The 87,682-nt window shown below is 70.5% G+C and carries 61 protein-coding genes, 1 rRNA gene, 1 other RNA gene and 2 pseudogenes; 29 read left to right on the top strand and 36 right to left on the bottom strand.

Annotation, left to right across the window (positions count from 1 at the left end; genetic code table 11):
- Positions 1–440 precede the first annotated feature (440 nt).
- The 12 genes from AB0H86_RS28475 to AB0H86_RS28420 all read right to left on the bottom strand — a co-directional run bounded on the left by AB0H86_RS28475 (position 441) and on the right by AB0H86_RS28420 (position 17,211).
- Entirely contained in the window at positions 441–722 is a 282-nt protein-coding gene (locus AB0H86_RS28475; protein WP_007382399.1) for an HU family DNA-binding protein, read from the bottom strand.
- A 338-nt stretch (positions 723–1,060) separates the two neighbouring features.
- Entirely contained in the window at positions 1,061–2,488 is a 1,428-nt protein-coding gene (locus tag AB0H86_RS28470) for an NAD-dependent malic enzyme (RefSeq protein WP_362444666.1), read from the bottom strand.
- A 338-nt stretch (positions 2,489–2,826) separates the two neighbouring features.
- Complete coding sequence (locus AB0H86_RS28465) at positions 2,827–5,331, bottom strand: UvrD-helicase domain-containing protein (protein ID WP_362444663.1); 2,505 nt, start codon at positions 5,329–5,331, stop codon at positions 2,827–2,829.
- Between the two features lie 82 nt (positions 5,332–5,413).
- Complete coding sequence (locus tag AB0H86_RS28460) at positions 5,414–6,241, bottom strand: zf-HC2 domain-containing protein (protein ID WP_362444660.1); 828 nt, start codon at positions 6,239–6,241, stop codon at positions 5,414–5,416.
- Positions 6,241–6,762 (bottom strand): sigma-70 family RNA polymerase sigma factor, encoded by a 522-nt coding sequence (locus AB0H86_RS28455; protein ID WP_010039908.1) that lies wholly within the window; start codon positions 6,760–6,762, stop codon positions 6,241–6,243. Before AB0H86_RS28455 ends, AB0H86_RS28460 begins: the two co-directional genes overlap by 1 nt.
- Positions 6,763–7,080: 318 nt before the next feature.
- A complete protein-coding gene (locus AB0H86_RS28450) occupies positions 7,081–7,674 on the bottom strand; it encodes a CGNR zinc finger domain-containing protein (protein ID WP_362444657.1) in 594 nt (197 codons plus the stop codon).
- Between the two features lie 563 nt (positions 7,675–8,237).
- Positions 8,238–9,389, bottom strand: a complete 1,152-nt coding sequence (locus AB0H86_RS28445) for a uroporphyrinogen-III synthase (RefSeq protein ID WP_362444655.1) — start codon at positions 9,387–9,389, stop codon at positions 8,238–8,240.
- Positions 9,390–9,526: 137 nt separating this feature from the next.
- Positions 9,527–10,909 (bottom strand): nitrate/nitrite transporter, encoded by a 1,383-nt coding sequence (locus AB0H86_RS28440; RefSeq protein ID WP_362444652.1) that lies wholly within the window; start codon positions 10,907–10,909, stop codon positions 9,527–9,529.
- Positions 10,910–11,257: 348 nt separating this feature from the next.
- Positions 11,258–12,523: an acyltransferase gene (locus tag AB0H86_RS28435; protein WP_362444649.1), complete on the bottom strand. Its 1,266-nt coding sequence runs from the start codon at positions 12,521–12,523 to the stop codon at positions 11,258–11,260.
- Positions 12,520–14,712: a glycosyltransferase gene (locus AB0H86_RS28430; RefSeq protein ID WP_362444647.1), complete on the bottom strand. Its 2,193-nt coding sequence runs from the start codon at positions 14,710–14,712 to the stop codon at positions 12,520–12,522. Before AB0H86_RS28430 ends, AB0H86_RS28435 begins: the two co-directional genes overlap by 4 nt.
- 208 nt (positions 14,713–14,920) lie before the next feature.
- The gene (locus tag AB0H86_RS28425; RefSeq protein WP_362444644.1) at positions 14,921–15,958 is read right to left on the bottom strand and encodes a hypothetical protein; all 1,038 of its coding nucleotides are present in this window, start codon (positions 15,956–15,958) and stop codon (positions 14,921–14,923) included.
- A gap of 278 nt (positions 15,959–16,236) precedes the next feature.
- Positions 16,237–17,211 carry a LysR family transcriptional regulator gene (locus tag AB0H86_RS28420; RefSeq protein WP_362444641.1) on the bottom strand — a complete coding sequence of 325 codons (975 nt, stop codon included), beginning with the start codon at positions 17,209–17,211 and terminating at the stop codon, positions 16,237–16,239.
- Positions 17,212–17,294: 83 nt separating this feature from the next.
- Between AB0H86_RS28420 and AB0H86_RS28415 the strand changes: the two genes are divergently transcribed.
- The 7 genes from AB0H86_RS28415 (at position 17,295) to AB0H86_RS28385 (ending at position 26,120) form a co-directional block, all read left to right on the top strand.
- The gene (locus AB0H86_RS28415) at positions 17,295–18,659 is read left to right on the top strand and encodes an MFS transporter (protein WP_362444638.1); all 1,365 of its coding nucleotides are present in this window, start codon (positions 17,295–17,297) and stop codon (positions 18,657–18,659) included.
- Between the two features lie 388 nt (positions 18,660–19,047).
- Positions 19,048–20,343, top strand: a complete 1,296-nt coding sequence (locus tag AB0H86_RS28410) for an extracellular solute-binding protein (RefSeq protein WP_362444635.1) — start codon at positions 19,048–19,050, stop codon at positions 20,341–20,343.
- Positions 20,340–21,299, top strand: a complete 960-nt coding sequence (locus AB0H86_RS28405; RefSeq protein ID WP_362444632.1) for a sugar ABC transporter permease — start codon at positions 20,340–20,342, stop codon at positions 21,297–21,299. The genes AB0H86_RS28410 and AB0H86_RS28405 overlap by 4 nt, the downstream gene beginning before the upstream one ends.
- Positions 21,296–22,120 (top strand): carbohydrate ABC transporter permease, encoded by an 825-nt coding sequence (locus tag AB0H86_RS28400; RefSeq protein ID WP_362444629.1) that lies wholly within the window; start codon positions 21,296–21,298, stop codon positions 22,118–22,120. Before AB0H86_RS28405 ends, AB0H86_RS28400 begins: the two co-directional genes overlap by 4 nt.
- A 12-nt stretch (positions 22,121–22,132) precedes the next feature.
- Positions 22,133–24,382, top strand: a complete 2,250-nt coding sequence (yicI, locus tag AB0H86_RS28395) for an alpha-xylosidase (RefSeq protein WP_362444626.1) — start codon at positions 22,133–22,135, stop codon at positions 24,380–24,382.
- Positions 24,382–25,395, top strand: a complete 1,014-nt coding sequence (locus AB0H86_RS28390; protein ID WP_362444623.1) for a LacI family DNA-binding transcriptional regulator — start codon at positions 24,382–24,384, stop codon at positions 25,393–25,395. Before yicI ends, AB0H86_RS28390 begins: the two co-directional genes overlap by 1 nt.
- Positions 25,396–25,598: 203 nt before the next feature.
- On the top strand, positions 25,599–26,120 hold the full coding sequence (locus AB0H86_RS28385; protein WP_362444621.1) for a hypothetical protein: 522 nt from the start codon (positions 25,599–25,601) through the stop codon (positions 26,118–26,120).
- A 78-nt stretch (positions 26,121–26,198) separates the two neighbouring features.
- Here AB0H86_RS28385 and ssrA read toward each other — a convergent pair.
- From ssrA to ftsE, 5 genes are all read right to left on the bottom strand, one after another.
- Positions 26,199–26,587: a transfer-messenger RNA gene (ssrA, locus tag AB0H86_RS28380) on the bottom strand.
- A 98-nt stretch (positions 26,588–26,685) separates the two neighbouring features.
- Complete coding sequence (smpB, locus tag AB0H86_RS28375) at positions 26,686–27,222, bottom strand: SsrA-binding protein SmpB (RefSeq protein ID WP_362444618.1); 537 nt, start codon at positions 27,220–27,222, stop codon at positions 26,686–26,688.
- A gap of 87 nt (positions 27,223–27,309) precedes the next feature.
- The gene (locus AB0H86_RS28370; protein WP_362444615.1) at positions 27,310–28,482 is read right to left on the bottom strand and encodes a S41 family peptidase; all 1,173 of its coding nucleotides are present in this window, start codon (positions 28,480–28,482) and stop codon (positions 27,310–27,312) included.
- 67 nt (positions 28,483–28,549) lie between these two features.
- Positions 28,550–29,467 (bottom strand): permease-like cell division protein FtsX, encoded by a 918-nt coding sequence (gene ftsX, locus AB0H86_RS28365; RefSeq protein WP_362444612.1) that lies wholly within the window; start codon positions 29,465–29,467, stop codon positions 28,550–28,552.
- A 45-nt stretch (positions 29,468–29,512) separates the two neighbouring features.
- On the bottom strand, positions 29,513–30,202 hold the full coding sequence (gene ftsE / locus AB0H86_RS28360; RefSeq protein WP_362444609.1) for a cell division ATP-binding protein FtsE: 690 nt from the start codon (positions 30,200–30,202) through the stop codon (positions 29,513–29,515).
- A 223-nt stretch (positions 30,203–30,425) separates the two neighbouring features.
- Here ftsE and AB0H86_RS28355 point away from each other — a divergent pair, with 223 nt between their 5' ends.
- Positions 30,426–30,617 (top strand): hypothetical protein, encoded by a 192-nt coding sequence (locus AB0H86_RS28355; RefSeq protein ID WP_362444606.1) that lies wholly within the window; start codon positions 30,426–30,428, stop codon positions 30,615–30,617.
- Positions 30,618–30,766: 149 nt separating this feature from the next.
- On the opposite strand, the gene AB0H86_RS28350 is transcribed toward AB0H86_RS28355, so the two are convergent.
- From AB0H86_RS28350 to AB0H86_RS28335, 4 genes are all read right to left on the bottom strand, one after another.
- Positions 30,767–31,426 (bottom strand): hypothetical protein, encoded by a 660-nt coding sequence (locus tag AB0H86_RS28350; protein ID WP_362444603.1) that lies wholly within the window; start codon positions 31,424–31,426, stop codon positions 30,767–30,769.
- Positions 31,427–31,747: 321 nt separating this feature from the next.
- Positions 31,748–32,854: a peptide chain release factor 2 gene (gene prfB / locus AB0H86_RS28345; RefSeq protein ID WP_362444600.1), complete on the bottom strand. Its 1,107-nt coding sequence runs from the start codon at positions 32,852–32,854 to the stop codon at positions 31,748–31,750.
- Between the two features lie 112 nt (positions 32,855–32,966).
- Positions 32,967–34,202, bottom strand: coding sequence for a serine/threonine-protein kinase (locus AB0H86_RS28340; RefSeq protein WP_362444597.1), 1,236 nt, complete (start codon positions 34,200–34,202; stop codon positions 32,967–32,969).
- A gap of 122 nt (positions 34,203–34,324) precedes the next feature.
- Entirely contained in the window at positions 34,325–36,073 is a 1,749-nt protein-coding gene (locus AB0H86_RS28335) for a serine/threonine-protein kinase (protein ID WP_362444594.1), read from the bottom strand.
- Positions 36,074–36,488: 415 nt separating this feature from the next.
- On the opposite strand from AB0H86_RS28335, the gene AB0H86_RS28330 reads away from it, so the two are divergent.
- The 9 genes and pseudogenes from AB0H86_RS28330 (at position 36,489) to AB0H86_RS28290 (ending at position 53,236) form a co-directional block, all read left to right on the top strand.
- Entirely contained in the window at positions 36,489–40,262 is a 3,774-nt protein-coding gene (locus tag AB0H86_RS28330; RefSeq protein ID WP_362445063.1) for an FHA domain-containing protein, read from the top strand.
- 328 nt (positions 40,263–40,590) lie between these two features.
- Positions 40,591–41,973, top strand: a complete 1,383-nt coding sequence (locus AB0H86_RS28325; protein WP_362444591.1) for an ABC transporter substrate-binding protein — start codon at positions 40,591–40,593, stop codon at positions 41,971–41,973.
- Positions 41,974–41,981: 8 nt separating this feature from the next.
- The gene (locus tag AB0H86_RS28320) at positions 41,982–43,337 is read left to right on the top strand and encodes a sugar ABC transporter permease (protein ID WP_362444589.1); all 1,356 of its coding nucleotides are present in this window, start codon (positions 41,982–41,984) and stop codon (positions 43,335–43,337) included.
- A gap of 71 nt (positions 43,338–43,408) precedes the next feature.
- Positions 43,409–44,212 carry a carbohydrate ABC transporter permease gene (locus AB0H86_RS28315; protein WP_362445060.1) on the top strand — a complete coding sequence of 268 codons (804 nt, stop codon included), beginning with the start codon at positions 43,409–43,411 and terminating at the stop codon, positions 44,210–44,212.
- Positions 44,213–44,371: 159 nt separating this feature from the next.
- On the top strand, positions 44,372–46,648 hold the full coding sequence (locus AB0H86_RS28310) for a bifunctional glycosyltransferase family 2 protein/CDP-glycerol:glycerophosphate glycerophosphotransferase (protein ID WP_362444586.1): 2,277 nt from the start codon (positions 44,372–44,374) through the stop codon (positions 46,646–46,648).
- Between the two features lie 192 nt (positions 46,649–46,840).
- Entirely contained in the window at positions 46,841–49,060 is a 2,220-nt protein-coding gene (locus AB0H86_RS28305) for a bifunctional glycosyltransferase family 2 protein/CDP-glycerol:glycerophosphate glycerophosphotransferase (RefSeq protein WP_362444583.1), read from the top strand.
- A gap of 7 nt (positions 49,061–49,067) precedes the next feature.
- A complete protein-coding gene (locus AB0H86_RS28300) occupies positions 49,068–51,311 on the top strand; it encodes a bifunctional glycosyltransferase family 2 protein/CDP-glycerol:glycerophosphate glycerophosphotransferase (protein WP_362444580.1) in 2,244 nt (747 codons plus the stop codon).
- Between the two features lie 34 nt (positions 51,312–51,345).
- Positions 51,346–51,567 (top strand): annotated as a pseudogene (locus AB0H86_RS28295) (hypothetical protein); the annotation flags it as partial.
- A gap of 73 nt (positions 51,568–51,640) precedes the next feature.
- Positions 51,641–53,236: a hypothetical protein gene (locus AB0H86_RS28290; RefSeq protein WP_362444577.1), complete on the top strand. Its 1,596-nt coding sequence runs from the start codon at positions 51,641–51,643 to the stop codon at positions 53,234–53,236.
- Positions 53,237–53,312: 76 nt separating this feature from the next.
- Here AB0H86_RS28290 and AB0H86_RS28285 read toward each other — a convergent pair whose 3' ends face one another.
- Positions 53,313–53,726 (bottom strand): organic hydroperoxide resistance protein, encoded by a 414-nt coding sequence (locus tag AB0H86_RS28285; protein WP_362444574.1) that lies wholly within the window; start codon positions 53,724–53,726, stop codon positions 53,313–53,315.
- Positions 53,727–53,853: 127 nt separating this feature from the next.
- Between AB0H86_RS28285 and AB0H86_RS28280 the strand changes: the two genes are divergently transcribed.
- Complete coding sequence (locus AB0H86_RS28280) at positions 53,854–54,363, top strand: MarR family transcriptional regulator (protein WP_362445057.1); 510 nt, start codon at positions 53,854–53,856, stop codon at positions 54,361–54,363.
- Between the two features lie 182 nt (positions 54,364–54,545).
- Positions 54,546–55,538 (top strand): UDP-glucose 4-epimerase GalE, encoded by a 993-nt coding sequence (galE, locus tag AB0H86_RS28275; RefSeq protein ID WP_362444571.1) that lies wholly within the window; start codon positions 54,546–54,548, stop codon positions 55,536–55,538.
- Between the two features lie 47 nt (positions 55,539–55,585).
- On the opposite strand, the gene AB0H86_RS28270 is transcribed toward galE, so the two are convergent.
- Entirely contained in the window at positions 55,586–56,242 is a 657-nt protein-coding gene (locus AB0H86_RS28270; protein ID WP_362444568.1) for a response regulator transcription factor, read from the bottom strand.
- 57 nt (positions 56,243–56,299) lie between these two features.
- Complete coding sequence (locus AB0H86_RS28265) at positions 56,300–56,926, bottom strand: TetR/AcrR family transcriptional regulator (protein WP_362444565.1); 627 nt, start codon at positions 56,924–56,926, stop codon at positions 56,300–56,302.
- A gap of 242 nt (positions 56,927–57,168) precedes the next feature.
- Between AB0H86_RS28265 and AB0H86_RS28260 the strand changes: the two genes are divergently transcribed.
- Positions 57,169–58,086, top strand: a complete 918-nt coding sequence (locus tag AB0H86_RS28260; protein WP_362444562.1) for an ABC transporter permease — start codon at positions 57,169–57,171, stop codon at positions 58,084–58,086.
- Positions 58,079–58,972 (top strand): ABC transporter ATP-binding protein, encoded by an 894-nt coding sequence (locus tag AB0H86_RS28255; RefSeq protein ID WP_362444559.1) that lies wholly within the window; start codon positions 58,079–58,081, stop codon positions 58,970–58,972. The genes AB0H86_RS28260 and AB0H86_RS28255 overlap by 8 nt, the downstream gene beginning before the upstream one ends.
- Before the next feature lie 164 nt (positions 58,973–59,136).
- Here AB0H86_RS28255 and AB0H86_RS28250 read toward each other — a convergent pair whose 3' ends face one another.
- The 3 genes from AB0H86_RS28250 to AB0H86_RS28240 all read right to left on the bottom strand — a co-directional run bounded on the left by AB0H86_RS28250 (position 59,137) and on the right by AB0H86_RS28240 (position 65,824).
- Positions 59,137–64,068 carry an NAD-glutamate dehydrogenase gene (locus tag AB0H86_RS28250; RefSeq protein ID WP_362444556.1) on the bottom strand — a complete coding sequence of 1,644 codons (4,932 nt, stop codon included), beginning with the start codon at positions 64,066–64,068 and terminating at the stop codon, positions 59,137–59,139.
- 470 nt (positions 64,069–64,538) lie between these two features.
- Entirely contained in the window at positions 64,539–65,204 is a 666-nt protein-coding gene (locus AB0H86_RS28245; protein ID WP_362444553.1) for an HAD family hydrolase, read from the bottom strand.
- Between the two features lie 104 nt (positions 65,205–65,308).
- On the bottom strand, positions 65,309–65,824 hold the full coding sequence (locus AB0H86_RS28240; RefSeq protein WP_362444550.1) for a hypothetical protein: 516 nt from the start codon (positions 65,822–65,824) through the stop codon (positions 65,309–65,311).
- A gap of 339 nt (positions 65,825–66,163) precedes the next feature.
- On the opposite strand from AB0H86_RS28240, the gene AB0H86_RS28235 reads away from it, so the two are divergent.
- Positions 66,164–66,805, top strand: a complete 642-nt coding sequence (locus AB0H86_RS28235; RefSeq protein ID WP_362444547.1) for an Rv3235 family protein — start codon at positions 66,164–66,166, stop codon at positions 66,803–66,805.
- 121 nt (positions 66,806–66,926) lie between these two features.
- On the opposite strand, the gene secA is transcribed toward AB0H86_RS28235, so the two are convergent.
- Positions 66,927–69,767 (bottom strand): preprotein translocase subunit SecA, encoded by a 2,841-nt coding sequence (gene secA / locus AB0H86_RS28230; protein ID WP_362444544.1) that lies wholly within the window; start codon positions 69,765–69,767, stop codon positions 66,927–66,929.
- Between the two features lie 279 nt (positions 69,768–70,046).
- Between secA and AB0H86_RS28225 the strand changes: the two genes are divergently transcribed.
- Both AB0H86_RS28225 and AB0H86_RS28220 read left to right on the top strand, forming a co-directional pair.
- Positions 70,047–70,640 (top strand): GNAT family N-acetyltransferase, encoded by a 594-nt coding sequence (locus tag AB0H86_RS28225; RefSeq protein ID WP_362444540.1) that lies wholly within the window; start codon positions 70,047–70,049, stop codon positions 70,638–70,640.
- A 484-nt stretch (positions 70,641–71,124) separates the two neighbouring features.
- Positions 71,125–72,297 carry a crosslink repair DNA glycosylase YcaQ family protein gene (locus AB0H86_RS28220; protein WP_362444537.1) on the top strand — a complete coding sequence of 391 codons (1,173 nt, stop codon included), beginning with the start codon at positions 71,125–71,127 and terminating at the stop codon, positions 72,295–72,297.
- Positions 72,298–72,369: 72 nt separating this feature from the next.
- On the opposite strand, the gene AB0H86_RS28215 is transcribed toward AB0H86_RS28220, so the two are convergent.
- The 7 genes and pseudogenes from AB0H86_RS28215 to mtnA form a co-directional block, all read right to left on the bottom strand.
- On the bottom strand, positions 72,370–73,116 hold the full coding sequence (locus tag AB0H86_RS28215) for a response regulator transcription factor (protein WP_362444534.1): 747 nt from the start codon (positions 73,114–73,116) through the stop codon (positions 72,370–72,372).
- A gap of 204 nt (positions 73,117–73,320) precedes the next feature.
- Positions 73,321–74,013: a ribosome-associated translation inhibitor RaiA gene (raiA, locus tag AB0H86_RS28210; protein ID WP_362444531.1), complete on the bottom strand. Its 693-nt coding sequence runs from the start codon at positions 74,011–74,013 to the stop codon at positions 73,321–73,323.
- A gap of 821 nt (positions 74,014–74,834) precedes the next feature.
- Positions 74,835–75,461 (bottom strand): annotated as a pseudogene (locus AB0H86_RS28205) (ComF family protein); the annotation flags it as partial.
- Between the two features lie 295 nt (positions 75,462–75,756).
- Positions 75,757–77,544: an LpqB family beta-propeller domain-containing protein gene (locus AB0H86_RS28200; protein ID WP_362445054.1), complete on the bottom strand. Its 1,788-nt coding sequence runs from the start codon at positions 77,542–77,544 to the stop codon at positions 75,757–75,759.
- A gap of 34 nt (positions 77,545–77,578) precedes the next feature.
- The gene (mtrB, locus tag AB0H86_RS28195) at positions 77,579–79,756 is read right to left on the bottom strand and encodes an MtrAB system histidine kinase MtrB (protein ID WP_362444528.1); all 2,178 of its coding nucleotides are present in this window, start codon (positions 79,754–79,756) and stop codon (positions 77,579–77,581) included.
- A 1-nt stretch (position 79,757) separates the two neighbouring features.
- A complete protein-coding gene (mtrA, locus tag AB0H86_RS28190) occupies positions 79,758–80,447 on the bottom strand; it encodes a two-component system response regulator MtrA (RefSeq protein ID WP_187284748.1) in 690 nt (229 codons plus the stop codon).
- A 4-nt stretch (positions 80,448–80,451) separates the two neighbouring features.
- Positions 80,452–81,600, bottom strand: a complete 1,149-nt coding sequence (gene mtnA / locus AB0H86_RS28185; RefSeq protein ID WP_362445052.1) for an S-methyl-5-thioribose-1-phosphate isomerase — start codon at positions 81,598–81,600, stop codon at positions 80,452–80,454.
- 144 nt (positions 81,601–81,744) lie between these two features.
- Here mtnA and AB0H86_RS28180 point away from each other — a divergent pair, with 144 nt between their 5' ends.
- The 5 genes from AB0H86_RS28180 to AB0H86_RS28160 are packed head-to-tail and all read left to right on the top strand — an operon-like array spanning position 81,745 to position 87,484.
- Positions 81,745–83,157 carry a glycerophosphoryl diester phosphodiesterase membrane domain-containing protein gene (locus AB0H86_RS28180; RefSeq protein WP_362444525.1) on the top strand — a complete coding sequence of 471 codons (1,413 nt, stop codon included), beginning with the start codon at positions 81,745–81,747 and terminating at the stop codon, positions 83,155–83,157.
- Positions 83,158–83,161: 4 nt separating this feature from the next.
- Complete coding sequence (locus AB0H86_RS28175) at positions 83,162–83,989, top strand: DUF4129 domain-containing protein (RefSeq protein WP_362444522.1); 828 nt, start codon at positions 83,162–83,164, stop codon at positions 83,987–83,989.
- Positions 83,986–85,185 carry a DUF4350 domain-containing protein gene (locus AB0H86_RS28170; RefSeq protein WP_362444519.1) on the top strand — a complete coding sequence of 400 codons (1,200 nt, stop codon included), beginning with the start codon at positions 83,986–83,988 and terminating at the stop codon, positions 85,183–85,185. Before AB0H86_RS28175 ends, AB0H86_RS28170 begins: the two co-directional genes overlap by 4 nt.
- Positions 85,185–86,174, top strand: coding sequence for a MoxR family ATPase (locus tag AB0H86_RS28165; protein WP_362445049.1), 990 nt, complete (start codon positions 85,185–85,187; stop codon positions 86,172–86,174). Before AB0H86_RS28170 ends, AB0H86_RS28165 begins: the two co-directional genes overlap by 1 nt.
- Positions 86,174–87,484: a DUF58 domain-containing protein gene (locus tag AB0H86_RS28160; protein WP_362444516.1), complete on the top strand. Its 1,311-nt coding sequence runs from the start codon at positions 86,174–86,176 to the stop codon at positions 87,482–87,484. Before AB0H86_RS28165 ends, AB0H86_RS28160 begins: the two co-directional genes overlap by 1 nt.
- A gap of 103 nt (positions 87,485–87,587) precedes the next feature.
- Here the strand turns inward: AB0H86_RS28160 and rrf are convergent.
- A 5S ribosomal RNA gene (rrf, locus tag AB0H86_RS28155) occupies positions 87,588–87,682 on the bottom strand; the annotation flags it as partial.

Below are 87,682 nucleotides of genomic sequence, written 5' to 3'. Positions count from 1 at the left end.
CGCGAAGGTCGAGCTGCCGGGCAAGGCACTGGGCTGACCTCGTCCAGGCGACCCCGGCTCTGAGCAACACCGTCCCGGCCGGGGGTCCGGGGGTCGCCCCCCGGGCAGGCACAGCATGGAGAAGCTCGTAGAGCTGGGCGCGAAGGTCGAGCTGCCGGGCAAGGCACTGGGCTGACCTCGTCCAGGCGACCCCGGCTCTGAGCAACACCGTCCCGGCCGGGGGTCCGGGGGTCGTCCCCCGGGCAGGCACAGCATGGAGAAGCTCGTGGAGCTGGGCGCGAAGGTCGAGCTGCCGGGCAAGGCTCTCGGATAGCGCGCACGGCGGCGCTCGGATAACGCGCACGGCGAGTGAGTACGACGATGGGGCGGCCCCCGATGAGGGGGGCCGCCCCATTGGCGCTACCGAGCCTCGTACGCAGTGTCGTCGCGTACCTGAAGGCTTACTTGCCCTTGGCGGCTTCCTTGAGCTTCGAGCCCGCCGAGACCTTGACGCTGTAGCCGGCCGGGATCTGGATCGGGTCACCGGTCTGCGGGTTGCGCGCGGTGCGAGCGGCACGGTGGGTGCGCTCGAAGGTCAGGAAGCCGGGGATGGTGACCTTCTCGTCGCCCTTGGCGACGATCTCGCCGACGGTCTCGGCGAACGCGGCCAGAACGGCGTCGGCGTCCTTACGAGTCACCTCGGCGCGGTCGGCCAGCGCGGCCACCAGCTCACTGCGGTTCATGTTGTTACTCCCGTGTTCTTCTTGCCGTTGAGGCGTGCCACGCGGCGGAGCCGCATGTTGGGCACAGCGAAAGCCGATGCTGCCAGGTTCCTCGGTGAGTCCCCGGAGCAGGGTCCGTCGTAAGACCCTCGCGCCCAGGGACGCATCCTGCCCCTACCTGCGGCGCGAAAGCCAATCCGGCGCCCGTAGGAGTCGTGAGAACACCCTTGGGAGTCACACGAGGAGGGCCTGAGCCTGGCCGACACGATAAACGTCGGCCACAGACCCCGGGTTCCACGACGCGCCGATGTCAGGCCTTGCCGTGGCGATACTCACAACGAGTACACCCCCACGGGCGCCTACGGCGCCGTGGGAGCCGTCACGCCCGCGGCCTTCGCGGCGTCCCGTACCGCCCCGGCGACCGCGCCCGCGACCTTGTCGTTGAACACGCTCGGGATGATGTAGTTCGGGTTCAGCTCGTCCTCGGTCACGACGTCCGCCAGCGCCTTCGCGGCGGCGATCATCATCTCGGTGTTGACCGTGCGGGACTGCGCGTCCAGCAGACCGCGGAAGACGCCCGGGAAGACCAGCACGTTGTTGATCTGGTTCGGGAAGTCGGAGCGGCCGGTGGCCACGACCGCCGCCGTCTCGCGGGCGATCGCCGGGTCGACCTCGGGGTCCGGGTTCGCGAGCGCGAATACGATCGCCCCGTCGGCCATGGCAGCCACGTCGTTGCCGTCGAGGACGTTCGGGGCGGAGACGCCGATGAAGACGTCCGCGCCGCGCACGGCCTCCTTCAGCGTGCCGGTGAGGTTCTCGGGGTTGGTGTTGTCGGCGATCCAGCGCAGCGGCGAGTCCGTGGCGGCGTCGACCAGGTCCTCGCGGCCGGCGTGCACGACGCCCTGGATGTCGGCGACGACGGCGTTCTTGAGGCCCGCCGCGATCAGCAGCTTGAGGATGGCCGTACCGGCCGCACCGGCCCCGGACATGACGACCCGGATGTTCTCGATCGCCTTGCCCGTCACACGCAGCGCGTTCGTGAGCGAGGCGAGGACGACGATCGCGGTGCCGTGCTGGTCGTCGTGGAAGACGGGGATGTCGAGGGCCTCCCGCAGCCGCGCCTCGATCTCGAAGCAGCGCGGGGCGGAGATGTCCTCCAGGTTGATGCCGGCGAAGCCCGGGGCGATCGCCTTGACGATCTCGACGATGGCGTCGGTGTCCTGGGTGTCCAGGCACAGCGGCCAGGCGTCGATGCCGGCGAACCGCTTGAAGAGCGCCGCCTTGCCCTCCATGACCGGGAGGGCGGCCTTCGGGCCGATGTTGCCGAGGCCCAGCACGGCCGAGCCGTCCGTCACTACCGCAACGGAGTTCCGCTTGATGGTCAGGCGGCGGGCGTCCTCGGGGTTCTCGGCGATGGCCATGCACACGCGGGCGACGCCCGGCGTGTAGATCATGGACAGGTCGTCACGGTTGCGGATCGGATGCTTGGACTGCATCTCGATCTTGCCGCCGAGGTGCATGAGGAACGTACGGTCCGAGACCTTGCCGAGGGTGACACCCTCGATGCCGCGCAGCTGCTCGACGATCTCGTCGGCGTGCGCGGTGGAGCTGGCCGCGATGGTGACGTCGATCCGCAGCTTCTCGTGGCCGGAAGCGGTCACGTCGAGGCCGGTCACCGAGCCTCCGTGGGACTCCACGGCCGTGGTGATCTGAGAGACCGCGGTTCCGCCCGCGGGCACCTCAAGCCGGGCCGTAATCGAGTAGGAGACGCTGGGCGCCGTTGCCATGGCCGACTTCCTCTGCTTTCACCTGACGCTGGATCTGTCCGATGGTCGCACCTACCGCCGGGTAGGCGTTAGCCGGGTGGGATTGCGAACTTTTTGTTCGCCAGGTCGCAGAGGAGCCGCGGCCTCGAGAGCGAACAAGCATGAAAAAGAGGCCCACGTCACTTGGTGACGTGGGCCTCTCATCCGTTCAATGACACCGACCCGCCATGCTCGCCTCGCGGCAAGTGGTCGCTCGTAGCGACGAAGGTTGGGCCCGGGGGCTTGGATCGGGCCGGTGCCACACTCAGGCTAACAAACGGATGCCCGAACGCCATTCCCGTCCGGGGAGTTCGCTGGAATCAGTCCCGGAGCAGGTCCGGCACCCCGTCCCCGTCCGGTGTGTCCCGCTCCGCCGACACCACCGTGAGCTGCTGGGTCGCCCTGGTGAGGGCCACGTACAGGACGCGCAGGCCGGCCGGTGACTCGTCCGCGATCTCCGCCGGGGAGACGACCACCGTCGCGTCGTACTCCAGGCCCTTGGCCTCCAGGCTGCCGAGGGCCACGACCCGGTCGCCCAGTCCGGCGAGCCAGCGTCGGGCCTCCTCGCGGCGGTTCATGGCCACGACGACGCCGACGGTGCCGTCGACGAGGTCGAGGAGCCGGGCGGCCTCGGCCCGGACCGTCTGTGCGAGGGAGTCCCGTACGACGGCGAAGCGCGGCTGGACGCCGGTGGAGCGGACGGCCGACGGGGACGGCGAGCCCGGCATGGCCAGCGCCAGCACCTTCGCGGCCAGTTCGGCGATCTCCGCCGGGTTGCGGTAGTTCACGGTCAGCTCGAAGCGGCGGCGCGGGCGGGTGCCCAGGGCCTCGTCGCGGGCCTGGGCGGCCTCTTCGGGGTCGGACCACGAGGACTGGGCCGGGTCGCCGACGACCGTCCAGGTGGCGTGCCGGCCCCGGCGGCCGAGCATCCGCCACTGCATCGGGGTGACGTCCTGGGCCTCGTCGACGATGACGTGGGCGTACTCGGTGCGCTCCTGGGCGAGCCGCTCGGCCCGTTCGCGCTGGGTCTCCTCGCGCACCGGCATCAGCTCCTCGAGGCCGGTGAGCTGGTCGAGCGGGTCCGCCTCGCGCTTGCGGCGCGGGCGGGCCGGGGTGCCGAGGATCGCCTGGAGCTCGTCCAGCATGGCGATGTCGTGCACGGAGAGTCCGTCCCGGCGCAGGGACCGGGCGACCTTGCGGACCTCGCCGGGGTTGAGGATCCGGCGGGCCCAGCGGCCGAGCCGGCGCTCGTCGGCCATGGCGTCCAGGACGGCCTGCGGGGTCAGCTCGGGCCACCAGGCCCCGAGGAACTCCAGGAAGCTGTCCTCGGAGCTGACGTCCTCGTCGAAGGAGGAGCGCAGCTCGGCGGCCAGCTCCGGGTCGGTGTGCCGGCCGGCCGAGCCTGACCGCGTCCACAGGGCGTCCAGGAGCAGCTTGCGGGCGCGCGGGCGCAGCAGGTTGACGGGCGCGGTGCCGCTGAGGGCGGTCTGTCGGATGCGGTTCAGCTCCGCGGCCTCCAGCTCCAGCCGCCGCCCGAAGGCGACCACCCGGAGCCGGGTGGGCGGACCCACATCCCTCTGGTCCCGCTGGCCCCTCTGGTCCCGCTGGTCGCTCTCGTCGCTCTCGTCGCTCTCGTCGCCGAAGGCGAGCTGTTCGGACGCGAGCCGGTCGGAGCGGGCCCCGTTGGAGGCGCCCGGGCGCGCGGTGGCGCCCCTGCCTCGGCCGGTGCCGGGTCCCGCGCCGCCGGACTCGCCTTCCAGCACGCCCCGGGCGGCCTTCCGCAGCACCTTCAGCATGCGGTACGAGCCCTTGGCCCGGGCGGTGGCCGGGGAGTCGTACAGGGCGGCCTCGGCGCCGTCGACGAGGGAGCCGATCGCCCGGATGGCGACCTGGCCCTCCTCGCCGAGGGACGGGAGGACGCCCTCGGTGTACGCCACGAGCAGCGGGGTCGGGGAGACGATCAGGATGCCGCCCGCGTACCGGCGCCGGTCCTGGTAGAGCAGATAGGCGGCCCGGTGCAGGGCGACCGCCGTCTTGCCGGTGCCCGGGCCGCCCTCGACATACGTCACGGAGGCGGCGGGGGCGCGGATCACCAGGTCCTGCTCGGCCTGGATGGAGGCGACGATGTCCCGCATGGAGTGGGTACGGGCCTGGCCGAGGGCGGCCATCAGAGCGCCGTCGCCGATGACGGCCAGTTCGTGTCCGTCGAGGTGGGCCTTCAGCTCGGGGCGCATCAGGTCGTCCTCGACGCCGAGCACCTTGCGGCCCTTGGAGCGGATCACCCGGCGGCGCACCACCCGGCCCGGGTCGACCGGGGTGGAGCGGTAGAAGGGGGCGGCGGCGGGCGCCCGCCAGTCGATGACCAGCGGGGCGTAGTCCTGGTCGAGGACGCCGATGCGGCCGATGTGCAGGGTCTCGGCGATGTCGGCGGTGTTGTCGTCCCGTACCGCGCCGTCGGCGGCCTCCACGGCCGTGTAGGCGCCGTCGGGCCCCTTCTTGCCGTCCTTGCCGCGGAGCAGGTCGATCCGGCCGAAGAGGAAGTCCTCGAACTCGTTGTTGAGGCGGTTGAGGTGGATGCCGGCCCGGAAGACCTGTGCGTCCCGCTCCGCGAGCGCGCCTGGGGTGCCGACCTGGCCACGCTTCGCCGCGTCGTTCATGAGGAACTCGGCCTCGTGGATCTTCTCCTCAAGGCGCTGGTACACCCGGTCCAGGTGTTCCTGTTCGACGCTGATCTCGCGCTTCCGCACGGAGTCCTGTGCGGATTCCTGGACCGTGTCCTGTGCGGCGACGCGAACGGCGGTTTCCTGCTGAGCCTGAGCGGCCACCGGGCCCCCTTCTGACGTGCTGGGCAGCCGTCAACCGTACGCGAAGGGGGCCCGGGGAAGCTATGTATCCGCTCTCAGCGATTTACGCGTCGACCTGGACGAGCTTCTTGCCGTCGAAGGTCATGACCTCGTAGTGGTCGGTCTCGTTCGGGGTGAAAGCCGCTCCGCCGCCGATGTAGAGCGGGTTCTTGGCCTTTTCGGTCTTGGCGTCCGCGAGGCCGTAGCCCCAGTCGGGGACGGACCAGGAGGAGATCGTCTCGCGCTCGCCGTTCTTGCCGACGGCGATCAGGGAGCACTTGATCGGGCCCTTGACGTTCTTGAGCTCGAGGACGACCTCGGAGCCCCAGTCCTTCTTCTGCGTGCCGATGGTCGCACTGACGTCCGTCGAGGGGTCCGTCGCCGTGACCTTGTCGTCCATGGCCTCGAACGTGGTCTGGGCCGAGCTCGCCAAGGGGGTCGCCTGGGTGCCGCCGCTCGAGTCGCCGCCGTTCGCGGCCACCGCGACGAGCGGGCCGCCGATGATCAGCGCGGCCGCGGCCGCCACCATGTAGAAGCTCTTGCGGCGCTTCTGCGCGCGGCGCTCGGAGACCTCGTCGACAAGGTTGTTCACCAGCCGTGGGCTGGGCTTCGCGGACAACGACTCACCGATGCCGGGGCTGCCGGAGGACCCGGGCAGGTCCGCGAGCGCGGCCAGCATCGGCTCCATGCCGGCGAGTTCGTCGAGCTGCTGGGCGCACCATTCGCAGGTGGCGAGATGGGCTTCGAAAGCGGTTGCTTCGACGTCGTCGAGAAGGCCGAGAGCGTAGGCACCGACGGTTTCGTGTTCGTTCGGGCCCGGAGATCCCATCATGGGGCCAGACATACCCGTACCACCCGTACCGAATCCCTGTGATCCCCCGTACACACTCATCACGCCGTCACCCCCCGCTCCTCCAGTGCCAGCTTCATCGACCGCAGGGCATAGAAGACCCTTGAGCGAACAGTGCCGCTGGGTATGCCCAGGGTCTCGGCCGCCTCGTTGACCGTACGCCCCTTGAAATACGTCTCGACGAGCACCTCCCGGTGGGCCGGGGTCAGGTCGTCGAGCGCATCGGACAACGTCATCAGCCACAGCGCCTTGTCGATCTCGTCCTCCGCGGGGATGACCTCCAGCGGCGACGGATCGACCTCCTGCGGCCGGGCTTGCCGGCTGCGGTGGCCGTCGATGACGATGCGCCGGGCGACCGTCACCAGCCAGGGGCGTACCGATCCGGTCGCTCGATTGAGCTGGCCGGCGTTCTTCCAGGCACGGATGAGTGTCTCCTGCACGACGTCCTCGGCTCTCTGCCGGTCGCCGGCAACCAGACGAAGGACATACGCCAGGAGGGGTCCGGCATGCTCCCTGTACAGGGCACGCATCAGCTCCTCATCAGGTTCCGAGGGCTGGGACATGCGATGTCGGGCCCTCGATCCACGTTCATTGGCCACGACGGAATCCTTGCGCACGCCCACCTCCGATGTCCCGGGGTTCCCCCGGTCGGTCGCTCGCCAACAGGTACGGGCACGCGGAGTTGGGTGTTCAAAGTGACGCGACAGTTTTCTTGTGGGTGTCGTGACGAGGCCGGACATGGGCGCACATTCCCACCGCGTGATCTTTACATTTTCGCCACAACGGCGAGATCAAGCCACCTGCCCGTGAGCCCCGGCGAGTAAACGATGTGTAATCGAAATCACTTCGACAGTCCCTCCACAGAAAGGACATAACGCCGCTCAGGCGCGAGGGAGCGCCGCCCGGCGACGGTGTCTGGCCACTCTTTCCCGGTTCCCGCAGACCTCACTGGAGCACCAACGCCTCCTGCGCCCCCGTGATGTGTCGACGTAGACGATGGGGCAGTTGTCCCCTTCGCACTGTCTGAGCCCCGCCCGCGCGAGCGGATCGGTGAGCAGTTCCACGACGTCCCGGGCGACGGCCCCGAGCAGCGCCGTGCACGCGGGCGGCCCGTCCAGTTCCCGTACGAGCGTGCCGTCCGCACCGGGCACGGCACGGGGAGCCGGGGGCGCGGCACGGGCGATCTCGTTGACGTGGGTGAGCGCGAGGCCGTAGGGCCGCCCCTCGGGAGCCAGCCCGCCCGGCACCAACTGTCCGATACGGGCCCGCAGTTCACGGAATCCGACGAGCCAGGAGGTGTCGGCGTGCGCCAGCTCGGTGCCCGGTGGGACGAGTCCCGACCCGGCGATCCAGGCGCGCAGCACCGCGACGGAGCCGAGGCGTTCGACGGGATGGGTGGTCGCGAGGAGATCCAGACAGATCCGCCCGGCATCGAACCGCAGCTCGTACGCGTCCGTGGCCGTACCCAGTGCCATGTGCCTGTCACCGCCTAGAGGCCACCCCGGGTGGGGAGGGGTGGGTGAGATGCCAGCGAAGAGGCTGGGGGAACCGTGCCCTCTAACAGTGCCTGCCCGATCCTGTCGCCGGAACCCCTCGAAGCCGCGGTAAGAGGGAAGCAAGACCGCAGCGGACCCGCGCCTGGGCCAGGTCCGCACCGAAGGCGACACCACAGAACACCGGCCCAGCTCACTCCAGCCCGTCCGGCGCTTGAGGACGAGGCCGTCCAGGCCGACAGCGGGGGCCTGGGGGCGGCAGCCCCCAGAAGACGCTCACACAGACGCCGAGCACCACCACAGAACACCGGCCCAGCCCACTCCAGCCCGTCCGGCGCTTGAGGACGAGGCCGTCCAGGCCGACAGCGGGGGCTCGGGGGCGGCAGCCCCCAGAAGACGCTCACGCAGACGCCGAGCACCACCACAGAACACCGGCCAGCCCACTCCAGCCCGTCCGGCGCTTGAGGACGAGGCCGCCAGGCCGACAGCGGGGGCCTGGGGGCGGCAGCCCCCAGAAGACGCTCACACAGACGCCGAGTGCCTACTCACCCGTCCGAATACTTCGCATCGGCAGCCGGATCCAACGCCAGCCGATACCCCCGCTTCACCACCGTCTGGATCAGCTTCGGCGCCCCCAGAGACGTCCGCAGGCGAGCCATCGCCGTCTCCACGGCGTGCTCGTCGCGGCCCGAACCGGGCAACGCCCGCAGCAGTTCCGAGCGGGCCACCACCCATCCCGGCCGTCGGGCCAGGGCCCGCAACAGGGACATCCCGGCCGGCGGCACCGGCTTCAGGTCCCCGTCCACCAGCACCGCGTGTCCGCGGATCTCCACCCGGTGCCCGGCGATCGGCAGCGTCCGTGCCCGCCCCGGTAGTTCCTTGCACAGCAACTGGACGAGCGGACCGAGCCGGAACCGCTCCGGCGAGATCGTGTCGACGCCCCGGGCCTGGAGCGGCAGCGCGGTGACCGGGCCGACACAGGCCGACAGCACGTCGTGGTTGAGCGCGGCCAGCAGCTCGGGCAGCAGACCGCGGTCCTCGGCCCGGGACAGCAGAGAGGCGGCGGCCGGCGCGCTGGTGAAGGTGAGCGCGTCCAGGCCGCGGGAGACGGTGGCTTCCAGCAGCCGGTCCACCGGCCCGATGTCCTCCGGCGGCATCCACCGGTAGACGGGCACCCCGAGCACCTCCGCTCCCCCGGCCCGCAGCGACTCCACGAACCCGGGCAGCGGCTCACCATGCAGCTGTACGGCGACACGACGGCCTTCCACGCCCTCCTCCAGCAGCCGGTCGAGCACCTCGGCCATGGACTCGGACGACGGCGACCACTCCTCGGTCAGGCCGGCGGCACGTACCGCGCCCTTGACCTTGGGGCCGCGCGCCAGCAGCTCCACCCCCCGCAGCCGGGCCAGCAGATCCTCGCCGAGGCCCCAGCCGTCGGCGGCCTCGACCCAGCCACGGAAGCCGATCGCGGTGGTGGCGACCACGACGTCCGGCGCCTGGTCGATGACCTGCTTGGTCGCCGCGAGCAGCTCGCTGTCGTCGGCGAGCTGCACGATGCGCAGGGCGGGGGCATGCATGACGGCCGCGCCACGCCGCTGGAGCAGTGTGCCCAGCTCGTCGGCCCGGCGCGCGGCGGTCACCCCGACGGTGAAGCCCGCGAGGGGGCCATGGTCCGGTAGCTGCTGTTCGTCGTACATAACTCTCGTCCCACACTCGAGTCGGCACCTGCGTGAGGTGGTCGCACCCAGGTATGAGGTGCTGGCACCCGCATGCCGAACGAGCCTGTCAACGGTGCGTGACAGGCTCGGTTCGGCTTGATGTCAGCAGTGTTACGTCACACCTCCGCGTAGTTGAGCTGCGGCTTCGTGTCGGTGGCAGCCGTCGTCGTGGTCTGGCGGACCGGACGGCGAAGGTATACGGCCCAGGTGACCACGAAACAGGCGCCGTAGAAGGCGAGGAAGGCGACGAAGGCGCCGGTGCCGGAGCCGTAGGAGAGGAAGGACTGCCGGAAGGCGAGGTTGATGCCCACTCCGCCGAGCGCGCCGACCGCGCCGATCAGGCCCATGGAGGCACCGGAGAGGCGACGCCCGTACGCGGCGGCCTCTTCGCCCTCCAGCCCCTTGGCCAGGGCCTTCGTCTGGAAGATGCCGGGGATCATCTTGTACGTCGAGCCGTTGCCGAGGCCGCTGAGGACGAACAGCACCACGAAGGCGCAGGTGAACAGGGTCAGCGACTTCTGCATGCTGGCGGCGATGAGAACCGCGGTCGCCACGCCCATCCCGATGTAGTTGTACAGCGTGATCTTCGAGCCGCCGTACTTGTCGGCCAGCGAACCGCCCACGGGACGGATCAGCGAGCCGAGCAGCGGGCCGATGAAGGTGACGTACGCCGCCTCCAGCGGGGTGCGGCCGAACTGGTTCTGCAGGACCTGGCCGAAGGCGAAGCTGTATCCGATGAACGACCCGAACGTCCCGACGTAGAGGAAGGACATGATCCAGGTGTGCGCGTCCTTCGCCGCGTCCTTGGCGGCGCCGGTGTCGTTCTTCACGGACGCGAGGTTGTCCATGAACAGCGCGGCGAGGACCGCGGCGACGACGATCAGCGGGATGTAGATCCCCAGCAGCACCCGCGGGCCGCCGCTGGCGCCGATGATCGCGAGCGCGACCAGCTGGATGACCGGCACGCCGATGTTGCCGCCGCCCGCGTTCAGGCCGAGGGCCCAGCCCTTCTTGCGGAGCGGGAAGAAGGCGTTGATGTTGGTCATCGAGGAGGCGAAGTTGCCACCGCCGATACCGGCCAGCAGGCCGACCAGCAGGAAGGTGTTGAAGGAGGTGCCCGGCTCCATCACCGTGAACGCGGCGACGGTCGGGACCAGCAGGAGGGCCGCCGAGACGATCGTCCAGTTCCGCCCGCCGAAGATCGCGACCGCGAAGGTGTAGGGCACCCGGACGACGGCGCCGACCAGCGTCACCATCGACGTCAGCAGGAACTTGTCCGCCGGGGTGAGCCCGTACTCCGGGCCCATGAAGAGCACCAGCACGGACCACATGGTCCAGATCGAGAACCCGATGTGCTCGGAAAGGACGGAGAAGAGGAGATTGCGCTTGGCGACCTTCTCTCCGGTCTCCTTCCAGAAGGTCTCGTCCTCCGGATCCCACTGCTGGATCCAGCGGCCGCCCCTGCTCGGGGGTGCGGGGGCTGTGCTCGGGGCTGTCATGACGCCTCCACGGTGCTCCGGGGCTCAGGTGGTCAGGGAGTGGCTGAGTCCCGACGGTAGGGAGGGCGCGTTTCCGGGCTGTGGCATCCGGTGACCGGAAGGGAACGTTGCTCTCACCCGGCTCGAAGTCGGGATGAGAGGTTTCGGAACCAATGTGACTCGGCTCCTGGGTGAGCGACCACGGCCGTGCCGGCGAACCGGCCATCGGGGTTGCTTCACACACCCCGGTCCACACCGGTTGTCTCGTAGTGATCGTGCAGGCAATCGCTCACCGTTGCCCCCGGCCCCGGCACGACCAGCCCGGCGGCTCCGCGCCGGTCGGCGGGCCAGCGGGACGCGCGGCCGCCCTCACACCCGGTGCGCCCCGGACCCGGACCCGGACCTGGGCTTGGACCTCGGCCTCGGCCTGGGCCCGGACCTGGAGCGCGCACGCTTCTCCTGTGAGCCGTCCGGCCACAGCCTCGGCCTCCGCTTGGCCGCCACGTCCTCCATCCAGCCGAAGGCGAGGATGCAGCAGGCGGTGAGGGCCCAGACGACGACCAGCAGGGGCCAGGAGCTCTCCAGCAGCCAGGGGACGTTCTCCTCCAGCAGCGGGATGTTCCACAAGTGGTCCCACAGTGACTCGGCGACCACGATGCAGACGTTGTGCCACAGGTAGATGGTCACCGCCCGGGAGTTGAACAGGGTGACCAGCCGGTCCCAGCGGCGCAGCGGGCGCGGCCACTCCGACCAGGAGGGGCTGAAGTGCAGGAGCAGCAGCACGGTGGCGAATGACCACAGGGACTGGGCGAAGGGGATGTCGTCGAGGTCGTGGTCCGGTTTGAAGCCGTGCGTGAGCATGTACCAGAGGCCGAGGCAGGCGACCACGGGCGCGAGCGAGGGCACGACGTAGCGGGGCAGGCGTTGCAGGATGCCTTCCTGGTGGGCCATGCCGAGGAGCCAGCAGGAGCCGAACGCGCCGAAGTCGACGAGGTTGGAGTCGAGCCGCCAGCTGGGCACGGTGAGCCAGCCGAACTCCAGGGCCGCGGACACGGCGATCGGCGACAGGATCGTCGGCCAGGGAAGCGCGCGCAGGGCCTTCAGCAGGAACGGCGACAGCAGGACGAACCACAGGTAGGCGCGGATGTACCAGAGCGGTACGGCCAGCTGTTCGGCCCATTCGTCGCCGATCAGCCCGTGGATGCCGGGTACGCCCTCGCCGTACGGCGGGTCGCTCAGCGGCAGGATCCAGAAGGAGAGGTGGATCCACCACCAGCCCGGATGGCCCTCGGAGTCCGGCCCCCAGCCTCCGAGCAGCATGCCCGACACCCCGATGGTGCCCAGCAGCCACAGCGGCGGCAGCAGCCGGCGCATACGGCCGCGGACGACCTGCACCGCGGGGCGTTTGCCGAGGGAGCGGGCCATGAGGTTGCCGGCCAGAGCGAACATCACGCCCATGGACGGGAACACCACCGGGAGCCAGGCCCAGCCGAACAGGTGGTAGAAGACGACCCGGCCGAGGGCGATGGCCCGCAGCAGGTCGAAGTAGCGGTCGCGGCCGGAAGCGGGGGCCGACCGCTGCTCGGGCACCCCGGGCTGTTCCTGCGTGGCGGGCTGCGTGGGTGCCGTACTCATCCCACCGGCCTCCTTTCCGTGACCTTCCTGCCCTGCGCGGACGGTTCCGGCGGTGCCGACACCCCGCCCATGCGCCGAAGCTTCTGCCAGCGCAGCCGGCCGCCGGTGAGGGCGGTGATCCAGGACTGGAGCAGGACGACGTACATCAGCTGGCGGTAGAGGATCTGTTGCAGGGGCAGTGAGATGAGCGGGGTCAGCCGCTCGCGGTCCAGGACGAAGGAGTACATGGCGCAGGCGGCCTGGATGGCGAGGACGCCGAACCAGGCCACGATCGTCTTTCCGGTGGGGCCGAAGACCAGGCCGTAAATGAGGAACACGTCGATCAGCGGGGCCAGCAGCGGCGCCAGAACCATGAAGAGGGACACCAGCGGCAGTCCGACCCGGCCGAAGCGGCCCGACGGGCCCCGGTCGAAGAAGGCGCCGCGGTGTTTCCAGATCGCCTGCATGGTGCCGTACGACCAGCGGTAGCGCTGGGACCACAGCTGCTGGACGGACTCCGGGGCCTCGGTCCAGGCGCGGGCGTTCTCGGCGTAGACGACGCGCCAGCCGTCGCGGTGGATGGCCATGGTGATGTCGGTGTCCTCGGCGAGCGTGTCGTCGCTCATGCTGCCGACCCGTTCCAGGGCCGTACGCCGGAAGGCTCCGACGGCGCCCGGGATGGTGGGCATGCACTGCAGGACGTCGTACATCCGGCGGTCCAGGTTGAAGCCCATCACGTACTCGATGTGCTGCCAGGCGCCGATGAGGGTGTCCTTGTTGCCGACCTTCGCGTTGCCGGCGACCGCGCCGACCCGGCGGTCCCCGAAGGGCTGCACGAGTTCGCGGACCGTGGACGGTTCGAAGACGGTGTCGCCGTCCATCATCACGACGAGGTCGTACCGGGCGTTCGCCACGCCCCGGTTGAGGGCGGCGGGCTTGCCCGCGTTGAGCTGGCGGACCACGCGGACGTTCGGCAGGGCGAGGTCCTCCACGATCCGGGCGGTGCCGTCGCTCGACCCGTCGTCGATGACGACGACCTCGATCGGATGGTCGCTCTGCATCAGTGACCGCACGGTGCTCTCGATGCACTTGGCCTCGTTGTACGCCGGGACCAGCACCGACACCGGTTCGGTGACCGGCGCTCCCCAGCGGAAGCCGCGGCGGCGGACCCGGCGGACGTGGACGCCGGAGAGCACGAACATCAGGCCGAAGCGCGACATGACCAGGAAGCCGATGACGGCGAGGCAGACCACCATGACGGCAGTGATGTTGTCCGAGGCCTGCACGAGGAAGATCCAGGCCTTGCCCTTCCACAGGTCGATGCCGGTGACCGGGGTGTGCGCGCTGGGCGCGTCAAGGGCCTCGGTGAGGTTGTCGAACTCGTAGCCCTTGGTCTGCATGTCGGGCAGGAAGCGGTCGAGTGCCCGCACGGTCTGGTGGCGGTCACCGCCGGAGTCGTGCATCAGGACGACGGCGCCCTTGCCGCCCTTGGGCGTGGCGTTGCGGATGATCTGCGCGACGCCCGGCTTGCGCCAGTCCTCGCTGTCGGTGTTGTTGACGACGGTGATGTAGCCGCGGGTGCCGATGTACTCGGTGACGGGCCAGGACCTGTTGTCCATGGCGTCGGCGAAGGAGGAGTACGGCGGCCGGAAGAGCGAGGTGCGGATGCCGGCGGCGCCGGTGATGGCGAGCTGGGTCTGGGACAGCTCCCAGTCGATGCGCTTCTGCGACTGGTAGGAGAGGTCGGGGTGGTTGAAGGTGTGCAGGCCGACCTCGTGGCCCTCGTCGACCATGCGTTTGACCAGGTCCGGATAGCGCGAGGCCATGGTGCCGGTGACGAAGAAGACGGCGTGCGCGTGGTGCTTCTTGAGCATGTCCAGGACCTTGGGGGTCCAGGTCGGGTCGGGGCCGTCGTCGAAGGTGAGGACCATGCGGTGGTCGGGCACCTTCAGGGTGGTGGTGCGGCCGCCACGGGTGTCGATGACCGGGCCCCCGTCGATTATCTTCTCGGGCACCTTGTCGATGGAGGCCTCGGCCCGGACACGGTGGTCGGCGAGGATCTCGCTGTGGACGTAGCCGCGCAGCATCAGCATCGCCATCAGCGCGACGAGGACGAGCAGCGGCAGCAGCAGACGCATGGGCAGGCGGCGACGCCGGGAGCCGCCAGGGGCTCCGGTCGTGGCCCCGCGACGGCGGGTGCGGGATGCCATCAGAGGTTGTGCTCCGGGGACAGGGATGCCATCGGACGATGGACACCGGGTACGGGGGTGCCACCAGACGATGAACACCGGAATCGGGGTGCTGTCACGGGGAGCACCGGGTCGGCGGACGGCCACCTGGAACCCCGCCCCTCCGACCGGCGCACACCGCGACAGCTGGGGCGCCGTTCGGTGGAGGGCGTCGGGAGTGTTGGGGTCATCAGGCGACGGGGACCGTGGACGAGGTCGGAGCCGGCGGCGCGGGGTCGGCGGTGGCCGGCTCCGTGGCGATGGGCGACGGGTCGCTCGGGCCGTTGGCCACCGGGCCGGGGCCGGGTGCCGGGCTCTCGCCGGTGCCCGTGGTCACGGTCGGCGTGGGCGTGGGCGTGGGCGTGGTTCCCGGGTCGGATGGCGTCGGGGTGGCAGGGCCCGTGGCCGACGGTGTCGTTGTCGGCGTCGGGGTGGGCACGGTCGGGCCGGCGCCCGGCGCCGTCGCGGTGCCGGTCGGGCTCGTCTTCGGGGACGCCGAGCTGCCCGGCTTGGCGGGGCCAGCGGTGGCACCGGACGCGGTGGCGCCGGGTGTCTCAGCGGTCGCGGTGCCCTGGCCGGCCGTCGGGGTGGTGGAGCCGGGTGAGCTGCCGACGGTGCCGCCGCGCGGCGCCGAGTCGGTGGGCGGCGTCGTGCTCTCGACCTCGCCGGCGGGCTTTCCCGCGTCCTGGCCCGGCACGGGCAGCCAGGGCGCGTTGGAGTTGCCGGACAGCAGGGTGATGACGATGACGACGGCGTAGACCGCACACGCCAGCCCGACGGCGATGCCGATCCGGCGGTACAGGCGGCTGCGGCGACCCGACTCGTCCACGAAGACGGGACCGTCGGAGGCGTCCTGACCATCGCCCGACCCGTCGGCGCCCTTGACCTGCCGTACGAGCATGTCCTCCAACTGCTGCCCTATGCCGTCGAGTTGGACCGTCACCTCATGCGGGTCATGGGAGGGATCACTGTCATCGCGCCCATTTCCGCCCGGCACATCATGGCCGGAACCCGACCCGTCGGACTCCTCCCACGGATCCCGCACGGGGGCGGTCCGCCCCGCGCACCCGGGACGGCCCGGGGACGCGCCGGGCGACCCGAGGACATCGGCGCCGTCGATCCGGCCCGCGTCCGGGACGCCCCGGGTACGTCGGCCGAGCCTCTTCGTCCTGCCGGTCAACGAGGCGGACCGGACGCCCTGGCTCGGGATTCCGTTTTCGCCACTCACGAGGATCTCGTTCCCGCTGGTCGCCGGAAACGCCTGGGTGTGACCCCCTGGAACCGAAGGGTCCAGGGTCGAGGCGGCCTCAGGCCATTCCGGTTGAGCTTCTTCTTGCCACTTCTTCACTTGCACGCACATCCCCCCACGGGACAGTTCCGGGTGCGCGTTCGACCCCGAGCACCAGCCGGTCGAACCGAGCCCCCACCCGATTCGAGCGCCCCCTTTATCACATTGTGCTCAGACCCAGAATGTAGCGCACGAGGAGGTTCCGTGTTGGCCGCGTGTCAATAGTGAGCGCTCAACAGGGCCAAATCAATGGCTGGAATCCATCCCTCGACCGTTCGATCAAGCCAGCCCTTCTCGACCGACAGTTCGACCACGGCCCGGCGCAGCGCGGCAAAACCCGGATGCACCAGCCCCTTACGCCACACCAGTGACACGAGTGACCACGGAACGGGGTCGATCAGGGGTCGCGTCACCGTCGCGGGCATGGCCGGAAAATCCACCACGGCGAGTACCGGAGTTCGGGTCTTCGCCATGATCCGCTGGAACTCCTCGTCCCCGACGGCGAGCGGAGCGGGGGGCGCGACTTCCACGCCCCTCCCCTCGAACAGCGCTCGGGCCAGTTCGGTCCACTCCGGCGTGCGCGGATTTCCGGCGCCCGCGTACACGGCCTCACCGGCGAGGGCGTCGACCGGCACCGCCTCCAGCTCCGCCAGCGGATGCTCCTCGGGCAGGACGACCGCCATCGGCTCGAAACGCACGGGCTGATGCTCCAGGCCCGCCCGCAGCACCGGATCAAGGCCCGCGAACCGCCCGAAGGACGCGTCCAGCCGGCCCGCGAGCAGCTCGCCCGCGGCGTAGGTCAGCCCGCTCTCGTACCGGGCCATCAGCTCGTGCTCGGGGGCGAGTTCCCGGGCCCGGTACAGCACCTGGCGGCCGGTGACCAGGCCCGGTGAGTTCAGGTCCACCAGCAGGGGCCGGGCCTGCCCGAAGGCGGCGAGCAGTTCGTCCTGCGCCTGGAGGGCACGGCGCGCGTACGGCACCAGTCGCTCGCCGTCGGCGGTCAGCGTCACCTGCCGGGTGGTCCGCACGAACAGCTCGGCGCCCAGCTCCCGCTCCAGCCGTCGTACGTCCCGGCTGAGCGCCTGCTGGGCGACGTAGAGGCGGGTGGCGGCGCGGGTGAAGTGCAGTTCCTCGGCGACGGCGAGGAAGGCGCGCAGCAGACGGGGGTCGATGTGGTGGCCGGTTGCGGGCATCCGGCGAACTTACAACAGAAGTGCGTCAATGCGGGCGGAGCAGGTGTTGGACCCCTTGATCCGGTACGGGCCACGGTTGGCCCATGCCCCCACTGCCCCCGCGAGACCAGCCCCGACCGCCTCCGAGGAAGCCACCCCTGTACACCGTCACCGCCGACAGCCTGGTCGCGGTCGACCTCACCCCCCGTACCCGACCCCGTACCCGACCCCGTACCCGACCCCGCACCCGGAGCCGCCCGCCCGGCCCCTACCGCGGCCTCTTCACCATCCCCGGCGCCCGTGCCTTCACCGCCGGCAACCTGGTGGCCCGGCTACCCATGGGCATGTTCACGGTGAGCGCGGTCGTCATGATCGCCGGTACCCGGGGTTCGTACGCCCTGGCCGGCGCCGTCACCGCGACCGGCCTCGGGGCGACCGCGGTGGTCGCCCCGTGGACAGCGCGGCTCGTAGACCGGTACGGGCAGGCCCGGATCGCCGTACCCGCGACCCTGCTCGCGGCGCTGGGCTCCCTCGCGCTGCTCCTGTGCGTACGGCACGGGGCGCCCGCCTGGACACTGTTCGCCTGCTACGCCGCCACCGCGACGACCCCCAACCTCGGCGGCATGTCCCGGGCCCGCTGGGCGTACCTGCTGAAGGGCGACCCCAAGGCCCTGCACACCGCGAACTCCTTCGAACAGGCCGTGGACGAGCTGTGCTTCATGCTGGGCCCGGTGCTCGCGGCCTTCCTGTGCGGCACGTTCTTCCCGGAGGCGGGCACCCTGGTGGGCGTCGTCCTGCTGGTGACGGGCATGCTCCTGTTCACCGCGCGGCGCTCCACGGAGCCGCCGGTCACCCCCCGGGCCCGGACGAAGGCCACCTCCCTCTTCCGAGCCCCCGGCATCCGCCCGCTGCTCGCCGTCTGTCTCGCCATGGGCGTGGTGTTCGGGTCGATGGAGGTCGTCACGATCGCCTTCGCGGACACGCGGGGCCACCGCTCGGCAGCCGGCGCGGTACTCGCGCTCCAGGCGGCCGGTTCATTCGCCGCAGGCCTGTTGTACGGGGCGGTGAGGCCAACCGGTCCCGCGCGGGAGCGGTACGTGTGGTGCATCGCCGCGATGACCGCGCTGCTGACCCTGCCGTTGCTCGCGGCATCACTGTCCGGCTCCCTGTGGCTCCTGGCGGGCGCGCTGCTGGTCGCCGGGATGGCCACCGCCCCGACGATGGTCACCGGCATGACCCTGGTCCAGCAGCGCACCCCGGAGGGCCGCCTGAACGAGGGCATGACCCTAGCGGTGACCGGCCTGCTAGGCGGCATCGCCGCCGGCAGCGCCCTAGGCGGCTGGCTCGCCGAACACACCGAGCCCGCCACGGGCTACGGCGTGCCCGTCACAGCCGCGGCGGTAGCACTGATGATCGCGCTAGCCCACCACGACGACAGACAAGCCCCCGCACAACACCAACAGGGATGACCAAGCGGGCTCGCCCACCACGACGACGAGCGAGCCCGCGTACGGCGAGAAGGGGACGGGTCGGGGGTGTCCGCCCGCAGCGGTTGTCGCGTCAACACCGCCCAGTCAACAAGAAACCGATTCCGCGACGTTCCGAGGACGGACACCCCCGACCCGTCCCCGCCCCACCCCAAACCGCAGGCGCCACGGACACCCCCGACCCACGACACGTCCGACCCATCGAACCGCTTCCCCCACTCCCTCCCCCCAATCCCGACGCACCCCATTGACGCCTCCCCGGCCGCCACATACGTTCGCCCGTCGAAGCGCTTCGACGTCACGCATCGAATCGATTCGATGGACGCTGCGTGACGCCCCGATACCCATCCGACTCCCTTGGAGGCACAGGATGTCGACGGCACGAAGGCGTATGACGGCGATCATGGCGGCAATGCTCGGCGGAGCCCTGCTCCTGACCTCCTGCGGCGGCTCGGACAGCGGCTCCGCCGACGGCAGGACGCTGAAGCTGTGGCACTACGAGGCTCCGAACAGCGCGATGGGACAGGCCTGGAACGCGGCCGTCAAGGAGTTCGAGGCCACGCACCCGGACGTGAAGGTGCAGTTCGAGGCGAAGGGCTTCGAGCAGATCCAGAAGACCGCGCAGATGGTCCTCAACTCCTCCGACGCGCCCGACCTCATGGAATACAACAAGGGCAACGCGACGGCGGGCCTGCTCTCCAAGCAGGGACTGCTGACCGACCTGACCGCCGAGGCGACGAAACGCGGCTGGACCAAGCAAATCAGCACAGGCGTCCGCACCACCAGCGTCTATGACACCGAGGGCGTCATGGGCTCCGGCAAGTGGTACGGCGTGCCCAACTACGCCGAGTACACGATGGTCTTCTACAACAAGGACCTCTTCGCCAAGTACAAAATCCCCGAACCACAGACGTTCAACGAACTGACCGCCGCGATGGACAAGTTCGTGGCCAAGGACATCACCCCGCTCGCCAACGCCGGCGCCGAATACCCCGCCCACCAGTACCTCTACCAGCTCGCCCTGTCGAAGGCCGACCGCGCCTGGGTAGACGCCTACGAGCTGTACAAGGGCAGGCCCGACTTCCACGACACTGCCTGGACCTACGCGGCGGACACCTTCGCCGACTGGGTGAAGAAGGGCTACCTGAGCGACAAGAGCACCAGCGCGAAGGCGGAGGACGCCGGGGTCTCCTTCCTCCAGGGCAAGTCGCCGATCCTGTTCTCCGGCAGCTGGTGGTACGGCCGCTTCCAGGACGAGGCGACATTCGACTGGGGCACCTTCCTGTGGCCCGACTCGAACCTCACCCTCGGCTCCGGCGGCAACCTGTGGGTCGTCCCCAAGGGCGCCAAGAACAAGGACCTCGCGTACGACTTCATCGACATCACCCTGTCGAAGAAGATCCAGAACCTGCTCGGCAACAAGGGCGGCGTCCCGGTCGCGGCGGACGCGAGGGCCATCACCGACCCCAAGTCCAAGACCCTCATCGACCACTTCAACACCCTCTCCCGCCGCGACGGCCTGGCCTTCTACCCGGACTGGCCGATCGCCGGCTTCTACGACGTCCTCGTCTCCGAGACCCAGAAGCTGCTGACCGGCAGCGAGAAACCAACGGGCTACCTGGACGCGTTGCAGGAGGCGTACGACAAGGACGCCCCGAAGCGATGACGGTCACCGTCGAATTGGTGACCGCCAAACAAAACCACCCCAGCCCCCCGCGCCGCCGCCCCCACGACTCGTACGCCCTGTTCCTGCTCCCCGGAATCCTCGCCTTCCTGGTCGTGATCGTCGTCCCGTTCCTGATGAACACGGGCGTGAGTTTCACCGACTGGCAGGGCGTGGGCTCCCCCGGCTGGTCCGGTCTCGCCAACTACCGCGAGCTACTGAACGATTCCGAGTTCTGGGCGTCGTTCCGGCACAGCCTGTTCATGGTCGTCGCGATGGCCGCCGTACCGACAGCGCTCGGACTAGTCCTCGCCGCCGCCCTGTTCGACTTCGTAGGCAAGCACTTCGGCGGCAAGATCACGACCGTCCTGCGCGCCTGCTTCTACCTCCCCCAGGTGCTGCCGATCGCGGTGGCCGGCATCGTCTGGAGCTGGATCCTGGCGCCGGACAACGGCTCGCTCAACGAGCTGCTCAAGGCGGTGGGCCTCGGATCGTGGCAGCAGGACTGGCTCGGCGACCCGGACCTCGCGCTCTACAGCGTCATGGGCGTGATGGTCTGGGTCCAGCTCGGCTTCCCGCTGGTGGTCTTCATGGCGGGCCTGCAACGCGTAGACCCGCAGCTGTACGAGGCGGCCGAGCTGGACGGCGCCGGCTGGTGGCGCCGCTTCCGGCACATCACGCTGCCGCAGATCCGCCCGGAGATCTACGTCGTGCTGACCTGGTGCACGATCGCCGCGCTCAAGGTGTTCGGCGCGGTGTACGTCCTCACGAAGGGCGGCCCGGGCGGGGAGACGAACGTCCCCTCCTACTTCTCCTTCACCACGTTCTTCGAGAAGACCCAGGTCGGCTACGGCGCCGCGATCTCCACCGTGCTCACCGTGATCATCCTGCTGCTCTCCCTGATCGGCCTGAAGTTCCAGACCCGCGCGGAGGACGCCGAGGAAGGGACCCGCGTATGACGACCGCACTCCGCCGCTACCCGGTCCTGGTAGCTCTCTGCATCGCGGCGCTCTTCATGGTGATCCCGTTCGCGATCGTCGCCGTCAACGCGGTCAAGTCCCCCACCGAGTACGCCCAGAACGGCCCGCTCAGCCTGCCCGAGGGCATCTACCTGGACGGCATCAAGGACTTCTGGGAACGCGTCGGCTTCGGCCGGAAGCTGGTCAACTCGGCGCTGATCAGCGGCGCGGTGGCGGTGCTGGCGGTCGCCTTGTCGGTCCTCAACGCGTACGCGATCGGCATCGGCCGGATCAAGGGCCGTACCTGGGTGCTCGCCTTCTTCGTGCTCGCGAACATGCTGCCGCAGGAGGCGCTGGTCTACCCGATCTACTACCTGAGCAAGGAGGCAGGCCTCTACGACACCAGGCTGAGCGTGATCATCGTCTTCACGGTGATCCAGGCGGCCTTCGGCACGTATCTCCTCTCCTCCGTGCTCGGCCAGTTCCCCCGCGAGATCATCGAGGCCGCCCGGATCGACGGGGCGAACAAGTGGCAGGTGCTGTGGCGGATCGTGGTCCCCGTCAGCCGTCCCACTCTCGGCGTGCTGCTGGTCTTCTTCTTCATCTGGACCTGGAACGAGTTCCTGCTCCCCCTGGTCATGCTGATCTCCAACGACAACCAGACGGTGTCGGTGGCCCTCGGTGTCCTCCAGGGCCAGCGTCTGATGGACGCCACGATGACCAACGCGGCCGCCCTGCTGGGCGTCCTGCCCGCCCTTGTCTTCTTCCTCGTCTTCCAGCGAACTCTCACCCGCGGGATCGCCGTGGGTGCCGTGAGATAAGGAACCCCCCACATGAAGTTCACCGACGGCTACTGGCTGCTGCGCGAGGGCGTCGTCGCGGACCACCCCGCCGAGGTCCTCGACGTCACGGCGGCGGACGGCGCGCTGGAGATCCACGCGCCGTCCCGCCCCATCCGCAGCCGCGGCGACCTGATGACGGGACCGGTCATGACGATCAGCGCGCACTCCCCCATGCCGGACGTCATCGGCGTCACGTTCACCCACTTCCGGGGCGAACGGCCGGACGCCCCCGAATTCGACCTGGCCAGACAGGAGTTCACCGCGCACACCGAGTACGACGACGATCACGCGACCCTGACCTCCGGCACCCTCTCCGTCCGGTTCGCCCGCTCCGGCCCCTGGCACGTCGACTTCCTGGCCCACGGCCGGGTCCTGACCAGCAGCGGCACCAAGAGCATGGGCATCATGCGGGACGCGACAGGCGCCCACTACCTGCGGGAGCAGCTGGGCCTGGGCGTCGGCACGTCCGTCTACGGCCTCGGCGAGCGCTTCGGCCCGCTGGTGAAGAACGGTCAGGTCGTCGACATCTGGAACGCCGACGGTGGCACGACCACCGAACAGGCCTACAAGAACGTGCCGTTGTACCTGACCGACGCCGGCTACGGCGTCTTCGTCGACCATCCGGGCAAGGTCTCCTTCGAGGTCGGCTCGGAGGCGGTGTCCCGGGTGCAGTTCAGCGCGGAGACCCAGGAGTTGACGTACTACGTCATCCACGGCCCGACCCCGAAGGACATCCTCCGCAAGTACACGGCCCTGACCGGGCGTCCGGCCCTTCCGCCCGCATGGTCGTTCGGTCTGTGGCTGTCGACGTCCTTCACGACGTCGTACGACGAGGAGACGGTGACCTCTTTCATCGAGGGCATGCGGGAGCGCGAACTGCCCCTGTCCGTCTTCCACTTCGACTGCTTCTGGATGCGGGAGCACAACTGGTGCGACTTCCGGTGGGACCCGCGGGTGTTCCCGGACCCGGAAGGCATGCTCGCGCGGTTCAAGGAGCGCGGGCTCAGGGTCTCCGTGTGGATCAACCCGTACATTGCCCAGCGCTCGCCCCTCTTCGCGGAGGGCAAGGCGCTCGGGCATCTCCTGAAGCGGCCGGACGGGAGCGTGTGGCAGTGGGACCACTGGCAGCCGGGCATGGCGTTCGTGGACTTCACCAGTCCGGCGGCCCGCGACTGGTACGCGTCCAAGCTGGAGGGTCTGCTCGCACAGGGTGTCGACTGCTTCAAGACGGATTTCGGCGAGCGGGTCCCCCTCGACGTGGTCTGGTCCGACGGCTCCGACCCGGAGCGGATGCACAACTACTACACGTACCTCTACAACCGCACGGTCTTCGACGTGCTGCGCAAGCACCGGGGTGAGGAGGAGGCGGTCGTCTTCGCCCGCTCGGCGACGGCGGGGAGCCAGAAGTTCCCCGTCCACTGGGGCGGCGACTGCGAGGCGACCTACGAGTCGATGGCCGAGTCGCTGCGGGGCGGGCTGTCCCTCGGGCTCTCCGGCTTCGGCTTCTGGAGCCACGACATCGGCGGCTTCGAGGGCACCCCGACACCGGCGCTCTTCAAGCGCTGGCTGGCATTCGGCCTGCTGTCCTCCCACAGCCGGCTGCACGGCAGCTCCTCCTACCGCGTGCCGTGGCTGTTCGACGAGGAGTCGGTCGACGTGCTGCGGCACTTCACCCGGCTGAAGCTGCGGCTCATGCCCTATCTGTACGAGGCCGCGCGCGCCGCCCACACCGAGGGCGTGCCGGTGATGCGGGCGATGGTGCTGGAGTTCCCGGACGACCCCGGGTGCGCGCACCTGGAACGGCAGTACATGCTCGGGTCGGATCTGCTGGTCGCGCCGGTGTTCGGCGACGAGGGCGATGTCTCGTACTACGTCCCCGACGGCACCTGGACCCACTTCGTGACCGGGGAGACGGTGAGCGGGCCGCGCTGGGTGCGCGAGCGGCACGACTTCCTGAGCGTGCCGCTCCTGGTGCGACCCGGGGCGGTGATCCCGGTGGGCGCGGTGGCCGACCGGCCCGACTACGACCACGCCGACGGGGTCACGCTGCGGGCCTACGGCCTGGAGCGGGGCGACCAGGTGACGGTACGGGTCGGGGACGTGACCTTCACCGTCGTACGCGAAGGGGATCTGCTGCGGGCGTCGTGCGGTGACCCGGCGGCGCCGTGGGGGCTGGCCGTCGGTGAGCGTGAGGTGCGGGCGCGGGCCGGTACCGGGTTCCTCACGGTGGAGTGCGCCTGATGGTGAAGATCACGGACGTGGCGCGGCGCGCGGGGGTGTCCCCGAGCACCGTGTCCTACGCGCTCAGCGGCAAGCGCCCCATCTCCGAGGAGACCCGGCAGCGGGTGGAGGCCGCCATCCGCGAGCTGGGCTACCGGCCGCACGCGGGTGCCCGGGCGCTGGCGAGCAGCAAGTCGAACGTGCTGGCGCTGGTGGTGCCGTTGCGGGCCGGTCTCCATGTGCCGGTGATGATGGAGTTCGCGGTGTCGGTCGTCACCACGGCCCGGCGCTACGACCATGATGTGCTCCTCCTCACCCAGGAGGAGGGCGAGGAGGGCCTGCGCCGGGTCGCCGACACGGCGCTCGTGGACGCGCTGATCCTGATGGACGTACAGCTGCACGACCCTCGGCTGCCGCTGCTGCGGGCCCTGGAACGGCCGTCGGTGGTGATCGGGTTCCCCGCCTCCGGTGCGGGCCTGACCTGCATCGACCTCGACTTCAAGGCGGCCGGTGAGGCGTGCGTGGAGCATCTGGCGGACCTCGGACACCGGGTGGTCTCGCTGGTCGGGTCGCCGCCGGAGGTGTACGTCCGGCAGACCGCGTTCGCCCAGCACGTGGTCCAGGGTTTCACCGCCGCCGCCGACCGGCACGGGCTCGCCTCCTCGATCCACCCGTGCGAGGCGGTCCCCGGTGGCGCCCGCGCGGTCGCCGAGCGACTGTTGCGCGAACAGCCCGCGTTGACGGGCGTGGTCGTCCACAACGAGCCCTTGCTGGAGCCGCTGATCGACGCCTTCGAGCAACTCGGCCTGCGCGTCCCCGGCGACCTCTCCGTCACCGCCATCTGCCCTGACGAACTCGCCGAGTCCGTCCGCGTCCCGGTCACCTCCGTCGCGTTGCCGTCCGTCGAGGTCGGTACCCGCGCGGTGGAGTTGCTGATGCGGAAGCTGGGGGGCGAGGGGCCGGTGCCCGAGTCGACGCTGCTGCCGCCCCGGCTGACGGAACGGGCGAGCACGGGGCGGAGGGCCACTCCTTGACGAACGGGCGTTCATCGGGGGCGCGTCGGGTCGGCGGCATGGGGTTGTCGGCGTTCAGTATGCGCTGAACCGGCATGTGGCGCGGGGCAGTTGGGATGGGCTGGCGGCATTGCGCCATGCGCCCATTTCCCTCTTGCCCCGCTCCTTCGACCTATACGTATGGTGATCGCCGCAGCCGGCCCCCACCGAAGGAAGACCACCTCATGCGCAAGCCTCTGGCCGTCCTCGGCCTCGCCGCTTCGGCCCTCGCCGTCGGCATTCTCACCTCGTCTCCCGCCGCCGCGGCCACGGCGAGGACCACCTTCGACGTGGTCTACCCCGACGCGAGGCCGCAGCAGATGTACCACGTGGAGAACGAGGCCAAGGTGGTCTCCGGGAAGATCACCGTCAACTCCGTCGTGAACTGGCAGATCATCGACGACCAGGTGGTGGACAACTCCCAGCGGTTCACCAGCTTCAAGATCACCAACCGGCTCGAGTCGAGACCCGGCAAGGACAGCGCCGACGTCGTGGAGGCCTCCAAGACCTGCGACCTGACCTCGCTGGTCAACGCCAACTACACGTGGTTCCTCATCGAGCCCGAGAACACCTGCGCCGCCCCGTCCACGATCTACGACGGTGAGGTCTGGTGGTCCTCCGACTCCACGGTCGTCTACGACATCGCCGGCGACGGCAAGGGCGCCACCACCGTCCAGCTGCTCGGCTCGCCCCTCGTCCACGGCTGACCCGGTACGGCTCAGCAGCGAAGGACAAGACGAAGGCCCCGCCGCTCGAAAGCGACGGGGCCTTTGCCCACATGGGATGAGTGGAGATGGCGGGAATCGAACCCGCGTCCAACGGTGCAGAATCAGGGCTTCTCCGTGTGCAGTTCGCTGCGATTTTCTCGGCCCCGGCGATCACGCGAACAAGTCGCCGACGGGCCCAGTCACTGTTTGGTTTCCCATCGAACCCCGTGACCGGGCTCGATGGTTTAGTCCCCTAGATTATGCCAGGATCCGGGTCGGGAACACTCCCGGGCTGACACCCATTAAGGGTCCTTCACTCACTGCTTATTAGGCAGCGAGGGCGAAGGACTGGGAATCGCTCTTGGAATTGGCGATTATTTGTTGCGACATATGGTTTACGAGATCATTGCCGCTTCCTCGACACGCTTCCCCTGCTTCAACAGCCGCTGTCGAAACCGATCATCCCCATGTTTATTTTTCAATGCTCACACCGGTTGCCCGATGTTGGTGCCATCGTACGTGAACAACGCACGCCGATGCCACCGTGTTCCCCGCGCCGGGCCGGCTACGCGCCCCGCTGCTTCCGCTTGACCGCCGCGATCGCGCGGTCCGACTCCCGCCGGTCCTGCTTCTCGCGGAGCGTCTGCCGCTTGTCGTACTCCTTCTTGCCGCGCGCGAGGGCGATCTCGGCCTTGGCCCGGCCGTCCCTGAAGTACAAGGCGAGGGGCACGATCGTGTGACCCGTCTCCTCGGACTTCGACTCCAGCTTGTCGATCTCCTCGCGGTGCAGGAGCAGCTTGCGCTTGCGGCGCACGGTGTGGTTGGTCCACGTGCCCTGGCTGTACTCGGGGATGTGGGCGTTGTGCAGCCACGCCTCGTTCCCCTCGATCTGGACGAAACCGTCGGTCAGCGAGGCGCGTCCCTGGCGCAGCGACTTCACCTCCGTGCCGGTGAGCACGAGCCCGGCCTCGTAGGTGTCGATGATCGCGTAGTCGTGCCGTGCCTTCTTGTTCTGGGCGACGATCTTGCGCTTGCCGTCCTTGACCTTGTCGGAGCTCGACTGACCGCCCTGCTTCGGCTGGGACTCTTTCGGTACGTACATTCCCTTACTCATAGTGCTGGCCATTTTCGCACTACGGAGGGGGTGTACGCGAAGCGCATTAACAGCGGGGCGGGACGAGGGGGTCCGTCACCGCCCCAGTCCGCTCAGTACCGTCCCGGCCCGCTCCAGGACGTTCCGCTCCACGTCCAGGTCGGGCGTGATGCCGTGGCCGTCGACCCCGCGGCCGGCCGGGGTGCGGTAGTGCCCGACGGTCAGCTCCGCGACGGAGCCGTCGGGCAGCCGGGTCGGCATCTGGACCGAGCCCTTGCCGAAGGTGCGGGAGCCCACCACGACCGCGCGACCGCGGTCCTGCAGGGCGCCGGTGAGCAGCTCGGCCGCGCTCATCGTGCCCCCGTCGACGAGCGCGACCAGGGGTCTGGTGGTGTCGCCGCCGGCATCGGCGTGCAGGGCGCGCTGTTCGCCCTCGACGTCGTACGTGGCGACCAGGCCGCCGTCGAGGAAGGCGGAGGCGGTGGTGACGGCCTCGGTGACCAGGCCGCCGGAGTTGCCGCGCAGGTCGAGGATGATCCCGGCGCCGGCCGGGGTCTGCCGTACGGCGTCGCGGACCCGGTCTCCGGAGCCCTTGGTGAAGGCGGAGATCCTGATGACGGTGGTGCCCCCGGCGGGCGTGCGCACCGTCACGTCGTCCGTGGAAAGCCGGGCCCGCCGCAGGGTCTCGCTCCACGCGCGCGTGCCGCGCTCCAGACCGAGGCGGACGGTCGTACCCGCGGCCGCGTCTGTGGCGTCGCCGCGCAGTAAGGCGACGACGTCGGTGACGGGGCGCCCGTCGACCTTCTTCCCGTCGACGCTGCGCAGTCGGTCGCCGCGGCGGATCCCGGCGGCGGCCGCGGGCGAGTCGGACCGCACCTTGGTCACCTCGATACGGCCGTCCCGCTCGCGCCGCGTCCACAGGCCGACGCCGGTGTACTGGCCGTCGAGGGCCTCCTCGAACTCCTCGTACTCGCCCTGGGAGTAGACGGCGCCCCAGCGGTCCCCGCTGCGGCTGACCGCGCGTTCGGCGGCCTCCATGGGGGACTTGCCGTCGGCCATGGCCTCCTCGGCGGCCTTCGCCACCTCCTCGTGGCGGCTCGCGGAGGCGGCCGAGAGGGCCGGGTCGGAGGCGGATCTCCGGTCGCTGACCTCGGAGTCCGGGAAGGAACCGGTCGCGGCTCCGGCGACGAGCACGCTCGTGAAGACCAATGTCAGGGCGGCCCCGCGGCCGATGCGGCGGGGCTGACAGAACAGGTGTCGGCCTGACATGCCGGTGAGTCTAGGACAACGCGAAGGGCCGTACGGTCGGTTGACCGTACGGCCCTCTTGTCATGCGTCACACCTTCAGGTACTTGCGCAGCGCGAAGAACGCGGCCATCGCGGGCATCAGCAGGCTCGTCGCCAGGATGAGCGGCAACTTCGTCAAAACGGCGTCCCAGCCGATGAAGTTGATCAGGTTCAGCTTCTCGGACAGGGCCAGGCCGTGGTCGATGAGGAAGTATCTGGCGATCACCAGGAACCCGCACGCGACCGTGCCGCCGATGAGCCCGGCGACGGCGGCCTCCATGATGAACGGCGCCTGGATGTAGAAGCCCGAGGCGCCGACCAGACGCATGATCCCGGTCTCACGCCGTCGGCTGAACGCCGAGACGCGCACGGTGTTGACGATCAGCATCAGCGCGACGACCAGCATCAGCGCCATCACCGCCCGCGCCGCCCAGTTCATGCCGTTGAGCAGCCCGAAGAGGTTGTCGAGGATCCCCTTCTGGTCCTGCACCGACTGCACCCCGTCCCGCCCGTCGAAGGCGGTCGCGATGACCTGGTACTTCTCCGGGTCCTTCAGCTTGATGCGGTACGACTCCTGCATCTGGTCCGGCGTGAGGGAGCTGGCCAGCGGGGAGTCGCCGAACTGCTCCTTGTAGTGCTTGTACGCCGCGTCCTGCGACTCGTACGTCACTGTCTGGACGACCGACATCTTGCCGAGGTCGGACTTGATCTCGCCCTTCTGCTCGTCGGTGACCGCGCCCTTGGCGCAGTTGGGGTCCGACTCGGCGTCGCTCTTGTTGCAGAGGAAGATCGAGACGTTGACCTTGTCGTACCAGTAGCCCTTCATGGTGCTGACCTGATCGCTCATCAGGAGCGACCCGCCGAACAGGGCGAGTGACAGGGCGACGGAGACGATGACGGCGAAGGTCATCGTCAGGTTGCGGCGGAGACCGACACCGATCTCCGACAGAACGAACTGGGCGCGCATGGCGGCTTCTTCAGGCCTTTCCGTGAACGTCTGCGGGGCGGGCGGTCAGTGCTGGTAGCCGTAGACGCCGCGGGCCTGGTCGCGGACGAGACGGCCCTGCTCCAGCTCGATGACGCGCTTGCGCATCTGGTCCACGATGTTCTGGTCGTGCGTGGCCATCAGCACGGTCGTGCCCGTCCGGTTGATCCGGTCGAGCAGCTTCATGATGCCGACAGAGGTCTGCGGGTCGAGGTTGCCGGTGGGCTCGTCCGCGATCAGCAGCTTGGGCCGGTTGACGAACGCACGCGCGATGGCGACGCGCTGCTGCTCACCGCCGGACAGCTCACCGGGCATCCGGTCCTCCTTGCCGCCCAGCCCGACGAGGTCGAGCACCTGCGGCACGGACTTGCGGATCTCGCCCTTCGACTTGCCGATGACCTCCTGCGCGAAGGCCACGTTCTCCGCCACCGTCTTGTTCGGCAGCAGCCGGAAGTCCTGGAACACCGTCCCCAGCTGGCGGCGCATCTGCGGCACCTTCCAGTTGGAGAGGCGCGCGAGGTCCTTGCCCAGGATGTGCACCTGACCGTGGCTGGTGCGCTCCTCGCGGAGGACCAGCCGAAGGAAGGTGGACTTTCCGGAGCCGGAGGACCCCACGAGGAACACGAACTCGCCCTTCTCCACTTCCAGGGAGACATCCCTGAGTGCGGGGCGGGTCTGCTTGGGGTAGACCTTGGATACGTTGTCGAATCGGATCACGGATGCACCACGGGTCGCCGGGGGTAGATGAGCGTGACCCTACGCGAAGCGGGTAGCGGACCGCAGTCACCGGTCAGGGTTACGTAAGAGATGTGTGTTTTGTGCACCCCCCGGCTCCATGGACCCCCGCGCTGAATCCCGGGGAACCTGGCACAGTGGAGGGGGAACGTTCTCGTTCCTGAAGGCGTTGTGTACATGGAACCGGTGCAAGGAGGGCGAGCGCATGACGTACGACCGGCTGGTGTGCGCTAACTGCGCGGCGCCTGTGAGCGAGGGGCGGTGCCCCGTGTGCCGTGCGAACCGCGAGCGGCTGCAGCAGGACAACCCCTTCGCGGGCCTGAACCCCATGGCACTGATCGCGCTGCTGGCGGTCCTGATCGCGGCGGTCGCGCTGCTGGCGCACCAGACCGCGTAGCACGCGCTCCGCGGGCGCGCCGCCCGAAGACACCCGAAAGACGGACACGCAAGACCACGACGGACACACGAAGGGCCCGGAGCGTCCCCCGCTCCGGGCCCTTCACCGTACGGTGCGCGTACGGTCCGTGATCAGTCGGTCACCTGAGGTCAGGCGACCGCTCCGCCGCGACCGGCCATGAGGCGCGGCAGGATGCGGAAGCCGATACCACCGGCGATCATCGTGGCGGCACCGATCACCAGGAAGCCGGTCTGCGCGGCACCGGTCTCGGCGAGCTCCCCGCCGCTGCCCTGGGCCGACGTGTCGGCCGGGGTGGCGTCCGAGCCGGTGTCGGTGAGGGCCGAGGAGCCCTCCTCCTGCGCGGAGGTGCCGGAACCGCCGTCGGGGTCGTTGTTGTTACCGCCGCCGGCACCGTTTCCGTTGCCATTGCCGTTGCCGTTTCCGTTCCCATTGCCGTTCCCGTTACCGGGGGCGGTCGGGTCGGCGGTCGGGTTGTCCGTCGGCTCCTCGGTGGGCTCGGTGGGCTCCTCCGTGGGCTCGGTCGGGTCGGTGGGGTCGAGCGTCGGGACGTCCGTGGGAAGGTCCGTGGGGACACCCGGGTCGGTCGGCTCGTTCGGCTCGGTGGGGATGCCCGGGTCGGTCGGCTCGTCGACGAGGCCGGTGTCGACGTTCACGCCGACACCGCTCTCGCCCACGCTTACGCCGATTTCCAGCGCGGACGCCGCGCCCGCGGCGGTCAGCGAGGCACCGGCCGCGATCACGGCGCCGGCGGCTATGCGCGCGATCCGGATCCGCGTCTTCTTCGTCATGTGGTTGCTACCCCCAGTAGCTCATCGTCAGTGAGGCGGCGCTCGGGGCCGTGATCGACGGAGGAGGTAGCTGCAACTCAAGCCCCCCGGTTCACATGCGCCCCAGAGATACGCATGCCGAGCCTCACCATTCCCACTTTTCACAACAACGTCAAGGCCGTTGCGCGCGCAATGTCCAACTAAGGGATCTATGCCGGAGATTGAAGCGTGTGAGTGTGATGTAAAACCCAGACATCAGACGCGCAACCGGGCAGACAAAAGGCAACTGCCCCCGGGCGGGCGGCAGTTGCCTTGTCGACAAAGCGCTGTGCGTGTGCGGTGTTACTTCTCCCGCTGCTTGCGCCAGCGAATTCCGGCCTCCAGGAACCCGTCGATCTCGCCGTTGAACACGGCCTCCGGGTTGCCTACTTCGAACTCGGTGCGCAGGTCCTTGACCATCTGGTACGGGTGCAGGACGTACGAACGCATCTGGTTGCCCCAGGAGTTGCCGCCGTCGCCCTTGAGCGCGTCCATCTTGGCCTGCTCCTCCTGGCGGCGCCTATCGAGGAGCTTGGCCTGGAGGACGTTCATCGCGCTCGCCTTGTTCTGGATCTGCGACCGCTCGTTCTGGCAGGAGACGACGATGCCGGTGGGGAGGTGGGTGAGGCGCACCGCGGAGTCGGTGGTGTTCACGCCCTGGCCGCCAGGACCGGACGAGCGGTACACATCCACCCGCAGCTCGGACTCGTCGATCTCGATGTGGTCGGTCTTCTCGACCACCGGCAGGATCTCGACGCCCGCGAAGGAGGTCTGCCGACGCCCCTGGTTGTCGAAGGGCGAGATGCGCACCAGCCGGTGCGTGCCCTGCTCCACGGAGAGCGTTCCGTACGCGTACGGGATCTGCACGGCGAAGGTGGTCGACTTGATGCCGGCCTCTTCCGCGTACGACGTCTCGTAGATCTCGGTCTTGTAGCCGCGCTGTTCCGCCCAGCGCAGGTACATCCGCTGGAGCTTCTCGGCGAAGTCGGCGGCGTCGACGCCGCCGGCCTCGGCGCGGATGTTGACGAGCGCCTCGCGAGAGTCGTACTCGCCGGACAGCAGCGTCCGCACTTCCAGCTCGTCCAGCGCCTTCTTGACGGCGGTCAGCTCGGACTCGGCCTCGGCGCGGGCGTCCGGATCGTCCTCCTCCTCCGCCATCTCGAACAACACAGAGAGATCGTCGATCCGTCCGCGCAGCGTCTCCGCCTTCCTGACCTCGGCCTGGAGGTGGGAAAGCTTGCTGGTGATCTTCTGCGCCTCGTCCGGGTTGTCCCACAGGGACGGCGCGGCCGCCTGCTCCTCGAGCACGGCGATGTCTGCCCTCAGCTTCTCGAGGTCCAGAACGGCCTCGATCGACTCCATGGTCGAGGAGAGGGACTTGAGCTCTTCGGATACATCGACGACTGCCACGCCTCCAGCGTAACGGCTCCGCCAAGCGGGGAGGGCCGGTGCCCGCCCGTGGGCCCGGACACCGCTCGGCCCGCGCCTCCTGGCGGGGCCGAGGGGACGAAGTCCCTGACGGTCACGGGGACGACGGGGCCGAGTTGTTGGTGTCCTTGGGGGTCGCCCCCGCGTCGTCGCCCGAGGTCGCCGCCCATGTGCCGACGCCGGCCGCGATCAGGACCAGCGTGGCGACGCCCAGCACCACACGCCGTCGCCGCGTGGCCGCCCGGTGCCGTGCGGAGCCCGGTCGCGGCGCACCCGCGGCACGGGGTGCCCGGGCCGTCCCTCGCGCGCCCCCGGCCAGTTCGTCGGGTGCCGGCACCCTCATCGACGTATGCGTGTCCCGGTTGGAGTCCGCCGGCTTCGCGCCCGGCACCAGCGGCACCGCCCCGCGCCGTACCCGCGAGGAGGACTCGGGCTCCTGAGGGGGATCCTCCCGCTCGTCCTCCTCCGCCTCCGTGTCCGGCTCGTCCACGTCCAGCGGCGGCATCCCGGCCAGCATCGGCAGCAGCTCCCGCAGCCGCCCCCCGAGCTCCGAGGCCCGCAACCGCGAGGCCGGCGCCTTGGCCAGGCACTGCACGAGCAGCTGCCAGAGCTCGTCCGGGATGCCGGGGAGCGGGACGACCGTCTCCGTGACGTGCCGGCGCAGCACCGCGCCCGGGTGTCCCCCGCCGAACGGGGTGAAGCCCGCCAGCAGCTCGTACAGGACGGTCGCGAGGGCGTAGATGTCCACCGAGGCCCGCGGCGGCAGGCCCTCGACGATCTCCGGCGCCAGATAGTCCGGCGTGCCGATGATCTTCGTGGCGCGGGTCCGGCGCGGTGAGTCGATCAGCTTGGCCACGCCGAAGTCGGTCAGCAGCGCCGGATGGGAGCCGCCCGGGCCGAGCGGGCCCCGCATGTCCAGCAGCACGTTCTCCGGCTTGACGTCGCGGTGCACGACCCCGGCCGCGTGTGCCGCCGCCAGTCCGTCGGCCACGTCCGCGACGATGGCGACCGCCGCCTCGGGCGCGAGCCGCTTGTCCCGGTCGAGCCGGGTGCGCAGGTCCGTGCCCCGGACCAGGTCCATGACCAGCGCGAGGTCGTTGCCGTCGACCACCAGGTCCCGTACGGAGACCACGTTCGGGTGCTCCAGGCCGAGCAGTGCCGTGCGCTCCTGGACGAAGCGTCCGACGAGCTCCTGGTCGGACGCGAGGTCCTCGCGCAGCAGCTTGATGGCGACGGGCCCGTCGGGTCCCTCACCCAGCCACACCGTGCCGGCGCTGCCCCGCCCCAGGATCTGATGGGCGGAGTACCGGCTCCCGATCTTCCGTGCCAAGGCTGCTCCTACAGACGCGTGTTGCCGATAAAACTACGCGCCGGAAGAGCCAACCTTCACCGCGGAGACAGAAATCACCCGCCAGGTGTCGACAAATCCCCAAGCTCGCCGCCAGGAGCGTCCTAGTTGGAGGAGCCTCCGCCCAGATCCCCGATGAATCCGGTCACCGTGTCGAACCAGTCGCTGAGCTGCTCCCAGTAGCCCTTGCCCGTCCCGATCCAGTCCTGGAGCGGGCTGAACTCCCAGACCAGCCAGCTGGCGACGAACAGGATGAGGATCGTGAACAGACAGCCCTTCAGGCAGCCCAGGCCGGGGATCTTCATCGGGTTGGCGCCGCGCTGCCGGGGCTCGCGCGGGGCCCGCCGCGGTTCCTCCCGGGCGGGCGGCGGCGCGTGCCGCTGGGGCTGCGGCTGCTGCCGGGGCTGCTGCTGCGGGGCGTACTGCTGGGGCTGTTGCTGCTGCGGATGGCCGTAGCCGGGCTGCTGCGGCTGCCCGTAGCCGGACTGCGGAGGCCGCTGCTGCGGGCGCTGCTGGGGCTGTTGTTGCTGGGGCCGCTGCTGGGGCTGTTGCTGCGGGCGGGCGACCTGCCGCTGGGGGCGGCGGCGCAGCGGGTCCTCGTTCGGGTCGAGGTACTGGACCTGCGTCTGTTCGTTGCGGTCGCGGGCGGCGCGCAGCTGGTTCTGCCAGGGGTGCGGATCCTCGGGTCCACCGGACTGCCCGGGCTGCTGTCCCGGCTGTCCGGGCGGCACGGGCGGCATAACGGCGGTCGGGTCGGCCGCGCCCCGGTTCGGGAGTACGGCGGTGGGGTCGGCGGCGCCCACCGGGTTGCCGGGGCCGGAGGTGTGCGGCATCACGCTGGTCGCGGCGTTCGGGTCGTACGCACCCGCACCCGCACCCGCGCCGTGCGGCAGCGTCTGCGTCGGGTCGGCGGCGCCGGGCACACCCGGGACGGCCGCCGGGGCCGGGTCGGGCGCCAGCAGCGCGCCGACCCCCTCCGCCGCGGCGATCTGCGCCGAGTTCGCGTGCACGCCGATGCCCTCGGCGACGGCGCGCAGGCCGCGGGCGAGGTTCTCGGCGCTGGGCCGTTCCTCCGGGTTCTTGCGCAGACAGCGCTCGATGACCGTCCACAACGGGTCGGGGAGCGTGGACGGGCGGCGCGGTTCCGCGTTCAGGTGCTGGTGCAGGACCTCGAGGGACGAGCCGCCGGAGAACGGCGGACGGCCGGTGACCAGCTCGTACAGGAGGATGCCGGCGCCGTAGATGTCGACGGCGGAGGTCTGCGGGCGGCCCTCGGCGGACTCCGGCGCGACGTACGCGGGCGTGCCGACGAACTCGTGGGTGCGGGTCAGCCCGGGCGAGTCGGCGAGGCGCGCGATGCCGAAGTCGGTCAGCATCGGGTGCATCTGATCGCCGAACTGCTGAAGCAGGACGTTGGCCGGTTTCAGGTCCCGGTGGACGACGCCGTCGGCGTGGCTGGCGGCGAGCGCGTCGGCGATCTGGGCCGTCAGCAGTGCGGCGCCGACGGGGCTGAAGGGGCCGTTCTCGCGCAGGTACCGGTGCAGGTCGGGGCCGTCGACGAGGTCCATGACCAGGGCGAGCAGATCGCCCTCGACCACCAGGTCGCGCACCCGCACGATGTTGGGGTGGGTCAGGCGCAGCAGGACGGAGCGCTCCCGCAGGAACCGCATCACGATGTCGGGGTCGTTCGCGAGTTCCTCTTTGAGGACCTTGATCGCGACGGTCTCTCCCGGACGGCCCTGCACGGCAGCCTCGTTGCCGGCTGCCTCGCGCTGGCGGGCCCGCCAGACGGTCCCCGTGGCACCGCGTCCCAGCGGCTCCTCGAGGAAGTACTTGCTGCCTACCGGCCGCACGTCATGTGCTCCCTGCTGCTTGCCTGTGTTCGAGCTGCTTGCCTGTGTTCCGACCTACTGTAATGCCGCCTTGCTCGACGGCAGGTTGCCGTCTTTCTGTGCCTCTTACGTACCGCTTGCCTTACTTGTTCGAAGGAAAGACGCTCGGCTCGGTCGGCTGGTTGCCGGACCCGGGACGTGACCGATCTCAAGCGGTCATGTCCGGGCTACCTGTCAGGCACTTTTACGGGCAGAGCCGACCAATCAAGATCATTTGCTGCTGGGGGGCGGGCGCGTTGTCAGTGGCAGGTGCGAGGATGCCTCCAATACTGGCCGACGCGCTCGTGGCGATGGGGGAAGTCCGCGGTGGGGGACCGCGAGGCGGCTTCGTCCCCGTTGTCCGTGGGTGCCCGCGCGGAAGGGACCGCTGACGGCGATGCAGATCCGGCTGACCGTCGTAGACCCGCTGGGCCCGCCTGATCGGGCGCGGGGCCGCGCCACGAGTTGCGACGTGCTGGTCACGGCGCCCGCCGGCACCGCCCTCGCCGCGGTGGCCTCGGCGCTCGCCTCGGCGGTCTCCGCGGACGGGGGCGCCGCGCGCGCGGGTGACGAGCGCGGCGGAGGCCCGACCGTGCTGTACGCCGGAGCGGAGCGGCTCGACACCCAGCGCTGCACCCTGGGCGAACCCCCGCTGATCGACGGCGCCGTGCTGTTCCTGGGCACCCCCGGCGAACCGGAGGCGCACCCCGAGCTGGACGACGCCCCGACCCAGCTCCATGTGATCGCCGGCCCGGACGCGGGCGGGGTCCACCTGCTGCACGGCGGCCAGATCCGCATCGGCCGCTCCGCCGACGCCGATGTCCCGCTCGACGACCCGGACGTCTCCCGGCTGCACTGCGCGGTCACGGTCGCCACCGACGGCCGCGTCTCGGTCGCCGACCTCACGTCCACCAACGGCACCACGCTGGACGGCGCGCGCGTGAGCACCGGCCCGGTCCGTTTCGCCCCGGGCGCGCTGCTGCGGCTCGGCGAGTCGGCGCTGCGGCTGACTCCGGCCGGCGGGCCGGGGGCCCGGGTGCGGACGGCTCCGGACGGCGAGGGCCATGTCCGCGTGCCGACCGGCGAGGACGGACGGGACCGGCCCTCTGCGGCCGACGGCGGCTCCAGCTCCGCCGGTCCTGCCGGTGCCGCAGGCGGTAGAACCCATCACGCGTACGGCTCGTCGGGCTGGGGCGCCTCGGCGGGCACCCCGGGCGGGCAGGAGCACCGATCGGGTGAGCCCCCCGTTGTGCCGGGCCAGGGGACAGCCCCCCTGGTCGAGACGCAGGGTGCGCGGAGCTACGACCGGCCGCGGACCGTCCCTCGCCAGGGATCCGTCGCGGGCCCCGAGGCCGGCGGCTTCGGGGCGGGGGCCGGTGGCGGCGACGAGGCGCTCGGGGGCCGGACCGGCGCCGTCCCCGGTGCCTCCGCCGCAGAGGCTTACGGAGAGGCCGGAGCGACGCACGGGGGCCGGTTCGGGGCGCTCGGTCGGGGCGATGCCTTCGACGACGGCGCGGATGCCGGCCCTGGTGCGGGCGCGGGAGGCGACCGTGGTTCCGCCGCCGAACCCCTCGCGGGAACCGACGGCCCGGGAAGCGGCCGCCGCAAGGGAACCCCCCTCCGCGGCACCGACGTACCGCAGGGCCTGCGCAAACGCGGCGGGCTCTCCGCGTGGGCGCGCCGGCTGACCGGCGGACGCGGCGAGCAGGACCCGGCCGCACACGACCCCTACGAAGACGAGGACACCGAAGACACCGAGGACACCGAGGACACCGCACCGGAGACCTTCCCGGCCCGGCTCTCCCAGGCCCCCGAGACCTGGCCGGACCCGGCGTCCCTGCTGCTGACCGCGCTGGGCCCCGGACCACGTCTGTGGGAGCGCGGCCCGGGCCACCCGGAGGCCCTCACGGTACGGCTGGGCACCGCCGACCGAGCGGCGCCCGACGGCTCCGGGCTGCTGCCCGCGGTGCCGGTGACCGCCGATCTGCGCGAGGTCGGCGCGCTGGGCCTGGCGGGCCCGCGCACCCGGCTCGCCGGGCTGGCCCGCGCCGTCGTCGCCCAGCTCACCGCGCTGCACTCTCCCGACACCCTGGAGATAGTCCTGATCAGCACGGACCGGTCCCGCCCTGTCGAGGAGCGGTCCGCCGAGTGGTCCTGGTTGGGCTGGCTCCCCCATGTGCGCCCGGGACACGGGCAGGACTGCCGCCTCCTCCTCGCCTACGACCGCGAACAGGCCGCGGCCCGGACCGACGAGCTCCTGCGCCGGCTGGAGGACCACCTGGCGGAGGCGGGACCGGGAACACGGTCGGGGCTCACGGGCGGCGCGGGCGACTCCGGCCCGGCGGGCGGCGGCCGTACGGGCAGGCGTCCGTCCTGGGCCAGGGACGACGAGGAGGCGGACCCGCGCCGGGACGCGACCGGTTTCCCGGGCCCGTACACCGTGGTCGTCGTGGACGGCGACACCGGCGGCGCGACCGTGCGGGAGGCGGTGGCACGGCTGGCGCTGGAGGGGCCCCGGGCCGGCATCCACGTGGTGTGCCTCGCCGAGACGGCCCCCGCGTCGCCCGCGTCCCCGGTGACGGAGACGTACGAGGCGGCCTGCGCGGCGGCCCCGGCCTTCCGGGACTGCGGTGCCGTCGCCCTGCTCAGCGGGGACGTGGCGACGGCCCTGCGGCTGATGCGCGTGGCCCGCACCGGGACGGAGCCCGCCGCGGGCCGGGACGCCTCCCGGGCGGCAACCACAGCGGAGGCTCCCGGCGGCCCCCCGGAACACGGCCACACCGGACACGGCCCCGCAGGACACCACTCCCCCGCCCCCGCGGCCCAGGGACACGGACCCGTGGGCCACGGCACCGTCGCCGCCGTGGACGCCGTCTCCCCCGCGTGGGCCGAGCGGTTCGCGCGGGCCCTGGCGCCGCTCCGGGCCGAGGGCGCCCCCGGTGACCGGCACCCCCGGGTGTCGGCCCCGTTGCCCCAGTCGGCCCGGCTGCTGGACGAGTTGGGGCTGGCCCGGGCCACCCCGGCGTCCCTGATGGCACGGTGGGCGGACGCGGCCGACGACACGGAGTCGCTCGGCGGACGGGCCTGGGCGGTGCTCGGTGCCGGACCGCGCGGCCCGGTCTGCGCGGACCTCGCGGCCGAGGGCCCGCACCTGCTGATCGAGGGACCGCCGGGCAGCGGGCGCACCGAGCTGCTGCGGGCGGTGGTCGCCTCCCTCGCCGCCGCCGAGCGCCCCGACCGGCTGAGCGTGGTCCTGGTGGACGGCCGGGACAGCGTGGGCACGGACGGCGGCGGCCACGGCGAAGGCCTGCGCGTCTGCACGGACGTACCGCATGTCACCACCCATCTCACCGCCAACGACCCTGTGCGCATGCGGGAGTTCGCCCAGTCCCTGAGCGCCGAGCTGAAGCGGCGCGCGGAGTTGCTCGGACGGTCCGACTTCGCGGAGTGGCACACCGGCCGTGAGGTGTCGGGCCGTCTGGTCACCCAGCGCGCCCCGACGACCCGCGGCGGGTCGGCCGCCGGTTCGAAGGCCAGGGCGGGATCCGGGGCGGGCCCCGAGCCGGCCGGCGATCTCGACGGCGACCTCGACAGTCCGCCCAGCTCGACCCTTCGGCTGCGCCCGGCGGCGGCCCGCAACCGGCCGGAGGCGGCTCCGCCGTTGCCCCGGCTCGTGGTCGTCGTCGACGACCTCGACCTGCTGGTCGCGCCCGCGCTGGGTTCCCCGGGCCGGCCCGCGGCCGGATCGGTGATACGCGCGCTGGAGGCCGTGGCCCGGGAGGGCGAGCGGCTCGGTGTGCACCTGGTGGCCGCGTCCGGCGTCGGCGGCCGTACGGCCCAGTCGGAGCCGGCCAGAAGGGCCACCCTGCGGATCGTTCTCGACGCCTCGGCCTCCGGCCCGGACGAACCGGCACCCGGGCGGGGCCGACTGGCCCGGCCGGACGGACGGATGACCCCCTTCCAGGCCGGCCGCGTCACGGGCCGCATCCCCCGCACGGCGACCCTGCGCCCCACGGTCGTCCCCCTGGAGTGGCCCCGCATGGGAGACCCCCCGGCCCGCCGCCCGGTACGCGAACTGGGCAACGGCCCGACGGACCTCGCTCTGCTGGCCAGCGCGCTGGAGCGGGCGGCACGCGAGGTGTCGGCGACCGCGGTGCCGTCACTCCTGTAGCGGTTGAGGTGCCGTCACACCTGAAGCGGCCGAAGTGCGGTCACTCCTGAAGCGGTTGAGGTGCCGTCACTCCGCAAGCGGCCGAAGTACCGCTTTCGTTTTCCGCCCGCCGCCGCCTCAAGTCGAGGCGGTTCAGGCCGATATCGGGGATCTGGGGGCGGCAGCCCCCAGCGAGGGCGGCCCCGACGCACCCGCCCCTGGTCACGACGGCATCACGATCCTCCGCTCGACAGCGGACGCGCTCTTGCCGACCCAACTGCACGGGCGTACACCAGATCGCACGGGACAGCGCTCGCACGTTCGACGAGGCACGAAGAACGGGGCAGTGATGCACAGCACGAGCAGCAAGCACCGGACACCCAGGGCCGCCAAGACCGCCACCGCGCTCCTCGCGGGAACCCTCGCGCTGGCGCTCACCGGTTGCGGTGGCGGCGACGACAAGAAGGACGAGGGAGGACCGAGCGGCGCCACGGAGAGCGGCAGCTCCCTCCAACTCCCCAAGCTCGACGGCCAGACCCTGGAGGTCGCCGCCGTCTGGACCGGAGCCGAGCAGGACAACTTCACGAAAGTCCTGGACGAGTTCAAGAAACGCACCGGCGCCAAGGTCGACTTCGTACCGACCGGCAACAACACCTCCACCTTCCTCGGTACCAAGATCCAGGGCGGCCAGCCGCCGGACGTGGCGTTCCTGCCGCAGGTCGGCGTGCTGCACCAGTTCGCGGAAAAGGGCTGGATCAAGCCCCTCGGCGCCGAGGCACAGGCCCAGCTGGACAAGAACTTCTCCAAGGGCTGGAGAGACCTCGGGGCATATAAGGGCAAGACGTACGGCATCTACGCGAAGGCCGCGAACAAGTCTCTGGTCTGGTACAACACGGCCGCCTTCGAGGCCGCGGGGATCACGGACACGCCGAAGACGTGGAAGGACTTCATGTCCACCGCGCAGACGCTGTCCGACGCCGGATCCCCGGCCGTCTCGATCGGCGGCGCGGACGGCTGGACGCTGACGGACTGGTTCGAGAACGTCTACCTCTCGCAGGCCGGCCCGGAGAAGTACGACCAGTTGGCCAAGCACGAGATCAAGTGGACGGACCCGTCCGTCAAGCAGGCGCTCACCACGCTCGCCGAGCTGTGGGGCAAGGACGATCTGATCGCGGGCGGCCGCAAGCGCGCGCTGGCGACGGAGTTCCCGAAGTCGGTCGTCCAGACCTTCTCCGGTGACACTCCGGCCGCGATGGTCTTCGAGGGCGACTTCGTCGCCGCGAACATCAACGCCGACACCAAGGCGAAGATGGACACGGACGCCAAGGTCTTCCCGTTCCCGGCGGTCGGCGCCGACTCCCCGGTGGTCAGCGGCGGTGACGTGGCCGTGGCCCTGAAGGACGGCAAGGGTCCCCAGGCGCTGCTGACGTTCCTGGGTTCGACGGACGCGGCCGAGATCTGGGCGGCGCAGGGCGGCATCCTGTCCCCGAACAAGGCGATGGACCAGGGCAAGTACAAGGACGACGTGACCCGGAGCATCGCCAAGGCGCTGATCGACGCGGGCGACAACTTCCGGTTCGACATGTCCGACCAGGCCCCGGCGGCCTTCGGCGGCACCCAGGGCATCGGCGAGTGGAAGGACCTGCAGGACTTCCTGAGGAACCCGAGCGACGTGGCCGGCGCCCAGCAGAAGCTGGAGGCCGACGCGGCCAAGGCCTACCAGAACGGCTGACGGCCTCCATGTCGTCCGCCGTGGCGAAGTCACCGGAGGGCACCGGCAGGCTGCCGACGCCCTCCGGCGCACCGCGCAAGAGCGTGACGGGGACCCGGTGGCGGATGGCAGTGCTGTTCCTGCTGCCCGCGCTGGTCCTCCTGGGCGCGCTCGTGGTCTACCCGATCGGGTACTCGATCTGGCGCAGTCTCTACGACGCCGACGGCTCCGGGTTCGTCGGCCTGGACAACTACGTCGACATCTTCACCACCGACTCGACGCTCACCGCGGTCCGCAACACAGCGATCTGGGTCGCGGTCGCCCCGGCCGTGGCCACCGCGCTGGGCCTGATCTTCGCGGTGCTGACCGAACGGATCCGCTGGGGAACGGCGTTCAAGCTGGTCGTCTTCATGCCGATGGCGATCTCCATGCTGGCCGCTGGCATCATCTTCCGGCTGGTGTACGAGCAGGACCCGAGCCAGGGCGCGGCGAACGCGGTCGCCAAGTCGATCCACGACACGTTCGTCTCGTCGTCGGTGTATCCGAAGGCCCGGCCGAACGCCACCGCCGGCGACCTCAAGCCGTCCGGCGGCGGTTCGTTCACCACGACCGGCACCGTGAAGGCGGGCACGCCCGCCCTGCTGCCCCTGGTGGGCATCGCCCCGAACAATCTCCCGGGCAGCCCCGAAAACGCGAAGGCGGCGAGCGGCTCCGGTGTCACCGGCACCGTCTGGCTGGACTTCAAGCTGGGCGGCGGTGGGACGAAGGGGCAGGTCGACCCGGGTGAGAAGGCGCTGAAGGACGTCAAGGTGGAGGCCGTGAAGGACGGCAAGGTGGTCGCCTCCGCGAAGAGCGCCGCCGACGGCACCTTCAGTCTCCCGCAGGAGGCCGACGGGGCCCGACTCCGCCTGCCGGGCTCGAACTTCGCGGCGCCGTACAACGGCATCGACTGGCTCGGCCCGACGCTGGTCACCCCGGCCATCATCGGCAGCTATGTGTGGATGTGGGCGGGCTTCGCGATGGTGCTGATCGCGGCCGGTCTCGCGGGCATGGACCGCAATCTGCTGGAAGCCGCCCGGGTGGACGGCGCCAACGAGTGGCAGGTGTTCAGAAGGGTCACCGTGCCGATGCTCGCGCCGGTCCTGGTCGTCGTCCTCGTCACGCTGATGATCAACGTGATGAAGGTCTTCGACCTGGTCTACATCATCGCCCCGCAGCCGAGTCAGGACGACGCCAACGTGCTGGCGCTGCAGTTGTTCCTGTCGTCGTTCGGCGGGGGCGGCAACTACGGCGTGGGCAGTGCGATCGGCGTGGTCCTGCTGCTGCTCGTCCTTCCGGTGATGTATGTGAACATCCGCCGACTGCGGAAGGAGCGTCAGCGGTGACTGTCGACACGACCGTGCGCGCGAAGCGCTCCCTCGCCGCCCGGGTGGCCGGCGGTGCGGCGGGCGGGGTGATGCGGGTCTTCCTGATTCTCGTCGCCGTGTTCTGGCTGGTGCCGACGTTCGGCCTGCTGGTCTCGTCGTTCCGGGAGCCGACCGACATCGCCTCCTCGGGCTGGTGGAAGGTGTTCACCGCGCCGAGCCAACTGACCGCCAAGAGCTATCAGACGCTCCTGGAGAACGACGCGATCACCAGTTCGCTGTTCAACACCATCTGGATCACGGTGCCGGCGACGCTGCTGGTGGTGCTGATCGGCGCGATGGGCGGATACGCCTTCGCCTGGATGGACTTCAAGGGCCGCGACTGGTGGTTCCTGGTGGTCGTGGCGCTGCTCGTGGTGCCCGTGCAGGTGGCGCTGATCCCGCTGTCGGACCTGTTCGGCAAGATCGGGATCTTCGGCGACATCATCGGTGTGGTGCTCTTCCACGTCGGCTTCGGACTGCCGTTCGCGATCTTCCTGTTGCGCAACTTCTTCGCGGAGATCCCCCGGGAGCTCCTGGAGGCGGCACGACTGGACGGGGCGGGCGAGGTCAGGCTGTTCGCCACGGTGGTGCTGCCGCTGGCGGCTCCCGCGCTGGCGTCCCTGGGGATCTTCCAGTTCCTGTGGGTGTGGAACGACATGCTGGTGGCGCTGGTGTTCTCCAACTCGCAGTCGCAGCCGCTGACGGTCGCGCTCCAGCAGCAGGTACGGCAGTTCGGCAGCAACATCGATGTCCTGGCGCCCGGCGCGTTCATCTCGATGGTGATCCCGCTGGCCGTGTTCTTCGCGTTCCAGCGGCAGTTCGTGTCCGGTGTGATGGCGGGCGCGGTCAAGTAGCCCGTACGACAAGCGGATTGAGCGAGGGGCGGGCCGCCACCGGCCCGCCTCTTCACGTTCCCTGACAATCCCCCGTATGCCGCACACTCCGTAACCAAGTCACTCCATTGGCCGTTCCCGGGCAGAACGCCCGCGCCCGCGTCGACCCATGGATGTCCCGTGCCCAGGTTCAGTGTCATCGTCCCCGTGTACAAGGTTCAGGCGTACCTGCACGAATGCCTGGAATCGGTGCTCACCCAGTCGTACCCGGATCTGGAACTGATCGCGGTCGACGACCGTTCACCGGACGCGTGCGGCGCGATCATCGACGAGTTCGCGGACCGTGATCCGCGGGTACGGCCGGTGCACCTGCCGGAGAACCAGGGCCTGGGCGGTGCCCGCAACGCGGGGATGCGCAAGGCATGCGGCGACTACCTGCTCTTCCTGGACGGCGACGACATCCTCACCCCGGACTCCCTGCGGGCGATCGCCGACCGGCTGAAGGAGACGGACGAGCCGGACGTCCTGGTGCACGACTACGCGCGCACCTACTGGGACGGCCGGACCGTCCGCGATCAGGCCGCCCTCCAGCTCACCGAGCGGGGCCCGGCCCCGTTCCGCCTGGAGGACCGCCCGGGACTGCTGCACCTGCTGATGGTGGCCTGGAACAAGGCGTACCGCCGGGAGTTCGCCGAGCAGGCGGGCTTCGCCTTCCCGCCCGGCTCCTACGAGGACACCCCGTGGACGTACCCGGTCCTGATGACGGCCGAGACGATCGCGACCCTGGACCGGGTGTGCGTGCACTACCGGCAGCGCCGGCAGGGCAGCGTCCTCGGCACCACCAGCCGCGGCCACTTCGACGTCTTCAAGCAGTACGACCGGGTCTTCGCGTATATCGAGGAGCGCCCCGAACTGGCGTGCTGGCGGCCGGTGTTGTTCCGCCGCATGGTCGATCACCTGGCGACGGTGTTCGCCCGCCGCGACCGGCTGCCGCGCGAGTACCGTGCCGAGTTCCTGCGCACCGCGCGCGCCCGCTGCCGCCGTTACCGCACCCCCGGCCACCCGGCGCCCGCGGGCTCCCGCATGAGGCACGCCCTCGTCCGCCTGGGCCTGCATCGCGCGTTCCGGGCCCTGCGGCTGGCGTCGGCCGTGCGCCGCCGGAGCGGCAAGGCGACCGTCCGCCTGCTGAAGGGCCTGCGGTGTGTCGCCCTGCGGCTGCACTACCGCGTCCAGCGGAGCCTGCCCGTGTGTGCCGACCGCGCCGTGTTCTCCGCCCACGGGGGCCGCGGCCACGGCTGGGACCCGGGCGCCCTGGAGACCGCGTTCCGCACCCATGCCCCGCACATCGCCACGGCGTGGATCGCCCGCCCCGAGCACCACCACACGATCCCGACCGCGACCCGTCGGGTCACCCCGGACACGGCCGCCTACTGGACGGCGCTCGCCCGCTCCAAGTACCTCGTACACAACGCCGACTTCGACCGGCGTCTGGTCAAGCGCCCCGGCCAGGTCCTCGTCCAGACCCAGCAGGGAACCCCGCTCAAGCACATGGGCCTCGACCTCCAGGAACGCCCGGCGGCCGCCCGCGACACGGACTTCGCCGAGCTTCTGCGGGGCGTCGACCAGTGGGACTACGTCCTGTCCGGCAACCGCCACTCCACGCTCACCTGGGAGCGCGTCTTCCCCGGCCGCTACACCACGCTCGCCCACGGCCGCCCCCGCAACGACGTCCTGCTGCGGGCGACCCCGGCGGACGTGGCCCGGCTGCGCGAGTCCCTCGGCATCCCGGAGGGCACGGTCGCGATCCTGTACGCGCCCACCCACCGCGACTACCACCGCACCCAGCGCCCGCCTCTGAACCTGGACCGCGTGCTGCGCCGCCTCGGACCCCGTTTCACCGTCCTGGCCCGCGCCCACCCCACCCAAGCCTGCTCGCCCGCCGAGGGAGCCGGGGCGTCGACCGGGATCCTCGACGTCACCGACCATCCCAGCATCGAGCAGCTCTGTCTCGCCTCGGACGCCCTGGTCACCGACTACTCGTCGATCATGTTCGACTACGCCAACCTGGACCGCCCGATCGTGATCCACGCCCCGGACCGGGAGGCGTACGAGGCGGCCCGCGGCACCTATTTCGACCTGCGAGCCTTCCCGCCGGGCGCGGTCGCGCGCACCGAGGACGAGCTGACCGGCATCTTCGCCACCGGCCACTGGCGCGACTCCCGATCCGGCCGGCTGCGCGCGGCGTTCCGCGAGCGCTTCTGCCCGTGGGACGACGGGCACGCCGCCGAACGGGTCGTACGGCAGGTGGTCCTGGGCGAGAGCGAGGCCGCTCTGCCGCCCGTCGTGCCGCTCGCCGAGCGCCGCCCCGTGCCGTCCGCCGCCGCGGCCTTCGCGCGCGCCCCGCTCACCACCGTGCCGCGGCTCGGCGGTCCCCGGACCGTCTCCGACCGCGTCTGAACGCCGTTCTCACACCGGGGAGTTCCGATGCCCTCCAGCCCATCGCGGCCCACCCCTACGCGGCCGTCCACCTGGCGTCCGACGGGACGGCCGGGCCGCTGTGGCGGTGGGTGAGCCGCCCGCGCCCCTCCCGAACCGGGAACGGCCCGGCAGCGATCCGGGACCCTCGGGAACCTCGACAGGAAGGTCAGAATGCCCCGCTTCAGCATCATCGTCCCGTCCCATGGGGTCGCGGGCCGGCTGTCCCAGGCGCTGGACTCGGTCCTCGCCCAGCCCTTCGGCGACTTCGAGCTGATCCCGGTCTGCGACGCGCCCGGCTCCTGTGCGGCGGACGTCGTCGCCGGGTTCGCCCGCCGGGACTCCCGGGTGGCCCCGGTGTACTCACCGCCGTCGGCGGGCCTCGCGGGGGCGCGCAACGCGGGGGTCCGGGCGGCGACCGGCGGGTATCTGCTGTTCCTCGACGGTGACGACGTTCTCGTGCCGGGGGCCCTCTCCCGGCTGGACGCCCGGCTCACCCAGACCGGTGACGTGGACGTCCTGCACTTCGAGCACGAGCGGACCCCGTGGTGGGAGGGCGAGCCGACCAACCCGGCCGCGCTGGTGCTGGCGAGGTCTCCGCAGGGCGCCTTTTCGCCGGAGGAGGCCCCGCAGCTGACCGGCGTACAGCTCCCGGCGTGGAGTGCCGCCCACCGCCGTGCCTTTCTCACCGAGCACCGGATCTGCTTCCCCGACGGTCACTTCACCGACGTCGGCTTCGGCGCCCTGGTCGCTCTGCACGCCGGGCGGGTCGCGGTGCTGCACTCGGTCGTCGTACGGCATCTGGTGCGCCGGCAGGGCAGCCGGCTGAGCCTTCCCGGCGAGCACCACTTCGACCTGCTCGACCAGGCCGACCTGGCGCTCACCCGGGCGGCCGAACAGGGCCTGACCGGCGCGCGGCTGGACGAGCTCTTCGGGCAGCTGTTCGCCGCCGTGCTGAAGACGGCCGCCCAGCCCGACCGGCTGCCCGCGCGGCGCCGCGCCTACTTCCGCCGGGCGAGCGGGCTGTACCGGCGTCACCGTCCCGCCGGGTTCTGGACGCCGGACGGCAGTCTGGGCGTCCAGCACCGGCTGCTGGCGACCGGGTCGTACGCCGCGTTCCGCGCTCTGCGGGGCGCCAACCAGCAGGCGTCGAAGGCGGTCCTGAGCCTGCCGCGCCCCCACGGGCTGCGCACCCGCCTGCGGTACCGGCGCCAGCTGCGCCGCCCCCTCGATCCGAACCTCGCCGTGTACTGCGCCTACTGGGGCCGCGGTTACGCCTGCAACCCGGCCGCGATCCACGCCAAGGCCCGCGAACTCGCCCCGCACATCCGCTCGGTGTTCCTGGTCGAGCCGGACCAGGCGCACACCGTGCCCGCGGGCATCGACCACGCCGTGATCGGCAGCCACCGCTACTGGGAGGTGCTGGCCCGCGCCACGTACCTGGTGAACAACGCCAACTTCGCGGACGACGTGGTCAAGCGCCCCGGCAGCGTGCACATCCAGACCCAGCACGGCACCCCGCTGAAGAAGATGGGCGTCGACCAGTCGACATACCCGGTGGTGGCCGCCGCGACCGGCAGCTTCGCGGGGCTCCTCGGCCGGGTGGACCGCTGGGACTACAACCTGTCCTCCAACCGCCACTCCACCCAGATGTGGGAGCGGGCCTTCCCGGGCTCCTACGAGCATCTGGAGTACGGCTATCCGCGCAACGACGTCTACTTCACGGCGACCGCGGACGACGTGGCCCGGGTCCGGAAGGAGCTGGGCGTCCCGGAGGGCGCAACGGCCGTTCTGTACGCGCCGACCCACCGCGACCACCGCACCGGCTTCGAGACCGGACTGGACCTGGAGGCCTTCTGCGAGGCGGCCGGCGAGGACGTGGTCGTGCTCCTGCGCGCCCACTACTTCTACGACCGGGGCGGCAAGGGCGGCCACGGCGGCAGCGGCGGCAGCGGCCGGATCATCGACGTGACCGCCCACCTCTCCTCCGAGGACGTCTGCCTGGCCGCCGACGCGCTGGTCACCGACTACTCGTCGATCATGTTCGACTACGCCAACCTGGACCGCCCGATCGTCGTGTACGCCGACGACTGGGACGTCTACCGGGAGACCCGGGGCGTCTACTTCGATCTCCTCGAGGCCCCGCCGGGCCCGGTGGCGAGGACGCCGGAGGAACTGGCCCGGGTGTTCCGCGACGGCTCGTACGCGCGAGCCGGATCGGATGAGCTGCGGGCCCGCTTCCGGGAGCGCTTCTGCCAGTTCGACGACGGACGCGCCGCCGAGCGGGTCGTACGCCGGGTGTTCCTCGGCGAGCCACCGGAGGTGATCCCGCCCGTGCTGCCGCTCGCGCAGCGCGTCCCGGTCCCCGCCGCCGCCACCCTCGTAAGGAGCTGACCCCGCAGTGCCCCGCTTCAGCGTCATCGTGCCCGTCTTCAAGGTGCAGGGCTTTCTGCGCGAGTGCCTCGACTCGGTTCTGGAGCAGTCCTACCGGGACATCGAGGTCATCGCCGTGGACGACTGCTCTCCGGACGGCTGCGGCGCGATCCTCGACGAGTACGCGGACCGGGACGAACGCGTCCGGGTGCTGCACCTGCCGGAGAACGTCGGCCTCGGCCGCACACGCAACGCCGGAATGCCGCACGCCACCGGCGACTTCCTGTTCTTCCTCGACAGCGACGACACCCTCACGCCGGGTGCCTTGCGCGCGATGGCCGACCGGCTGGCCGAGACGTCCGACCCGGACGTGCTGGTCTTCGACTACGCGCGCACCCACTGGTGGGGCGGCACCCGGCGGAACGTCCTCGCGCACGTGCTCGCCGACGCCGCCGACGGCGCCTCTTGCGACGGCACCTTCACCGCGTCCGAACGCCCGGAGATCCTCGACCTGTTGATGGTCGTGTGGAACAAGCTCTACCGCCGTGACTTCGTCGAGCGCGAGGGCTTCACCTTCACGCCCGGGTACTACGAGGACACGCCGTGGACCTTCCCGGTGCTGCTGAGCGCCTCGCGGATCGCCACACTGGACCGGATCTGCCTGAACTACCGGCAGCGCCGCCAGGGCAACATCCTGTCCATCACCAGCCGCAAGCACTTCGACATCCACGACCAGTACGAGCGGGTCTTCGCGTTCGTCGACTCCCGTCCCGCGCTGGCGAGTTGGCGGGGCCATCTGCACGCCAAGATGGGCGAGCACTGTCTGGACATCCTCGCCAAGCCGGACCGGCTGCCGCCGTCCGCGAAGGGCGAGTTCTTCCGCCGTACGGCCGAGATGTTCCGCGAGCACCGGCCGGCCGGCACGTCCGTGGCCCCCGAACTCCGGGTGCTGGAGGGCGGATACGCGGTGTACGCGGCCAAGCGGCAGGCGGTGCGGGCCGGACAGGAGCTCGCCCGGCGCGCACAGACGGCCCGCCGGGCGGCAAACGCCCGGTTGGCGCGCGGCCGTTCCACGCTGGGCGCCCGCCGCGCGCCGGACCCGGACCTGGTCCTCTACTCGGCCTTCTCGCACCAGGGGGTGCTCGGCGACCCGGCGGCGATCTATCACAAGGCCAGGGAGATCGCCCCGCATCTGCGCGGGGTGTGGGTGGTGCGGGACGAGGAGGCGGCCGCGCTGCTGCCGCCGGACGTCGAGTACGTCCTGCTCGACTCCCCGCGCTGTCACCGGATCGCCGCCCGGGCCGCGTACTTCGTCAACAACGTCAACTGGCCCGGCAGCCTGCCCAAGCGCCCCGGCGCTGTACACATCCACACCCACCAGGGCACCCCGCTCAAGTACATGGGCGTCGACCTGCTGGCCAAGCCCGGTGCCCGGTACGGCTTCGACGTGCCGCGGATGCTGCGCCGCGCCGACCGCTGGGACTACAGCCTCGTCGCCAACCCGCACTCCGAGCTGGTGTGGGAGCGGGCGTACCCGTGCCACTTCGCCTCGCTGCGCACGGGCAGCCCGCGCAACGACGCCCTCGTCCACGCCGGCCCGGTCCACACCGCGGCCGTCCGCGCCCGGCTCGGCATCCCCTCCGGCCACCGGGTCGTGCTGTACGCGCCGACCCGCCGCGACTACCGGCGGGGCGGGCACGTGGACCGGATCGACCTGGCCCGGTTCGCCGAGGACCTCGGCGCCGGCCACACCCTCGTCGTCCGTCTGCACCCGGCACTGGCCGACGGCCCGGCCCGCGGTCTGGGCCTCGCCGAGCTGCACCGGCGCGGTGTGGTGGTCGACGCGACCGACGAACCCCACGTCGAGGACGTCATGCTCGCCGCCGACGTGCTGGTCACCGACTACTCGGCCCTGATGTTCGACTACGCCCTCCTGGACCGCCCGATCGTCGTCCACGCCGACGACTGGGGCGCGTACGCGGCGAGCCGGGGCGCCTACTTCGACATCACCGCCGAACCACCGGGCCATGTCTCGCGCTCCTACCGCGAACTGGCGTGGCTGTTCGCCTCCGGGACCTGGCGGGACGAGGAGTCGGCGCGGCTGCGGTCCGGGTTCCGGGAGCGGTTCTGCGCGTACGACGACGGACACGCCGCCGAGCGGGTCGTACGGACGGTGCTGCTGGGCGAGAGCGGTTGGGTGCCCGGCCCCTCGACGGTCGGCGCGCCGCCCGCGGCCCGCTCCGCCGACCGTGACGTGCTGACCTCCTCGTGAGGCAACGCACCTGGGTACTGGTCCTGGCCGCGGTGTTCGCCGTGCTCCAGCTCGCGGTTTCCTGCTGGCGGCCGCGTTCACCGGTGTCCTCACCCAGGCCGGGCATCCCGACATCACCATCTGGGGCGACCGGCTGACCGTGCTGATGTGGCTGCTGCCGGTGGTGGGGGTGCCGCTGTCGCTGGAGTGGCTCGGACGGAGGCCGGTTTCGGTGCCCGCACAGGAGCGTGGCGAACAGGCTCACTCGATGCGGTGACATTCGGCTAAGCCGTTGACGTCAGCGGGAACCTACGGGCAGTGCCTCACCCCCCGCGTGTTCCCTCCGTCCGATGAGCGCCGGCGTTCTGGTCCGGCGGGCCGTGCGTGGCGCGACCGCGCTGCGCGGCGGCCGGATCCGGCGTCCGACGCCGTACCAGGTCTTCGGCTTCCTGTTCTGGCTGTTGATGTCGCTGGCCTACTGGCGGGTGCCGCTGTGCTGTGACGCGGGCCAGCACGCGGCGGTCGTCGAACGCCTGAGGAGCCATCTGCTCCAGCCACGCCATCCGATGGCCGACCTGCCGGGCGCGGGCAGCCCCTACTACTCGCCGTACGCGGTGGCGCAGGGCGCCTTCGCGCGGCTGACGGGACTGGGCGGCTGGGAGGTGGTGAGGCTCGCAGGCCCGCTGAACCTGCTCGTCCTGCTGACCGGCATCGGCCGCCTCGTGCGCGTGCTGACGCCTCGGCAGTGGGCGCCGGTGCTGGCACTGGCCGCGATGACGCTGCTGTGGGGGACCGAACGGGCCTGGTGGAGCGGATACCTCGGGCTGATGTCGATGACGGGGAACCTGGGGTATCCGTCGACGTTCGCGATCGGGCTGGCTTTCTGGGCGTGGGGGCTGACGGGGGCGCGGGCACGGGGCGGGGCGCTGATGCCGGCGGGCGGCCCGGCGCGGGGCGCGGGGCGGGCGGTGCGGTACGTCGGGCCGAGCGGGCTGCCGGGGCTCGGCGGGTACGCGGGGCTCGGCGCGCTGTACGGGCTGATCCTGCTGGTCCACCCGATCACGGCGGTGGCGGCGGTGCTGGGGGCGGTCGCGTTCGTGGCGGGGTGGCAGCGGGGCTGGTCCGCGGCCCTCGCCGGGCGCTGGGCCCTGGCGGGCGGCACGGCGCTGCTGGTCGCCGCCCGCTGGCCGTACTTCGACGTGTTCGCGCCGGCCGCGGACGGCAGCGTCGACGCCATGCACCGGACGCTGTATCTGGGCCTCGGCGGGCACTTCTGGCTGGCGCTGCTGGGGGTGCCGGCGCTGTGGCTGCGGGCGCGGCGGGGTTCCGGGCGGGATCCGCTGGTGCTGCTGTTCGCGCTCGACTGCCTGGTCGTGGCGTACGGCTGGGTCAGCGGGCACTACACCTACGGCCGGATCCTCGGACTGACGCTGGTGCCCGCGCAGTTCGCGCTCGCGGTGGAGCTGGCGGCGCCCCGGCCGTGGGGGGTGTGGCGGCGGGTGCTGGGCGGCGCCGCGGCGGTGGGGGCGTGCGTGGGCTTCCTCGCCGTGCAGGCGGGGGCGGTCGTGCCGCGCTCGCTGGATCCGGTCGGCTTCGCGCAGCCGCCGCGCTGGCCGACGTACGAGTGGGCCGCGCGACACATCGGGCCCGGCGAGGTCGTGATCACCGACGGCTACTACGCCGTCCACGCGATCGCGGGCTACGGCCCGAACCTCGCCGTGCCCGCCTGGCCGGACGCGGCCCTGGACGAACGGGAGCGGCTGCGGCGCCTCGCGGACGTCCGCGCCTACCTCGCCCCGACCTCGAACCGCGCCGAACGCACCGCCGTCGCCCACCGCTATCACGTGCGCTGGCTGCTGCTGACGCGCTGGCACCCGATGCCCGAGGAGGCCGTGGTGGTGGCGTGGAGCGGGCGGACGGGGGAGGTACTGGCGCGGGTCGGGTGAGGCTCTTCGGGGTTACGGGGTTACGGGATTACGCCCCGGCTTACGGGGTTGCTCCCTGGCTTACGGGGTTACCGAGTCACTCGATGACGAGGTCGACCTCGATGTTGCCTCGGGTGGCGTTGGAGTAGGGGCAGACCTGGTGGGCCTGCTCGACCAGCTTGCGGCCGGTCTCCTCGTCCACGGTGTCGGGCAGCTCGACGCGGAGGGCGACCTTGAGGCCGAAGCCCTCACCCTGCTTGCCTATGCCCACCTCGGCGGTCACGGCGGCGTCGCTGACGTCGACCTTGGCGGCGCGGCCGACCAGACCGAGGGCGCTGCCGAAACAGGCGGCGTAACCGGCGGCGAACAGCTGCTCCGGGTTGGTGCCCTGCCCGTTGCCGCCCATCTCCGGCGGCATGGCCAGCGCGAGGTCGATCTTGCCGTCGGAGGAGACCGCACGGCCCTCGCGGCCGTGAGTGGCGGTGGCGACTGCGGTGTAGAGCGCGTCCATGGATACCCATCCCTCTCGAGTCACGTTGCGGCGGCCCGTTCCGGCCGCCACGGCGACAAGTAGAGCACACAATTAAGTTGTGCACAACTAAATGGTCCGCGAGAGGTAACCTGGAGACATGACAGGCATGACTCCGACCCCGACCCCACCCGTTGCCGCAGCCTCCGCCGCGGCCGGCGCGGAGAACTGGCTGCGGCTGGACTCCCAGATCTGCTTCTCCCTGCACGCCGCCTCGCGCGCCTTCAACGGTGTCTACCGCGTGATCCTCAAGGACCTCGGGCTCACCTACCCGCAGTACCTGGTGATGCTGGTGCTGTGGGAGCAGGGCGAGCTGCCGGTCAAGAAGCTCGGCGAGCACCTGCGCCTCGACTCCGGCACGCTGTCCCCGCTGCTCAAGCGGCTGGAGACGGCCGGACTCGTACGACGGGAGCGCAGCGCCCGCGACGAACGGTCGGTGGTGGTACGGCTGACCGAGGAGGGCACGGCACTGCGCGACCGCGCGGTCCGCGTCCCGCGCCGGATCGCCGCCGCGACCGGCTTCGACTTCGACGAGATCCGCGAACTGCGCGAACGCCTCGACCAGCTCACCTCGACACTGGACGCGGCGGCGTTGAGGGAGACGCCTGGCTGTGAGTAGCCGTTGTCAACGACTCGCTCACCGTTTCCCCCGGCCGTGAGTCGTCGCCGCTCGACGCGGAGTCATCACACCCGCCACCTCAGGTGTCGCCGCCTGCTTCACTGAGGACGGAACATTCACTGAGGACGGAACAGGAGCCCATCCGCTCCATCAGAGGCCAACGGACAAGGGGACGGCCGCAGATGACCTGGCTGATCACCGGCGGCGCCGGCTACATCGGGGCGCATGTCGTACGCGCGATGACCGAGGCGGGCGAACAGACGGTGGTGTACGACGACCTGTCCACCGGCATCGCCGACCGCGTCCCACAGGACGTGCCGCTGGTGACCGGATCGACCCTGGACGCCGAGCGCGTGGCACGCACCCTCGCCGACCACGAGGTCACCGGTGTGGTCCACCTGGCGGGGAAAAAGCAGGTGGGCGAGTCGGTGGACCGGCCGCTGCACTACTACCGCGAGAACATCGAGGGCCTGCGGGTACTGCTGGAGGCCGTGACCACCGCGGACGTGCCGTCCTTCGTGTTCTCGTCCTCCGCCGCCGTGTACGGCATGCCCGACGTGGCGCTGGTGACGGAGGAGACCCCCTGTGCGCCGATGTCTCCGTACGGCGAGACGAAGCTGACCGGCGAGTGGCTGGTCAGGGCGACGGGGCGGGCCACGGGCCTGTCCACGGCGTCACTGCGCTACTTCAACGTCGCGGGCGCGGCGAGCCCCGAACTCGCGGACGTGGGCGTCTTCAACCTGATCCCGATGATCTTCGAGAAGCTGACCGAGAACGCGCCCCCGCGGATCTTCGGCGACGACTACGACACCCCGGACGGGACGTGCGTCCGCGACTACATCCACGTGGTCGACCTGGCCGAGGCCCATGTCGCAGCGGCCCACGCCCTCCGGTCGTCCCCCGGCCGCGACCTCACCCTCAACATCGGCCGCGAGGAGGGCGTCTCGGTCCGCGAGATGATCGACCGCGTCAACGCCCTCACCGGGTACGACCTCCCCCCGACCGTCACCCCGCGCCGCCCGGGCGACCCCGCCCGCGTCGTCGCCTCCGCCGACCGGGCCGCCACCGAGCTCGGCTGGACGGCCAAGCACGACATCCAGGACATGATCGCGTCGGCCTGGAGCGGCTGGCTGCGCCTCCACCCGGAAGCGTCCCGCGGCTCAGTGCTGCCGTAGACCCACGAACCCTCACGCGGCGTACCGCACCGGGCTCCGGCGCACGGCTACGCCTTCCCGCCCGCGTTGTTCAGGTACGTCAGGACGGCCATCACCCGGCGGTGTCCGCTGTCGCTCGGTGGCAGCCCCAGCTTCAGGAACACGTTGCCGATGTGCTTGTGGACCGCCCGCTCGGTGACCACCAGGGTCCCGGCGATGGTCGCGTTGTCACGCCCCTCCGCCATCAGCTTCAGCACCTCCCGCTCCCTCGGCGTCAGCGAGTCCAGCGGCGAGTCCCGGCGGCGCGTGAGCAGTTCGGTCACCACCTCGGGGTCCAGGGCGGTACCGCCGGCCGCGACCCGCGCCAGCGCGTCCAGGAACTCGTCGACCCGGCCCACCCGGTCCTTGAGCAGATAGCCGAGGCCACCCGCTCCCCCGGCCAGCAACTCGGCGGCGTACGACTCCTCGACGTACTGCGAGAGCACCAGCACCGGCAGATCCGGGAGTTCGCGGCGCGCGGCGAGGGCGGCGCGCAGTCCCTCGTCGCGGAAGTCGGGCGGCATGCGCACATCCAGGACGGCCACGTCCGGGCGGTGCTCCAACAGCGCGGGCAGGATCTCGGGGCCGGTACCGACGACGGCCACCGCCTCGTGTCCGGCCGAGGTCAGCAGGAGGACAAGCCCTTCGCGCAACAGGGCGTTGTCCTCGGCGATCACCACTCTCATGGCACCCATGGTCCTACGGGACCCTCGGGCATGCTCCGGCGCGGTCGGCCCCAGCGCTCACAGCGCCTTGAGCGCCTCCGCGGTGGCCCGTGCCAGGGACCCCAGATAGCCCTTCGGGAGCTTGGGGCTGCGGATCACCACCGAGCGCCAGTACAGGGGCCCGGAGATCAGGTCCAGCGCCAGGTCCGCGTCGAAGCCGCGCCGGATCTCGCCGCGTAGCTCCGCCGCCGCCACGATCTTGCTGGCGACGCCCTCCTGCCCCTCCCGCAGGGCCTTCTGCAGGGCCTCGGCGATCTCGGGGTTGCGGGCCGCCTCGGCCTGGAGGTCGGGGATGATCTGCGAGGCCACGGGGTGCCGCAGGGCCCGGGAGGTCACCTCGTACAGCAGCCGCAGGTCGCCCTCCAGCGTCCCGGTGTCCGGTACGGGCAGGCCCTGCACGGCGATCGCGGAGACCAGGTCGAGCACGAGGTGCAGCTTGGAGCGCCAGCGGCGGTACACCGCGGTCTTGCCGACGCCCGCGCGGCGCGCGATCCCCTCGATGGACATCCGCGCGTAGCCGACGGCCGCGAGCTCCTCGAAGACGGCCGCCCGGATGGCCTCCGTCACATCCTCGCGAAGCACGGCGGCCCCGGCGGGGGCCCGGCGGCGCGGACGTGTCTGCGGCTCCTCGGCGTTGGTCGTCATACGGACCAGCATAGGGCGTTACGACGAAACGGTTGCGTTCCGACGTCAGATCGGCCTACGCTCACGTTGCGACGATACGGTCCCGTCCCGACGTAAGAAAACGTGAAGAGAACCGTAAGGAAACGCCGGGGCAACGGACACGTCGACCGCACCACCCGTCACACGCACACCTCCATACGCACCACAGCCCCACGCACCACAGCCCCACGAACCACCCCACCCCCCGAACGAAAGCAGCGGATGTGAGCCAGGTCCTCCACACACCGCCCCCGACGACGGCACCCCCGGCCGGCGACCTCGCGGCTCTCGCCGCCCGCCACGGCCTCACGGTCAGCGGCGCCCGCCCCACCCTGCGCGAGTACGTCAGCCACCTGTGGGCCCGGCGCCACTTCATCTCCGCCTTCTCGACCGCCAAGCTGACCGCCCAGTACAGCCAGGCGAAGCTGGGCCAGCTCTGGCAGGTGATGACCCCGCTGTTGAACGCGGCGGTCTACTACTTCATCTTCGGTGTGCTGATGGGCACCAAGAGGGGCGTGCCGGACTACGTCCCGTTCCTGGTGACGGGCGTGTTCGTCTGGACGTTCACCCAGAGCTCGATCATGGCGGGCACTCGGGCGATCTCCGGCAACCTGGGCCTCGTACGGGCCCTGCACTTCCCTCGGGCCGCGCTGCCGATCTCGTTCGCGCTCCAGCAGCTCCAGCAACTGCTGTTCTCGATGGCCGCCCTGGTCGTGATCCTGCTCTGCTTCGGCGTGCCGGTGGCCGCGTCCTGGCTGCTGGCGATCCCAGTGCTGGTGCTGCAGTTCACCTTCAACGCGGGCATCGCGATGATCATGGCGCGGCTGGGTGCGAAGACGCCGGACATCGCGCAGCTGATGCCGTTCGTGCTGCGCACCTGGATGTACATCTCGGGCGTGATGTGGAGCCTCGACCACCTGCTCAGCAACCACAGCGACCTGCCGTCCTGGGTGGCGCCCGCGCTCCGGGCCAACCCGGCCGCCGTCTACATCGACCTGATGCGCTTCGCCCTGATCGACAGCTTCCACTCGAGCCAACTGCCGCCCCACGTATGGCTGATCGCGACCGGCTGGGCCCTGCTCGCCGGCATCGGCGGCTTCATCTACTTCTGGAAGGCTGAGGAGACGTACGGCCGTGGCTGACAACACGCAACTCGCACAGGACCAGGTCCCCACCGTCGTCGTCGACGGCGTCGACATCGTCTACCGGGTCAACGGCACCGGCGCCGGCCGGGGTTCCGCGACCGCCGCCCTCAACCGCATGCTGCGTCGCAGGCAGACCGAGCAGGCGGCCGGTGTGCGCAAGGTGCACGCCGTCAGGAACGTGTCCTTCGTCGCGTACCGGGGCGAGGCGATCGGTCTGATCGGCACCAACGGTTCCGGCAAGTCGACCCTGCTCAAGGCGGTCGCCGGCCTGCTCCCGGTGGAGAACGGCCATATCTACACCGACGGCCAGCCCTCCCTCCTGGGCGTGAACGCGGCCCTGATGAACGACCTGACCGGCGAGCGCAACGTCTACCTCGGCGGCCTCGCCATGGGGATGTCCCGCGAGCAGGTCAAGGACCGCTACGACGGCATCGTCGACTTCTCCGGCATCAACGAGAAGGGCGACTTCATCACCCTCCCGATGCGGACGTACTCCTCCGGCATGGCTGCCCGCCTCCGCTTCTCCATCGCCGCCGCCAAGGACCACGACGTCCTGCTCATCGACGAGGCGCTGGCGACGGGCGACCGGTCCTTCCAGAAGCGTTCCGAGGCCCGGATCCGCGAGCTGCGCAAGCACGCGGGCACGGTGTTCCTGGTCAGCCACAGCAACAAGTCGATCCGCGACACCTGCGACCGGGTGCTGTGGCTGGAGCGCGGCGAACTGCGCATGGACGGGCCGACGGACGAGGTGCTGGAGGCGTACGAGGCGTTCACCGGCGGCCCGGACAAGGCGAAGGCGAAGGCCACTCCGCAGCCCAAGCCGCAGCCCAAGCCGAAGCCTGAGCCGAAGCCCGAGGCGGCCAAGGTGCCTCTTCCCTCCTGAGGGGAGCGAGATCAGGTTGCCGAAGCCGGACAGGGCGCCCCGAGCCGCAACGGCCCGGGGCGCCCTGATGGTCGTACGACTACGAATCCGTACCGCTCACGAATCCGAGGCGGTCACGAATCCGAGCCGGTCACGAATCCGAGCCGGTCACGAATCCGAGCCGGTCACGAATGCGCCCGCAGCAGCGTCCGCATCGTCCGCATGGCCACCGACAGATTCGCCAGATCGAACGCGTCCGAGCTCTGGATCTCCTCCAGAGTCGTCCGCGCCCGGCTCAGGATCGGCGCGTTCTTCTCCTCCCACGCCTTGAAGCGCTGCTCGGGGGTCGAGGTGCCGTTGCCGACCGCGAGGACGTCCGCGGTCAGCGCCGCGTGGGCCGCGTACAGGTCCTCGCGAATGGACGCGCGGGCCATGGACTGCCAGCGGTCGGCGCGCGGCAGCTCGATGATGCGGTCCATCAGCTGGGTGATGCGCAGACGGTCGGCGAGGTCGTAGTAGACGTCGGCGACGTCCATCGGGTCCCGGCCCATCCGGTCGGCCACCGAGACGATGTCGAGCGTCGGGAAGGCCGAGGAGAACCCGGCCACCCGGGTGGCGACCTCGCCGGGGACGCCGACGCCCGTCAGCTCGTCGTAGATCTTCTGGTACCACTCCAGATCCGCGCCCCGCAGCAGCTTCGGCAGCTGCGACCACACCTGCTCGACACGGTCGGCGAAGAACTCGACGGTCTCGGCGAGCTGGAGCGGCTGCGGCCGGTTGTTGAGCAGCCAGCGCGTGCCGCGCTCGACGAGACGACGCGAGTGCAGCCGGATCCGGGTCTGCACGGCTGCCTCGACCTTGTTGTCGAGGGCCTCCACCGCGTCCCACACGACCCCGGAGCGGAAGATCGCGCGGGCCACGGTCTGCGCCCGGACGATCTCCTCCAGCGAGGCACCTGTCTCCTCGCGCAGCCGGTGCAGATACGTCGTACCGCCCGTGTTGACCGTGTCGTTGACCAGCACGGTCGTGGTGATCTCGCGGTGCAGCGGGTGGTCGTCGATGCGCTCGGAGAACTTCTCGCGCAGCGCGCTCGGGAAGTACGCGTGCAGCAGGGCGCGCAGGTACGGGTCGTCCGGCAACGAGGTGTGCAGCAGCTCCTCGGCGACGGTGATCTTCGTGTACGCCAGCAGCACGGCCGTCTCCGGGCTGGTCAGGCCCTGCCCGGTGCTCAGCCGCTCGCGAATCTGGCGGTCGGTGGGCAGGAACTCCAGGGCCCGGTCCAGCAGGCCCTCCCGCGCCAGGTGGCGCAGATACCGCTGCTGGGCGTGGAGCATGTCCTTCGACTGGGCGAGCGCGTTGGCGATGGCCGTGTTCTGCGCGTAGTTGTTGCGCAGGACGAGCCAGCCGACCTCGTCGGTCATCTCGGCGAGCTGCTTGTTGCGCTGCTTCACGGTCATGTCGCCGTCCGCGACCAGGCCGTTGAGCAGGATCTTGATGTTCACCTCGTGGTCGGAGGTGTCCACGCCCGCGCTGTTGTCGATGGCATCCGTGTTGATCTTGCCGCCGTGCCGAGCGAACTCGATCCTGCCGAGCTGGGTCAGGCCCAGGTTGCCGCCCTCGCCGACCACCTTGACCCGCAGGTCGGCGCCGTCGACGCGGATCGGGTCGTTGGCCTTGTCACCGACGTCCGCGTGCGTCTCGGTGCTCGCCTTGACATACGTCCCGATGCCGCCGTTCCACAGCAGGTCCACCGGCGCCTTGAGGATCGCCTTCATCAGGTCGGCCGGCGTCATCTTGGAGACCTTCTCCTCGATGCCGAGGGCCTCCCGGATGTGCGCGTTGACCGGGATCGCCTTGGCGGTACGGGGGAACACGCCGCCACCGCCGGAGATGAGCTCGGTGTTGTAGTCGGCCCAGCTGGAACGGGGCAGCTCGAAGACGCGGCGGCGCTCGGCGTACGAGGTGGCCGCGTCCGGCTTCGGGTCGATGAAGATGTGCCGGTGGTCGAAGGCGGCGACCAGCCGGATGTGCTCGCTCAGCAGCATGCCGTTGCCGAACACGTCACCGGACATGTCACCGATGCCGACCACCGTGAAGTCCTCGGCCTGCGTGTTCACGTCCAGCTCGCGGAAGTGCCGCTTCACGGACTCCCAGGCGCCGCGGGCGGTGATGCCCATGCCCTTGTGGTCGTAGCCTGCCGAGCCGCCGGAGGCGAAGGCGTCCCCGAGCCAGAAGTTGTACTGCTCGGCGACCCCGTTGGCGATGTCCGAGAAGGTCGCGGTGCCCTTGTCGGCCGCGACGACGAGATAGTTGTCGTCCTCGTCGTGCCGGACGACGTCGGCGGGCGGGACCACTTCACCGGCGACCATGTTGTCGGTGATGTCGAGCAGCGCCGAGATGAAGGTCTTGTAGCTGGAGATGCCCTCCGCCAGCCAGGCGTCCCGGTCCACGCTCGGGTCCGGCAGCTGCTTGGCGACGAAGCCGCCCTTGGCGCCGACCGGCACGATGACGGTGTTCTTCACCATCTGCGCCTTGACCAGGCCGAGGATCTCGGTCCGGAAGTCCTCACGCCGGTCGGACCAGCGCAGCCCGCCGCGCGCGACCTTCCCGAACCTGAGGTGCACGCCCTCCACCCGCGGCGAGTACACCCAGATCTCGAACGCCGGGCGCGGTGCCGGCAGGTCGGGGATGGCCTGCGGGTCGAACTTCATGGAGACGTACTCGTGCGGCTGACCGCCCGCCGCCTCCTGGAAGAAGTTCGTGCGCAGGGTCGCCTTGATGACGGTGAGGAAGGACCGCAGGATCCGGTCCTCGTCGAGCGACGCCACCTGGTCGAGAGCCGCGTCGACCTCTTCGAGGAGCGCGTCGACGATCTCGTGTCCCGCCCGCTGCCGGTCCGGCGACATCCGCGCCTCGAACAGCGAGACGAGCAGCCGGGTGGTGTGGACGTTGCTGCGGAGGGTGTCCTCCATGTAGTCCTGGCTGAACGTGGAGCCCGCCTGCCGCAGGTACTTCGCGTACGCTCGCAGCACCATCGCCTGACGCCAGTTCAGCCCGGCGCTGAGCACGAGCGAGTTGAAGCCGTCATTCTCGGCCTTGCCGGTCCAGGTGGCGGCGAAGGCCTCCTGGATCCGCTCGCGTCCGTCGTCTCCGAGGTAGTCGCCGCTGCCGCCCTTCGGCCGGGGCATGCGCAGCCCGAAGTCGTAGATCCACGCCACCCTCCGGTCCGAGCAGCGCAGTTCGTACGGCCGCTCGTCCATGACCTCGACACCGAGCCGGTTGAGGACCGGCAGCACGGCCGACAGGGTGATGGAGTCGCCCTTGCGGTAGATCTTGAACCGGCGCTCCTCGGGGGCGGCGCCCACGGGCTCGTAGAGGCTGAGCGCGAAGCCCGTCTCCTCGGTGAGCTTTTCGAGCTGCGCGAGGTCGGCGACCGCGGAGCGCGGGCTGTGGTCGGCCTTGTAGCCCTCGGGGATGGCGCCCGCATAACGGCGCAGCAGTTCGGCGGCGCGTTCCTCGCCGAACTCGGCGTTCAGTGCCTCCGCGAACCCGTCGGCCCACGACCTCGCGGCCGCCACCAGCCGCGCCTCGATGCGTTCCTTGTCGCTGTCGCTGAGCTGCGGCAGCTCGGTGCCCTGCGGGACCCGGACGACGAAGTGCAGCCGGGAGAGGATCGACTCGGTGTTCCAGGCGGTGAAGTCGACGCTGATGCCGCCGAGTTCCTCCTTGAGGATGTCGATGATCCGCAGCCGGACACCCGTGGTGTACCGGTCGCGCGGAAGATAGACGAGGGCGGAGTAGTAGCGCCCGTACTCGTCCTGCCGCAGGTAGAGCCGCAGCCGCCGCCGCTCCTGAAGGTAGAGAACGGACGTGACGATGGCCTGCAGCTCGTCGGGCGGGGTCTGGAAGAGCTCGTCGCGCGGGTACGTCTCCAGGATCTGCAGCAGATCCCGTCCGTCGTGGCTGTTGGGCGAGAACCCGGCCCGCTCGAGCACCTCTTCGACCTTGCGCCGGATGACGGGCACCCGCCGCACGGACTCGGTGTAGGCGGCGGACGAGAACAGCCCGAGGAAGCGCCGCTCCCCCACGACGTTCCCCTCCGCGTCGAACTTCTTGACGCCGATGTAGTCGAGGTACGACGGCCGGTGCACGGTCGACCGGCTGTTCGCCTTGGTCAGCACCAGCAGCTTGTGCTCACGCGCCTTGACCCGGGCATCGGCCGGCAGCCGCTCGAAGGAGGGGCTGACGGGGTGGCTGTCGCCTTCGGCGTGATGCGGGTCGGCCCGCAGAATGCCGAGCCCGGTCCCGGGCACGGCCGCCAGCGAGTCGTCCTCCCGCAGCTGGTACTCCCGGTACCCGAGGAAGGTGAAGTGGTCGCCGGCCAGCCAGCGCAGCAGCTCGCGGGCCTCCTCGACGTCCTGCTCCCGCAGGTCGGAGGCGATGGGCTCCTGGGGCAGTTCGTCGGCCATGCGCAGGGCCGCGTCCCGCATCTTCTCCCAGTCCTCGACGGCCTCACGGGCGTCGGACAGGACACGCAGCAGGTCGGCGGTGATCTGCTTGAGGTCGCCGCGGTCGGTCTCGCGGTCGATCTCCACATGGATCCAGGACTCGGTGTGCGCGTCGTGCGGCAGCTCGCCGGCCGGAGGCGGGGTGAGCACCTCGCTGAGCTTGCCGGTCACATCGCGTCGCACGGTGACCTGCGGATGGATGACGACGTGGATCCCGCGTCCCTGCCGGGTCAGTTCGTTGGTGACGGAGTCGACGAGGAAGGGCATGTCATCGGTGACCACCTCGACCACCGAATGACTGCACGTCCACCCGTTCTCCTCGACGGTGGGCGTGTGGACCCGCACGTTGGCCGTGCCCTGTGGGCGGTTCTCGGCCAGCCGGTAGTGCGAGAGCGCGGCACCGTAGACGTCGACCGGGTCGCGGTCGGCGAGGTCCTCCGGTGCGGTGTGCAGGTAGTAGCGCTGGAGGAACGCGAGCAGGGTGTCCCGGTCGGGTGTGCTCCCGTCCGCCGTCCCGGTCGGTAGGTGCCCCCCGACCGGGCTGTTCTCAGCAACCCGGGCAGCCCTCTCGAGCAACTCGGCCTTGGCTTCGTCCAGCTTGGTCTGCATTGTCCTCTGGCTCCTGTCGCGCGCCGTTGCGTGACGTAGAAGGAAGTACGGGCTCTTCCCCTGTGACGTGACGCCGCGACGCGGGGTGTCCGGTCTGCTTCGACGCTATGCCGCAAGGTGAGATGAGCGGGGGGTTATCAGCCATTCTCGACACGCATTCGGGGTGTGACGCTGCTCTCTGCGGCGCATGCTTCCGAGGTGTGTACGGCGTCCTGGGGGCTCTTGCGCCCCGGTCCCGCCCGCGAAGACCAGCGACCGCCGCCCGGTCACGGAGGTAATCCGTGCTGCCCGGGCGCAGGGCGGAGGCAAGGACGCCCCCGCGAACTATCGCGCTGATCACGCCACCAAGGCTATCGCTCCGTACAGGGGCCCCGTCATGAGCCGTATGTGTACAAAACTGGGGGTGGAAGTTTGACGTTTTGCACAGGAGTGGGGGTGCTGCGGTGTGTGCGGACTCTGCCCCGCGCCCCTTACGCCGCCAGCCGCTCCGCCTCCACGACCGCCTCCGCCAACGTGTCCACCACAGGCACCCCGACCTCTTCCAGGCTGGCCCGCCCATGGGACCCCCCGGTGTACAGCACCGCCCGCGCCCCCACATGCAATGCCGCCACCGCATCGTCCGCCGCGTCCCCGATCACCACCGTCCGAGCCGGGTCCACCCCCGCGAGCGCCGCCAGATGCCGCACCATGTGCTCCGCCTTGCTCCCGCCGGACGGTCCGGTCCGCCCGTCCACGCGAAGGAAGTGCGCCTCGATCCCGAACCCCCGCACCAACGGGACGAGTTCGTCATGGCCGTACATGCTCAGGATCGACTGGCTGCGCCCCGCCGACCGCCACCCCGAGAGCAGTTCCACCACCCCCGCCGTGAGTCCGCACCCCACCCGGTGCTCGGTGTAGTACCGGTGGAAGGTCTCGTCCATGACCTCCCACTCGGCATCGGTGGGCAGCCGCCCCATCAGCCGCTCGTAGAACTTCGGCACCGGCACGCAGTACAGCGTCCGGTACTGCTCCATGGTGAGCGGTGCCAACCCCAGCTCGGCGAACGCCGCGTTTGTCGCCCCGATGATCGCGTCGTTGTCGTGGAACAACGTGCCGTTCCAGTCCCAGACAATGTGCGCGCCTGTCTGCTTCCCCATGTCAGAAAAATACCCGCCCCCACTGACAATCAAGAGACGCACAGCCCAGAACACCACCGAGACGCTGTCAGGCCCGGCATCCGGGAGGCGCGTCGAGTGCCCGCTCAGTCCCCCAGCCCCACCAGGTTCGGAATCTCCTGCCTCGCGAACCACAGCAACTCGTGGTCCTCGGCCCCGTCCACGACGAACTGCGCGTCGTCGTCCCCGCCGTCCGCCGCCGAAAGGGCCTCGGCCGCGGCGGCCACATCCGCCTCCGCGTCGTCCGAGTCGACGTGCACGGCGGCCGCCTTGGCCAGCCGTACGGTCCCGGTGACCCGTACCTCGCCGAGCACCGCCGGATCCAGCGCCCGGTCGGGATCGGCGGTCGCCGCCCCGTCGGGTACGTCCACGGCGACCACGAGCCGGCGTCGCGCCGCGTCCGGGTCCGCCGCCAGCAGCCGCAGCGAGGCCAGCGCCGCACGGTTCAGCGCCGCGTACTCCAGCTCCTCGATGTCGTCGGAGACGTACCACTCGCGCAACGCCGGCGTGACCGCGTACGCGACGAATGCCTCGCTCCCCAGCTCTCCCGTCTTGTACGCCTCGGCGAGACCGGGAAGGGTCAGGGGGACGTAGACGCGCATGGCTGGCCGCTTTCGTGGTCGGTTCCGTGGTCGGAGGCTCCGCACAGGTTCCGGAAGCGCGAACCCGCGTCGCCCGGACGGCCTTCAGGATACGTGCGCGGCGTCCCCTTTCGAGTCCCTGCCCCCACCCTCGCGGACGTCAGCCCGCGACCTCGAAAATCACCCCCCACACCCTCGCCACCAAGGCTTTTCCCGCCTCGACCACTCGGATAAGTGAACGTTCCGAGCACCCCGACCCGGCCCTCCCCCTCCTTGCCTCCGCACCCCACGACCCCGTACAAGATCCCCAACCACGAAGTTACTGTCCGGTACTGCCGGGTCGATCGAGCGGGGACGCACATGAACAAGGTCATGACCAGGGCGAGCCACCACCCCGGCACCCGCCCGCCGAGCCGTCGCGACCAGCGCCGCCCCGGCGGCACACCCCCGCGCACGCCGGGCGGAGGCACCACCCGCACCGCGGCCCCGGACGGCCGGCCGCCGGGCTCCCCGGGCGGCCGAGGCCCGTCCCTCCGTACCAGGCCCACCGACAACCGCCCACCGACCGTCTCCCCCGCCACCCTCAGGTCCCCCACACCCGCGCCCGCCCCCGTAGTCCCCGGCGTCCCCGCCCAGACCCCTCGTGGGCCGCTCCCGCAGCCCCGTCCCACCGACGTGTTCGCCGACCGCCTGCTCGCGGTCCTGAGCGGCCGACGGCCCGTCCACTGGATGCTCCGGCACACCGCGGGCCGCGCCTACGACGAACTGGCCTGGCTCGCCGAACGCGGCCCCCTGCGCACCACACAGGGCACCGCGCCGGTCGTCCGGGACATCGGCTACTACGTCCCCCGCTCCGGCGCCATCGAGGCCTTCGCCCGCATCGGAGCCGGCGACCAGGTGCGCGCCATGGCCTTCCGGCTGGAACAGGGCAGGGACCTGCGCTGGCGCTGCACGGCGGTGGAACTGGGCGGCCCACGCAGGACTCACACGGACGACGACTGACACCGACCGCCCCGCCCGCCCCGACCGCCCCCGCCGGCCCGGTCACCGCATGCCGAAGGGCCGGGCACCCAAAGGTGACCCGGCCCTCCAAACCGCTACGGCGCCGCAGGCGACCGCACCGTCACTTCTTGCGGCGTCGCCCGCCTCGGGACTGCTTGCGCCGCTCCGCGCGCGTGAGGCCGTCGGCCTCGGAACGCACCGGCTCCTCGTCGTCGGCGAAGTCACCCTCGACGACGCCGCCCTCCCCGTCCACGGAGGGCGCGGAGAAGTGCAGCTCCCGGCGCTGCGGGACGTCGAGCCCCTTGGCGCGGATCTCGGGACGCGCGCCCGCCTGCGCCGGCACCGCGTCCTGCTTCTCGAGGGACGGCTTCTCGTCCTCGACCGGGACCTCCTCGACCTGCTGCTCGACCTGGACCTCCAGGTTGAACAGGTAGCCGACGGACTCCTCCTTGATGCCCTCCATCATGGCGGTGAACATGTCGAAGCCCTCGCGCTGGTACTCGACCAGCGGGTCCTTCTGCGCCATCGCGCGCAGGCCGATGCCCTCTTGGAGGTAGTCCATCTCGTAGAGGTGCTCGCGCCACTTGCGGTCCAGGACCGACAGCACGACCCGGCGCTCCAGCTCACGCATGATCTCGGAGCCGAGCTGCGTCTCGCGCCCCTCGTACTGCTCGTGGATGTCGTCCTTGATGGACTCGGAGATGTACTCGGCGGTGAGTCCGGCCCGGTCGCCGGCCGCCTCCTCCAGCTCCTCGACGGTGACCTTCACCGGGTAGAGCTGCTTGAAGGCGCCCCACAGCCGGTCGAGGTCCCAGTCCTCCGGGAAGCCCTCGGCGGTCTCCGCGGAGACGTACTCGTCGATGGTGTCGTTCATGAAGTGCTGCACCTGCTCGTGCAGGTCCTCGCCCTCCAGGACGCGGCGCCGCTCGCCGTAGATGACCTCGCGCTGCCGGTTGAGGACCTCGTCGTACTTCAGGACGTTCTTACGGGTCTCGAAGTTCTGCTGCTCGACCTGCGACTGGGCGGACGCGATCGCGCGCGTGACCATCTTGTTCTCGATCGGCACGTCGTCCGGGACGTTCGCCATCGACATCACGCGCTCGACCATCTGGGCCTTGAACAGGCGCATCAGGTCGTCACCGAGGGACAGGTAGAAGCGCGACTCACCGGGGTCGCCCTGACGGCCGGAACGACCGCGCAGCTGGTTGTCGATACGACGCGACTCGTGCCGTTCGGTGCCCAGGACATAGAGCCCGCCGAGGTCCTTGACCTCCTCGAACTCCGCCTTGACCGCCTGCTCGGCCTTCTCCAGCGCGGCGGGCAGGGCCGCGGCCCACTCCTCGATGTGCTCCTCGGGGTCGAGGCCGCGCTGGCGCAGCTCCGCCTCGGCGAGGTCGTCGGGGTTGCCGCCGAGCTTGATGTCCGTACCACGGCCGGCCATGTTCGTGGCGACCGTCACGGCGCCCTTGCGACCGGCCTGGGCGATGATCGGCGCCTCACGGTCGTGCTGCTTCGCGTTCAGCACCTCGTGCTGAACGCCGCGCTTGGAGAGCTGCTGCGAGAGGTACTCGGACTTCTCGACCGACGTCGTACCGACGAGGATCGGCTGGCCCTTCTCGTGCTTCTCGACGATGTCGTCGACAACCGCCTCGAACTTCGCGACCTCGGTGCGGTAGATCAGGTCGGACTGGTCCTTGCGGACCATCGGGCGGTTGGTCGGGATCGGGACGACGCCGAGCTTGTAGATCTGATGGAACTCGGCGGCCTCGGTCATCGCCGTACCGGTCATGCCGGAGAGGCCGGGGTGTTCCTTGTCGTTCTGGTCGTGGCGCTTGTAGAGGCGGAAGAAGTTCTGCAGGGTGATGGTGGCGAGCGTCTGGTTCTCGTCCTTGATGTCCACCCCTTCCTTCGCCTCGATCGCCTGGTGCATGCCCTCGTTGTAGCGGCGGCCGGCGAGGATACGGCCGGTGTGCTCGTCGACGATCATGACCTCGCCGTCGATGACGACGTAGTCCTTGTCCTTCTTGAAGAGCTCCTTGGCCTTGATGCCGTTGTTCAGGTAGCCCACCAGAGGGGTGTTCACCGACTCGTAGAGGTTGTCGATGCCCAGCCAGTCCTCGACCTTGGCGACACCGGGCTCGTGGATGGCCACCGTGCGCTTCTTCTCGTCGACCTCGTAGTCGCCGGTCTCCTCGATGCCCTTGAGGGGGTTGCCCGCCTCGCCGCGCTTGAGGCGCGTGACCAGCTTGGCGAAGTCGCCGTACCACTTGGTGGCCTGGTCGGCCGGGCCGGAGATGATCAGCGGCGTACGGGCCTCGTCGACGAGGATCGAGTCGACCTCGTCGACGATGGCGAAGTTGTGGCCGCGCTGGACGAGTTCGTCCTGGGACCACGCCATGTTGTCGCGCAGGTAGTCGAAGCCGAACTCGTTGTTCGTGCCGTAGGTGATGTCGCACGCGTACTGCTCACGGCGCTGGGCCGGGGTCATGTTGGCCAGGATGCAGCCGACGTTCAGACCCAGGAACTTGTGGACGCGTCCCATCATTTCGGAGTCGCGCTCGGCCAGGTAGTCGTTGACCGTGATGAGGTGGACGCCCTTGCCCGCGAGGGCGTTCAGATACGCGGGCAGCGTGCCGACGAGCGTCTTGCCCTCACCGGTCTTCATCTCGGCGACATAGCCGAGGTGGAGGGCCGCACCGCCCATCATCTGGACGTCGTAGTGACGCTGGCCGAGCACGCGCTTGGCAGCCTCGCGCACGGTCGCGAAGGCCTCGGGAAGCAGGTCGTCCAAGCTCTCGCCGTCGGCGTACCGCTGCTTGTACTCATCGGTGAGGGCCCGCAGCTCGGCGTCGGAGAGGTCGACGAAGTCCTCTTCGATGGAGCTGACCTGGTCCGCGATGCGGTGCAGCTTGCGCAGGATTTTTCCTTCGCCTGCACGCATGATCTTTGAGAGGACGGACACGGGGGTTGGTCTCCTTGCCGGTCGGGCCTGGGACGGTCGGTTTACATTGGACTACTGAGCAACGGCCATCGTATGCGAGGACCCCACCGCGCCGGGAGGCCTGACGGGACGACGACTGCCCCTGCTTCGCACACCTGCTTCAAATCTTCTTCAAAGGGCACAACGGCCGAGCCCCACGGATGGTGCCGCGCCCCGCCGACGAATTGCGCGAATTGTGATCACTCGCTCACGCACGGCTAAAAGATGGCGCCTGGCCGGCCTCCTGAGCAGAATCGCCCGATGGACCCCGTCACGCTCACCACGGACCGCCTCGTCCTGCGCACGGTCACCGCGCGGCACACCGACTCCGTGTACGCGGCCGCCCAGGACCCGGACATCCAGCGCTGGACCACGATCCCCACGCCCTACCTCCGCGAGCACGCCCAGAGCTTCACCCAGCAGGTGGTCCCCGAGGGCTGGGCCTGCGGCACGATGTACACATGGGGCGTCTTCCTCCCCGACGGGGAGGAACTCGCGGGCATGCTCAGCATCACCACACGCTCCCTCGGCACGGCCGAGATCGGCTTCTGGGCCACCAAGGAGCACCGCGGCAACGGCTACCTGACGGAGGCCACCCGCACCGCCTCCCGCTGGGCCTTCACCCAAGCCTTCGTCGACCGCATGGAATGGCGCGCCGAAGTAGGCAACCACCCCTCCCGCGCGGTGGCAGAACGAGCAGGCTTCACCCTCGAGGGCACCCTCCGCTCCGCCATCACCAACAAGGGCGTACGCCGAGACTGCTGGATGGCCTCCCTACTCCCCTCAGACCTGTCCCTACCCTCCACAGCCCCCTACACCCCAACACCCACACCCACACCCGCACCCAGCACCTGACCCCACCCACCGGAACACCGGGCCCCAGGGACAGAGCCCTCCAGGGACGCGGGGGACGAAGTGCCGACCGGGAGCGGGGGCGGCACCTCCGTCAGGGGGCAGGGGCCCAGCCCCAGGGGTGCAGGGGACGAAGTCCCCGCCGGGGTGCAGGGGCGAAGCCCTGCGAGGGGTGCAGGGGGTACAGCCCCCGGGGGCACAGGGGGCGAGTCCCCGCCGGGGCCCGGGGACGACACCTCCGCCAGGGGTGCAGGGGCGAAGCCCCGCGAGGGGTGCAGGGGACGAAGTCCCCGCCAGGGTCCAGGGGCGGAGCCCCTGGTGGGGTCGAAGGGGCTCCGCCCCTGGGGATGGGAATGGGTAAGGGCGGCGGGGGCGAAACAACCCGCCCCCGCGGACCGCACGCCACGAACCCCACCTCACGAACCCCCACCCCACAAACCCCCAGCTCACCCCCCACTGTCAGTCCCACCCCCTATCGTGCGAACCCATGACGACCCCGCGCCCCACCACCCCACTCTCCGCAGACGAGGCCCGCCGCCTCGCCCTGAGGGCCCAAGGCTTCCTCGGTGCCCCCGACCGCAAGTCCGGCGTGCGAGGCGTCCTCCGTCACCTGGGTGCGGTCCAGCTCGACACCATCTCGGTCCTGGCCCGCTCCCACGAACTCATCCCGTACGCCCGCCTGGGGACCGTAGGCCGCAAGAGCATCGAGAACGCCTACTGGAAGGACACTCACGCCTTCGAGTACTGGTCCCACGCCGCCTGCATCCTCCCCATCGAGGAGTGGCCTCACTTCGCCTTCCGCCGCCGCGCCTACCGCAACCGCCCGCACTGGAACCACGACCTCCCGGACGGCGTCTACGACCAGGTCATCAAGCAGCTCCGCGCCGAAGGCCCCCTCACGGCCACGGAGTTGGGCGGCGCCAAAAAGACCAGCGAGTGGTGGGACTGGTCCGGCGCGAAGGTGGCCGTCGAGCGCGCCCTCATGTACGGCGAGGTGGTCTGCGTCGAACGCCGCGGTTGGAAGCGCGTCTACGACCTCGCCGAACGCGCCGTACCGGAAGCCCTGTTGCACGACGACCTGGACGACGCCGAGTGCCTGCGCCGCCTGGTCCGCCTGGCCGGCCAGTCCCTGGGCGTCGGCACCCGCGCCGACATCGCCGACTACCACCGCCTCAAGGGCGAGCAGGTCGACACGGTGATCGCCGACTCGGGCCTGGTCCCGGTCACGGTCGAGGGCTGGGGCAAGCAGGCCTGGGCGGACCCCGCGGCCCTGGAGACGCCCCCGCGGGGCCGCCACCGCACCACGCTCCTGTCCCCCTTCGACTCCCTCGTCTGGGAGCGGGCGCGCACGGAGCGCATCTTCGGCTTCACCCACCGCCTGGAGGCGTACGTCCCCAAGCCGAAGCGGGTGTACGGCTACTTCGCGATGCCGGTGCTCGCCGGCGGCCATCTGGTCGGCCGCGTGGACCCGGCCCGCGAGGGCCGCACTTTGGTCGCACGGCAGGTCACCCTGGACGGCCCGAAGGCGGTCCCGGCAGTCGCCCAGGCCCTGGTCGAGGCGGCGAGCTGGGTGAACTGCACGGACGTACGCGTGGAACGAGTGGACGCCCCGGACCTCCGCGAGCCCCTCACAAGAGAACTCACCCGCGCCCTCACCTGACCGCCCGGCCCCACCAGAGACAGGGAGCCACCGGAGACACGGGAGCCACCGGAGGCACCACAGCTACCGGCACTACTGGATCTCGAGGATCTTCTCCCGCATCGCGTAGACGACGGCCTCCATCCTGGAGTGCAGCTGCAGCTTCTCCAGGATGTTGCGCACGTGGTTCTTCACGGTGTTCTCGGAGATGAACAATTCCTTGGCGATGTCCCGGTTGTTCATCCCCGTCGCGACGAGCTTGAGCACTTCCAGTTCACGGTCGGTGAGCCGCGGCGCCGGCACGAGCCGACGCTCATCGGTCCGCTGGATCATCGACTTGAACTCGGTGAGCAGCTTCGACGCCATGGACGGACTGATCTGTGACTGCCCGTCGGCCACCGCGCGAATGGCGGTGGCGACTTCGTCCGTGGAGATCTCCTTGAGCAGATATCCGGTCGCGCCCGCCTTGATCGCGTCGTAGAGGTCGGCCTCCTCATCGCTGATCGTCAGCATGATGATCTTCGCGCTGGGAGCGACCTCCTTGATGGAGGTGCACGCCTCGATACCGCCCCGCTTGGGCATCCGTACGTCCATCAGCACGATGTCCGGCAGCAGATCGGCGGCCTTGTCCACCGCCTCCGCGCCATCACCGGCCTCGCCGACGACCTGGATGTCCTCCTCGGCGGCGAGCACGATCTCCAGGCCACGGCGGAAGAGGGCGTGGTCGTCCACGACCAGAACGCGGATCGGCTCCTTGCGTGGAGAGCCCTGGTCCCGGCTCATGCCGACGGCGCCGTCGCCGGCGGCCTCGTCCTGCATCGGTCCGAAGCTGTCCGCCATCGTTCCTCCCCCTGAAGGCTGTGGCCTGTGGTCCTGTGCCATCGCCAACCCAAGGCAACGACCAGCCGATTGGGCCGGTGCGACCATGATTTCATGCCCGGACGACACTGAGGTGACAGAGCAGGACGCGAAGTGGTCGCACACCGGTGCCCCTGGGGGCGCACACGCGCACCAGGGGCACCTGCTCAGTTGTCGGACGGATGATCAGCCACCCAGCGTGCCACCCGCCGCGGTCGGCTGCGCCTGGGTGACCATCGGGTCCGTACTGAGGTGGATCACGCCGTAGTCATAGGCGTGCCGCCGGTAGACGACACTCGGCTCCTTGGTCTCGGAGTCGATGAACAGATAAAAGTCGTGCCCGACCAGCTCCATCTCGTAGAGGGCCTGGTCGAGGGTCATCGGGGAGGCTACGTGCGTCTTCTCGCGGACGACAAGGGGGCCGTCACCCTTGACCTCCAGCGAGCCGATCTTCTTGGTGGGTACCCCGTCCGGCTCTTTCTCCTGGACGGGGTGGCCGTTTCCGTTGAGCGTCGCCGCGTCCGGAACGTGGTCGGCGACCTCGGCTGCGGTGAGCCGGCGTGATCCTCGGCGTGTGTGGCGCTTGTCGTGCTGCTTGCGCAGCCGGGCGTCCAGTTTTTCCGCCGCCAGATCGAGTGCCGCGTACGGGTCGTTGGCTGCCGCTTCCGCCCTGATCACCGGTCCGCGGGAGCGGAGCGTGATCTCCACTCGGTCACAGCGGTCGGCCTGTCGGGGGTTGGGCTCCTTGGACACCTCGACGTCGAGGCTGATCACCTTGCCGTCGAGCTTCTGGATCTTCTCCAGCTTCAGCTTCTCGGCCACGTGCTTACGGAACCGCTCAGATACCTCGGTTTTGCGGCCCTTGACGACGATGTCCACGCAGAACTCCGTTCCCGGATCGCTCCGCCTCGCTGCGGAGCATCTCCCTTTTGCACCAGGCTCCGGTGAGCCCCGGAACCTCGGACTCGGTGACTTCCGCCTCCTCCCCCGCGGGCAGGGTCTCCACTCCACCGGCGCGGATGATGGTGGAAATCCCATAGCACGGCATTCGGAGATGAGAGGTGTGGCCTGCGCCTTTCCCTCACAACCGAACATATCCCGCCCGGACGGATGTCGTCACCCTCTACTGCCGCGTACCTCCGTTCAGGTGAATTGCTGCTCTCATTACCTGCAACGATGCAAGTTCACAGTCAGTTCCGGTTTTTTTCGAAGGCATCCGGCGTGGCCGCGACCACGGCCGCACAGATCACGTCACGGGCAGCTCCGCCGCCCGCCGTTCCCGCCCGGCCAAGCACCCGCCCCGCCTCTTCCTCCGTCACCCGGGTCATCCGTTCCTCTCTGCCTTCCCGACTTCCCGCCCCGTACACCGGCACGACCAACCCCCGACACTTCCCCGCCCGAGCATCCGCCCGGCGGCACGCACCCGGCTCCCCCACATCCACCGCGCGACCAGCCGCCCGCCCCACCGGCCCACCCGGAGCCAGGCCACCCAGGCCCGCCTCCCGCCCGCTCACAGCGCCACCGCAGCCAACAGCTCTGCCGTATGCCTCCGCTCCCCGTTCCCTCACCAGGGCGCGACATACGACGTCCCCAGGCCCACCGCGAGAGCCGCCGTAAGCCACCACACCGCCCCCCGCATCTGCCCCCTCCTCGGTCTCCGCCCTCCCATCCGTCACGCCCACCGTCACTTCCGCAAGCGCCGCCCGCACCGCACGCGCCGCCTCCGCCAACGACGCCCCCGTCGTCATCAGGTCGTCGACGAGCACCACCGGACCATCGGCCAGCAGCCGCCAGCCGCCCGGAACCACCGCCAACGCGCCCGCGAGGTTCTCCAGCCGCTGCCGGGAGTTGAGCCCCGCCTGGTCGGCCACGTCCCGCCGCTGCCGCAGCACGGCCGCCACCCGTGCCGGAGTCCCGCCCCTGCGCAGCTCACCAGCCGCCGCGAGCGCGATCCGCCGCGCCGGATCATGCCCCCGCGCCCGAACCGCCCTCCGCGCAGAGGGCACCGGAACAAGCACCACTGCCCCGTGTCCCCACACCGCCCCCGCCCGCACAGCCCCCGCCAACGCCACCCCGAGCGGCGCGGCAAGTGCCAACGCGCCCCGCTCCTTGTGGGCCAGCAGCACCGCGCGCACCTCGTCCGCGTACCGTGCCGCCGCGTGCACGACCGGCAGACCAGGTGGTTCCGGCACCGGTCGCACCCGGCACGGTACGGCCCCGCTCAGGGCCGCACGGCACTCCGGACAGAGCACCGTGCGAGGCCTTCCGCAGCCTCCGCACTCAGCCGGCAGCACCAGGTCGGTGAGGTCCTGCCACCACCCCCGCATGCCCACCACTGTGCCAACGCCGAAGCGCCCCGACCACCCCTGTGGACAACTGCCTGTGGATAACTCCGCCTCGCCTCCGACAATCGTCACGGCAGCGTCACCGGCGCCGTCACCACAGACCCACCCCAGCCGCCACCGCGACCGCGACCCCAACCGTCAGCGAAGCCCTTCACCACCGCAGACCCGCCGCCCCCGCACAGCAAACGGCCGCCCCCGCCGGAGTCTCCTCCGGCGGGGGCGGCCGCTCACCTCACCTGTCGCTCAGCACCCGGTCACTCACCGACCGTTGCGTGGCTCACCCCGGATACACCGGCGCTGTCCCGTCCGCGTCCACCTTCTGCCACTGCGCCCCTGACGGCAGCCGCACGATCCCGTCTTCCGAGTACGCCACCAACGGCAACTGGTCGTCCTCGGACGCGGCGATCTCCTTCACGCCGGTCAGCGCAGCCGGCGGCGGCCCCTCCGGGGTGGAGCCGTCGACCTGGACGTACCGCATCTGCTGCACGCCCTCCCGCTCGCGGCCGACCACCACGAGCCGACTGTCCCCGGCCCAGGAGATGGTCGTGACCTCCTCCAACTCCGGTGCCGCGGAGCGCAGTTCCTGGACCGAGACGAGCGACCGCCCGCCGGACTTCTCACCGCGCTCGATCCGGCCGATGAGCAGGGACTGCCGGCCGTCCTTCTCCACCACGAGCGCGATCCGCACCCCGTCGGCGGCCACTCGAACGTCCTTGATACGTCCGTCCAGTCCCGGAGTCTCCACCTTGAGCGGCTCGCCCGCGCCGTCCTCCAGCAACAGCAGCCGCGCGTCCCGGGGATTGCGGTCGGCCACCCACAGGTCGCCCTCCGCGTCCCAACTGGGCGTGGTCAGCCGGTCTTTGGCCGTCGCGCCGGCGCTGCTCAGCACAGGGCTCCCGAGGGACCCGCCCGACACCATCGACCCGACGTACAGGGCCTTGCCGTCGATGCCGACACCGGCCGCAGTGTGCTCGTCGCGCGACACCGCCACCGACTGGAGGTCCTTGTCGCCCTCGCCCAGCGCGCCCGGGACGGGATCGGGCTTCGCACCGCTGCCGTCGGCCGGGATCCGCACCAACCGGTGCTTGCCGTCGACGAAGTACAGGTACTCGGGATCCTGCACCGAACCGCGCGCGGCAACGTCGTCGGCCCGCTCCTCGGGGAGTGAGCAGAGCTGCTTGCCACGCGCCTCCAGGGCGACCTCGTCCACCGCGGGCGTGAGGTTCTGCAGGGTGAACAGGATCTGGGCCGCCATGCGTTCGCACACGGTCGAACCGACCCGGGCGGCCCTGTCGTTGAGCGGCACGGTCAGCTTGTTCTGGTCGTCCGGCGTCAGCGCGGTGACGCCCTTCCGCAGCTCCGCCCCGGTGGGGAAGCTGGACCTGACGACCGGTCCCAGCCAGGTCGTGGGCCCGCTGAGCAGGGACCGCACCATCTGCGTCATGGCGTCCACGCGCTCACGCACGTACACGGGATCGGCGACCGCCACGGCCTGCGCGGCCGTCCCGGAGGTCGTGTTCGAGGCGAAGTAGTACTTGTCGACGGACATGTAGTTGCGCTGGAAGTCCGACTTTCCCATGACGACGCCCTGCGGCAGCCCGTCGATGCGCCACTGGTCGGTCTTCTGGTTCCGGACGAGGTGCACCGACTGGTGGTAGTTCCCGTCGGCGGGCGCGTACGCCCCCTGGGCGTCCACCGCGGCGACCTTGCTGCCGGTCAGCGTGAACAGGAGGTCGTCGGACTCCTGCCGACCGCCCGCGGGCTCGACGACGATGCCCGGCCCTTCGGCGAGCACCGTGGTGGTCCGCTCCGGCCGCCATATCTTCGCGGCCTCGGGGGTCAGATACTTGCGGGCCGTCTCATAGTGCGGATCGTCGCTGGTCAGCGCCTCCAGGAAACCCTGCACGATCGTCGGGGGCTTCGCATCCTCCTGGGGCGGCATGGCGAAGACCCGCACCTGTGAGTCCTGGCGCGGCGTCGACTCGACACCCTGCAGATCCCCGCTGTCGGGCATCGAGGCGCACCCGGCCAGCAGGACGACCCCACAGGCGGCGTACGCCACCATGCGCCCCGCTCCGCGCCGGGCGCCCCCCTCGCGCTCAGCGCCCACGAAATGCCTCCCCTTGCTCGTACGAATCCGCCGACGCGCTCTCCGACGCGCTCCCCGACGATCCCGCCGCGCGTGCCGCCGACGCATCCCCGGAAGAGCCCGTCGGGTCCTCCTCCGGCCCGCCGTTCTGCCCGCTCACGGTCCTGCCCACCGGCCCGTCCCAGTCCCCGTCCCAGTCCGCGTCCCCGGTGGGTGTCTCGTCCTGCCGTCGCCCGCTCGATGCCGGCCGGGGCACCACGCGCGCGCCGTTGCCCGGCAACGCCGTCGGATCGGCCGTGGGGGCCTGGGAAGTCAGGCGCGGCGCGATCGGTCCCCGTGACGACCCCTGGCCGTCTGTCGGCTGAGCGGGCACGGTCGCCCTCTTCTCGCCGCCCCCGCGCGGCAGCCCGGCGTCGTCGAGCCCACGATTGCGGCGCGAGTCCTTGGGCTCCAGCGGTATCGGCGAGCCCCGCAGCGGCTCGTCCGCGGTGCGCGGCAACGTCAACCGGAACTGCGAACCACCGCCCGGCTCGCCCCAGGCCTGCAGCCAGCCGCCGTGCAGCCGGGCGTCCTCCAGGGCGATGGACAGCCCCAGCCCCGTACCCCCGGTGGTACGCGCGCGTGCCGGGTCGGCTCGCCAGAAGCGGCTGAAGACACGGGTCGCCTCACCGGGCTTGAGTCCTACGCCGTAGTCGCGCACCGCGACCGCGACCGCCCCGCCCGCCGAAGCGAGCTTGACGACGATGTCCTTGCCCTCGCCGTGTTCCACGGCGTTGACGACGAGGTTGCGCAGCACCCGCTCGACCCGCCGGGTGTCGGCCTCCGCGACGACGGGCTGCTGGTCGCCGACGACCCGTATCGCCGTCCCCTTGCGCTCGGCGAGCGGCGCGGCCCCGCTGACGACCCGCCGCACGACCACCCTCAGGTCGATCGGCTCGGCCTCCAGCGCCGCCGCTCCCGCGTCGAAGCGGCTGATCTCCAACAGGTCCGCGAGCAGCGACTCGAACCGGTCCAGCTGGTCGGCGAGCAGTTCCGCCGACCGCGCCGTAATGGGGTCGAAGTCCTCACGCGCCTCATGGATGACGTCGGCCGCCATCCGGACGGTCGTCAGCGGAGTCCGCAGCTCGTGCGACACGTCCGACACGAACCGCCGCTGCATCCGCGACAGGTCCTCCAGCTGCTGGATCTTCAGCTGGAGGTTCTGCGCCATCTTGTTGAAGGCCTCGCCGAGCCGCGCGATGTCGTCCTCGCCGGTGACCTTCATCCGCTCCTGCAACCGCCCGGCGGACAGCCGCTCCGCGATCCCGGCCGCCATCCGCACCGGCGTGACGACCTGCCGCACCACCAGCCACGCGATGGCCCCGAGGAGTACGACGACGAAGAGGCCGGCCGTCGCCAGGGTCCCCTTGACCAGGCTCAGCGACTTCTCCTCCTGGGTGAGCGGGAAGAGGTAGTACAGCTGGTAGGGATCGCCGTTCGGATCGTTGACCTGCTTGCCGATCACAAGGGCCGGCTGGGACTCCTTGGTGGAGCTGTAGACGATGCGTGTGTAGCTCTGGGCCGCGACCGTGTTGTCGTCGACCCGCTCGCGCAGGCCCTCGGGCACACTGGCCGACGGATCGACGTCACCGGAGGCACGGGGACCGCGCCCGCCGCCGGTGTCGTCACCCGCGGGAAGCGTCACCACGTCGAAGGCACCCTGGCCGCCGCTGGAGAGCGACTCCACCAGGTCACTCATCCACTGGATGACGTTCTGCTCGGCACGGTCGTCCACCGGGGCGCCGTCGTCGCCGGTCCCGGCCGCCGCCTCGTCGGCCTTCTGCTTGGCCACCGCGAACCCACCGGTGGCCTGGCTCTGCGACGCCTTCACCTTTGCGTCCAGCAGCCCGTTGCGCACCTGTCCGATGACGACGAAGCCGAGCAGCAGAACCACACCCAGCGACATCAGCAGGGTGGTGACCACGACCTTGAGCTGGATGTTGCGCCGCCACAGCCGCATGACGGGCAGCAGCGGCCTGCGTATCCAGCGCATGAACAGCCGCAGGACCGGGCTGCCCTGGACGCCGCCCTGCAGCAGCCCGCTCTCGAGGAGGCGCCCCCAACGGGAGCCTCCCGTCTTCCGGCCGACAGACCGCCCCGCGCGAGCCCCGGCCCGTCCGGGCGACGAAGCGGCACTGTCTCCGGACATGTCAGCTCGGTCCTGCCTTGTATCCCACGCCACGGACGGTCACCACGATCTCCGGCCGCTCCGGGTCCTTCTCGACCTTGGAGCGAAGCCGCTGCACATGCACGTTCACCAGCCGGGTGTCCGCCGCGTGCCGGTAACCCCACACCTGCTCCAGCAGCACCTCACGCGTGAACACCTGCCACGGCTTGCGGGCCAGTGCGACCAGCAGATCGAACTCCAGCGGCGTCAGCGCGATCGACTGCCCGTCCCGCTTCACAGAGTGACCGGCCACGTCGATGACCAGATCGCCGATGGCGAGCTGCTCGGGCGCCGGCTCCTCGGACCTCCGCAGCCGCGCCCGGATCCGGGCCACCAGCTCCTTCGGCTTGAACGGCTTCACGATGTAGTCGTCGGCCCCCGACTCCAGACCCACGACGACGTCGACGGTGTCGCTCTTTGCCGTGAGCATCACGATCGGCACCCCGGACTCCGCCCTGATCAGGCGGCACACCTCGATACCGTCCCGGCCCGGCAGCATCAGATCGAGCAGCACGAGGTCGGGCTTGGACTCACGGAAAGCGGCCAGCGCCTTGTCGCCGTCAGCTACGAAAGACGGCTCAAAACCTTCACCACGCAGCACAATGCCGAGCATCTCGGCAAGTGCGGTGTCGTCGTCGACGACAAGGACTCGTCCCTTCATAAACGACATCATCCCATTAGCTAATCGTTACCTGGCGTGACCTGGCACACAGCTCGGCAAGTGCCTCAGCTGTCACGGGCGAAACGGCGCCCTCTTCGGTGACGATCGCCGTCACCAGTTCGGGCGGCGTCACATCGAACGCCGGGTTGTACGCCTGGGTCCCCAGGGGTGCCACCGGAATCCCGCCTCCCGCTTCCGCTCCTGCCACTGGCACCTGGGGTGCTGTGAGCTCTGTCACCTCATGACCGGGACGTTGTTCGACCTCGATGGACGCCCCGTCCGGCGTGTCCGGATCCACCGTCGTCAACGGCGCCACCACGATGAACGGCACATGGTGGTACCGCGCCAGCACCGCGAGCGGATAGCTCCCCACCTTGTTCGCCACCGAACCGTCGGCCGCGATGCGGTCCGCGCCGATGAGCACCGCGTCCACCTCTCCGGCCGCGAACAGCGAGCCCGCAGCATTGTCGGTCAGCAATGTGTACGCCATGCCGCTGCGAGCCGCCTCGTACGCCGTCAGGCGAGCACCTTGCAGCAACGGACGCGTTTCGTCCACCCACAGGCGTCTGAGACTCCCTGCCCGATGGGCCGCAAGCGCCACCGCGAACGCCGTCCCCTCACCGCCCGACACGAGTGCCCCGGTGTTGCAGTGGGTCAGGATCCGATGCCCGCCGCCGGGCAGCAGCTCGTCCAACAGTGCCAGACCCCGCTCGGCCATCCGGGCACTGGCCTGGGCGTCTTCCTGGTGCAGCCTGCGCGCGGCGGCCAGCGCGGCCTCAGCGGCCTGCCGAGCGTCACCGCCCTTGCCGAGCTCGGCCCGGTACGCGGAATGCGCCCTGCGCACTCCGACGGCCAGGTTCACCGCGGTGGGACGGGCACCCGCCAGCGCTGCCGCGGCGTCGTCGACGTCGAACCCACGTACGGCGGCGAGCGCGACACCGTACGCTCCCGCGATACCGAGCAGCGGTGCCCCGCGCACGGCGAGCGAACGGATCGCCTCCACGAGCACGGGCGCGTCCGTACAGACGAGCTCGACCTCCTCGGCCGGCAGCCTCGTCTGGTCCAGAAGCACCAGTACGGGGCCTTCGGGTGGCTCTTCCCAGCGGATCGCCGGTATGTCGGTCGGCCTGTTGTCCTCACTGGTTTGCGCGTACTGATCAGCCATGCGGTCAGTCTGCCCCTTATCCGGCGGACAATTGAAGGTGTGCAGCCCATACCGCGGCTGGTCACTGGGTGACCACCCCATGGCACGATGGCTGCCACTGCCACTGCCGCCGCGCCGGCGGACGGGCACCGTGAAGGAGCGACGATGAACGACACTCCGGGCTGGGCCTCGCCCGGATCCGCCCCGTCCGACGGGCAGCAGCCCGGTGCGCCCGATCCCACCGAGCCCGCTGACCGCCCCGGCACCACGAGCTCCGCAGAACGGCCAGGAGCGGAACAGCCAGGAGACGACCAGCCGGGACCGGACCCGCAAGGCTCCGGCTCGCAGTGGTCCAAGCAGCAACCGCCACCCGGCCAGTGGTCCGCGCCCACCGGCCCCACCGCCCCGGGCCAAGCCCCGCCGCCCCCACCGCAAGGCCCGGGCGGCTGGGGCACCCCGCCCCCGGCCGGCCCCGGCGGCTACGGCCCGCCCGGCGGGCAGCCCGGCGGACAGCCCGGACCCGGCGGCTGGGGCGGCGGCTACGGCCCTCCCGGCGGCTACCCCGGCTACCCCGGGTACGGCGGCTGGGGCGGCCCCCCGCCCGCTGCCAAGCCCGGCGTCATCCCCCTGCGTCCACTCGGCGTCGGCGAGATCCTCGACGGCGCGGTCTCCACCATGCGCACCCACTGGCGCACGGTCCTCGGCATCTCCCTGACCGTCGCCGTCATCACGGAGATCATCGTCATCCTGCTTCAGGGCCTGGTCCTGAACAACACCGCCGGCAGCGAGGCCCTCAACGACCCGAGCGCCACGCTCGAGGAACTGACCCGCGCCATGGGCGACGCCATGCTCAGCTCCTCCGTCGTCTTCGTGATCTCGCTGGTCGGCACGGTCGCCGCGACCGCCCTGCTCACGACCGTCACCAGCCGTGCGGTGCTCGGCAAGTCGGTCACCACCGGCGAGGCCTGGCGTGACGCCCGCCCGCAGGTGTTGAAGCTTCTCGGTCTGATCCTCCTGCTGCTGCTCATCACCTTCGGTGTCGTCCTCGCGGGCGCACTGCCCGGCATCCTCCTGGCCGTCTCGGGCCAGACCACCGGAGGTGTCGCACTCGCCGTCCTCGGCAGCCTGGGCGCCGCCATCGTCGCCCTGTGGCTGGGGGTCCGCTTCTCCCTTGCCTCCCCCGCGCTGATGTTGGAGAAGCAGAGCATCACCAAGTCGATGAGCCGCTCGGCGAAGCTGGTCCGCGGCTCCTGGTGGCGGATCTTCGGCATCCAGCTGCTCGCGACGATCATCGCGAACATCGTCGCGGCGATCGTGGTCCTCCCCTTCACCTTCCTCGCCGCCGCACTCAGCGGCGACGGCATCGGCGGCTTCCTCAACGGCACCGGCGACCTCGGCTGGACCTTCCTCATCATCAGCGGCATCGGCTCGGTGATCGGCTCCATGATCACGTTCCCGATCACAGCGGGCGTCGCCGTGCTCCTCTACGTCGACCAGCGCATCCGCCGCGAGGCCCTCGACCTCGAACTGGCACGCGCCGCCGGCGTCCAGGGCTACGGCCCCACCCCCGGGAGCTGATGCGGTGAATCCAGCGGGGGGAGTTCTCACAGCCGTACCGGCACTGACGCACACTGCCGAATCGGCCGTACGCCTCGTGCTGCGCGCCGGCGACACATGCGTAGGGGCGGTCCTGCGCACCGCCGACACCGCGTCCGTCCTGTCACTGTCGCGCTCCGACGACGCACCGCCGCTGACGACTCCTCGCGACCCCGCGCGGGAGGCGGCCCGGCGCGAGCTGTCCAAGCGGATGTACCACGAGAACGACCCCGGCCTGTTCCAACGTGCCCTGAACGCGTTCTGGGACTGGGTCGACAAACTGTTCAACTCCGCCTCGACCGCGACACCCGGAGGGCCGCTCGGCCTGGTCGTCGTCATCCTGGTCGTACTCGCGGTCCTGGCCGCCCTGTGGTGGCGCCTGGGTACCCCACGCCGCGAACCGGCCTCCGCGTCCGTCCTGTTCGACGACCGTCCCCGCAGCGCCGCCGAACACCGCGCGGCCGCCGAGGCACACGCCACCCAGGGCCATTGGAGCCAGGCCGTCCAGGAACGCATGCGGGCCATCGTCCGATCCCTGGAGGAACGCGCCCTCCTCGACACCCGCCCCGGCCGCACCGCCGACGAGGCCGCCGTGGAGGCGGGCCACACGCTGCCCTCCCAAGCGGACCGGCTGCGCACCGCCGCCCGGGACTTCGACGACGTGACGTACGGCGGCCGGAGAGCGAGCGAGCAGTCGTACCACCGCATCGCCGAACTCGACCGCGACCTCGAGCGCACCAAGCCACAGCTCGCGAGCAACAGCAGCAGCAACAGCGGTGCGGACCACAGCGCCCGCCAGGGAGCCGCCGAATGACCACCGAGGTCACGCTCCCCTCCACCTCGGCCTCGCTCACCACCCGCCAGGTGTGGACCCGCGCGCGAGGCGTCGTCCTCGCCCTTGTCCTTCTCCTGGTCGGGGCCATCGCCATCGCGACGATCCGCTCCGACACCCACCAAGGCAGTCTCGACCCGCGCTCCGCAGCCCACTACGGCAGCCGCGCCGTCGCCGAACTCCTCGCCGACCGAGGCGTCTCCACGCGCGTGGTCACCACCCTGGCCGAGGCGCGCGCCGCCGCCGGCCCGGACACCACCCTCCTGGTGGCCGTCCCGGACCTGCTGACCGAACCCCAGCAGAGTCAGCTGCACGCCGCCACGGCGGACACAGGAGGCCGTACCGTCCTCGTCGCCCCTGGCGGCTCGTCCGTCGAACGGCTCGCCCCCGGCATCGTCGCCAGCCCCGCCACCAGCCTCGACTCCACGCTCTCCCCCGCCTGCGACCTGCCCGCCGCCCAGCGCGCCGGCACGGCAGACACCGGTGGAATCCGCTACACCGTCACCCGCCCCGGCGCCGACCAGTGCTACCCCAGCGAGCGCCTGGCCACCCTGGTACGCATCCCGGACCCGTCCGGGGACGGCGACACGATCGCGCTCGGCGCGCCCGACATCCTGTACAACGACACCCTCGACGAGCAGGGCAACGCCTCGCTCGCCCTCCAACTCCTCGGCTCCCGCCCCCATCTGGTCTGGTACCTCCCCTCGCTCTCCGACTCATCCGCCGACACGGACGACGAAAAAAGCTTCTTCGGTCTGCTGCCGTCGGGCTGGCTCTGGGGCACGCTCCAGCTCTTCATCGCCGCGGCCGTCGCCGCCCTCTGGCGAGCACGCCGACTGGGCCCCCTCGTGCCCGAAAGACTCCCCGTGGCGATCCGCGCCTCCGAAACCGTCGAAGGCCGCGCCCGCCTCTACCGCAAGGCGAACGCCCGCGACCGCGCGGCCGCCGCTCTTCGCTCCACCACTCGCACCCGCCTCGCCCCCCTCGTAGGCGTCCCCGTGCCCCAGGCGCACTCGCCCGAGGCCCTGCTCCCTGCCCTGTCCGCCCACCTCCACAGCCCTGGAGACGGACAGGCCATGCACGCTCTCCTCTTCGGCCAGTCGCCCAGCGACGACACGGCCCTCATCTCCCTCGCCGACCAACTCGACGCCCTCGAAAGAGAGGTACGCCGTCCATGATGGACCCGACCACTGACAACGCCGGGGACACCGGGGATGCGGGCACCGCCCGCGCCTCCCTGGAAGCCCTGCGCGCCGAGATCGCCAAAGCCGTGGTCGGCCAGGACCCCGCCGTGACCGGCCTCGTCGTCGCCCTCCTCTGCCGCGGCCACGTTCTCCTCGAAGGAGTCCCCGGGGTCGCGAAGACCTTGCTCGTCCGCACCCTCGCATCCGCACTCGAACTCGACACCAAGCGCGTCCAGTTCACTCCCGACCTGATGCCGAGCGACGTCACCGGTTCCCTCGTCTACGACACCCGCTCCTCGGAGTTCTCCTTCCAGCCCGGCCCGGTCTTCACCAACCTCCTCCTGGCCGACGAGATCAACCGCACCCCGCCCAAGACCCAGTCGTCCCTCCTGGAAGCCATGGAGGAACGCCAGGTCACCGTCGACGGCACTCCGCGCCCGCTCCCCGAACCGTTCCTGGTCGCCGCGACCCAGAACCCCGTCGAGTACGAGGGCACGTACCCCCTCCCCGAAGCGCAGCTGGATCGTTTCCTCCTCAAGCTGACGATCCCGCTCCCCTCCCGCCAGGACGAGATCGACGTCCTCACCCGGCACGCCGAGGGCTTCAACCCGCGCGACCTGCGCGCCGCCGGCGTACGCCCGGTCGCAGGCCCCGCCGACCTGGAAGCAGCCCGTACCGCCGTCGCCAAGACGACCGTCTCCCCCGAGATCACCGCCTACGTGGTCGACATCTGCCGCGCCACCCGCGAATCGCCGTCCCTCACCCTCGGCGTCTCCCCGCGAGGCTCGACCGCCCTGCTCGCCACGGCCCGCGCCTGGGCCTGGCTGACCGGCCGCGACTACGTCACCCCCGACGACGTCAAGGCACTCGCGCTCCCCACCCTCCGCCACCGCGTACAACTCCGCCCGGAGGCCGAGATGGAAGGCGTGACGGCCGACTCCGTCATCAACGCGATCCTCACCCACGTCCCCGTTCCCCGCTGATGGCACTCACCGGGCGCGCCGCCCTCCTCGCGGCCCTGGGCTCCCTCCCCGTAGGCATCTGGGAACCCGGCTGGACAGGCATCCTCGCCGTCAACGCCCCCCTGGCCGTCGCCTGCGCCTGCGACTTCGCCCTGGCAGCACCCGTACGACGCCTTGGCCTGACCCGCTCCGGCGACACCTCCGTACACCTCGGCGACCCCGCAGACGTCACTCTCACGATCACCAACCCGTCACGCCGTACGCTCCGCGCCCATCTGCGCGATGCCTGGCCCCCCAGCAGCTGGCAGCCCGGCACGGAAATCGAGGCCTCCCGTCACCGTGTGACGGTGCCCGCGGGCGAACGCCGCCGCGTGACCACTCGACTGCGACCGACCCGCCGCGGCGACCGCCAGACGGACCGCGTCACGATCCGCTCCTACGGCCCTCTCGGCCTGTTCTCCCGCCAGGGCACCCACAAGGTCCCCTGGACGGTACGCGTCCTCCCTCCGTTCACCAGCCGCAAGCACCTGCCCTCCAAGCTGGCCCGCCTCCGCGAACTGGACGGCCGCACGAGCGTCCTCACCCGCGGCGAAGGGACGGAATTCGACAGCCTCCGCGAGTACGTCCCCGGCGACGACACCCGCTCCATCGACTGGCGAGCCACGGCCCGGCAGACCACGGTCGCCGTACGCACCTGGCGCCCCGAACGCGATCGCCACATCCTCCTGGTCCTCGACACCGGCCGTACCTCCGCCGGCCGGGTGGGCGACGCTCCACGCCTCGATGCCTCCATGGACGCGGCCCTGCTCCTGGCGGCCCTCGCCTCCCGCGCCGGCGACCGTGTCGACCTTCTCGCATACGATCGCCGGGTACGCGCCCTCGTCCAGGGCCGCTCGGCAGGCGATGTCCTGCCGTCCCTGGTCAACGCGATGGCCAACCTCGAACCCGAACTCGTGGAAACGGACGCCCGAGGTCTCGCGGCCACGGCACTCAGGTTCGCCCCGCGCCGCTCGCTGATCGTCCTGCTCACGACCCTCGACACAGCTCCCGTCGAGGAGGGCCTGCTGCCCGTCCTCTCCCAACTCACCCAGCGACACACGGTCCTGCTCGCGTCGGTCGCAGACCCACACATCGCCCGCATGGCCACAGCACGCGGCAACACCGATGCCATCTATGAGGCCGCAGCCGCCGCCCAGGCCCAGACCGAGCGCCACCGCACCGCGGAACAGCTCCGCCGGCACGGCGTAACGGTCGTCGACGCAACACCCGACGATCTGGCTCCAGCATTGGCAGACGCATATCTGGCGCTCAAGGCAGCGGGCCGCCTCTAACCCGGGATTTCCCTTGGAGATTCAAGGGGCGGTTCGCCTGCCCTATTTCCCCTGGAACGCAGAAAACCCCCGTGCCCAAGGCACGGGGGTTTTCCCAAAAATTGTTCGGCGGCGTCCTACTCTCCCACAGGGTCCCCCCTGCAGTACCATCGGCGCTGTAAGGCTTAGCTTCCGGGTTCGAAATGTAACCGGGCGTTT

The sequence above is a fragment of the Streptomyces sp. NPDC050997 genome, from assembly GCF_040660135.1.
In the GTDB taxonomy this organism is placed as follows: Bacteria; Actinomycetota; Actinomycetes; order Streptomycetales; family Streptomycetaceae; genus Streptomyces.
Note: the sequence above shows the minus strand (reverse complement) of the source record. Positions and strands in the feature narration are given on the sequence as shown.

Bases quoted from the DNA above. Each gene is read 5' to 3' on its own strand.
- AB0H86_RS28475 (WP_007382399.1), bottom strand. From the start codon at position 722: ATGAACCGCAGTGAGCTGGTGGCCGCGCTGGCCGACCGCGCCGAGGTG.
- AB0H86_RS28470 (WP_362444666.1), bottom strand. From the start codon at position 2,488: ATGGCAACGGCGCCCAGCGTCTCCTACTCGATTACGGCCCGGCTTGAG.
- AB0H86_RS28460 (WP_362444660.1), bottom strand. From the start codon at position 6,241: ATGAGTGTGTACGGGGGATCACAGGGATTCGGTACGGGTGGTACGGGT.
- AB0H86_RS28455 (WP_010039908.1), bottom strand. From the start codon at position 6,762: ATGTCCCAGCCCTCGGAACCTGATGAGGAGCTGATGCGTGCCCTGTAC.
- AB0H86_RS28450 (WP_362444657.1), bottom strand. From the start codon at position 7,674: ATGGCACTGGGTACGGCCACGGACGCGTACGAGCTGCGGTTCGATGCC.
- AB0H86_RS28445 (WP_362444655.1), bottom strand. From the start codon at position 9,389: ATGTACGACGAACAGCAGCTACCGGACCATGGCCCCCTCGCGGGCTTC.
- AB0H86_RS28440 (WP_362444652.1), bottom strand. From the start codon at position 10,909: ATGACAGCCCCGAGCACAGCCCCCGCACCCCCGAGCAGGGGCGGCCGC.
- AB0H86_RS28435 (WP_362444649.1), bottom strand. From the start codon at position 12,523: ATGAGTACGGCACCCACGCAGCCCGCCACGCAGGAACAGCCCGGGGTG.
- AB0H86_RS28430 (WP_362444647.1), bottom strand. From the start codon at position 14,712: ATGGCATCCCGCACCCGCCGTCGCGGGGCCACGACCGGAGCCCCTGGC.
- AB0H86_RS28420 (WP_362444641.1), bottom strand. From the start codon at position 17,211: ATGCCCGCAACCGGCCACCACATCGACCCCCGTCTGCTGCGCGCCTTC.
- AB0H86_RS28415 (WP_362444638.1), top strand. From the start codon at position 17,295: ATGCCCCCACTGCCCCCGCGAGACCAGCCCCGACCGCCTCCGAGGAAG.
- AB0H86_RS28410 (WP_362444635.1), top strand. From the start codon at position 19,048: ATGTCGACGGCACGAAGGCGTATGACGGCGATCATGGCGGCAATGCTC.
- AB0H86_RS28405 (WP_362444632.1), top strand. From the start codon at position 20,340: ATGACGGTCACCGTCGAATTGGTGACCGCCAAACAAAACCACCCCAGC.
- AB0H86_RS28400 (WP_362444629.1), top strand. From the start codon at position 21,296: ATGACGACCGCACTCCGCCGCTACCCGGTCCTGGTAGCTCTCTGCATC.
- yicI (WP_362444626.1), top strand. From the start codon at position 22,133: ATGAAGTTCACCGACGGCTACTGGCTGCTGCGCGAGGGCGTCGTCGCG.
- AB0H86_RS28390 (WP_362444623.1), top strand. From the start codon at position 24,382: ATGGTGAAGATCACGGACGTGGCGCGGCGCGCGGGGGTGTCCCCGAGC.
- AB0H86_RS28385 (WP_362444621.1), top strand. From the start codon at position 25,599: ATGCGCAAGCCTCTGGCCGTCCTCGGCCTCGCCGCTTCGGCCCTCGCC.
- smpB (WP_362444618.1), bottom strand. From the start codon at position 27,222: ATGTACGTACCGAAAGAGTCCCAGCCGAAGCAGGGCGGTCAGTCGAGC.
- AB0H86_RS28370 (WP_362444615.1), bottom strand. From the start codon at position 28,482: ATGTCAGGCCGACACCTGTTCTGTCAGCCCCGCCGCATCGGCCGCGGG.
- ftsX (WP_362444612.1), bottom strand. From the start codon at position 29,467: ATGCGCGCCCAGTTCGTTCTGTCGGAGATCGGTGTCGGTCTCCGCCGC.
- AB0H86_RS28355 (WP_362444606.1), top strand. From the start codon at position 30,426: ATGACGTACGACCGGCTGGTGTGCGCTAACTGCGCGGCGCCTGTGAGC.
- AB0H86_RS28350 (WP_362444603.1), bottom strand. From the start codon at position 31,426: ATGACGAAGAAGACGCGGATCCGGATCGCGCGCATAGCCGCCGGCGCC.
- AB0H86_RS28330 (WP_362445063.1), top strand. From the start codon at position 36,489: ATGCAGATCCGGCTGACCGTCGTAGACCCGCTGGGCCCGCCTGATCGG.
- AB0H86_RS28325 (WP_362444591.1), top strand. From the start codon at position 40,591: ATGCACAGCACGAGCAGCAAGCACCGGACACCCAGGGCCGCCAAGACC.
- AB0H86_RS28320 (WP_362444589.1), top strand. From the start codon at position 41,982: ATGTCGTCCGCCGTGGCGAAGTCACCGGAGGGCACCGGCAGGCTGCCG.
- AB0H86_RS28315 (WP_362445060.1), top strand. From the start codon at position 43,409: ATGCGGGTCTTCCTGATTCTCGTCGCCGTGTTCTGGCTGGTGCCGACG.
- AB0H86_RS28305 (WP_362444583.1), top strand. From the start codon at position 46,841: ATGCCCCGCTTCAGCATCATCGTCCCGTCCCATGGGGTCGCGGGCCGG.
- AB0H86_RS28290 (WP_362444577.1), top strand. From the start codon at position 51,641: ATGAGCGCCGGCGTTCTGGTCCGGCGGGCCGTGCGTGGCGCGACCGCG.
- AB0H86_RS28285 (WP_362444574.1), bottom strand. From the start codon at position 53,726: ATGGACGCGCTCTACACCGCAGTCGCCACCGCCACTCACGGCCGCGAG.
- AB0H86_RS28280 (WP_362445057.1), top strand. From the start codon at position 53,854: ATGACTCCGACCCCGACCCCACCCGTTGCCGCAGCCTCCGCCGCGGCC.
- galE (WP_362444571.1), top strand. From the start codon at position 54,546: ATGACCTGGCTGATCACCGGCGGCGCCGGCTACATCGGGGCGCATGTC.
- AB0H86_RS28270 (WP_362444568.1), bottom strand. From the start codon at position 56,242: ATGAGAGTGGTGATCGCCGAGGACAACGCCCTGTTGCGCGAAGGGCTT.
- AB0H86_RS28265 (WP_362444565.1), bottom strand. From the start codon at position 56,926: ATGACGACCAACGCCGAGGAGCCGCAGACACGTCCGCGCCGCCGGGCC.
- AB0H86_RS28250 (WP_362444556.1), bottom strand. From the start codon at position 64,068: ATGCAGACCAAGCTGGACGAAGCCAAGGCCGAGTTGCTCGAGAGGGCT.
- AB0H86_RS28245 (WP_362444553.1), bottom strand. From the start codon at position 65,204: ATGGGGAAGCAGACAGGCGCGCACATTGTCTGGGACTGGAACGGCACG.
- AB0H86_RS28240 (WP_362444550.1), bottom strand. From the start codon at position 65,824: ATGCGCGTCTACGTCCCCCTGACCCTTCCCGGTCTCGCCGAGGCGTAC.
- AB0H86_RS28235 (WP_362444547.1), top strand. From the start codon at position 66,164: ATGAACAAGGTCATGACCAGGGCGAGCCACCACCCCGGCACCCGCCCG.
- AB0H86_RS28225 (WP_362444540.1), top strand. From the start codon at position 70,047: ATGGACCCCGTCACGCTCACCACGGACCGCCTCGTCCTGCGCACGGTC.
- AB0H86_RS28220 (WP_362444537.1), top strand. From the start codon at position 71,125: ATGACGACCCCGCGCCCCACCACCCCACTCTCCGCAGACGAGGCCCGC.
- AB0H86_RS28215 (WP_362444534.1), bottom strand. From the start codon at position 73,116: ATGGCGGACAGCTTCGGACCGATGCAGGACGAGGCCGCCGGCGACGGC.
- AB0H86_RS28200 (WP_362445054.1), bottom strand. From the start codon at position 77,544: ATGGTGGCGTACGCCGCCTGTGGGGTCGTCCTGCTGGCCGGGTGCGCC.
- mtrB (WP_362444528.1), bottom strand. From the start codon at position 79,756: ATGTCCGGAGACAGTGCCGCTTCGTCGCCCGGACGGGCCGGGGCTCGC.
- mtrA (WP_187284748.1), bottom strand. From the start codon at position 80,447: ATGATGTCGTTTATGAAGGGACGAGTCCTTGTCGTCGACGACGACACC.
- mtnA (WP_362445052.1), bottom strand. From the start codon at position 81,600: ATGGCTGATCAGTACGCGCAAACCAGTGAGGACAACAGGCCGACCGAC.
- AB0H86_RS28180 (WP_362444525.1), top strand. From the start codon at position 81,745: ATGAACGACACTCCGGGCTGGGCCTCGCCCGGATCCGCCCCGTCCGAC.
- AB0H86_RS28170 (WP_362444519.1), top strand. From the start codon at position 83,986: ATGACCACCGAGGTCACGCTCCCCTCCACCTCGGCCTCGCTCACCACC.
- AB0H86_RS28165 (WP_362445049.1), top strand. From the start codon at position 85,185: ATGGACCCGACCACTGACAACGCCGGGGACACCGGGGATGCGGGCACC.
- AB0H86_RS28160 (WP_362444516.1), top strand. From the start codon at position 86,174: ATGGCACTCACCGGGCGCGCCGCCCTCCTCGCGGCCCTGGGCTCCCTC.